113 protein-coding genes and 2 pseudogenes (1 of these 115 only partly in view) are annotated in these 112,430 nt (G+C 66.4%); 55 read left to right on the top strand and 60 right to left on the bottom strand.

Annotated features, from left to right (window positions below; translation table 11 throughout):
- Nucleotides 1-493 carry the 3' portion of a phosphodiesterase gene (locus AC0LPE_RS23145; RefSeq protein ID WP_490605323.1) on the top strand. 191 nt of this gene lie to the left of the window's left edge, so 493 of the gene's 684 nt are visible here — the last part of the coding sequence; the start codon falls outside the window, past its left edge; it ends in the stop codon at nt 491-493.
- Here AC0LPE_RS23145 and AC0LPE_RS23150 read toward each other — a convergent pair.
- Together AC0LPE_RS23150 and AC0LPE_RS23155 are read right to left on the bottom strand one after the other, a co-directional pair.
- Nucleotides 486-980: a hemerythrin domain-containing protein gene (locus AC0LPE_RS23150; protein ID WP_088899641.1), complete on the bottom strand. Its 495-nt coding sequence runs from the start codon at nt 978-980 to the stop codon at nt 486-488. The two genes, AC0LPE_RS23145 and AC0LPE_RS23150, sit on opposite strands and share 8 nt — an antisense overlap.
- A 70-nt stretch (nt 981-1,050) precedes the next feature.
- Nucleotides 1,051-1,908: a LysR family transcriptional regulator gene (locus tag AC0LPE_RS23155; protein ID WP_088899640.1), complete on the bottom strand. Its 858-nt coding sequence runs from the start codon at nt 1,906-1,908 to the stop codon at nt 1,051-1,053.
- An 84-nt stretch (nt 1,909-1,992) separates the two neighbouring features.
- Here AC0LPE_RS23155 and AC0LPE_RS23160 point away from each other — a divergent pair, with 84 nt between their 5' ends.
- A complete protein-coding gene (locus AC0LPE_RS23160) occupies nt 1,993-2,982 on the top strand; it encodes a bile acid:sodium symporter family protein (RefSeq protein WP_423661174.1) in 990 nt (329 codons plus the stop codon).
- An 81-nt stretch (nt 2,983-3,063) separates the two neighbouring features.
- On the opposite strand, the gene AC0LPE_RS23165 is transcribed toward AC0LPE_RS23160, so the two are convergent.
- Together AC0LPE_RS23165 and AC0LPE_RS23170 are read right to left on the bottom strand one after the other, a co-directional pair.
- Nucleotides 3,064-4,443, bottom strand: a complete 1,380-nt coding sequence (locus AC0LPE_RS23165) for an NAD-dependent succinate-semialdehyde dehydrogenase (protein WP_430717204.1) — start codon at nt 4,441-4,443, stop codon at nt 3,064-3,066.
- 98 nt (nt 4,444-4,541) lie between these two features.
- A complete protein-coding gene (locus AC0LPE_RS23170) occupies nt 4,542-5,282 on the bottom strand; it encodes an alpha/beta hydrolase fold domain-containing protein (protein ID WP_490605324.1) in 741 nt (246 codons plus the stop codon).
- A gap of 76 nt (nt 5,283-5,358) precedes the next feature.
- Here AC0LPE_RS23170 and AC0LPE_RS23175 point away from each other — a divergent pair, with 76 nt between their 5' ends.
- Both AC0LPE_RS23175 and AC0LPE_RS23180 read left to right on the top strand, forming a co-directional pair.
- A complete protein-coding gene (locus tag AC0LPE_RS23175; protein WP_490605325.1) occupies nt 5,359-5,487 on the top strand; it encodes a hypothetical protein in 129 nt (42 codons plus the stop codon).
- A gap of 26 nt (nt 5,488-5,513) precedes the next feature.
- A complete protein-coding gene (locus AC0LPE_RS23180) occupies nt 5,514-6,533 on the top strand; it encodes an IS3 family transposase (RefSeq protein WP_490605326.1) in 1,020 nt (339 codons plus the stop codon).
- A 42-nt stretch (nt 6,534-6,575) separates the two neighbouring features.
- Here the strand turns inward: AC0LPE_RS23180 and AC0LPE_RS23185 are convergent, their stop codons facing one another.
- From AC0LPE_RS23185 to AC0LPE_RS23215, 7 genes are all read right to left on the bottom strand, one after another.
- A complete protein-coding gene (locus AC0LPE_RS23185) occupies nt 6,576-7,736 on the bottom strand; it encodes a hypothetical protein (protein ID WP_490605327.1) in 1,161 nt (386 codons plus the stop codon).
- A gap of 331 nt (nt 7,737-8,067) precedes the next feature.
- A complete protein-coding gene (locus tag AC0LPE_RS23190) occupies nt 8,068-8,760 on the bottom strand; it encodes a BtpA/SgcQ family protein (RefSeq protein ID WP_088899767.1) in 693 nt (230 codons plus the stop codon).
- 32 nt (nt 8,761-8,792) lie between these two features.
- A complete protein-coding gene (locus AC0LPE_RS23195) occupies nt 8,793-9,404 on the bottom strand; it encodes a flavin reductase family protein (protein ID WP_490605328.1) in 612 nt (203 codons plus the stop codon).
- A 17-nt stretch (nt 9,405-9,421) separates the two neighbouring features.
- Nucleotides 9,422-10,120, bottom strand: a complete 699-nt coding sequence (locus AC0LPE_RS23200; RefSeq protein WP_033098386.1) for a GntR family transcriptional regulator — start codon at nt 10,118-10,120, stop codon at nt 9,422-9,424.
- A gap of 1 nt (nt 10,121) precedes the next feature.
- Nucleotides 10,122-10,889, bottom strand: coding sequence for a maleate cis-trans isomerase family protein (locus tag AC0LPE_RS23205; protein WP_033098387.1), 768 nt, complete (start codon nt 10,887-10,889; stop codon nt 10,122-10,124).
- Nucleotides 10,890-10,891: 2 nt separating this feature from the next.
- Complete coding sequence (locus AC0LPE_RS23210; RefSeq protein ID WP_033098388.1) at nt 10,892-11,794, bottom strand: fumarylacetoacetate hydrolase family protein; 903 nt, start codon at nt 11,792-11,794, stop codon at nt 10,892-10,894.
- A 36-nt stretch (nt 11,795-11,830) separates the two neighbouring features.
- Nucleotides 11,831-12,853, bottom strand: a complete 1,023-nt coding sequence (locus AC0LPE_RS23215; RefSeq protein WP_088899769.1) for a carbon-nitrogen hydrolase family protein — start codon at nt 12,851-12,853, stop codon at nt 11,831-11,833.
- Nucleotides 12,854-13,125: 272 nt separating this feature from the next.
- Here AC0LPE_RS23215 and AC0LPE_RS23220 point away from each other — a divergent pair, with 272 nt between their 5' ends.
- The 6 genes from AC0LPE_RS23220 (at nt 13,126) to AC0LPE_RS23245 (ending at nt 20,542) form a co-directional block, all read left to right on the top strand.
- Nucleotides 13,126-14,223 (top strand): cupin domain-containing protein, encoded by a 1,098-nt coding sequence (locus tag AC0LPE_RS23220; RefSeq protein WP_490605329.1) that lies wholly within the window; start codon nt 13,126-13,128, stop codon nt 14,221-14,223.
- Between the two features lie 142 nt (nt 14,224-14,365).
- On the top strand, nt 14,366-15,736 hold the full coding sequence (locus AC0LPE_RS23225) for an MFS transporter (RefSeq protein WP_088899778.1): 1,371 nt from the start codon (nt 14,366-14,368) through the stop codon (nt 15,734-15,736).
- Nucleotides 15,733-16,878: a thiolase family protein gene (locus tag AC0LPE_RS23230; protein WP_088899777.1), complete on the top strand. Its 1,146-nt coding sequence runs from the start codon at nt 15,733-15,735 to the stop codon at nt 16,876-16,878. The genes AC0LPE_RS23225 and AC0LPE_RS23230 overlap by 4 nt, the downstream gene beginning before the upstream one ends.
- A gap of 14 nt (nt 16,879-16,892) precedes the next feature.
- Nucleotides 16,893-17,201: a Zn-ribbon domain-containing OB-fold protein gene (locus tag AC0LPE_RS23235; protein WP_247610358.1), complete on the top strand. Its 309-nt coding sequence runs from the start codon at nt 16,893-16,895 to the stop codon at nt 17,199-17,201.
- Nucleotides 17,198-18,808, top strand: a complete 1,611-nt coding sequence (locus AC0LPE_RS23240; RefSeq protein ID WP_088899775.1) for an ATP-dependent acyl-CoA ligase — start codon at nt 17,198-17,200, stop codon at nt 18,806-18,808. The genes AC0LPE_RS23235 and AC0LPE_RS23240 overlap by 4 nt, the downstream gene beginning before the upstream one ends.
- Nucleotides 18,809-18,916: 108 nt before the next feature.
- Complete coding sequence (locus AC0LPE_RS23245; RefSeq protein WP_067882324.1) at nt 18,917-20,542, top strand: AMP-binding protein; 1,626 nt, start codon at nt 18,917-18,919, stop codon at nt 20,540-20,542.
- 265 nt (nt 20,543-20,807) lie between these two features.
- Here the strand turns inward: AC0LPE_RS23245 and istB are convergent, their stop codons facing one another.
- Nucleotides 20,808-21,632 (bottom strand): IS21-like element helper ATPase IstB, encoded by an 825-nt coding sequence (istB, locus tag AC0LPE_RS23250; RefSeq protein ID WP_016695443.1) that lies wholly within the window; start codon nt 21,630-21,632, stop codon nt 20,808-20,810.
- Nucleotides 21,629-22,234: pseudogene (locus AC0LPE_RS23255) on the bottom strand (Mu transposase domain-containing protein); the annotation flags it as partial. The pseudogene AC0LPE_RS23255 and the gene istB, both read right to left, overlap by 4 nt.
- Nucleotides 22,235-22,305: 71 nt before the next feature.
- Here AC0LPE_RS23255 and AC0LPE_RS23260 point away from each other — a divergent pair.
- The 3 genes from AC0LPE_RS23260 (at nt 22,306) to AC0LPE_RS23270 (ending at nt 24,586) form a co-directional block, all read left to right on the top strand.
- A protein-coding gene (locus tag AC0LPE_RS23260) for an IS3 family transposase (protein ID WP_490605330.1) occupies nt 22,306-23,525 on the top strand; the annotation gives its coding sequence in 2 pieces (ribosomal slippage) (nt 22,306-22,615 and nt 22,615-23,525; 1,221 coding nt in all).
- A gap of 41 nt (nt 23,526-23,566) precedes the next feature.
- Entirely contained in the window at nt 23,567-24,118 is a 552-nt protein-coding gene (locus AC0LPE_RS23265; RefSeq protein ID WP_059384589.1) for a helix-turn-helix domain-containing protein, read from the top strand.
- Between the two features lie 249 nt (nt 24,119-24,367).
- Nucleotides 24,368-24,586, top strand: a complete 219-nt coding sequence (locus AC0LPE_RS23270) for a hypothetical protein (protein ID WP_155418975.1) — start codon at nt 24,368-24,370, stop codon at nt 24,584-24,586.
- A gap of 350 nt (nt 24,587-24,936) precedes the next feature.
- On the opposite strand, the gene AC0LPE_RS23275 is transcribed toward AC0LPE_RS23270, so the two are convergent.
- Genes AC0LPE_RS23275 through AC0LPE_RS23285 form a run of 3 tightly spaced genes read right to left on the bottom strand, consistent with a single transcriptional unit; the run spans nt 24,937 to nt 27,999 of the window.
- Nucleotides 24,937-25,581: a hypothetical protein gene (locus tag AC0LPE_RS23275; RefSeq protein ID WP_490605331.1), complete on the bottom strand. Its 645-nt coding sequence runs from the start codon at nt 25,579-25,581 to the stop codon at nt 24,937-24,939.
- On the bottom strand, nt 25,568-27,115 hold the full coding sequence (locus AC0LPE_RS23280) for a hypothetical protein (protein WP_490605332.1): 1,548 nt from the start codon (nt 27,113-27,115) through the stop codon (nt 25,568-25,570). Before AC0LPE_RS23280 ends, AC0LPE_RS23275 begins: the two co-directional genes overlap by 14 nt.
- Complete coding sequence (locus AC0LPE_RS23285; RefSeq protein WP_490605333.1) at nt 27,112-27,999, bottom strand: ABC transporter ATP-binding protein; 888 nt, start codon at nt 27,997-27,999, stop codon at nt 27,112-27,114. Before AC0LPE_RS23285 ends, AC0LPE_RS23280 begins: the two co-directional genes overlap by 4 nt.
- Before the next feature lie 134 nt (nt 28,000-28,133).
- Here AC0LPE_RS23285 and AC0LPE_RS23290 point away from each other — a divergent pair, with 134 nt between their 5' ends.
- Nucleotides 28,134-29,468, top strand: coding sequence for a sensor histidine kinase (locus AC0LPE_RS23290; RefSeq protein WP_471903985.1), 1,335 nt, complete (start codon nt 28,134-28,136; stop codon nt 29,466-29,468).
- Entirely contained in the window at nt 29,453-30,124 is a 672-nt protein-coding gene (locus AC0LPE_RS23295; RefSeq protein ID WP_471903984.1) for a response regulator transcription factor, read from the top strand. The genes AC0LPE_RS23290 and AC0LPE_RS23295 overlap by 16 nt, the downstream gene beginning before the upstream one ends.
- Before the next feature lie 407 nt (nt 30,125-30,531).
- Here the strand turns inward: AC0LPE_RS23295 and AC0LPE_RS23300 are convergent, their stop codons facing one another.
- The 4 genes from AC0LPE_RS23300 to AC0LPE_RS23315 form a co-directional block, all read right to left on the bottom strand.
- Nucleotides 30,532-31,779 carry an IS256 family transposase gene (locus tag AC0LPE_RS23300; protein ID WP_490605014.1) on the bottom strand — a complete coding sequence of 416 codons (1,248 nt, stop codon included), beginning with the start codon at nt 31,777-31,779 and terminating at the stop codon, nt 30,532-30,534.
- Nucleotides 31,780-32,121: 342 nt separating this feature from the next.
- Nucleotides 32,122-32,880, bottom strand: coding sequence for an SDR family NAD(P)-dependent oxidoreductase (locus AC0LPE_RS23305; RefSeq protein WP_157741807.1), 759 nt, complete (start codon nt 32,878-32,880; stop codon nt 32,122-32,124).
- On the bottom strand, nt 32,877-34,115 hold the full coding sequence (locus AC0LPE_RS23310) for a dienelactone hydrolase family protein (protein WP_088896968.1): 1,239 nt from the start codon (nt 34,113-34,115) through the stop codon (nt 32,877-32,879). Before AC0LPE_RS23310 ends, AC0LPE_RS23305 begins: the two co-directional genes overlap by 4 nt.
- Before the next feature lie 72 nt (nt 34,116-34,187).
- On the bottom strand, nt 34,188-35,321 hold the full coding sequence (locus AC0LPE_RS23315) for a cupin domain-containing protein (RefSeq protein ID WP_490605334.1): 1,134 nt from the start codon (nt 35,319-35,321) through the stop codon (nt 34,188-34,190).
- Between the two features lie 731 nt (nt 35,322-36,052).
- On the opposite strand from AC0LPE_RS23315, the gene AC0LPE_RS23320 reads away from it, so the two are divergent.
- Nucleotides 36,053-37,306 carry an IS256 family transposase gene (locus AC0LPE_RS23320; protein WP_430715646.1) on the top strand — a complete coding sequence of 418 codons (1,254 nt, stop codon included), beginning with the start codon at nt 36,053-36,055 and terminating at the stop codon, nt 37,304-37,306.
- Between the two features lie 86 nt (nt 37,307-37,392).
- Here AC0LPE_RS23320 and AC0LPE_RS23325 read toward each other — a convergent pair whose 3' ends face one another.
- Complete coding sequence (locus AC0LPE_RS23325; protein WP_423659775.1) at nt 37,393-38,034, bottom strand: type IV toxin-antitoxin system AbiEi family antitoxin domain-containing protein; 642 nt, start codon at nt 38,032-38,034, stop codon at nt 37,393-37,395.
- A gap of 62 nt (nt 38,035-38,096) precedes the next feature.
- On the opposite strand from AC0LPE_RS23325, the gene AC0LPE_RS23330 reads away from it, so the two are divergent.
- Both AC0LPE_RS23330 and AC0LPE_RS23335 read left to right on the top strand, forming a co-directional pair.
- Nucleotides 38,097-38,315, top strand: a complete 219-nt coding sequence (locus tag AC0LPE_RS23330) for a type 2 periplasmic-binding domain-containing protein (protein ID WP_216359287.1) — start codon at nt 38,097-38,099, stop codon at nt 38,313-38,315.
- Nucleotides 38,316-38,397: 82 nt separating this feature from the next.
- The gene (locus AC0LPE_RS23335; protein WP_490605335.1) at nt 38,398-39,615 is read left to right on the top strand and encodes an alpha/beta hydrolase; all 1,218 of its coding nucleotides are present in this window, start codon (nt 38,398-38,400) and stop codon (nt 39,613-39,615) included.
- A gap of 3 nt (nt 39,616-39,618) precedes the next feature.
- Here AC0LPE_RS23335 and AC0LPE_RS23340 read toward each other — a convergent pair whose 3' ends face one another.
- Nucleotides 39,619-40,815 carry a 4-hydroxybenzoate 3-monooxygenase gene (locus AC0LPE_RS23340; RefSeq protein WP_490605336.1) on the bottom strand — a complete coding sequence of 399 codons (1,197 nt, stop codon included), beginning with the start codon at nt 40,813-40,815 and terminating at the stop codon, nt 39,619-39,621.
- Between the two features lie 103 nt (nt 40,816-40,918).
- A complete protein-coding gene (locus AC0LPE_RS23345; protein WP_088896985.1) occupies nt 40,919-41,677 on the bottom strand; it encodes an IclR family transcriptional regulator in 759 nt (252 codons plus the stop codon).
- An 82-nt stretch (nt 41,678-41,759) separates the two neighbouring features.
- Between AC0LPE_RS23345 and AC0LPE_RS23350 the strand changes: the two genes are divergently transcribed.
- The 3 genes from AC0LPE_RS23350 (at nt 41,760) to AC0LPE_RS23360 (ending at nt 44,428) form a co-directional block, all read left to right on the top strand.
- On the top strand, nt 41,760-42,119 hold the full coding sequence (locus tag AC0LPE_RS23350) for an ArsR/SmtB family transcription factor (RefSeq protein ID WP_490605337.1): 360 nt from the start codon (nt 41,760-41,762) through the stop codon (nt 42,117-42,119).
- Entirely contained in the window at nt 42,116-43,195 is a 1,080-nt protein-coding gene (arsB, locus tag AC0LPE_RS23355; protein ID WP_490605338.1) for an ACR3 family arsenite efflux transporter, read from the top strand. Before AC0LPE_RS23350 ends, arsB begins: the two co-directional genes overlap by 4 nt.
- Before the next feature lie 282 nt (nt 43,196-43,477).
- Complete coding sequence (locus AC0LPE_RS23360; RefSeq protein ID WP_490606394.1) at nt 43,478-44,428, top strand: DUF808 domain-containing protein; 951 nt, start codon at nt 43,478-43,480, stop codon at nt 44,426-44,428.
- Nucleotides 44,429-44,477: 49 nt separating this feature from the next.
- Here AC0LPE_RS23360 and AC0LPE_RS23365 read toward each other — a convergent pair whose 3' ends face one another.
- The gene (locus AC0LPE_RS23365; protein WP_088896959.1) at nt 44,478-45,083 is read right to left on the bottom strand and encodes a phosphoribosylanthranilate isomerase; all 606 of its coding nucleotides are present in this window, start codon (nt 45,081-45,083) and stop codon (nt 44,478-44,480) included.
- Nucleotides 45,084-45,131: 48 nt separating this feature from the next.
- Nucleotides 45,132-45,491 (bottom strand): Rv2640c family ArsR-like transcriptional regulator, encoded by a 360-nt coding sequence (locus AC0LPE_RS23370; RefSeq protein ID WP_490605339.1) that lies wholly within the window; start codon nt 45,489-45,491, stop codon nt 45,132-45,134.
- Between the two features lie 93 nt (nt 45,492-45,584).
- Here AC0LPE_RS23370 and AC0LPE_RS23375 point away from each other — a divergent pair, with 93 nt between their 5' ends.
- Nucleotides 45,585-46,073, top strand: coding sequence for an ArsI/CadI family heavy metal resistance metalloenzyme (locus AC0LPE_RS23375; protein ID WP_490605340.1), 489 nt, complete (start codon nt 45,585-45,587; stop codon nt 46,071-46,073).
- 75 nt (nt 46,074-46,148) lie between these two features.
- Here AC0LPE_RS23375 and dnaB read toward each other — a convergent pair whose 3' ends face one another.
- From dnaB to rpsF, 5 genes are all read right to left on the bottom strand, one after another.
- Nucleotides 46,149-48,350, bottom strand: coding sequence for a replicative DNA helicase (gene dnaB, locus AC0LPE_RS23380; RefSeq protein ID WP_088896957.1), 2,202 nt, complete (start codon nt 48,348-48,350; stop codon nt 46,149-46,151).
- Nucleotides 48,351-48,840: 490 nt separating this feature from the next.
- Complete coding sequence (rplI, locus tag AC0LPE_RS23385; RefSeq protein ID WP_088896956.1) at nt 48,841-49,296, bottom strand: 50S ribosomal protein L9; 456 nt, start codon at nt 49,294-49,296, stop codon at nt 48,841-48,843.
- A 17-nt stretch (nt 49,297-49,313) separates the two neighbouring features.
- Complete coding sequence (gene rpsR, locus AC0LPE_RS23390) at nt 49,314-49,556, bottom strand: 30S ribosomal protein S18 (protein WP_006550800.1); 243 nt, start codon at nt 49,554-49,556, stop codon at nt 49,314-49,316.
- 41 nt (nt 49,557-49,597) lie between these two features.
- Nucleotides 49,598-50,116 carry a single-stranded DNA-binding protein gene (locus tag AC0LPE_RS23395; protein ID WP_006550801.1) on the bottom strand — a complete coding sequence of 173 codons (519 nt, stop codon included), beginning with the start codon at nt 50,114-50,116 and terminating at the stop codon, nt 49,598-49,600.
- 64 nt (nt 50,117-50,180) lie between these two features.
- On the bottom strand, nt 50,181-50,468 hold the full coding sequence (rpsF, locus tag AC0LPE_RS23400; RefSeq protein ID WP_006550802.1) for a 30S ribosomal protein S6: 288 nt from the start codon (nt 50,466-50,468) through the stop codon (nt 50,181-50,183).
- Between the two features lie 154 nt (nt 50,469-50,622).
- Between rpsF and AC0LPE_RS23405 the strand changes: the two genes are divergently transcribed.
- Genes AC0LPE_RS23405 through AC0LPE_RS23415 form a run of 3 tightly spaced genes read left to right on the top strand, consistent with a single transcriptional unit; the run spans nt 50,623 to nt 52,957 of the window.
- The gene (locus tag AC0LPE_RS23405; RefSeq protein ID WP_490605341.1) at nt 50,623-51,966 is read left to right on the top strand and encodes a glycosyltransferase 87 family protein; all 1,344 of its coding nucleotides are present in this window, start codon (nt 50,623-50,625) and stop codon (nt 51,964-51,966) included.
- A complete protein-coding gene (locus AC0LPE_RS23410) occupies nt 51,963-52,550 on the top strand; it encodes a GNAT family N-acetyltransferase (RefSeq protein ID WP_423659747.1) in 588 nt (195 codons plus the stop codon). The genes AC0LPE_RS23405 and AC0LPE_RS23410 overlap by 4 nt, the downstream gene beginning before the upstream one ends.
- A 26-nt stretch (nt 52,551-52,576) precedes the next feature.
- A complete protein-coding gene (locus AC0LPE_RS23415; RefSeq protein ID WP_016692176.1) occupies nt 52,577-52,957 on the top strand; it encodes a DUF2752 domain-containing protein in 381 nt (126 codons plus the stop codon).
- 3 nt (nt 52,958-52,960) lie between these two features.
- Here AC0LPE_RS23415 and AC0LPE_RS23420 read toward each other — a convergent pair whose 3' ends face one another.
- From AC0LPE_RS23420 to AC0LPE_RS23435, 4 genes and pseudogenes are all read right to left on the bottom strand, one after another.
- Nucleotides 52,961-53,518: a hypothetical protein gene (locus AC0LPE_RS23420; RefSeq protein ID WP_145690423.1), complete on the bottom strand. Its 558-nt coding sequence runs from the start codon at nt 53,516-53,518 to the stop codon at nt 52,961-52,963.
- 121 nt (nt 53,519-53,639) lie between these two features.
- Nucleotides 53,640-53,777 carry a hypothetical protein gene (locus AC0LPE_RS23425; protein WP_490605342.1) on the bottom strand — a complete coding sequence of 46 codons (138 nt, stop codon included), beginning with the start codon at nt 53,775-53,777 and terminating at the stop codon, nt 53,640-53,642.
- 69 nt (nt 53,778-53,846) lie between these two features.
- The gene (locus AC0LPE_RS23430; RefSeq protein ID WP_490605343.1) at nt 53,847-56,081 is read right to left on the bottom strand and encodes a WD40 repeat domain-containing protein; all 2,235 of its coding nucleotides are present in this window, start codon (nt 56,079-56,081) and stop codon (nt 53,847-53,849) included.
- A gap of 88 nt (nt 56,082-56,169) precedes the next feature.
- A pseudogene (locus AC0LPE_RS23435) lies at nt 56,170-57,027 on the bottom strand (nSTAND1 domain-containing NTPase); the annotation flags it as partial.
- Nucleotides 57,028-57,200: 173 nt separating this feature from the next.
- Here AC0LPE_RS23435 and AC0LPE_RS23440 point away from each other — a divergent pair.
- Nucleotides 57,201-57,482, top strand: a complete 282-nt coding sequence (locus tag AC0LPE_RS23440; RefSeq protein ID WP_016692179.1) for a response regulator transcription factor — start codon at nt 57,201-57,203, stop codon at nt 57,480-57,482.
- Nucleotides 57,483-57,699: 217 nt separating this feature from the next.
- Here AC0LPE_RS23440 and AC0LPE_RS23445 read toward each other — a convergent pair whose 3' ends face one another.
- From AC0LPE_RS23445 to AC0LPE_RS23460, 4 genes are all read right to left on the bottom strand, one after another.
- Nucleotides 57,700-58,182: an RNA polymerase subunit sigma-24 gene (locus AC0LPE_RS23445; protein ID WP_160877323.1), complete on the bottom strand. Its 483-nt coding sequence runs from the start codon at nt 58,180-58,182 to the stop codon at nt 57,700-57,702.
- A 27-nt stretch (nt 58,183-58,209) separates the two neighbouring features.
- The gene (locus tag AC0LPE_RS23450; protein WP_088896948.1) at nt 58,210-59,802 is read right to left on the bottom strand and encodes a glycosyltransferase family 87 protein; all 1,593 of its coding nucleotides are present in this window, start codon (nt 59,800-59,802) and stop codon (nt 58,210-58,212) included.
- 9 nt (nt 59,803-59,811) lie between these two features.
- A complete protein-coding gene (locus tag AC0LPE_RS23455; protein WP_490606395.1) occupies nt 59,812-62,406 on the bottom strand; it encodes a transglycosylase domain-containing protein in 2,595 nt (864 codons plus the stop codon).
- A gap of 737 nt (nt 62,407-63,143) precedes the next feature.
- Nucleotides 63,144-63,566, bottom strand: a complete 423-nt coding sequence (locus AC0LPE_RS23460) for a DUF5318 domain-containing protein (protein ID WP_172414849.1) — start codon at nt 63,564-63,566, stop codon at nt 63,144-63,146.
- Nucleotides 63,567-63,798: 232 nt separating this feature from the next.
- Here AC0LPE_RS23460 and AC0LPE_RS23465 point away from each other — a divergent pair, with 232 nt between their 5' ends.
- Together AC0LPE_RS23465 and AC0LPE_RS23470 are read left to right on the top strand one after the other, a co-directional pair.
- Nucleotides 63,799-64,356, top strand: coding sequence for a PadR family transcriptional regulator (locus AC0LPE_RS23465; RefSeq protein WP_016932952.1), 558 nt, complete (start codon nt 63,799-63,801; stop codon nt 64,354-64,356).
- Nucleotides 64,349-65,449 carry an inositol-3-phosphate synthase gene (locus AC0LPE_RS23470; RefSeq protein ID WP_145690416.1) on the top strand — a complete coding sequence of 367 codons (1,101 nt, stop codon included), beginning with the start codon at nt 64,349-64,351 and terminating at the stop codon, nt 65,447-65,449. The genes AC0LPE_RS23465 and AC0LPE_RS23470 overlap by 8 nt, the downstream gene beginning before the upstream one ends.
- A gap of 89 nt (nt 65,450-65,538) precedes the next feature.
- On the opposite strand, the gene AC0LPE_RS23475 is transcribed toward AC0LPE_RS23470, so the two are convergent.
- From AC0LPE_RS23475 to AC0LPE_RS23485, 3 genes are read right to left on the bottom strand one after another with little or no spacing between them, the layout of a single operon-like run.
- Complete coding sequence (locus tag AC0LPE_RS23475; RefSeq protein WP_016694959.1) at nt 65,539-66,297, bottom strand: SDR family oxidoreductase; 759 nt, start codon at nt 66,295-66,297, stop codon at nt 65,539-65,541.
- Nucleotides 66,294-67,367 carry a phosphotransferase family protein gene (locus tag AC0LPE_RS23480; protein ID WP_145690414.1) on the bottom strand — a complete coding sequence of 358 codons (1,074 nt, stop codon included), beginning with the start codon at nt 67,365-67,367 and terminating at the stop codon, nt 66,294-66,296. Before AC0LPE_RS23480 ends, AC0LPE_RS23475 begins: the two co-directional genes overlap by 4 nt.
- Nucleotides 67,368-67,383: 16 nt before the next feature.
- Nucleotides 67,384-68,616, bottom strand: a complete 1,233-nt coding sequence (locus AC0LPE_RS23485) for an acyl-CoA dehydrogenase family protein (protein ID WP_088896944.1) — start codon at nt 68,614-68,616, stop codon at nt 67,384-67,386.
- Nucleotides 68,617-68,697: 81 nt separating this feature from the next.
- Between AC0LPE_RS23485 and AC0LPE_RS23490 the strand changes: the two genes are divergently transcribed.
- On the top strand, nt 68,698-69,285 hold the full coding sequence (locus AC0LPE_RS23490) for a TetR family transcriptional regulator (RefSeq protein WP_160877327.1): 588 nt from the start codon (nt 68,698-68,700) through the stop codon (nt 69,283-69,285).
- Between the two features lie 96 nt (nt 69,286-69,381).
- On the opposite strand, the gene AC0LPE_RS23495 is transcribed toward AC0LPE_RS23490, so the two are convergent.
- The 7 genes from AC0LPE_RS23495 to AC0LPE_RS23525 all read right to left on the bottom strand — a co-directional run bounded on the left by AC0LPE_RS23495 (nt 69,382) and on the right by AC0LPE_RS23525 (nt 77,867).
- The gene (locus AC0LPE_RS23495) at nt 69,382-71,511 is read right to left on the bottom strand and encodes a transglycosylase domain-containing protein (RefSeq protein ID WP_490605344.1); all 2,130 of its coding nucleotides are present in this window, start codon (nt 71,509-71,511) and stop codon (nt 69,382-69,384) included.
- 154 nt (nt 71,512-71,665) lie between these two features.
- Nucleotides 71,666-71,857: a hypothetical protein gene (locus AC0LPE_RS23500; RefSeq protein ID WP_059381889.1), complete on the bottom strand. Its 192-nt coding sequence runs from the start codon at nt 71,855-71,857 to the stop codon at nt 71,666-71,668.
- The gene (locus tag AC0LPE_RS23505) at nt 71,854-72,675 is read right to left on the bottom strand and encodes a carbohydrate ABC transporter permease (protein ID WP_059381978.1); all 822 of its coding nucleotides are present in this window, start codon (nt 72,673-72,675) and stop codon (nt 71,854-71,856) included. The genes AC0LPE_RS23500 and AC0LPE_RS23505 overlap by 4 nt, the downstream gene beginning before the upstream one ends.
- 83 nt (nt 72,676-72,758) lie before the next feature.
- A complete protein-coding gene (locus AC0LPE_RS23510) occupies nt 72,759-73,832 on the bottom strand; it encodes a carbohydrate ABC transporter permease (protein WP_145690411.1) in 1,074 nt (357 codons plus the stop codon).
- Between the two features lie 17 nt (nt 73,833-73,849).
- On the bottom strand, nt 73,850-75,133 hold the full coding sequence (locus tag AC0LPE_RS23515) for an ABC transporter substrate-binding protein (RefSeq protein WP_059381891.1): 1,284 nt from the start codon (nt 75,131-75,133) through the stop codon (nt 73,850-73,852).
- Between the two features lie 157 nt (nt 75,134-75,290).
- Nucleotides 75,291-76,364, bottom strand: a complete 1,074-nt coding sequence (locus AC0LPE_RS23520) for an ABC transporter ATP-binding protein (RefSeq protein WP_490605345.1) — start codon at nt 76,362-76,364, stop codon at nt 75,291-75,293.
- A 48-nt stretch (nt 76,365-76,412) separates the two neighbouring features.
- Entirely contained in the window at nt 76,413-77,867 is a 1,455-nt protein-coding gene (locus AC0LPE_RS23525; protein WP_490605346.1) for an alanine/glycine:cation symporter family protein, read from the bottom strand.
- Between the two features lie 97 nt (nt 77,868-77,964).
- On the opposite strand from AC0LPE_RS23525, the gene AC0LPE_RS23530 reads away from it, so the two are divergent.
- The 12 genes from AC0LPE_RS23530 (at nt 77,965) to AC0LPE_RS23585 (ending at nt 84,981) form a co-directional block, all read left to right on the top strand.
- Nucleotides 77,965-78,774 carry a DUF2786 domain-containing protein gene (locus AC0LPE_RS23530; RefSeq protein ID WP_490605347.1) on the top strand — a complete coding sequence of 270 codons (810 nt, stop codon included), beginning with the start codon at nt 77,965-77,967 and terminating at the stop codon, nt 78,772-78,774.
- The gene (locus AC0LPE_RS23535; protein ID WP_490605348.1) at nt 78,771-79,295 is read left to right on the top strand and encodes a TIGR04338 family metallohydrolase; all 525 of its coding nucleotides are present in this window, start codon (nt 78,771-78,773) and stop codon (nt 79,293-79,295) included. Before AC0LPE_RS23530 ends, AC0LPE_RS23535 begins: the two co-directional genes overlap by 4 nt.
- A 294-nt stretch (nt 79,296-79,589) precedes the next feature.
- Entirely contained in the window at nt 79,590-80,276 is a 687-nt protein-coding gene (locus AC0LPE_RS23540; RefSeq protein WP_088896939.1) for a hypothetical protein, read from the top strand.
- Nucleotides 80,277-80,281: 5 nt separating this feature from the next.
- On the top strand, nt 80,282-81,514 hold the full coding sequence (locus AC0LPE_RS23545) for an SRPBCC family protein (RefSeq protein ID WP_490605349.1): 1,233 nt from the start codon (nt 80,282-80,284) through the stop codon (nt 81,512-81,514).
- Nucleotides 81,511-81,921: a gas vesicle protein GvpJ gene (gene gvpJ / locus AC0LPE_RS23550; RefSeq protein ID WP_490605350.1), complete on the top strand. Its 411-nt coding sequence runs from the start codon at nt 81,511-81,513 to the stop codon at nt 81,919-81,921. Before AC0LPE_RS23545 ends, gvpJ (AC0LPE_RS23550) begins: the two co-directional genes overlap by 4 nt.
- Nucleotides 81,921-82,733, top strand: coding sequence for a GvpL/GvpF family gas vesicle protein (locus AC0LPE_RS23555; RefSeq protein WP_490605351.1), 813 nt, complete (start codon nt 81,921-81,923; stop codon nt 82,731-82,733). The genes gvpJ (AC0LPE_RS23550) and AC0LPE_RS23555 overlap by 1 nt, the downstream gene beginning before the upstream one ends.
- 2 nt (nt 82,734-82,735) lie before the next feature.
- Nucleotides 82,736-82,990 (top strand): gas vesicle protein GvpG, encoded by a 255-nt coding sequence (locus AC0LPE_RS23560; protein WP_088896936.1) that lies wholly within the window; start codon nt 82,736-82,738, stop codon nt 82,988-82,990.
- A gap of 4 nt (nt 82,991-82,994) precedes the next feature.
- Entirely contained in the window at nt 82,995-83,291 is a 297-nt protein-coding gene (gene gvpO / locus AC0LPE_RS23565) for a gas vesicle protein GvpO (protein ID WP_088896935.1), read from the top strand.
- Nucleotides 83,288-83,686, top strand: a complete 399-nt coding sequence (gene gvpJ / locus AC0LPE_RS23570; RefSeq protein ID WP_088896934.1) for a gas vesicle protein GvpJ — start codon at nt 83,288-83,290, stop codon at nt 83,684-83,686. The genes gvpO and gvpJ (AC0LPE_RS23570) overlap by 4 nt, the downstream gene beginning before the upstream one ends.
- Nucleotides 83,679-84,467 carry a GvpL/GvpF family gas vesicle protein gene (locus tag AC0LPE_RS23575; protein ID WP_088896933.1) on the top strand — a complete coding sequence of 263 codons (789 nt, stop codon included), beginning with the start codon at nt 83,679-83,681 and terminating at the stop codon, nt 84,465-84,467. The genes gvpJ (AC0LPE_RS23570) and AC0LPE_RS23575 overlap by 8 nt, the downstream gene beginning before the upstream one ends.
- The gene (locus AC0LPE_RS23580; protein WP_060652494.1) at nt 84,464-84,691 is read left to right on the top strand and encodes a gas vesicle protein; all 228 of its coding nucleotides are present in this window, start codon (nt 84,464-84,466) and stop codon (nt 84,689-84,691) included. Before AC0LPE_RS23575 ends, AC0LPE_RS23580 begins: the two co-directional genes overlap by 4 nt.
- Nucleotides 84,688-84,981, top strand: a complete 294-nt coding sequence (locus AC0LPE_RS23585) for a gas vesicle protein K (RefSeq protein ID WP_016693994.1) — start codon at nt 84,688-84,690, stop codon at nt 84,979-84,981. Before AC0LPE_RS23580 ends, AC0LPE_RS23585 begins: the two co-directional genes overlap by 4 nt.
- A 10-nt stretch (nt 84,982-84,991) precedes the next feature.
- On the opposite strand, the gene AC0LPE_RS23590 is transcribed toward AC0LPE_RS23585, so the two are convergent.
- On the bottom strand, nt 84,992-86,128 hold the full coding sequence (locus AC0LPE_RS23590) for an acyl-CoA dehydrogenase family protein (protein ID WP_423659726.1): 1,137 nt from the start codon (nt 86,126-86,128) through the stop codon (nt 84,992-84,994).
- A 10-nt stretch (nt 86,129-86,138) separates the two neighbouring features.
- A complete protein-coding gene (locus tag AC0LPE_RS23595; RefSeq protein WP_088896931.1) occupies nt 86,139-87,308 on the bottom strand; it encodes an acyl-CoA dehydrogenase family protein in 1,170 nt (389 codons plus the stop codon).
- Between the two features lie 102 nt (nt 87,309-87,410).
- Here AC0LPE_RS23595 and AC0LPE_RS23600 point away from each other — a divergent pair, with 102 nt between their 5' ends.
- The 4 genes from AC0LPE_RS23600 to AC0LPE_RS23615 all read left to right on the top strand — a co-directional run bounded on the left by AC0LPE_RS23600 (nt 87,411) and on the right by AC0LPE_RS23615 (nt 92,342).
- Nucleotides 87,411-88,037: a TetR/AcrR family transcriptional regulator gene (locus AC0LPE_RS23600; RefSeq protein ID WP_088896930.1), complete on the top strand. Its 627-nt coding sequence runs from the start codon at nt 87,411-87,413 to the stop codon at nt 88,035-88,037.
- Between the two features lie 10 nt (nt 88,038-88,047).
- Nucleotides 88,048-88,842, top strand: a complete 795-nt coding sequence (locus AC0LPE_RS23605; RefSeq protein ID WP_145690400.1) for an LLM class F420-dependent oxidoreductase — start codon at nt 88,048-88,050, stop codon at nt 88,840-88,842.
- A 60-nt stretch (nt 88,843-88,902) separates the two neighbouring features.
- Nucleotides 88,903-90,135 (top strand): alpha/beta fold hydrolase, encoded by a 1,233-nt coding sequence (locus AC0LPE_RS23610; protein WP_423659723.1) that lies wholly within the window; start codon nt 88,903-88,905, stop codon nt 90,133-90,135.
- A gap of 128 nt (nt 90,136-90,263) precedes the next feature.
- Nucleotides 90,264-92,342, top strand: a complete 2,079-nt coding sequence (locus AC0LPE_RS23615) for a PhoX family protein (RefSeq protein ID WP_490605352.1) — start codon at nt 90,264-90,266, stop codon at nt 92,340-92,342.
- 62 nt (nt 92,343-92,404) lie between these two features.
- Here the strand turns inward: AC0LPE_RS23615 and ggh are convergent, their stop codons facing one another.
- Nucleotides 92,405-93,742: a glucosylglycerate hydrolase gene (gene ggh / locus AC0LPE_RS23620; protein WP_160877339.1), complete on the bottom strand. Its 1,338-nt coding sequence runs from the start codon at nt 93,740-93,742 to the stop codon at nt 92,405-92,407.
- Nucleotides 93,743-93,861: 119 nt separating this feature from the next.
- The gene (locus AC0LPE_RS23625; protein WP_145690394.1) at nt 93,862-95,031 is read right to left on the bottom strand and encodes an LLM class flavin-dependent oxidoreductase; all 1,170 of its coding nucleotides are present in this window, start codon (nt 95,029-95,031) and stop codon (nt 93,862-93,864) included.
- 166 nt (nt 95,032-95,197) lie between these two features.
- On the opposite strand from AC0LPE_RS23625, the gene AC0LPE_RS23630 reads away from it, so the two are divergent.
- From AC0LPE_RS23630 to AC0LPE_RS23640, 3 genes are read left to right on the top strand one after another with little or no spacing between them, the layout of a single operon-like run.
- Entirely contained in the window at nt 95,198-96,514 is a 1,317-nt protein-coding gene (locus AC0LPE_RS23630; protein WP_106200943.1) for an MFS transporter, read from the top strand.
- 34 nt (nt 96,515-96,548) lie between these two features.
- Nucleotides 96,549-97,463, top strand: a complete 915-nt coding sequence (locus tag AC0LPE_RS23635; protein ID WP_106200941.1) for a spermidine synthase — start codon at nt 96,549-96,551, stop codon at nt 97,461-97,463.
- Nucleotides 97,460-98,488, top strand: a complete 1,029-nt coding sequence (locus AC0LPE_RS23640) for a pirin family protein (protein ID WP_490605353.1) — start codon at nt 97,460-97,462, stop codon at nt 98,486-98,488. The genes AC0LPE_RS23635 and AC0LPE_RS23640 overlap by 4 nt, the downstream gene beginning before the upstream one ends.
- A gap of 47 nt (nt 98,489-98,535) precedes the next feature.
- Here the strand turns inward: AC0LPE_RS23640 and AC0LPE_RS23645 are convergent, their stop codons facing one another.
- Nucleotides 98,536-98,826, bottom strand: coding sequence for a putative quinol monooxygenase (locus AC0LPE_RS23645; protein WP_016694018.1), 291 nt, complete (start codon nt 98,824-98,826; stop codon nt 98,536-98,538).
- Nucleotides 98,827-98,913: 87 nt separating this feature from the next.
- On the opposite strand from AC0LPE_RS23645, the gene AC0LPE_RS23650 reads away from it, so the two are divergent.
- On the top strand, nt 98,914-99,534 hold the full coding sequence (locus AC0LPE_RS23650) for a class I SAM-dependent methyltransferase (RefSeq protein ID WP_106201630.1): 621 nt from the start codon (nt 98,914-98,916) through the stop codon (nt 99,532-99,534).
- Nucleotides 99,535-99,537: 3 nt separating this feature from the next.
- On the opposite strand, the gene AC0LPE_RS23655 is transcribed toward AC0LPE_RS23650, so the two are convergent.
- A complete protein-coding gene (locus tag AC0LPE_RS23655; protein ID WP_088896923.1) occupies nt 99,538-100,980 on the bottom strand; it encodes a flavin-containing monooxygenase in 1,443 nt (480 codons plus the stop codon).
- A 3-nt stretch (nt 100,981-100,983) separates the two neighbouring features.
- Entirely contained in the window at nt 100,984-101,994 is a 1,011-nt protein-coding gene (locus tag AC0LPE_RS23660) for a PHP domain-containing protein (protein ID WP_160877347.1), read from the bottom strand.
- A gap of 40 nt (nt 101,995-102,034) precedes the next feature.
- On the opposite strand from AC0LPE_RS23660, the gene AC0LPE_RS23665 reads away from it, so the two are divergent.
- Together AC0LPE_RS23665 and AC0LPE_RS23670 are read left to right on the top strand one after the other, a co-directional pair.
- Nucleotides 102,035-102,739 (top strand): SanA/YdcF family protein, encoded by a 705-nt coding sequence (locus AC0LPE_RS23665; RefSeq protein WP_088896921.1) that lies wholly within the window; start codon nt 102,035-102,037, stop codon nt 102,737-102,739.
- A gap of 10 nt (nt 102,740-102,749) precedes the next feature.
- Complete coding sequence (locus AC0LPE_RS23670) at nt 102,750-103,421, top strand: SDR family oxidoreductase (RefSeq protein WP_039584495.1); 672 nt, start codon at nt 102,750-102,752, stop codon at nt 103,419-103,421.
- 55 nt (nt 103,422-103,476) lie between these two features.
- On the opposite strand, the gene AC0LPE_RS23675 is transcribed toward AC0LPE_RS23670, so the two are convergent.
- Genes AC0LPE_RS23675 through AC0LPE_RS23685 form a run of 3 tightly spaced genes read right to left on the bottom strand, consistent with a single transcriptional unit; the run spans nt 103,477 to nt 105,935 of the window.
- On the bottom strand, nt 103,477-104,535 hold the full coding sequence (locus AC0LPE_RS23675; RefSeq protein ID WP_490605354.1) for a DUF6777 domain-containing protein: 1,059 nt from the start codon (nt 104,533-104,535) through the stop codon (nt 103,477-103,479).
- A gap of 9 nt (nt 104,536-104,544) precedes the next feature.
- On the bottom strand, nt 104,545-105,552 hold the full coding sequence (locus tag AC0LPE_RS23680) for an alpha/beta fold hydrolase (protein ID WP_490605355.1): 1,008 nt from the start codon (nt 105,550-105,552) through the stop codon (nt 104,545-104,547).
- Complete coding sequence (locus AC0LPE_RS23685) at nt 105,552-105,935, bottom strand: nuclear transport factor 2 family protein (protein ID WP_016691032.1); 384 nt, start codon at nt 105,933-105,935, stop codon at nt 105,552-105,554. Before AC0LPE_RS23685 ends, AC0LPE_RS23680 begins: the two co-directional genes overlap by 1 nt.
- Before the next feature lie 143 nt (nt 105,936-106,078).
- On the opposite strand from AC0LPE_RS23685, the gene AC0LPE_RS23690 reads away from it, so the two are divergent.
- The 3 genes from AC0LPE_RS23690 (at nt 106,079) to AC0LPE_RS23700 (ending at nt 108,286) form a co-directional block, all read left to right on the top strand.
- A complete protein-coding gene (locus tag AC0LPE_RS23690; RefSeq protein ID WP_160877540.1) occupies nt 106,079-106,906 on the top strand; it encodes an alpha/beta fold hydrolase in 828 nt (275 codons plus the stop codon).
- A 64-nt stretch (nt 106,907-106,970) separates the two neighbouring features.
- Nucleotides 106,971-107,567, top strand: coding sequence for a CsbD family protein (locus tag AC0LPE_RS23695; protein ID WP_490605356.1), 597 nt, complete (start codon nt 106,971-106,973; stop codon nt 107,565-107,567).
- 59 nt (nt 107,568-107,626) lie between these two features.
- Complete coding sequence (locus AC0LPE_RS23700; RefSeq protein WP_490605357.1) at nt 107,627-108,286, top strand: IF2 family translation initiation factor; 660 nt, start codon at nt 107,627-107,629, stop codon at nt 108,284-108,286.
- 95 nt (nt 108,287-108,381) lie between these two features.
- Here the strand turns inward: AC0LPE_RS23700 and leuS are convergent, their stop codons facing one another.
- The gene (leuS, locus tag AC0LPE_RS23705) at nt 108,382-111,249 is read right to left on the bottom strand and encodes a leucine--tRNA ligase (protein WP_490605358.1); all 2,868 of its coding nucleotides are present in this window, start codon (nt 111,247-111,249) and stop codon (nt 108,382-108,384) included.
- Between the two features lie 96 nt (nt 111,250-111,345).
- Between leuS and AC0LPE_RS23710 the strand changes: the two genes are divergently transcribed.
- A complete protein-coding gene (locus AC0LPE_RS23710; protein ID WP_088896917.1) occupies nt 111,346-111,750 on the top strand; it encodes an SdpI family protein in 405 nt (134 codons plus the stop codon).
- Nucleotides 111,751-111,771: 21 nt separating this feature from the next.
- Here AC0LPE_RS23710 and AC0LPE_RS23715 read toward each other — a convergent pair whose 3' ends face one another.
- Complete coding sequence (locus AC0LPE_RS23715) at nt 111,772-112,425, bottom strand: hemerythrin domain-containing protein (protein ID WP_490605359.1); 654 nt, start codon at nt 112,423-112,425, stop codon at nt 111,772-111,774.
- Nucleotides 112,426-112,430: the final 5 nt, after the last annotated feature.

Raw genomic sequence — 112,430 nt, forward strand, 5'->3', positions numbered from 1 at the left:
CGGGATGCCGGACGTTCTCGGTCTCGCGGTGCGCTTCGCCGCGAAGACCGGCCCGTGGGACATCCTCCTCGCGTCGGCCTATCTGCCCGGCCGGGTGGCGCTGCTACCGGCCCGCTCGTGGTCGAGTGCCCGCTACAGCACACTCATGGCCTATCGGACCGACAGCGATCCCACGCCGCGGTGGATCATCGCCGTTCCTCGCGGACGGCATCCGTCCTCGACGACCTCCGTGCAGGCTCTCGAGGTGCCGCTCGAGTTCTCGCTCCTGGTGGGCTCCGCCCGCGGCCCCCTGGAATCGGCGGGACGCCTGACGCTGAGTCGCCGCCTGTCCGAGAAGGATTCGGAGCAGCCGTCCTTCGATCCGACCGTCCACTGCCCCGGATTCGTCGATCCGTGGCCGGGCTGGCTCGTCGAGACTCGGCGCGACGCCTACCGGGCGAGCCGGGCCGGACGAGGCGCCTCCCTCGCCCGGCCGCAGCACACCGTCAGCTGATCACCGCGTCGATCGTCTTCTTCAGCGCGGACGGCTGCGCCGGCGACCGCGGGGCGTCCTCCTTCATCTCGAGCATACGGGCACCTATGTCCTGCAACTGCTTACGTCCGAGTGCCTCGCGCACCTTGGGGAACCACTCGTCCTCCTCCTCGTCGATGTGATGCTCGACGTTCTCGATCAGGACCGTCGTCTTCGCATCGAAACGCTCTGCGTCGGGCTTCATTCCGGCCAGTTCGACGACGAGCACATCGGCGACGTGGTGCTCCTCGTACGATTCGAGGATGTCGTCCTCGAGATCGGGGAGCAGGGAACGTATCTCGGGGTACATGCACTCGTTCTCGAGATAGGTGTGCACGGTGAGGGCTTCGATGATCCTGTCGACGATCTTGCCCTTCTCCTTCTCCCCCTCGGCCTTCCGGAAGTCGCGGAAGAGTTTCTTGATCTCCTTGTGGTCTTCCTTCAGCAACACGATCGCGTCTGTGGACACGGTTCCTCCTGCGGCGTGAGCACTGCCGCCCCCAGCGGGCGTGGCACAGGAATACCCATCCGCGACACCGTCACACGCGCACGCGATCCGCATTCGCGAGGATGGCCGAGCGCAGGGCCGCCTCCGGACCGCTGAGTACGGAACGACGCGCCATGAGCACGAACTCGATCTCACCCGCATCGGGAAGCAGTCGCTGGGGATCGCGCACCGGGACGAGACCGGGCGGAGGGAGCCGTTCGGCGTGCAGCACCACGCCCAGTCCGGCGAGCGCCGCGGCGCGCAGGCCGTTGAGACTGTCGGTCGTGCACGCGACCCGCACACCGCGCCCGCTGCGCTGGAGGACCTCGAGCGCGATGTCGCGGGTCAGGGCCGGCGACGGATAGGACACCAGCGGTGTCGGCTCGTCCGGATCGAGGACGTAATCGGGGGCGGACAGGAAGACGAGGCGCTCGCGGAAGATCATCTCGCCGTGGCGGCTGCCCGGTCGGCGCTTGCCGAAGACCAGATCGAGTTCGTTGTCGTCGAGTCGGCGCTGCAGATCCTCGCTCAGATCCACGGTGAGTTCGAGATCGATTCGGGGATGACTGCGCCGGAACTCGGCGAGGATCGACGGCAGTTCGTAGAGCACGAGGTCCTCGGAGACCCCGAAGCGCAGCCGGCCACTGAGCGACGATTCCGAGAAGTGCCTGCGCGCGGCGTCGTGGCGATCGAGGATCTCGCGGGCGAAGGCGACCATGTCGGCGCCGTCGGCCGTGAGCTCGACGTTGTGCGTGTCGCGGACGAACAACCGGCGCCCGATCTCCTTCTCGAGTCGCGCGACGTGCTGACTGACCGTCGACTGACGCAGGCCGAGCCGCTGGGCGGCGGCGGTGAAGCCGCGCTCACGCTCGACGGCGAGGAAGCTCCGTAGGTGCACCGGATCGAACACGACCCCATTTCATCACGAATCGCGATTACAGAAAACGTGGTGACCGTCTTCTGTAATGACGTCCGGCTGCCGTACCGTCGATTCGTGCTCTCCAAGATCCCCGTGCTCGGACGACTCGACCCGTTCCTGCTCGCCATCCTCGCCACCGTCGCCGTCGCTGCTCTGCTGCCCGCCGACGGGGTCGTACTCGACGGCGTGAACTGGGCCGCCAAGATCGCCATCGGGCTGCTGTTCTTCCTGTACGGCGCGCGCCTGTCCACGCAGGAGGCCATCGAGGGTCTCAAGCACTGGCGTCTGCACCTGACGATCCTCGCCACGACCTTCGTCGTCTTCCCGCTGCTCGGCCTGGCCGCGAAGGTGCTCGTGCCGTCGATCCTGAGCGACCCGCTCTATCTCGGCGTCCTCTACCTGTGCCTGCTGCCGTCCACGGTGCAGTCGGCCATCGCGCTCGTCTCGGTGGCGCGCGGCAACATCCCCGGTTCGATCGTCTCGGCCAGCGCGTCGAGCCTCATCGGCATCTTCGCGACGCCGCTGCTCGTCGCGCTGACCATGTCCACGCAGGGCGTCACCTTCAGCGGGTCGGCCGTGCTCGACATCGTGCTGATGCTGCTCGTGCCGTTCGTCGCCGGCCAGCTCCTGCGGCGCTGGGTCGGCGGCTGGGTGAAGGCCCACGGCAAGCCGCTCAAGCTCGTCGACCGCGGATCGATCATGCTGGTCGTGTACGTGGCGTTCAGCCGCGGCATGAACGAGGGCATCTGGTCGATGATCTCGGTCGGCCGCCTGCTCGCCCTCGTCGGTGTGTGTGCGGTACTGCTCGCGATCGTGCTCGCACTCACCTGGTACTCGTCGCGCGGACTCGGCTTCGACTATCAGGATCGTGTCGCGATCCTCTTCTGCGGTTCCACGAAGTCTCTCGCCACCGGTCTGCCCATGGCGATCGTGCTCTTCCCCGGCCAGCCCATCGGCCTGATCGTGCTGCCGCTCATGCTGTTCCACCAGATGCAGCTCCTGGTGTGCGCGGCCCTCGCCGGCCGGTTGGCGAAGAAGGCACCGGAAGCTCTTGCGACCGTGTGACAGAACGACCGTGTGGCAGCAGCGATGCGGCCGTTCCCGGAAACCCGGGGAACGGCCGCATCGTCGGATCGGGACCGGTCGTCACCGTCCGGCAGGGTTGCGCACCAGTTTCTTGTTGGCGAACTCGGCGAAGCCGAAACGGGCGAGTTCGCGGCCGAAACCGGACCGCTTGACCCCGCCGAAGGGCAGATCCGGCGAGCTCTTGCTGGTGCTGTTGATCCAGACCATGCCGGTTTCGAGTTCGTTCGCCACGCGCTCGGCCACGGCCGGATCGGCGGTGAACACGCTCGACGCCAGACCGAACGGCGAATCGTTCGCGATCTCGACGGCCTCGTCGACGGATCCGACGCGATGGACGACCGCCACGGGACCGAACAACTCCTCGTAGTACGCGCGCATCCCGGGCGTGACGTCGGTCAGGACGGTCGGCGGATACCAGGCACCGTCACCGGTCGGACGCTCACCTCCGGTCAGCACCCGGGCGCCGCGCGACACCGCGTCCTGCACGAGCTCGTCGAGTTCGTCGACAGCCGAACGCGACGACAGCGGACCGAGTTTCGTCCCGGGATCGGTCGGGTCGCCCGGCTGCCAGGCGTCGATCGCCTCGAGGAACTTCTCCACGAACTCGTCGAAGACCGGTTCCTCCACGAGGAAGCGCTTCGACGCCGTGCACGCCTGACCGCCGTTGGCGAACCGGCCGACCGCGGCGGCGGTGGCCGCCGCATCGATGTCGGCGTCGCGCAGCACGATGAACGGATCCGAACCGCCGAGTTCGAGGACGCACTTCTTCAGGTTGCGTCCCGCGACCTCACCGACCGCGGCTCCGGCCTTCTCGGATCCGGTCAGCGACACGCCCTGCACACGCGGATCGGCGATCGCGTCCGCGACCTGCGCCGACGAGACGAAGGCGTTGGCGTAGACGCCTGCGGGCAGGCCCGCGTCCTCGAAGACCTTCTCGATCGCGAGTGCCGCCTGCGGGCAGTTGCGGGCGTGCTTGAGAATGATCGTGTTGCCCAGAGCGAGGTTCGGTGCCGCGAACCGGGCCACCTGGTAGTAGGGATAGTTCCACGGCATGACGCCGACCAGCGGACCGATCGGTTCCGTGCGGACGACCGCGGTACCCGGGCCCGAGATGTCGAGCGGTTCGTCCGCCATGAACTCCTCGGCGTGGTCGGCGTAGTACCGGTAGATCGACGCGACGAGGGCGACCTCGCCCTCGGCCTGGGCGATGGGCTTGCCCATCTCGAGCGTGAGGATGCGTGCCAGCTCGCCGGCACGCTCCCGGTGGATCTCGGCGACACGTTCCAGGATCGCGCGACGCTTCTCGAGCGGCGTCGCCCGCCACTCGCGGTAGGCCTCGGCGCTGCGCGCGACGAGAGCCTTCAGTTCGTCGTCGGAGATCTCCGGGAACTGCGCGACCTGTTCGCCGGTCGCGGGGTCGATGCTGGTGTACACACCCATGATGTTCTCCCGATGTACGGACGGGGCCGGACGCGACGAACTCGTTGCGCCCGGCCCCGTCCTCGATGAAAGTTTCGGTGTCCGCAGGAGACGGACTCCTACTTGCGGTACCAGTCGGCGATCCGCGCGAGTTCGTCGGCGACGAGAGCGGAACGTCCTGCCAGGAACGGGAAGACGTGTTGCTGGCCTTCGCCGATCGAGAGGGTGACGTCCACACCGGCGGCCTCGGCGCGCTCCTTCAACCGCGTGGCGTTGTCGAGGAGCGACTCGACGCTGCCGGCGTTGATGTAGAGGCGGGGGAAGCCCGCGAAATCGGCGTAGAGAGGGTTCGCCAGCGGGGTCGTCGGATCGATCGTGTCGCCGAGGACCCCGGCGATCATGCCCTGGAGCAGTTCCGGCGTGATCAGCGCATCGGTATCGTTGTTGGTGACGAGGGTTTCGCCCTTGTTCTCCATGTCGAGCCACGGCGAGAAGGCGATGACCGCGCCGGGGCCCTGCTTCCCCTGCTGCAGCAGGGCGAGTGCGATGGCGACGGCGAGGTTGCCGCCGGCCGAGTCACCGATCGTGGTGATGTCCTGCGGCGCGATACCGTCGGCGACCAGCGCGTCGAAGACCGCGACACCGTCCTCGATCTGCGCGGGGCGCTGGAACTCGGGGGCGCGGCGGTAGTCGAGGACGAAGGCCACGACACCGAGGGCCTTGGCCGCGTGCGCTGCGATCTTGCGGTGGCTGGCCGCGGAACCGACCGCGAAGCCGCCGCCGTGCGTGTAGAGCAGCACCTCGGAGGTCTTCGCACCCTGCGGCAGGCACCAGATACCGGGAACGCCGCCGACTGGCATGTCCCCTGTGAGTAGGTCCGGGTTGTTCTAGAGTCCTGATTGCCCTGGTGAGGGCGAAGAAGGGACGATAGGGATCATGGCGGGACGCAAACGTCACTCGGCGGAGGACATCGTGCGCAAGCTGCGCCGAGCCGACGAGTTGGCCGCGGAAGGCAAGAACGGTGAAGAAATCGCCGCAGCGCTCGAGGTTCGGACGGGCCAGTGACGGGCCGGGCGGGGCGGCAGGCTCCTATGAGGTCACGGACATCGCGTGCTCCACTGTCGGGTGTGGTGGCCCGCTGGCGGTCGGGTCGACGGGTCCTGCGAAAGGCACTTCGGTGGCCAGGAAAATTCCGGGTCAGGCCGTCCCACCAGCGGGTTGTTCTCATTATCCACTGGAAGATTCTGAGCCCGACCGCCAAACGCGCCGCGATCACCATGCTCACCGGCACTATGCAGATGTCGGAGCGGTTCGCGTGCAAGGTCGTTGGGCTCTCCCGATCGGTTTACCGGCGGTTGCCGTTGGCGCAGACACCGGACGATCCGGATGCCGATCTGCGCGCAAAGCTGCGCAGATATGCCCGCAAGCATCCGCGGCACGGCTTCCGGCGAGCATGGGCGTGGCTGCGCTACGACCAGGGCATCGAGGTGAACAAGAAGAAGATCCACCGCCTGTGGAAGGAAGAAGGGCTGCAGGTCCGGCGTGCTCCACGCCGCAAACGTGCCGGCCTGTCCTCGGTTCCGATCGTCGACGCGGATGCTCCGAATGTGGTGTGGGCATTGGACTTCCAGTTCGACTCGACCGTCGACGGCAAGACGGTGAAGATCGCGTCGATGGTCGACGAACATACCCGGATGTCGTTGTTGAACATCGTGGACCGCTCGATCACCGCCGACCGGTTGATTGAGGGCTTGGAGAAGGCGTTCGCGATGTGGGGTGGGCCGCCGCTGGTGCTGCGGATGGACAATGGGCCGGAGTTCATCTCGGAAGCGCTGCGGGACTTCTGTGCTGGGTCGGTGGGGATGTCCTACATTCCGCCGGGCACGCCGTGGAACAACGGGTTCATCGAGTCGTTCAACAACCGGTTGCGCGATGAGTGTCTCAACCGAAACTACTGGCCCACTCTGCTCGAGGCCCGGGTGGTGATCGAGGACTTCAAGGACGACCACAATCACCGGCACCGTCATTCGGCGCTGGGGTACCGAACTCCTGCCGAGTACGCTGCCGGATGCACTCACCGGCACCAGCCGGTGGCGTGTGAGATCGACTGATCGACTGCAAGTAGGAATCGGCTCTAGAACCGACCGGACCGACTATCGGGGACCTGCCACACACGCGAGTACACCCGTGTTCTTCCATTCGAGCGGCCGGTCGATGTCGAGGCCCTCGCGAGCAAGCCACACCCCGCAGCGTTCGTGCAGCGCGACCTCGCTGACCCAATATTCTGGGTGGACCGGGGTAGAAGGCGGAGCCGAGATGTGGATGGTGTCGCCGTCGCGGCGTCGGGTACCGCGCACCAGCAGACCTGTACACAGTTCCTCTTGCCATCCTGAGATCATGGTGCCGGCGACGGCGGCGGGGGTGTGCCAGGGCGGACCGGCAAGCTCGTCGCCTGTCTGGGGTGGATGCATGGTCACAGCGAAGGTGTTCGGATTGCGGGCCCACTTGAAGTACACCACCACGTGGTCGAGTTCGACGTGTAGTCGGACCGGGCGGAACTGCGTGGCGATCCTGCCGCGGACCCGGATACCGTTGCGCAGTGCGCGCACCGTCTCGGCCGCGGTGTCGGTGAGCCGGTCGAGGGGCACACCGGTGACCTCCAGGCGCCAGCCGCCGTCGGGTTCGGTGTCGGGATGGCGGATTCCTGCGGTCGGGGCGTACGGGCCGACCCGGACGATGTGTTCTTGCAGTGCCCTCGATTCGGGATCCGGATCGAGTTTGCGGGCGTCGATGACTTTGAGCCACAACCGGTTCCAGGCGGTGTTGTCCGGGGCCAGCACCGGTGTGCCGTCCGAGGCGACGAACACCACGAACAGTGGCTGGGTGTAGATCAGGTTGGTGCGCATGCGCCGGTCCACATCGGTCCGGCGGATCATTTGGTACGCATAATCCGACCACTGTCGGCCGAGCACCGCACGCGCCCACGCTTCCGGTTCGACGGCCGGGTACTCGTGGACCAGATCGGAGCCCGCTGCCCGACGGTCGGGATACTTATCGGGATAGCCCTGCACATGGATCCGCACACACACCGGCCTCATCTCCGCAGGGAATGATCCCAGCTCGTCGGCGTCCTGATAGCTGTAGCTCACCTGGATCCGCAGGTGTGGCGTCGTCAACGACGGCCCCTCGACAGGATGAGTATCGAGCAGCACCGACTGGTGATATGGGGGCTCTCCGGTGGCGGCGAGGCCGCGGAGCAGATCACGGTAGACCGCGATGGGTTCTGCGAACCGCGTGGTGAGCAGTTCGGTCATGGCGGCGCGGTCAAGGGCGCCACCGGACTCAGCAGGCGGAGTCATTCTTTCGACGAAGTGTCAGCATGGCGCCAACGATATCCCATCGTGCGACACACCCCTGGACTCGAACGAGTGGATGTGTCCGTGCTCGGGACACGAGGGGCTTCTCCATCTCTTCCCTAGAGGACATCCCCTGCGATTTTGTTCGTCGACACGAATCAAGCGTAGAGACGAATCTCTTCTGTGCTGCTCAACCATCGTCGAACAGCACACACCGTCAACCTCTCCGTTTTCAGCGGAACGCGGGAACGCTCGGTGCTTCACCGTCTACGCGGGGACGGAATTAGGATTAATTTCTTTGCTCGACAGTGCAACGTTCGAGGAGGGTCGCCAACTTTCCGGAGTCGATGCGGTCGTTGTCGTCGGCGATTCCTGTGGAAACGAGGATATGGTCGACAAGGCCTATGAATGACTCGACGTTGTCCGGCGTGACCCCGCTGGCCAAGGCGAGCGGATGGTCGTGGAGTCCCTCGCGAAGGGCCTCGAGTTTGTGAGTGTCGGCGGCTAGTCCTGTGCCGGGTCCGGAGGTGGTGGGGATATCGACGTGGCGGCGTGCGAGTTCGCCCAGGCGGGGAAGATCGGATTCTGAGACGGGAGTTTGGTATTTGAAGGCGATGCCGCCGAAGTGCAGTCCGGTCCATCCGGTTCGTTCTCGTGCTGAGTGGAGTGAACGGAACTCGTGGTCGTCGCCGTCGAGGGAGACGCCGGCGTTGTCGGTCCAGATGGCGTCGAGAGGAATACCGCCAGGAAAGTGCGGTGCGAGGATGTTCAGTGCCTCAGTTGCGCTGCGGCGAATGACGTTTGCGCCCAGGAAGATGTCGGGGTGCTTCAGGCGGACGTGATCGATGCATCGGGCCAGGCGGATGTCATCTGCGTCGTGGTCGATGAGGAAGACTCCGGAAATGGGATGTCGACGAGCGACCTCGACTTGTTCGGACACCTGGTCGAGATCGTGGACGTGGATCACGGGATATATGCGCATCGCGATGCTCCTGCTGGTTTGCGTTGGAGGTGTCAGGGTCGTACGCGTGTCACCGTGGATGGGGCAAGGCCCCACTCGGAACGTCCGAGTCGGCTCGGCGGTGCGACCTTGGAAAAGTCGGGAAGTCCGTCCTTGGCCAGTACGGCGCTAGCGACAACGACGTTGACGACGCGTCCGAAGATCAATGAGCAGTTTCCCATCTCCACGATCGTGTGCTTGACGCATTCGAACGCGATCGGCGCTTCGGCAACTCGAGGGACAGCCAGGACATCGCTGTCGTGGGGGTTCATTCCCGCCTGGGTGAACTCATCGATCTCGTATGGAAAGGATTCGGAGGTGGCATTGATGGGGTCGATGAGTGTTTCGGTCCCGATGTTCACAACGAATTCACCGGTTTCGGTGATGTTGCGCCAGCTGTCCTTGTGACCGACCGAGTTGAACTGCACGATCGGAGGCTTGGTGGAGGCAACGGTGAAGAAGCTGTACGGAGCGAGATTCAAGATCCCGGCGCTCGAGCGCGTCGACACCCAGGCGATGGGGCGCGGCACCACCGAGGCAGCCAGGACGTGATAGAAGTCCGCAGCACGCATCACGGCCGGATCGAAGCGAGTATATGAGTCGGCGGTCGGGTCGATCGAGTACATGGTAGAGCGGCCTTGGGTCAACAGCACGCCCCGGCCGTAAGGATGTCCAGGCGTTTGGCCAAGTTCTTGTCCAGATGGGCAACGGTGCTGATCAGGTGGGTTCGCAAGGCTTGGCGGGCCTGCTCGGGCCGGTGAGCAACGCACGCTGCGAGCATGCGTTCGTGTTCTTCGCGGCGGAGGGTGAGTTGGTCACCATCCTGTTCGCTGGTGACACGGTAGCGTTCGCTGTTGAGCCAGGTCGGGTCGATGGAGCGGAGCATCCATACCGAGCCGGCAGCGCGGTAGATGGCGTAGTGAAAGTCCTTGTGTGCAATGCGAGCCTCGATGATGTCGCCGTCTTCGAGTGCGATGCGCTGCCGTTCCAATGCCTCGCGGGCCGCCGCTTCGTCGTCGGCGTCGAAATTTTCGGCGGCGCGGCTGCAGAGGATGCCTTCGAGCGTGATGCGGGTCCGGTAGGTGTCGATGAGGTCGTCCGTCGATATTTCTCGGACCCGCGCCCCCTTGTGGGGGGTCATCTCGATCACGCCGATGGCCTCGAGCTGGCGGAGTGCCTCGCGGATGGGCATCATGCTCATCCCGAAGGTGGTCGACAGCTCTTGCAGCCGGAGTGGAGCGCCCGGCGGGATATCACCGTTGCAGATGGACTCGAGAATGGCGTTGTACGCCTGTTCGAGTGTTGTCGAACGCTTGGGTTTCTTCACTCCGGCTGCGGTCATATCAGTAGCTCCCGTTCAACAGTTCGCCTGCACGGGGAACGTACCGCTTCAGGCCGAGTTCTTTCAGCAGCTGGTAGGTGGTGGCGACGGCTGCAGACAGCACAGGCTTGCCGATTCGGTCCTGAACGACCTGGACGGCAGCCAACGACGGCATCTGCACGCACGCAGACAGCACGACTACATCGGCCTGACTGTGGTCGAGCCGTTCGACGATGTCCACCAGCGCCATCGGGTCCCGGGAACCGACCTCGAGGTTGTCGGGAATTTCGAGGGCGATGAAGTCGGTGACCTCGAAGCCCTCACCGGAAATATAGTCGACGACCTGCTCGGTCAAGGGGCGCATATACGGGGCGATGAGGGCGACCTTACGGGCACCGAGCACCTTCAGCCCGTCAACCAGGGCGCCGGCGCTGGTGACCACCGGCGCTTCGGCGTCGTTGTCGACGGTCACCTGGTGCAGGCGCTTCTCCGAGGTGCAGTGGTACCCGGCGCCGCGGGTCATGATCGCTACCAGACAGGCGTAGCCGAGGACATCGACGTGGGCGTCGGACAGTTCCAGGGCGCAGCGATCGGACTCGTCGTCCATCGCTTCGAGCTGAGCCTTGGTCACTTCTTTCATCCGCATACGCGAGGAGTGGAAAGTGAAGCGCTCGGGTTCGACCTCTTCGCGGGCGCGCAGCATCGCGGGGATCTCGGTTTCCATCGTGATGTTGGAACTCGGGACGATCTGGCCGATGCGGTAGGCGCGGGGGGAAGCCGGTGTGGTCATGATCAGACCGCCTTGACGGGGTTGGCCAGGGTGCCGATCTTTTCGATGGTTGCGGCCACGACATCACCCGGGGTCAGGTACGTCGGCGGGGTCATCGCCGCACCTACGCCCTGAGGGGAGCCGGTGGCGATGATATCGCCGGGTTCGAGAGTGACTCCGGAGGTGATATCGGCAATGAGCTGGGGAATCTTGAACAACATGTGCCGAGAATTTCCGTTTTGGCGCTGCTCACCGTTGACGGTCAGCGACAACTGCAGGGTGTGCGGGTCACCGAGTTCGTCCGCGGTGACGACCATGGGACCGAAGGGCTTGTAGCTGTCCTGTCCCTTGGAGAAGAACCACTGCCCGGAGCGGCGCTGGTCGCGGGCGCTGATGTCGTTGACGATGCTGTAGCCGAAGACGTGGTTCATCGCGTCGTCTTCGGTCACCGACTTGGCGATATCGCCGATGATCACGGCGAGTTCGCATTCCCAGTCCAGCTGTTCGGTCAGCTCGCTGTTGTGCAGGATCGGCTCGTCGGGGCCGATCACCGCGGTGCCCGGTGTGCTGAACAGCACCGGCCGCGTCGGCAGATTTTCGTCGGTGTCGAGGGATCGGCTCGATTCTTCGACGTGCTCGACGTAGTTCAGTCCGACACCGATGAGCTTGCCGGGACGGAATGGGGCGTGCAGCACCACTTCGTCCAGTGAACGGGTGGCTTCTGCGGGCCAGGACTGGGTGGTGGCGATGGTCTGGGCGACCCGGCGGTGCAGGTCCGGGCCAGCGGCGATGTAGTCGCGTAGATCGTTGGGAACATCGATCACCGACTGCAGGGCGGGGACAAGATCGAGGACGAGAGCATCGTCGAGGACGACTCCGAGATGACGTTCCCCGTCGGTGCCGAAGCTGAAGTTGACAAAGCGCACGAAATTCTCCTTGTTCGATGAATGTACGGAAATCCCTTAGGCCGTTTCGGTCTCGCCAGGAACTTCCGTGAAGTGGGGAGGTGGGAAGGTAGGTGCCTGGTGACTGTTGAGGACGACGCTGGACTGCGGTTGCTGGTTGACGCTGAGTTGGAAGATGTCGAACCGGTTGTAGTGGCCGATGATGTCGTGCATCTGTTTGGGTTGGATCGATGCATTGATGTCGATGTCGGCGTACACGATTCCCTCCTCGTCGATGAGGGGCGTGGTCATCAGCCGCCCGTCCGGACCGAAGATGCCACTGAAGGCACTGTGCGGACGCTCGAGTAGCGCGCGGGCGGCCTCGTTGTGTGCCACGGTATCGACGATCTGATCTGTAATCGCGGCACAGGCGACGATGGTGAAAACCTTACCTTCGAAGCTGTGTGCAGCAGCGCGGGTCTTGATGGCTTCGACCATGTCGTACTCGGCCGGTGCAACGGGAAGGGCGATGTAGTTGGCGATGTGGACCTGCTCTCCTTGTGCCAGAAGACTGAACCGGGCCAAGGTATTGGTGTTCTCCCCGCAGGCCAGTCCACCGAGTCGCCCGATTCCGGTGTCGTAGACGCGCAGTGAGCTGCCGTCTCCGCCGGCCCAGGTCAGCTTCTCGGCCCAGGTCGGCACCAGCTTGCGGTGGACGCCCAGTAGTTCACCGGTATTGCTGATGAACAGGACCGAGTTGTACAGCGTGCCCAAGGAGTACGGATCTCGTTCGTTTACTCCGATGACGACGTGGGCATCGGCTGCGCGAGCAGCGGCGCACAAGGCCGCCACTTCGGGCCCGGGGATGTCGATGGCTGCGTGAAATAGCTTTTCGAACCAGGGGCCCCCTTCAACGGGCGTCATGGTCCAGTTCCAGTAGGGGTACGCCGAGACGAACACCTCGGGAAAAGCGATCAGCTCAGCACCGTGTGCGCTCGCCTCTGCGATCAGACGGCATGCCTTGTCCACCGTGGCGGATGTGTCGAGGAACTCCGGAGCCGCCTGCACTGCGGCGGCTCGAAACTTCGGGTATGCGGTCATCTCCGGTGTCCTTCGTTGCTGAACGTGTAGACCATCATGCCTAGGATTTGATCAAATTATACGTCTACTCGCAAGAGGTGCCTCGATCGAGAGTTGGGCGTTCAGAGGCTTGAGCAGTTAATTCACCACCTATTCGAAGAGCGCCTCTTGCCTAGTCATGTTTCCGTCATGAAAAATTTCGTTGTCAGGTCTCGCATTTGATCAAATTACGGTCTACCGTTCCCTCACAACGCGTTTGTTCCGCCGCAGTGATGTAGGAAGGAGTTGCTGATATGAGGGAAGACATCCTCGGCCGGTCCCGCGTGGAGGACACCGACGAGCTGGTGCAGTTCTACCGCCGGCTCGAGACGATGGGCGCCGGAGCGTTGTGGACGGTGGCCAACGACATCGAGCCGTGGTATCCACAACCGAAATCGGTGCCGATGCTGTGGCGTTATCAGCAGCTGCGACCGTCGGTGCTCGAATCCGCCTCGTTGGTCTCCGGTGACGATGCCGGCCGACGGGTGGTGATGCTGGTCAACGACGGCCGCAAGGACCTCAGTGCGGCCGTGGGTCTGCTCTACACCGGACTGCAGATCATGAACCCGGGCGAGTCGATGACCGCACACCGACACGCAGCCTCTGCCCTGCGGTTCGTCATCGAAGGTGAAGGAGCGTGGACGATCGTCGACGGCGACCGGCTCGAGGCCGGAGCGCGGGATTTCCTGATCACCCCGAGTGGCACCTGGCACGAACACGGCAACGATTCGGCCAGCTCCCCGGTGATCTGGCAGGACGGACTCGACATCCCCCTGGTCAACACACTCGACGCAAACTTCTACGCCGTGCATCCGGAGCTGCATCAACAACCCGGAAAAGTCGTCAACACCTCGCTGCACGAGTACGGGTCCGGGATCCTCACCCCCGCCGACCGCGGATGGAGCAAGCGTTACTCCCCGCTGCTGGCCTACCCGTGGGAACGCACCTACGAGGCGTTGCTCGCCCGCGCGGAGGTCTCCGACGGATCACCGTACGACGGCATCATCATGGAGTACGTCAACCCGCTCACCGGCGGTTCGGTCATGCCGACGATGGGCGCGCACATGCAGCTGCTGCGTCCCGGTCAGGCCACGCTCGCGCATCGGCACACCGGGTCGGTGATCTATCACGTGGCCAAAGGCCGCGGTCATTCCATCATCGGCGGACAGCGGTTCGACTGGCAGGAAAACGACATCTTCTGCGTGCCCTCGTGGGCCTGGCACGAACACGCCAACGACGACGACCGCAACGATGCGTGCCTGTTCTCGTTCAACGACTTCCCCGTCATGCACGCACTCGACCTCTACCAAGAAGCCGCCTACACCGACAACCACGGACACCAGAACCCGTGACCGCCATCTCGGTCACCTCGAGGAGCTCCAACCGCGAAGGTGATCGCACCATCGAGCCCCACCCCACAAGCCCCCTTTCACCTCCCCTCCAATTCCCGAACATATTCCGCACGGGACGTGAGACGTTCGAAGGACCTGATCGATGACAACTGACACCGGCAATACCGGATCCAACCCCTCACCACCGGCGACTCCGATCAAACGGGTCGCAACGGCCAGCTTGATCGGTAGTGCCCTCGAGTGGTACGACTTCTTCTTGTACGGCACCGCCGCCGCACTGGTTTTCGGCCCGTTGTTCTTCACCGGCGATGATTCGTTGACCGGTACGCTGGCGGCTTTCGGCACCTTCGCCATCGGTTTCGTCGCCCGCCCCATCGGTGGTGTTGTCTTCGGTCACTTCGGTGACCGACTCGGCCGGAAGTCGATGCTGGTGATCACCTTGATGATGATGGGCGTATGTACCGCACTGATCGGTCTGCTTCCCACCTATCAGCAAATCGGCTTCTGGGCCCCGGTCCTGCTGGTTGTGCTTCGCATCATCCAGGGCATCGCAGTCGGCGGTGAATGGGGCGGTGCTGTGCTGCTGATCAGTGAGAATGCTCAACCCCATCGCCGAGGCTTCTTCTCCGCCTTCAGCCAGGTCGGCGTCACCATCGGTTTCATCTTGTCATCGTCGGTCTTCGCCCTGGTCACTCTCCTTCCGGACGACCAGTTTCTGACATGGGGTTGGCGCATCCCCTTCCTGCTGGGCCTGGTTCTCATGCTCGCCGGTTTGATCATCCGCATGAAGATCACCGAAACCCCTGTCTTCCAAGAGCTGCAGACCGAAGGCAAGGTCGAGCGTTACCCCGCACTCGAGGCGATTCGCACGCAACGGCGCTCCATCCTGCTCACGGTCGGTGCGCGGATGGCGGAGAACGGCGGCTCCTACATCTTTCTGGTCTTCTCCCTGGCGTACGGCAGTCATCTGGGTATCAGCAGTGATGTCATCCTGCCGGCCATCATTGCTGCCAACGTCGTGCAGACCTTCACCATGGTCGGCTTCGGCAGACTGTCCGACCGTGTGGGTCGCCGACCGGTCTATCTCTTCGGTGCTATCGGCGTCGTCGTGTGGGCAGTGCCGTTCTTCCTGCTGATGAACACGGGAACACCGGCAATGATCTGGATCGCCATCATCGTCGCCGTGGGTCTGTGCCACAGCGCCATGATCGGCACCCAACCGAGTTTCTTCAGCGAGTTGTTCACCGGCAAGGTCCGCTACAGCGGTCTATCGATCGGCCATGAAGTCGCGGCGATCTTCGCCGGCGGCATTGCCCCACTCATCGCTACGGCCCTGCTCGCCTGGGCCGGGCACTTCTGGCCGATCGCCATCTACCTGGCGATTCTCGGTCTGATCAGCACCATCGCGGTCTACTGCGCTCCCGAGACCGCAAGCCGGTTCAAGACCTCGACGCCGAGCTCGGGTCTCGATCACAACTCAGCGAACACAGGACGCATCGGAGAGTCGGTATGAGCGCCGCCAACACTGCTGTCCTCATCGGCGCTGCAGAAGAGCCCTACACTCGGCATCCCGCCGGCGCTACGACTACACAATCGATGCTTGCTGCCGCCATCCGCAGTGCCGTCGCCGACGCGGGTTTGACGATTGCGGATATCGATGGCCTGGCGGTATCGAGCTTCACCCTCAAACCCGACCATACTGTCGATCTGGCCATGAAGTGCGGTTTGAGCCTGCGCTGGATCATGGAAGACACCAACGGCGGCGCCAGCGGGATCAACATGCTCCAACACGCGGTACGCGCAGTCGAAGCCGGCGACGCCAACACAATTGTCATCGCCGCTGGTGACCGTATGACTCATGACGACTTCCGGACCCTGGTCTCCGAATACAACGGCATTACTCGAGACCACGTCACACCTGCCGGTATGTCGGGTCCCAACGCAATGTTCGCTCTGCTGACCCAGCGCCACATGAAAAAGTACGAACTGGCGGAAACCGACTACGGCGCCATCGCTGTGGCCCAGCGGCAATGGGCATCGCTGAATCCCCGTGCGGTCTACCGCACGCCCATGACACTCGACGATTACCTTGCCGCCCCGATGGTGGCCGCACCGCTGCGGCGTTTCGACTGCGTTCCCCCCGTCAGCGGTGCTGATGCTGTCGTCGTCACCCGAGCGGACCTGGCTGCCGACCGACATACTGTCCGAGTTCGCGCCATCGGCGGGAGTATCAACTGGGACAACCACACCGGTGACGGATTACAGACAGGATTGACAGATATCGCACCCGGTCTGTGGGAGCGCAGCGGCGTGGACCCGACCGATATCGACCTCGTCAACGTCTACGACGACTACCCCGTGATGGTGCTCATCCAACTCGCCGACCTCGGGCTCGTGCCTGATGACGACTTCGGCAAAGCGGTGCATCGCATGCTCCACCACCGATGGCCCGTCAACACCTCGGGCGGGCAATTGTCAGCAGGCCAGGCAGGGTCGGCAGGGGGACTGCACGGGCTCGTTGAAGCGACTACGCAGTTGCTCGGGCACGCCGGGAAGCGACAAGTCGAAGCACGCCTGGCGGCAGTGACCGGATACGGCATGGTCACCTACCGCTATGGCGCGTGCGCCAACATGACGATTCTGGAGGCGATGTGACTACCGGAATCCAGATGCAGCGCTGCACCCGATGCGCCACCGTCGCCTTTCCGTTCCGGCTCCTGTGCCCTCACTGCCATGGTCACGAATTCGAGAACGTCATGGCACGTCAGGGCACCGTCGAAGAATGGACCGCCCAACACACCGAACCACCTACTCGCTTCGCCTCCGTCCGCTGCGACCTCGGCCCCATCGTCGTCGCGGCCGTCCACGGTCCGCCCATCACACCGGGAACGACGATCGAGCTGACCTCGATACCTCCGACAGCGCCGGACAACCCGATCGGATACGTACCGACACCCCACGCCCAGGAGAAACGATGACAGTGGAACTAGCTGCACGCGAACGTGCGTCCGCGCCCTTGCGTGGACTGCCCATCACCGAATGCACGTTGCCGGCGTTGTTGAACCGACAGGCCGACGCCTTCGGGAGCAAGACATTGCTCGAGATCGACGGCTCGTCCTACACCTACATCCAGGTTCGTGATCGCGCTGCCATGACGGCCGCGGTGTTCGAACAGGCTGGAATCCGGTCCGGAGACCGAGTCGCGACACTGACGGGCAATCGACTCGAACTGCTGGAAACCATCCTGGGAGCTACCTGGATGGGGGCGGTGGCGGTGCCCTTGAACGCAGAACTGCGAGGAGAGCAACTTCTCCATGCGCTGGCCAACTCCGGCGCCCGCATTCTGGTCATCGAACCCGCTCTGCTCAAACGGCTCCAGGAGATCACCCTCCCCTCCACATTGGAGCGGGTGTGGTCCTTGGGCAGCCCTTCCGCCGAGCCGGTTTCTGCGCTACGTGTCGAGCGATTCCCCGCACTCTCGGGTGCGAGACCGGCCGCGCCTGTTGCTCCGGGAGACACCGCAGCACTGCTCTATACCTCGGGCACCACCGGTGTGTCCAAGGGAGTGTGTTGCCCTCATGCCCAGTTCTACTGGTGGGGCGTCAATGTCAGTGAGCAGCTCGGTATCACCGAGAAGGATGTCCTTTACACCTGTCTGCCGTTGTTCCACACCAATGCCCTCAATACGTTCGTCCAGGCTCTGGTCTCGGGTGCCACTTTCGTTGTCGGCAGGAGATTTTCCGCCAGTCGATTCTGGCAAGAGGTCACCGAATCGGGTGCTACGGTCACCTATCTGCTCGGTGCGATGATCAACATCTTGTGGTCCCGTGAGCCAGGTCCCTTCGACCGTGCCCACCGGGTGCGTATCGCGTTGTCACCGGCCACACCGGCCACCTTGTTCGAACCTTTCCGGCAGCGTTTCGGGTTCGATCTCAGCGACGGGTTCGGATCCACGGAAACGAACGCGGCGATCAACTCGGCGCCAGAAGCGCCTCGGGCCGGTTATCTGGGGCGCGTGCAACCCGACTTCGACGCGATTGTCGTCGACGAATACGACGTGGAAGTTCCGGACGGTACTCCGGGCGAACTGCTGTTGCGATCCCGTGTGCCGTTCGGCTTCGCCACCGGCTACTTCACCATGCCGGACAAGACCGTCGAAGCCTGGCAGAACTTGTGGTTCCATACCGGTGATCGGGTGGTCCGGGAGCCGGACGGATGGTTCAGATTCGTCGATCGTCTCAAGGACGTGATCCGGCGTCGCGGCGAGAACATCTCCTCGTTCGAGGTCGAGCAGGTTCTTTGTCTGCATCCCGGCGTGAAAACCGCCGCGGCGTTTCCGGTGGCATCGGACATGGCCGAGGACGAGGTCATGGTCTCAGTCGTGCCCAAGGATGGCTACGAACTGCACCCAGCAGACATCGTGGCCCATTGCAGCGACAGGCTGGCCAAGTTCGCTGTGCCCCGCTTCGTCGACATCGTTGCCGAACTGCCCAGGACCGCCAACGGCAAGATACGCAAAGCGGAACTCCGCGAGCGCGGCAGGACCGACACCACATGGGATCGCGAACACATTCACGATCGGTAACACCACTTTCCGTGACGGCAGGGCTGCCGGAGTCTTCGGCTGCCCTGCCGATATTGCGGCCTATCTACGTGGCCACCGATCCGGTGGTGACAGAAAAGACAGTGCACAATGAAGACCCCAGCATCGATCGGGGCGCATCCGTGGCGTCAGTGGCCTCATCGACGTCGTACGCTCCAAGAAATCATTTGTCACGCTGCTGAACACCAGGCGGATGAACCGGTACTGACCGTCGCCGATCGCTCCTATACCGGACGTGACCTCGCCGATGTCGCTGCCCGCTGTGCGCAGTTCTTGCAGCGTCACGGTGTCACACCCGGGGACCGGGTGGTCGTTGCCACCGCCAATCGCCGAGAAATGATCGAACTGTTCCTCGGGTGTGCGTGGAGTGCAGCAGTATTCACTCCTCTCAACCCTGCACTGCGGGGGGAGATGCTGCGCCACCAACTCCGCGCAGCACGCCCTACTGTGGTGGTGTTCGATCGTGTCACCGAGACCAATCTCGCCGAGGCGAGCGATGTATTCGATCACCCGGATCCGGTGTTGGTCCGGATCTCGACAGAGCCGCTGGACGGATATGCCGACGATGAAGTGGATCGACACCACGCTTCGGTAGCGAATGCAGTCGAGTTCCAGCTCGGGGAGACCGGCGCCGAAGCAGTTACGGTAGTGCCGGAGACGACGGCGGCCATCTTGTTCACCTCGGGTACCACGGGACCATCAAAGGGTGTCATCATGCCCCATGGGCAGTTCTTTTGGTGGTCGGTGATCTGCACCGAGCAATTGCAGTTGACGTCGGCCGACACCTTGTACACCTGCTTGCCGCTATTTCACACCAATGCGTTGACCACGCTGTTGCAGGCGCTGGGCGCCCAGGCACGCGCGGTCATCGGTCCGAAGTTCTCGGTGTCGGCGTTCTGGGACCGCCTGCGTCAGTCCGAGGCCACGGTCACTTTCCTTCTCGGGGCGATGAGCAGCATGCTGTGGAACCGCAAACCCGAGGTGTTCGACAAGGAGAACTCCGCACTGCGTGTGATCCTCGGACCGGGCATCGAACCTGCCATCAAACGCGACTTCGAAGACCACTTCGGAGTCGAAGTGGCCGAGGGCTTCGGCATGACCGAAATCGGAGTGGCGTTCTATACCCCGTTGGGCCAGCACACCGAAGGGTTGCTGGGATTTCCCCATCCGGACTACGAGGTCGCTGTCGTCGATGCCGCGGATTGCCCGCTGCCGGACGGGCACGTCGGTGAGCTCGTCATTCGCCCCCGGCAACCTGCTCTGATCTCGGCGGGGTATTTCAACGCCCCCGAGGCCACGACTTCCTCACGTCGCAATCTGTGGTTTCACACCGGTGATCTGGTGAGGAAACAGTCGGATGGTATGTACCGATACGTCGACCGGCTGAAAGACTCGATACGTCGCCGCGGCGAGAACATCTCCAGCTACGAAGTCGAAGCTGCCTTCCTCGAGCATCCGGAGGTGGCTGCAGCAGCAGCGATCGCAGTACCGAGTGATCTCGGTGAGGACGAAGTGATGGTCTGCTTGCAGATGACCGACGGTAGTACCACCGAGATCGAAAAATTGATGGCATTCGCGGAACCTCATCTGCCGGCCTTTGCGCTGCCCCGCTATGTGCGTATAGTCGCCGCCTTACCGCTGACTGCCAACGGCAAGGTGTCCAAGGCAGTTCTTCGGAACGAGGGTGTCACCGACGACACGTGGGAAAAGCTGTAGCCGTACCACGGGTTCAGCTCCGAGACGAGTGATAGTGCCCCGTGGAGTGGTGGACTTCGGATCGGCTCTGCAGTAGACGTAGTGATCAACGAGTCGTGCTGGATACTATGCTGTTTCGCTCGAGCCGGTCAACGACAACGCCGGTTCGGTAGCGTGCTGTTTGGCGGCGATCACCGCCCGGAGCTCGTCCATGCTCACATCCGATGATGCGGCTCAGCGAAGGTGCTCGCTTGTGCTCAACGAAAGTGCCCACTCGTGGGCGTGTTCACTGTAGCGGTTGCCGGGTCCCGGTGGTGGCCTGACGGAGCTTTTCCGCCCGGGCATGGTGATCACGTAGACGGTAGGAATCCCCGTCGAGATTGAGTACCACCGAACGATGCAGGAGCCGGTCGAGCATCGCCGCCGCGACGGTCGTGTCACCGAGCACCTCACCCCACTCACCGACACCCCGGTTCGTGGTGATCACGATCGACGTCTTCAGATACCGTTGCGCGACAACCTGAAACAACGCAGATGCGGCCTCACCCGGCAACGGGAGATAGCCGAGCTCGTCGATCACCAACAGCGTCGGACCGGCATAGAACCGCATCGTCGTCGCCCACCTCCCCTCGATCGCCGCCCGGTGACAGCGGGCCGCCAGATCCGCGGCGGTGGTGAAATAGGTGCGGTAACCGGCATGCGCCGCAGCCCGCGCCAAACCCACCGACAGATGGGTCTTTCCGACCCCTGGCGGCCCGATCAGCAGCACGTTCGTCGCGGTTTCCAGGAACCGGCAGGAGCCCAGCTCGGCGATCAACGCCCGATCCAGACCGGGCGCGGCGTCGAAATCGAAATCGTCGAGTGAGGCCGGGGTCGGCAGGCACGCGAACCGCAACCGCCCCGCCAGCCGGCGGGCTTCGGTGGCATCGACCTCGATCGAGAGCAATTGTTCGAGGGTCGCGGTCATCGACAGGCCCTGTTTCTGCGCCCGGTCGAGCACCGAGGGCAACGCTTCGGCGGCGTCGTGCAGCTTCAGCGTCGCCAGGTGACCCCGCAGCCGCTGATAGACACTCGCTGCCGCGACGGTGGTGGTGTCGGGGTTGGGGGTCATGACAGGGTGTTCCTTCCGCGGGCGGCACGCTCGTAGGCGGCCAGATCGATGACCGGCGAGGCCGGAGAGGTCGACGGTGAATGAGACTCAGTAGTGTTGGTGCGCAATGCTTCTGCCGCAGCACGAGCGTCCGCGCCGGGTGGGATGCGTTCCTTGCGGCGGTGCGGCCGGCCTCCGGCCGCGGCACCGGCCAGTGCGGCCTGTTCGAGGGCGTGGACGTGTCCGTGATCGCGCACGATGACCCCGGCCCCGTCCGGAGCCAGCCGGTGGCGGGCGACGGTGATCTGCGAGGCGGTGACGATGTCGATCACCTCGTCACCGAGCCTGCGGGTGACGTGCACCTGCGCTGCCGCCAGTTCCGGGGGCACCGAGTAGCGGCTGCCGCGGTAGGCCACCAACGCTTGCCGGGAGACGGTCCGCGGTTCGCTGATGACCACCGGATACGGGCTGCTCGGCATCGGCGCCAGGGGTTCGCGGGCGGCGACGGTCAGCACCGAGGCTTTACCGTCGGCGGTGGCGCGCATCCGGGCATCGGCGCGCAGGGTGCAGAACTTGTCCACGCTCGCCTGCGCCTGCTCGACCGTCAACTCGTCAGCCACGGACGGGGGTTCCCCCTGAAGTGAGGACATCATGAACACTGGATCGTGAGGATCCAGAGGAAGAGATGTCACTGATGGCGATGAAGGCATACTCGGCAGAGTTCAAGGCCGATGCCGTCGCGCTGTACCTGTCCGACCCGAACCACACCTACGAGGGCATCGGCAAGGACCTGGGGATCAGCCGAGAAACCCTGCGTAACTGGGTACGCGCCGAACGTAAACGAACCGGTACATCCGAGGCCACACGTGCGCCCCGGACGTTGAGGTCGGAGCGCGAGGTATCGTCCGAGTCCGTGTTGGAAGAAGAGAACAAGCAGCTCAGAGCCCAGATCCGCAAGCTCGAGACCGAACGGGAGATCCTGCGCAGGGCCGCGAAATATTTCGCGGGCGAGACGAACTGGTGAGCCGCTTCCAATTCGTCGACGACCACCGCAACACCTTCCCGGTGAAGTGGCTGTGCCAGATCCTCGAGGTGTCCCGCTCCGGGTTCTACCGGTGGCGGGCCGCAGCGTCGGCCCGGGCCGAACGCGCCCGCGCCGATCAGGAGTTGGCCGAGCAGATTCGCGTTATCCACGCCGACTCCGACAGCACCTACGGGTCCCCACGGGTGACCGCCGAGCTGCGCGATGCCGGGCTCGAAGTCAATCGCAAGCGGGTCGAGCGGGTGATGCGCGAGCACGGGATCGTTGGGGTCCACCTGCGCAAACCGGTGCGCACCACTGTGCCCGACCCGGACGCGGCTGCGGTCCCGGATTTGATTCAGCGGGACCTCACCGCGAGCACACCGAACACCCGCTACGTCGGGGACATTACGTACCTCCCGGTAGGTGACGGCAAATTCCTTTATCTGGCAACGGTATTGGATCTACACTCCAAGCGTTTGGCGGGGTGGTCGATCGCCGATCATATGCGCACCGAGCTGGTCACCGATGCGCTGCGGGCGGCCGCGTCGGTGCGCGGTGCCGGTGGGTTGGACGGCGCAATTTTTCACAGCGACAACGGGAGCCAATACGCCTCGACCGACTTCGCCGACGTGTGTCGTGAATTGGGGGTGACCCGCTCGCGAGGTGCGGTCGGAACGTCGGCGGACAATGCCGCGGCGGAGTCGTTCAACGCGACGTTGAAACGGGAGACGCTGCAGGGTCGGAAGCGTTGGAACAGTGCAGGTGAAGCGCGTGTCGACGTGTTCCGCCGGGTCACGCGCTACAACACGAGAAGAAGACATTCCGCTCTCGGTCAGAGCTGTCCGATCGAAGTCGAGAAGCGATCGGCTACGCTGGCCGCTGCCGCATAGGAACTGGTGTCCATATCTCCGGGGGAACGCCCAAGGTCGCGATGGCGAGCAAATCGACAATTGCCGACGTCGTACTGCATCCGGTTCGGTTGCGGATTGTGCAGCAGCTCGGAGGTCGCCAGCTGACGACCGGCGAACTCCGGGCGGCACTGCCGAGCGTCACCCAGGCCACGCTCTACCGGCACGTGGCGGCACTGATCGACGCGGAGATCGTCACCGTCGTCGACGAGCGCCGCGTGCGCGGGACCATTGAACGAACACTCGCGCTCGGGGAACGCATGGCACACGTCGGGCACGACGATCTCAATGCGATGAGCGACGCAGAACTCCGAAACGCCTTCCTGACCTTCCTGAGCGCACTCGGCGAGAGTTTCGACACGTTCATCGAGAACGAGGATCGAAACCTGCGGAATTACTTGGGTTTCGGCACCACACCGCTCTACGTCACCACCGACGACCTCGCGCAGATCCAGACACGGCTCGCCGAGCTACTCGCGCCGTACCAAACCGACTCCGGCGGGGACCGCACTCGCATCGCCTTGACCACCGCGGTAATTCCCAGTCCCCCAACGATCACCGTCGAGGACGATTGAATCTGCCCGCAACGGTTCGTCAGGGTGCGTCCGGATACTCATCAGGTGTTTCATCTTGTTTTGCAGGTCGTTTCGATATTCTGGTGCTGGTCGGTGTGCCCATTGGCTGTGTGCGCCTCCTATCGCAGATTCCCACGACATCTGTACGGGGACAGGTGAGATGTCCGCTTCGTCACCAACGCCGACAGCGTGTTCCGATCACGAAGCGGTATGTCGAGATGCTCTCCGAGCTGCAGCAGCATCGCCCGTGTGGGCACCGAGCTCGCCCGTCTCCGCAAGCAGATGTTCGAGCAGGACAACGACATCGCGTTCTTGAAAGAGCGCCTCGGCATACTTGGACGCCAATCAACAGAAAGCAGAGCGGGCGCGAGTGACGTGCCACCCGATGCGATCGCTGAGGCAGCAGGTGTGGGCCGTCTCGCGGCACCGTCGCCGGCCGCGCCGAACTCGTGCGCCGGACCCGGGTGAAAATCGCGATCGCGCGGGCTGCCTGAAGAGCGACGAATCTGGCGCAATGCAGAGGCACACCGATGATGTTCTGGTACGCCAACAGCATGAACGGGTGGGGCTACGCGCTCATGGTCTTCGCGATGATCGCGTTCTGGGTGTTAATCGTCCTGGCGGTGATTGCCGTCATCGACTACTCGCCCGGACACCACAGCCACCCCGTCCTCACGCCGATACTCCTGAGCAGCTCCTCCCACAGTGGTTGGCCCGCGGCGAGATCGACGACGACGAATAACACACACCTCGAGTGGCTGCCTGGTAGTAACCGTCCCTGCGAGGTGTGCATTCACTCTGGGTACTTCGCTCTCGTCTCAGCGAGGGTCCGTCATTGCGGAGACGGCGCCATCTCCGGACCGTAGGCGCACCGGGATCCCGGCGGGATCCTGCGGCACCTCGATGGTGCTTGTGCCCGTCGCCGAGACGGCGTCCACCGCGTAACCGCCCGGGCCCGTGACCAGCGTGACGTCACCGTAGCGGGAGTTCAGATCGACGGCGGCACGGGTGTCGGTCACCGTCAGATCGCCGAACTTCGAATTCCCTTGGACAACAGTACCGTACGGGACGGCGATCTCGTATCGGGCGACGCAGGTGGGGCTGCCGACGGCAAATCTATCGGGGCAACTCGCGCTGATAATCAGACCGGACCCGTCGGTGTCGATGCGTTCATCGGGCTTGTCGCCGTCGGTGAACTCGAAGGAACGTCGGATCTCGATGTCGTCACGGTCGGAGCCGATCACCTGTGCACTCAGCGACGCGGTGGTGACACCGAGTTGTTTCGCACCCGCATCATCGAGATCGAGCGTGACGGAGGTGATCGCGCCGCTGTAATTGTCGGTCCACTGTTCCTGACTCGTCGAACCGGCGGTGCATCCGGTGAGTGCAACAGTCGAGAGTGTCAGTGCTGCAATCCCGGCAGACAGGAGGGACTTCCGGACCAGGTTTTCAACGACGGGCATGACGAACCTCCAGAACGAGTAAGGAAGCGGCGACCAACATTGCGCTGATGCCGAGTGAGAACAGTGGAGACGGGCCACTGAGCGACCCGTCGGTGCGGAGCACACCCATGACGTCGACGGCGGCGACTCCGTTGAGCACGGCGTACCAGATCACCAGGTAGACCGCTTGGAATAGGCGTGCACTGCGTCCGATCGACCCGATCAGCAGTGCAAGAGCGGGGATCAACGTGGCGCCCGCAACCCATGCGGCTACGCCGGTCAAGTCCAGCGTAAGGAGCATCTTGACCAAGGGGCCCACACCGGCGACGGCGGCAATGAGCACACCTGCACTCCACTCGGCGATGAGGCGGATGCGCGGCGAGACACCGCACTCCACAAGGGGGTCGACGCCCTGTTCGTAGGTGAGTGTGCCGAGACGCGACCACAGCAGCACCGGCAGCAACCACGCGAAGAGCAGCGCGGTGCCGACGCGATCAGCGGGAACCGCGAGGGCCGCGACCGTCACGATCGCGAGCGTGAGCCACCACCACCGCGACACACTTCCGAGATGGATACGGACCTCGCCGATCAACAGCCCCAGGAACGCGTGTCCACGCTCGGCCGGGGACAGCCCTCGTACGGTCTGTGAGAACGCGGGTGTCGCCGACGGTCCCGGTGTTGCGGAGGACGGCTGGGTGGAAGTCCTCGATAGGGAAGTCTGCAGCCGTGACGGATCGAACCGAGTGAACCAGAACGACGGCATGACGGCGACGAGCGTCGATGCCGCGATCAATCCCACACTCGCTGCGACGAGGGTCGGGTCGACGTCCATTCCGGACCACGTGAACTGCCCGAGCGCTCCGGGTTCCGCGGTGAGCCCGATCGAGATCTCGTCGTCCATGCCGGGGTGCTGCGCGGCCAGGTCGGTCTGGAACCCCGCAGTGATCGTGCCGTAGATCAGCGGAATCCCAGCGAGGAACATCGACGGATAGACGAAGAACCACAGGATGTTTCCCGCACCACCGCGCAAGAGCGGGATCGTCTCGAACACAACGGCGGCTGCTGCGGCCACCGTCAGGACCGGAAGACAGAACAACACGATCGGAAGCCAGAGCGCAGTCAAGTCGAGGCCCGTGGATTCCCCGCGGAGGAACTGCATCACGGGTGCGATGAAGGCGAGTGCGGCAGCCATCGCTGCCAGCACCATCAGGTTGCTGAGGTACTTTCCCAGCAGATACATCGGAGTACGCAGCGGGGATGCGGCAAGCGTTTCTCCTACGCCGGTGGCGATGTCGCGCGCGATGCTGCTGCGGACGACGTAGAACCCGAACAGTGGCAGCCACAGGCTTCCGATCATCGCGAGCATCATGCCGATGTACGCGCTGTCGTACACTCCCCGGAACGATCCGACCTTGACCATCGCGTACGTGGCGGAGGCGGGCGGGATGGCAACATACCCGAGCGCGACGGCGCCGAGCACGGTCACCAGGAACGCGGGACGCCGAGAACGATCCCGGAAATCTGCCATCGAGACGGCAGTAACCGCGCTGGTCATCGGGTCACCCCGGCAGGTGCGATCGGGGTATTGACCGCACTGACGTACGCGTCTTCGAGGTCGGGCTCGACAGGACGCGCACCCGGGACCGGAGGCGTGTGCGCGACTGCACGAACACGCACGCCCTGTGATGTTCGGACGGTGCGGGTGATCGTCGCTCGCTGCCGGATGTCGGCCACGGCATCGATGGGGACGATCGATTCCCACACCTGACCGTCTGCGGAACGGAGGAGTTCCTCGGGGGTGCCGCGCCTACGTAGTTCGCCGGCGGTGAGGATCGCGATGTCGTCGGCGATGGCTTCGATGTCCGACACGATGTGGGTGGACAGGATGACGATCCGGTCGGATGCCAGATCTCCCAGGAGGTTGCGGAACCGCATGCGTTCCTCAGGGTCCAGCCCGACCGTCGGTTCGTCGACGACGAGAAGTTCGGGGTCGCTCAGAAGCGCCTGCGCGATCCCGACACGCTGGCGCATGCCGCCGGAGAACTTGCCCACCGGACGCGATCCGGTGTCAGTCAGGTTGACGAGTTCGAGCAGCTCGTCGACCCGCTCCTTGGCAGACCGCGTGCTCAGTCCCTTGACTGCGGCGAGATACCGGAGAAACTCCCGGGCACTGAGATTCGGATAGACACCGAAATCCTGTGGGAGGTAGCCGAGGACACGTCGGAGCGGCTCCGGCCGAGCGACGATGTCGGTACCGTTCCACGTGACCGTGCCGGAAGTCGGCCGGGTGATCGTGGAGAGAATCCGCATCAGCGACGACTTGCCGGCTCCGTTGGGTCCGAGGAGTCCGAGAACTCCGGGCCCGATCCGCATGCTGACGTCGGTGACGGCCTGTTTACCTCGATAGGTCTTGGTGACCTTGTTCAGCTCCAGTTGCATGACTACAGCCGACCATTCCGCCGGTGGTGTGGTCACTGGGTCCACGCGGCGGATCGGAGGTGGTGCCAGCACCACCTTTTCGACTGCACCTCACCTCCTCCCGAAACAGCGGCCGCGTCGATAGGCTCACTCGAGTGTCCTCTGCTGAACCGACCTCGGTGCTCGCCGCGATCACACGACGACGCTTCCTGCTGACGGGGTGGCTGTGGCGCTCGCTCGGCTATCTGCTGACCACTGTCCCGGTGGTGTGCGCGGTGGCGCTGCCGTTCGCTGCGTTCTGTGTCCCGTGGTTGGTCCTGATCGTGTGGGCGGGCGACGGCATGTATCCGCAACCGCTCGGCAGGGTGTTGTTCCTCGGTGTTCTCGGCGTGGTGCTGGTGTTCGGGCTCGGCCCGCTGGTGGCGATACCGCTGGCGACTCTGGAACGTATGCGGCTGCGTCTGGTGAGCAGCGATCGGGCGCTCTCGGCGCACCGCGCGCCTCCCGCCGCGGGTCTGTGGCCGTGGGTGCGCACCCGCTACACCGAGGCCGCGACATGGAGGGAGCTCGGATACGCAGTCCTGCTGCTCACCTTGGTTCCCGCGTTGTTGCTCCTGGCCGCGGTGATCGTCGGCCTCATCGTCGTGATGGTGGTAAGCCCCCTGGTGGTGGGTGACGGTAACGAGGCGGTGGCGCTCGGCTTCAGCCAGATCACGTCGGTCGATCAGGCCGTCCCCTACGCGATCGCAGGTCTGCTTCTGCTGCCGACAGTCCCGTACGTGATTGCTCTGATCGCGGGACTGCACGGCGCGCTCGCTCGGTCGTTGCTGTGCGGCGACGATCCGGACGCGCTTCGCGCTCGGCTTGTCGAGGTGTCGCGGTCCCGTGCCCGACTGGTCGATGCCTTCGAGGCAGAACGTCGCAGGATCGAGCGGGACCTGCATGACGGCGCGCAGTCGTTGCTCGTCAACCTCACTCTGCAGTTGGGTATGGCCAAACTCGACCTCCCACCGGATTCCGCCGCCGCGAAAAGTGTGTCGCAGGCGCATGACCAGGCCAAGGATCTGATGGCGGAACTGCGGCAACTCATTCGGGGAATCCACCCCAGGGTGCTCACCGACCGCGGCCTACCCGACGCCCTACGTGAGCTGACCGAGGACTTCGCCGTCCCGGTCGCCGTCACCGCGGAGATCTCGCCACGCCCGGCGCCGGACGTCGAGGTCGCAGCCTATTTCGTGGTGGTCGAAGCGCTCAACAACATCGCCAAACATGCGGATGCGACGGCCGTCGACGTGACGGCCCGGCGCGCCGGGGATCTGCTCGTCGTTGAGATCGTGGACGACGGCTGCGGCGGTGCGGATCCGGAACGAGGGAGCGGTCTGACGGGCCTGGCCGACCGGGTCGCTGCGGTCGACGGCAGAATGCTGCTGTCCAGCCCGCCTGGCGGGCCCACCGTCGTCCGAGTGGAGTTGCCGTGGATCGAGAACTGACTGCCGTGCGAGTGGTCCTCGCCGAGGATGGTGCACTGCTGCGCGAAAGCCTCGCCGCGATGCTCGAACGATTCGGGTTCGAGGTCGTGGCTGCGGTCCCCGATGCCGTGAACTTGGAATCGGCTGTCGCCGAGCACCGTCCGGACCTCGTCGTGACCGATGTGCGGATGCCGCCGGGTTTCACCGACGAGGGGTTGCGCGCAGCAGTGGCACTGCGACGAACCTACCCGGAGCTTGCCGTGGTGGCGTTGAGCCAGTATGTCGAATTGAGTTACGCCGACGAACTCATGGGTGCGGAAGGTGGGCGGGTCGGCTATCTGCTGAAGGATCGCATCGTCGATGTCGAGGAGTTCGTCTCCACTCTGCGTCAAGTGGTTGCCGGTGGCACTGTGATCGATCCGATGGTCATACAGCAGTTGTTCCGTCGCCGGCGGGATCCGTTGGCGCAGTTGTCGCCGCGCGAACGCGAGGTGCTCGCCTCGATCGCAGAGGGACATTCGAATGCGGCGATCGCCGCACAATTGTTCATCACCGAATCGGCGGTCGGCAAGCATGTCGGCAACATCTTTAACAAACTGGTGCTGCCGCCGACCGACGACACGAATCGTCGGGTGCTGGCCGTCCTCGCGTATCTACGCCGGCACGAGCTCGGCTGAGACACATCCGACGCCCGAATCATCCGATGTGTTGATGCCCGGTCCACCGTCCGGGGCTCGCCTGCGTATGCGCAGACGAGCCGGCGATGACATCTGATGCCTGCAGCCAAGGGGCGCCGCTTGCGGCACAGATCCCCGTAGCACGCTTCGAGACCATCCCTGACGCGGGCTACCTCGTCCCGGACGACACACCCACAGAGCTGACGGCGTCCATCATGCGATGTCCAGCGACGTTGTCTGGTGACTAGTGCCTCGTCAAGCAACCTTGGCCGTGTAATGCGGGTACTCGGTCCACGATCGGATCGGTGAGTCCGGGGCGAACCGGGTCTTCGGATAGTGCCCCGTGGAGTGGTGGACTTCGGATCGGCTCTGCAGTAGACGTAGTGATCAACGAGTCGTGCTGGATACTATGCTGTTTCGCTCGAGCCGGTCAACGACAACGCCGGTTCGGTAGCGTGCTGTTTGGCGGCGATCACCGCCCGGAGCTCGTCCATGCTCACATCCGAGACATACCGGCGGGTGACCTGCCACTCGTCGTGCTGCTCGATGACCACCGCGGTCGCCAACCGGAGGAATGCCGCCGGGTTCGGAAAAATCTCCACGACGTCGGCTCGACGCTTGATTTCCTTGTTCAACCGCTCAATGGGATTGTTGGACCACACCTTTTGCCAATGAGCCTTGGGGAACGCGGTGAACGCCAGCACATCGTGTTTGGCGGCTTCCATCAACGCCGCGACCTTCGGAAACGACCCGGAGAAGGTGTCGGTGACCTGATCCCACTGCTCCGCGACGGCGTCCGGGTCGGTGTGCGCGAAGATCGTCTTGACCGCCGCCATCACCGGCGGCACATGCTTGGCCGCCACCGCCGCCCGAATGTTGCGCATGAAATGCACCCGGCACCGCTGCCACGAAGAACCCGCGAACTGCTGCATCACAGCAGCTTTGAGGCCACTGTGTGCATCGGAGATCACCAGATGCACCCCCGACAGACCACGGGCCTTGAGGCTGGTGAGGAACTCGCGCCAGAACTCGTAGGATTCGCTGTCCCCGACGGCGGTTCCGAGTACCTCGCGGGTGCCGTCGATCGAGACTCCGGTGGCCACCACCAACGCCTGGGACACCACGTGCGCACCGACCCGGACCTTGCAGAAGGTGGCGTCGAGAAACACGTACGGAAAGCTCGTGTGCGTCAGCGTGCGCTCGCGGAACCGGGCGATCTCGGTGTCCAGACCAGCGCAGATCCGCGACACCTCCGACTTCGAGATCCCGGATCCGACACCCAACGCGCCGACCAGGTCGTCGACGCTGCGGGTCGACACGCCGTGCACGTAGGCTTCCATGACCACTGCGTACAGGGCCTTGTCGATGCGGCGGCGTCGCTCCAGCAAGGAGGGGAAGAACGATCCTGACCGCAGTTCGGGGATCTTGACCTCGACATCGCCGCTGGTGGTGGCCACGGTCTTCGTTCGATGTCCGTTGCGGTGCGTTATCCGGGTGTCGGTGCGTTCGTAGCGGCCGGCGCCGAGCTTGTCGGTGGCCTCGGCTTCGATCAGAGCCTGCAGGCCGGTACGGATCAGTTCGGCGAACACGCTGGCGCTGTCGGCGCCCTCGAGCGCGTGGAGCTGGGTGAGCAGTGCAGAATGATCGTGGGTCATCGCGTAGCTGCTTTCTGTGAGTCACTGTGAGAGGTAACTCGTTGATCACTACGCGATGGCCCACCCTCGGCGAGGGAGCGACACGCCGCGGACCTGGCCGGATGCGCTCAGCCGATTCCCACCACTCCCCGGGACTTACCCAGACGAGTTGCGTTCAGTCACTCTGAAGCAGGCGAGGTTCTCGTCCTGGACAGATGCAGTGCCCCGCCAAGGATGAGCTTGGCGGGGCACTGCATCTGCCTAGGGTCCGGTGTCGTTGTCCTCGTCTATCGGCCGGAGTGTGCGGCGCACGGGTTCCGTTACGTCCTTTGCTGCTCGACGGAAGCGAAGGAACGAAGAGATTCAGTGCCCGCCGCTGACCGTCAGGACATGTCCTGTGATCGCGCCTGCATTCTCGGACGCGAGGAACGCCACCGCCGCGGCGACCTCGGCCGCTGTCACCAACCGGCGAAGCGGAGTGTGTTCGACGAGCTCGGCGACGACATGCGGGGCAATCGTGGCGCCTTTCTCGGCGGTCAGGCCGGGAGCTACGAGATTGACCGTGACTCCTGCCGGCCCCAGCTCCCACGCCAGCGCGCGTGAGGCCGCAGTCATCCCGCCCTTGGCGGCGATGTACGAGACATCGGACTGCATCGAACCGTCGACCAGATCGGTGGAGACGGTGATTATTCGTCCCCAGTGGTGGTGGGCCATTGCCTGTGCGCAATGCCGAGTGATCGCTAAGGTGCCCTCGAGATTCGTGCGCACAAGCGACGCCCAGTCCATTGTGGTCTGGTAGAAAGGCTCCGCCTGCTCGACATTGTCTGGCCAGGCCACCGCATTGTTCACCAGCACACCCAGAGGGCCGAGTTGGGCGTGCATCCTTGCGATCGTCGGAATCACCGAGTCCGGATCGTCCAGCACCGCTGGGACGGCCCTTGCGGCTCCGCCCTCGGTGTTGATCTCATCTACGACTTCCTGTGCCCGTGTGCTGTCACCTCGATAGCCGACTCCGACGGCGAACCCGGATCGGGCCAGAGCAAGGCAGATATGTCGTCCGATGGCGCCGGCGCCGCCGGTGACCAAAGCGCTACGGTGTTGTTCCGGTGCGGAGGCCGTCACGAAATCGGCTTCCCCTCGCTGGTGGACCATTTCGCCATCAACTCGTTCGACGGCAAAGTCTTGTCGACCAGCTTGCGTGCTTGTTCGATTCCTGCCACAGGAAGTCCGGTCGGTTCCAGCAAGCCGATCTGCACCAACACACCGGCCTGATCCCAGTAGATATGTTCGTTGCAAAGCTTGTCGCCTTCGATGGTGACGATGGCCACGAGGGGGATCTCCACATACTTGCCGGTGGGCGGGATACCGGGAAGAAGCCAATCCATCTCTCGATCATGTGTGAAGCACAGCAGCTGTTCTTCGACAATCCGGTTGGCACCGACGGTACGAGACAGGGTGATGGACTTCAGGTCGGAGGGATTGGTAGGGACGAAGTGGTAGGCATAGAACCGGGACAGATCCTTCTGTCCCACTCCGCCAGTAAGTGTCGGGATGTGGTTGACGTACGGTTCATCGATCATCGTCGCCATGGTCGCGGGCACATCGCGGGTGACGAATTCGTGGTAGACGTGATTGTCCCAGATCGCGTTGAGATCGTATCGGGGGCCGATCGTGTTGCGTAGCACTGCCAGTGTTCGAGCGTAAGCGAGGTCGGCTGCAACCGGATCGAATACGTCTCGTCCGGTCGTGCCGAACGCGTGGTCTACACCGTCGTAGTCGTAGATCTGCACAAGATCGTTGTCGGTAAACGCTGCACGGATAGCGGTTCGCGCCGGCTCGGGGCAGAATGCGTCCAGCTCGGCCAGGTGGAATGCGGTCGGCACCTGCAGGTTCTTTGCCTCGTCGAGGTGCTCATGTACGCCGACACCGTAATAACTTACCGCGCAGTCGATGTCGAGACGTACCGCCGATAGATAGGACAGTAACCCGCCCATGCAGTATCCAACGATGCCAACCCCCCCGGCCTGATTGTCGAACGCACGCAGGGTGCGAATGGTATCGGCGATGTCGTCGATCGCGGTGTCATTGTCGAGCGCATCTCGAAGTTGCAGTCCGCGGGCAACGCCGTTGTCGTCGTAACCCAGTTCCACGCGCGGTTCGGATCGCCAGAACAGGTCCGGCACGAGCACAACGTAGCCTTCTCGGGCGTACAGCTCGGCGGTTTCGCGCATGTAGTCGTTGACGCCGAAGATCTCCTGTAACAAGACCAGGCCGGGTCCGGATCCCTGCTCAGGTTCGGCGAGGTAGGCGGCGAATGTTTCGCCAGAGGCCTTAACGATATCGATGTACTTACCCATGGAAGTTCCAGATCCTTCTTCGAGGCCGTTGTCTGCGGTGCTCGGGGCACTGCATCCACGGTGGTGATGTACTTACTGCTGCACCGTCGTCGCCGGTTCGAGGGTGTCTTCTACGGTTTGGTGTCCGTGGTTGTCGGTGTAGGCGGCTTCTTGGTAGAGGTCGAGTGCGTGCATGACGGGGAAGTCGTTGAACGAGAACAGGCACGCATCGTTGCGCTCGTCGTCGTTGGCGTGTTCGTGCCAGGCCCACGAGGGCACGCAGAAGATGTCGTTTTCCTGCCAGTCGAACCGCTGCCCGCCGATGATGGAATGACCGCGGCCTTTGGCCACGTGATAGATCACCGACCCGGTGTGCCGATGCGCGAGCGTGGCCTGACCGGGACGCAGCAGCTGCATGTGCGCGCCCATCGTCGGCATGACCGAACCGCCGGTGAGCGGGTTGACGTACTCCATGATGATGCCGTCGTACGGTGATCCGTCGGAGACCTCCGCGCGGGCGAGCAACGCCTCGTAGGTGCGTTCCCACGGGTAGGCCAGCAGCGGGGAGTAACGCTTGCTCCATCCGCGGTCGGCGGGGGTGAGGATCCCGGACCCGTACTCGTGCAGCGAGGTGTTGACGACTTTTCCGGGTTGTTGATGCAGCTCCGGATGCACGGCGTAGAAGTTTGCGTCGAGTGTGTTGACCAGGGGGATGTCGAGTCCGTCCTGCCAGATCACCGGGGAGCTGGCCGAATCGTTGCCGTGTTCGTGCCAGGTGCCACTCGGGGTGATCAGGAAATCCCGCGCTCCGGCCTCGAGCCGGTCGCCGTCGACGATCGTCCACGCTCCTTCACCTTCGATGACGAACCGCAGGGCAGAGGCTGCGTGTCGGTGTGCGGTCATCGACTCGCCCGGGTTCATGATCTGCAGTCCGGTGTAGAGCAGACCCACGGCCGCACTGAGGTCCTTGCGGCCGTCGTTGACCAGCATCACCACCCGTCGGCCGGCATCGTCACCGGAGACCAACGAGGCGGATTCGAGCACCGACGGTCGCAGCTGCTGATAACGCCACAGCATCGGCACCGATTTCGGTTGTGGATACCACGGCTCGATGTCGTTGGCCACCGTCCACAACGCTCCGGCGCCCATCGTCTCGAGCCGGCGGTAGAACTGCACCAGCTCGTCGGTGTCCTCCACGCGGGACCGGCCGAGGATGTCTTCCCTCATATCAGCAACTCCTTCCACAACGAGAGTTCAGCTCGATGATGACAGCGAGGATGTGCCGAGACTACCAACATTTGATCAAATTTCTACCCCCCTGCGACGGGATGGCGGGGTTCATCTCTTCCTGTAATGAATCATTTCTGAAAACTGACACTTCAGCTGCCAGGATCGCGGAATGAGACCCGGGCGAGAACCCGCTACCGACACTATTTGATCAAATCCTTGCTTCTCGATTGATCTGGCGAACAACCAGTTGGGCCTTCCGAACTTGCACGAACAACCGAGTTGAAGGCCACAGCCGATCCCCAGAAACACTCCTGGACGGGAGAGTCGACGATGGAGGTTCGCGCTGAAGTCGTCAGTAGTGCAAGTGCAGCTCTGGACCTGCGCGGTTCCAAGCTCATGCCAGGAAGGGATGCTTGCGAGCTTGTCGAAGTCCACAGACATTCCGCCCCCATCTCACTGCGCCTCTACCTCTGAACTGGGGAAACGCCGAGATGAGAAGGTTCACCGACACGAATACGGAAACCGATACTGGCTCGTAGAACCTACACCTGCTGTAGAGATGCAGCGAAGACTGGCCGGACACGCCGCTGCACAAGTAGTGCCCCATAGAGTGGTGTAACCCGGTGACCAGCAACACAACCGGCAGCGTGTCGCTGCTGGACGTGAAACGGTCACCGCGTGATCCTTCGAGTCAACCTTCCACAGAATCCTCGAACGGAGTCATCACGATGACCGCACCCCACATTGTCGACCCTGCAGGCGTATTGCACCAAGCCCTGACCGACGCGTCGCCCGATCTGATGCGCGAACTGCTGCAAACCATGATCAACGCCCTGCTGTCCGCCGAGGCCGACGCGGTCTGCGGCGCCGAATGGGGCCGACAGTCCACCGAACGAGTCAATCAGCGCAACGGATACCGGCACCGTCCCCTCGACACCCGCGTCGGCACCATCGACGTCGCGGTCCCCAAACTCCGATCCGGAACGTATTTCCCCGAATGGCTCCTCGAACGCCGTAAACGCGCCGAGGCGGCATTGATCACCGTGGTCGCCGACTGCTACCTGGCCGGGGTCTCCACCCGCCGGATGGACAAGCTGGTCAAAACCCTCGGCATCAACGCACTGTCGAAATCCCAGGTCTCACGCATGGCCGAGGACCTCGACGAGCAGGTCGCCGCGTTCCGGCAACGCCGCCTCGATCACGCGGGCCCGTTCACGTTCGTCGCCGCCGACGCATTGACGATGAAAGTCCGCGAGAACAAGCAGGTCGTGAACGCAGTCGCGATGGTCGCCACCGGAGTCAACGCCGATGGGCACCGCGAAGTGCTGGGCTTGCATGTGGCCACCAGCGAGACCGGGCCTGCATGGAACACCTTCTTCGCTGACCTGGTCGCTCGAGGTCTGAGCGGGGTCCGGTTGGTCACCTCCGATGCGCACCGTGGTCTGGTCGATGCGATCGCGGCGAACCTGCCCGGTGCTGCGTGGCAGCGGTGCCGGACCCACTACGCGGCGAACCTGATGAGTGCGTGTCCGAAGAGCATGTGGCCGGCGGTCAAGGCGATGTTGCATTCGGTCTACGACCAGCCGACGGCCGATGCGGTCGATGCTCAGTTCGATCGTCTCGTCGAGTACACCGAGGACCGGCTCCCGGCGGTGGCTGAGCACCTGGGTAATGCTCGCCCGGATCTGTTGTCGTTCAGTGCTTTTCCGAAGGATGTGTGGACTCAGGTGTGGTCGAACAATCCGGCCGAGCGGCTCAATCGAGAAATCCGGCGTCGGACCGATGCGGTGGGGATCTTCCCGAACCGCGACGCGGTCGTCAGGCTGGTCGGTGCTGTTCTGGCTGAGCAGACCGATGAATGGGCGGAGGGTCGGCGGTATCTCGGGCTCGAGGTGCTGGCTCGTTGTCGTGCCGTTGGTGCGGAGCCGGAGTCCTGCGGGGAGGTGGTTACAGAGCCTGCCGCCGCGATTCCTGCTGCATAGTCAGGACAGGAGAAAGGATCACCGTCCTACACCACCTATCGGGGCTTGACCGAACCGGGCGGCAACAGCGTCACGTTCGTCGAAGTTCACGGGTGCACTCCCGCCCATATCTCGGCGCGCCGCAATGCGGCGACGAGACGCTGAGGTCTGGCCAGCTGTTCGAGTCGTTCAGGGTCGCTGCGACGGTACAGGTTTGCGACCGCAGCCGGGATCTCGTTCTCTGCGTTACCGAGAAGTGGCCGGCGGGCGAGGTCGAGCAGTGTCTGTTCAGGACTTGTGACGAGTGCAGCTCCGAGCGATGTCTCCACCCGCTCTACATCGAGCACGCTGGTGTCACGCTGCACAAACCGCACCGTGGCGTCGCGATCGCTCAGCTCGATGGGTCTGTGAGCACGAGGAACCGTGAGGACCGCGGTGGCCAGTGCACGTGGAATCGCCCCTAGCAATCGGGCTGCGCTGACACCCATCAGTGCAATGTGGTCGGCGCCGTAGATTGCCGAGGCGATCCCTGCTGCTGCAGCTTCGAGGCCGGGAACCCAGTGACGTCCCACCTGATCTTGCGGGACGACGATGTAGTAGCCGGGGGCGACTCTGTGAAGAAGGCCTTTATCGGTGAGGCGTGCCAGTTCCGGTCGGGGATGCGCGTATACGTGCGCTACGTCCTGGGGCCGGAAGGTTCGCATCGCGGATCGCGCCAGCTCCGCCGGCAGCGGTGTTCCCCGTGTCATGCTCACAGTCCGTACAACTTTCCAATGTGCATTTCGTAGGCCACGAACCTACGAAATGCACATTGAATACGCAAACGGTTATCCCTCTGCGACTGCAGAGCCACCTCACGTTGGCGTCCGTCGCCGCGAACGTCGACGACCCGCACGTCGCCTTCGTCCCGGTCGACGAGCCGACACCCGACGTCGATCTGCGCGCCGCATGGCGGCGGAACGATCCCAATCCGGCCGTGCACACGGTGCTCGGACTCCTGTTCGACGAAATCGAGGGTGAAATCCGCTGATTCGGGTATCGGTGACGTCGTCGTGCCGTCACCGTGCAAAGAGAATCCCGATCCGCGAACCTCGGCTCGAAGGAGCACCGGCATGGGTCTGCTGTTCCACGATCATCTGCACGACGAGTTCGGAACCTGGCCGCTGGCCTACATCCCCTACGGCGGTGCCGACTTCGGCGAGATCGCCGCAGTGGCCCGGCAGGTGGGGGACGGGGACGACGGGGACTTCTACCGGGCGTGGGTCGAGAGCGGGGACCGTCTCGTCGCCGAAGCGGAGTCCTGCGCGACCGCCGGGCACGACGACTCGGCACGCGAGTTGTTCCTGCGGGCGAGCGCCTACTACGCGACCGCCTACCACCCGCTGTACGGATCTCCCGTCGACCCACGTCTGATCGCCGCCTTCGACAAGCAGGTCGCGGCCTTCGATGCCGGGCTGGCGATCGGGGACACACCCGTCGAGGCTGCCAGGATTCCGTTCGAGGACACCACGTTGCCGGGCTACCTGATCCCCGCACCCGGCCACGAGAACAGCGTGCGGCCGCTCATCGTCTTCACCAACGGATACGACGCCACGATCACCGACATGTACTTCGCGTCGGCGGTTGCAGCACTGCGACGCGGCTACCACTGTCTCCTGTTCGACGGACCGGGCCAGGGCGAGATGCTCTACAAGCAGAACATGCCGATGCGTCCGGACTGGGAAGTGGTCGTGCGCACGGTGATCGACCATGCGATCACCTCACCGATCGTCGACCCCGAGCGCATCGTCCTGAGCGGCTGGAGTCTCGGTGGGTATCTCGCGCCGCGCGCAGCATCCGGTGAGCATCGCCTGGCCGCGGTGGTCGCCGATCCCGGTCAGTGGAGCGTCGCGGCCGGCACCCGGGCCCTCGGGGCAGCATTCGGCCTCTCCCCCGAGGTCCTCGACGATCCTCTCTCGATGAGCGCGCAGGACGCCGACGCGATCATGTCTGCGGTGCAGTCGGATCCGTCGCTGCGCTGGAAGATCGTCGCCCGTGGATTCTGGGTCAACGGGGTCTCGGACATCCGGGAACTGTTCGCGGAGATGAACGCGTACACGCTCGACGAGGTCGGGGAGCGTATCTCGTGCCCGGTCGTGGTGACTGCCGCCGAGAGCGATGCCCTTGCACGCGGTGCAGGAACATTCGGAGATCGATTGGGCGACAAGGTGTCCCTCATCCCGTTCACCGACGCCGAGGGTGCGGGCGGGCATTGCGAGATGGGCAACCGCACTCTCCTCAACAGAAGAGTTCTCGATCGACTCGACGAGCTCCTGTCGCGCGTGCCGTGACGCTCAGCGGTCGGGCCAGCCCGTGTACGCCTCCGCGAGGTACTGCTGCCCGTACCGGGAGCCGACGACCGCGGCGAGTTCGCCCAGCGCCCGCTTGTTCTCGAACGACGTTGCGTCCTCACGGGTGTGGAGCATCGAGGTCATCCAGTACGAGAAGTTCTGCGCCTTCCACACACGCTGCAGCGCCGTGTCGCTGTAGGCGTCGAGCAGGTCGGACGAGCCGGTGGAGAAGAACGAGTCGAGCGCGCGGAAGAGCACCCGGACGTCGGCCAGGGCGAGGTTGAGTCCCTTGGCACCGGTCGGCGGAACGGTATGGCCGGCATCGCCTGCCAGGAAGAGGTTTCCGTGCCGCATCGGTTCGCACACGTACGAGCGGAAGGGCAGGACCATCTGCTCGAAGATCCGGCCGCGCTTCAGTTCGAAACCGTCGGGGCCGTCGACGCGCCGCTGCAGCTCGTCCCAGATCCGGTCCTCGCTCCACGCCGACGCGTCCTCGGACGGGTCGCACTGGAAGTACATCCGCTGCACCGACTCGTTGCGCTGGCTGATGAGTGCGAATCCGTGATCCGAACGCGCATAGATCAATTCGGGCGCACTCGGCGGGGCCTCGGTGAGGATCCCGAACCATGCGAAGGGGTACTCGATGAAGTGGTCGGTGCGGACGTGATCCGGAATCGCCTTGCGGCAGATGCTCTGCGATCCGTCGGCTCCGACGAGGACGCGGCACCGGATCTCGACCGGCGTGCCGTCGGATTCGGTGAAACGGATCTTCGGTGTGTCGGTGGTGATGTCGAGAACCTCTGTGTCGCAGATGCTGTAGCGCACATCGCCACCGTCGCGTCGCCGCGACGCGGCCAGGTCGACGAAGACCTCGTTCTGCGGATACAACCACACCGACTCACCGACGAGGTCCCGGAAGTCGATGCGGTGGCTCTCACCGCCGAATCGCAGATCGATGCCGTCGTGACGGTGCCCTTCGTCCAGGACACGGGTGTCGACTCCGCTCTCGGTGAGCAGCGACACCGAACCGTGCTCGAGGATGCCCGCACGGTGGGTGGTCCGGATGGTCTCGTGATCACGCTTCTCGACGACGATGTTGTCGATCCCCGCTTTCGCGAGGAGGTGGGAGAGCATGAGACCTGCCGGGCCGCCGCCGACGATGCCGACCTCGGTCGTGACGACCGTGCGGGTTGCGTTCATGTTTTCGTCCTCCGCTGCGCGTATCCGATTCGCGTCCCGTCGAGTGTCGTGCGCCTCTCCCACCGCACACGTCGTCTTCTCGTTCAATGAGAAAACGGTCGGGTCAGTCCGGCGGTCGCTCACCCACTCCGCGCGCGATACCGCGGGCCGCGGCCATGAGGACGGGCACGACGGCCTGCTGCCGGGACGCGCCGGTGGGGACCACCACGCCGAGCGCCGCCAGGGCATGACCCGACCGCGTGAGGACGGGGACCGCGATGCCCGTGGTGCCCTCGTCGAGCACACCGTCGAAGCGCGCATAGCCCCGTCGGCGGACCTCCGCGAGCGCGCGACGGAAATCTCTCGTCGTCGCAGCGAACCGCCTCTCCACTTCGGGATGTCGTCGCCGATAGGACTCCTGCACCTCCGCAGGCGAGAACGCGAGCATCGACATGCCCAGCGACGTGTCGTGGACGGGGAGCCGGCGCGCGACCGACGCCTGGTTGACCACCGAATCGGACGCCGACAGCCGTTCGAGGACGAGGACCTCGTCGTCCTGCAGGACCGCGAGCTGGGTGTGTTGGTGCACCACCGACTGCACGTCCTGCAGGAAGGGGAGCGCCGCCTCCCGCAGATCGCGCGCGGGTGCACTGCGCGCGACGAGTTCCCACAGGCGCAGACCGAGCCGCACCCGCCCGTCGTCGTCCCGGGTGAGCAGCCCGTGCTGCACCAGCTCGCCGACGAGCCGGTAGGCCGTGGCCTGCGGGATGCCGGACCTGCGGGCGAGACTCCCGACGGTCAGGCGGGGTTGGGTGTCGTCGAACGACTCGAGGATGCGGACGACGCGGTCGAGCATCGAATCACCGGACGGCGAGTTGGCCATGCCGCCCATTGTTCCGTGTCCGATCCGGACGGCTTCACCATCCGGATCCGGTTGCGGATTCGACATCTGTCAATATAGACACGTGTCGAATCAAGATCCCGCGGGTGACGACGTCTGCTGTTCTCCGCTCGTGCGCGAACCCCTGACGGGCGATCGCGCCGTCGACCTCGCCCGGATGTTCAAGGCCCTCGGCGATCCGGTGCGCCTGCGGTTACTGTCCCTCGTCGCGAGCCACGCCGGCGGTGAGGCGTGCGTGTGCGACATCTCGGGATCGTTCGATCTGTCCCAACCGACGATCTCGCACCACCTCAGAGTTCTGCGCGAGGCAGGCCTGCTCGAGTGCGAGCGTCGCGGCACCTGGGTCTACTACTGGGTGGTTCCGGCCGCACTACGGCAACTCTCCGAGGTGCTCGGTATCGAAGCGGCCGAGGCACCCGCATGAGCGAGCGCACCGCGGTGGACAGTCCCGTGATGAGCAGGATGTCGACACTCGATCGCTTCCTTCCCGCGTGGATCGGCGCCGCCATCGTCGTCGGCCTGCTGCTCGGTCGCATGATTCCCGGACTCGGAGAAACCCTGGGTTTCATCGAGATCGACGGAATCTCGCTGCCGATCGCCCTCGGCCTGTTGATCATGATGTACCCGGTGCTGGCGAAGGTGCGCTACGACCGTCTCGACACGGTCACCGGTGATCGCACCCTGTTGATCTCGTCGCTGATCCTCAACTGGATCGTCGGTCCTGCACTGATGTTCGCGCTCGCGTGGCTGATGCTTCCGGATCTACCCGAATACCGCACCGGTCTGATCATCGTCGGCCTCGCGCGTTGCATCGCGATGGTGATCATCTGGAACGACCTGGCGTGCGGCGACCGGGAAGCCGCTGCCGTGCTGGTCGCGATCAACTCGGTCTTCCAGGTGATCATGTTCGCCGCGCTCGGCTGGTTCTACCTGTCGGTGCTGCCCGGATGGCTCGGTCTCGAACAGACCGGGCTCGACGTCTCCCCGTGGGAGATCGCGAAATCCGTGCTGATCTTCCTCGGGATCCCACTCGTGGCCGGTTTCCTCACTCGTCGATTCGGCGAGAAGGCGAAGGGCCGCAACTGGTACGAGCAGACCTTCCTGCCGCGCATCGGACCGTGGGCGCTGTACGGACTGCTGTTCACCATCGTGGTCCTGTTCGCCTTGCAGGGCGACCAGATCACCTCGCGACCACTCGACGTCGTACGCATCGCCCTGCCCCTGCTGGCGTACTTCGCGATCATGTGGGGGAGCGGGTATCTGTTCGGCGCTGCAGTAGGACTCGGCTACGAACGCACCACCACACTCGCCTTCACCGCCGCGGGCAACAACTTCGAACTCGCCATCGCCGTCGCGATCGGCACGTTCGGGGTCGCGTCCGGGCAGGCACTGGCGGGAGTCGTCGGCCCCCTCATCGAAGTGCCCGTCCTCGTCGCACTCGTGTACGTCGCCCTGGCTCTGCGCACACGCTTCGCCGCACGCGCGGGAGGTGCGTCGTGACCGCCGTCCGTCCGATCCGTGACGAGATCCGGACGAAGGTCGAGGCACTGATCGCCGAACCGACGTCACCGGCATGATCGAGTTCGGCAACCACATCCATCGGGTACCCACAGATCTGTCATGCCGGGCACCCGCACAGGTCGCTCGGTGTGGAGGCAGGTCGTCGCCGACATGCTCCGGACATCGCGTTACACGTCGTCGCAGGTCCGGTAGCGTTCCGAGACGACTCGCAATCGCGTGTCGGTCGATCGGCTCGGTGCAGCCGAACTGTGGGAGGTTCCCGTGGCTGGTGGTCTCGTCGCCCTTCTGGACGACGTCGCGGTGCTTGCGAAGGCAGCCGCGGCATCCATAGACGACATCGGCGCCGCAGCCGGCAGGGCGAGCGTCAAGGCAGCGGGCGTGGTCGTCGACGACACGGCCGTCACCCCTCGCTACGTGCACGGGTTCACCCCCGATCGCGAGCTGCCGATCATCCGCATGATCGCGCTCGGCTCGATCCGCAACAAGCTCCTGATCATCCTGCCGGTCGCGATGATCCTGAGTCAGTTCCTCCCGCAGGCCCTGCCCTATCTGCTCATCGCAGGTGGTCTGTTCCTCTGCTACGAGGGCGCCGAGAAGGTCTACGAGGCGCTCACCGGCGGTCACCACGAAGAAGAGACCACCGCGGCGGAGAAGGGTCCCGAGTTCGAGAAGTCCATGGTCAGCGGCGCGATCCGCACCGACCTGATCCTGTCCGCAGAGATCATGGTGATCTCGCTGGCCTCGGTCGAGGACGAACCCTTCCTCACCCGCCTGCTCGTCCTCATCGTCGTAGCCGTTCTCATCACGATCCTGGTGTACGGCGTGGTCGCGCTGATCGTGAAGATGGACGACGTCGGCCTTGCGCTCGCGAAACGGAAATCCACTTTCGCTCAGCGCATCGGTCGCGGTCTGGTGACGGCGATGCCGAAGCTGATGACCGTTCTCACCGTGGTCGGGATCGCCGCCATGCTGTGGGTCGGCGGACACATCCTGCTCGTCAACGTCGGTGAGGCCGGATTCCATTGGCCTGCCGATCGTCTGCACGATCTCGAGCACTGGTTCGGCGAGCTCGTGCACGGTGGATTCGGCGGCGTGCTGTCGTGGACCGCTGGGACAGTGGCGTCCGCTCTGGTGGGCCTGGTCGTGGGCGCACTCGTCGTGCTGATCATGCACCTGATCCCGCGGCGGAAGAAGGCCGACGCCGCGCACTGACGCCGGATCACCCGGGCAGGGGCACTCCGGGGCTCGGCCCCGGACCGGGTCACTCCGGGGCGCTTCTCCGGACCGCCTGGGCGAACGCCCGCATGAGACCGGGATCCTTGACGCCGCGTTCGGCCTCGATGCCACTGGAGACGTCGACACCCCACGCTCCGGACGTGGAAAGTGCCCTCTCGACATTGTCGGGGTTCAGCCCACCCGCGAGGACCCACCGGCCGGACGGCAGGGCACTGCGGTCCTGCCAGTCCCACGTCTTCCCGGCACCGGCAACCGCACCGTCGACGAGCAGCAGGTCGGCGCCGAAATCCTCCGACAGCGCTTCGGCTCCTCCGGTGTTGATCGCACGGATCACCGTGAATCCCGCGTCGTGCAGCACGCGCACGTCGTCGGCCGACCGCAGGTCGTGCACCTGGACGTGATCGAGATTCGCGGCCCGGGCCGTCGCGATGATCTCGTCGAGGGACGCATTCACATAGACACCGACGGCGAGTGTTCCCGCCGGCACGCGAGTGCGGAGCGTCGCGGCCCGCTCGGGGGAGATGCGACGAGGGCTCTTCACGAGGACGAAACCGACCGCGTCGACGTCCAGTTCGATGGCGAGATCGACCGTCGCCTCGTCCTGCAGTCCGCACATCTTGATGAACGTCATCACTACCTTCCTGGGCGCTTCTCCACCTCGAGGATATGTCTGCGACCGTCAGCGGCAGCAGTTCGGATCCAGGACGGCCCTGAGCGCGTCGAGGGACTCGGAACGGGCACGGTGATAGACGTTCATCCCACGCCGCTCGGATTCGACCATCCCCGCCTTGCGCAGTTGTCCGAGGTGATGGCTCACCGTGGATTCCGCCAGATCCACACCGGCGGCGAGATCGCACGTGCACACCGCACCTTCGTCGGCGGTGAGCAGGATCGACACGAGTTTGATGCGCACCGGGTCGGCCAGGGCCTTCAACCGCAACGCGACCTCGAGGGCGGCGTCGTCGCTCATCGGCGCGGCCGATACCGGTTCGCAGCAGATCGGGGCGCGGACATCGATCACGGGTAGAGCTTTCGGCATGATTCGAGCCTAGCCACCTTCTTGACATATGTCGAAATAGGGGAGCATCCTGTGAGCGGTAATTCGATATATGCCACACAGGTGGAGGCAGTCATGTCACGCATCCAGTTCGCCCTCAACGTCGACGACCTGCCCGAAGCGGTCGCCTTCTACTCGACACTGTTCGGCACCGAACCGGCCAAGCTCGAACCGGGCTACGCCAACTTCGCGATCGCCGATCCACCGTTGAAGCTGGTGCTGTTCGAGAACCCGCGCAAGGGCGACACGATCAACCATCTCGGGGTCGAGGTCGACTCGTCCGAGAAGGTGCACTCGGAAATCGCCCGCTTGACCGAGGCGGGCCTGTTCGCCGACGAGGAGATCGGCACGACCTGTTGCTACGCCACTCAGGACAAGGCGTGGGTCACCGGGCCCGCGGGGGAGAAGTGGGAGGTGTACACCGTCCTGGCGGATTCGGCCACCTTCGGCTCGAGTCCGCACCATCTCGAGGGTCCGCAGGAAGCCGGCGGCGGGACATGCTGCACGACCGGCGCCCCGGACGACACCTCCACGCCGGAGACCGGCGTAACCTCCTGCTGCTGAACACCTTTCGCTACGAATATCACCGAGCCGGAACGAGATCTGCCACCTCGCCGCCGGGCGGGGCGACGACTCGAATCAGCCGCGCGCCATGTCCACGAACCGCGACAGGTGCAACTGGTGGGCGACGGTGATCGTCGCGGTCGGGCCGTTACGGTGCTTGCCGACGATGAGGTCGGCCTCGCCGCCACGCGGGTCGTCGCGCTCGAAGGCGTCGGGGCGGTGCAGCAGGATGACCATGTCGGCGTCCTGCTCGAGCGATCCCGACTCACGGAGGTCGGAGACCTGCGGCCGCTTGTCGGTGCGCTGCTCGGGACCACGGTTGAGCTGACACACCGCGACGACCGGAACCTCGAGTTCCTTCGCGAGAAGCTTGAGGCTACGCGAGAATTCGGAGACCTCCTGCTGACGCGACTCGACCTTCTTGCCGGACGACATGAGCTGCAGGTAGTCGATGACGATGAGACGGATGTCGTGTTTCTGCTTGAGCCGCCGCGCTTTTGCGCGGATCTCCATCATCGTGAGGTTCGGCGAGTCGTCGATGAACAGCGGCGCCTCGCTGATCTCGCTCATGCGACGGGCGAGACGCGTCCAGTCGTCGTCGGTCATGCGTCCGGATCGCATGTCGCCGAGCTTGATCTTCGCCTCTGCGGACAGCAGACGCATGACGATCTCGGTCTTGCCCATCTCGAGCGAGAAGATGACCGACGCCATGCCGTGCTTGATGGAGCACGACCGCATGAAGTCCATGCTCAGCGTGGAGTTGTGCGTGGGCACCATCGCGCGACCCGCGAGGTACATGTGGTCGCCGTCGACCTCGACGCACCGCACGGGGACCGACGGGACCGGGCGGACGGCGACGATGCGGCGTTCGCGCGGCGCGGAGGCACGGCATTCCTTGTGTCGCACGGCCTTGCTGGGCAGGACGAAGACGTCGTCGTCGGTGGTGAAGGAGATCTCGGTGCCGTCGAGCACGGGCGCGTGACCGAGGCCCGACAGGAGTTCGGCCACGCCCTGCGTCAGTCGCTCGGACGAGCCGACGAACCGGATGGTGCCGTCGTCGTCGATCTCTCCGCCGGCGTCGAGCAGACCCGCGAGGAGTTCGCGACGCTGCGGTTCGGATGCCCGCTGGTATTCGGCGGGGATGTGGGCGCCGAGCGCGACGAGGGCGCTCGTGAAGCCGCCTTCGCCCTCGATACGCATGTGCAGTTCGGGATCGGACGACGGGCCGCCGAGCCACGCACCGAGCGTGAAGGGGGAGACGGGCAGCTCTGTTGCCGGGAACGACAGTGCCCGGGTGTTCGCGACGGTGTGCCCCGCCTCGGCGGTGGCGGCGAGTTCGCCCGTGGTGCGGATCGCGCCGTCGCCGGTGCGCCACTGGTGCTGCTCGTCGGCGACGATCACGGTGCCGTCGGAGAACACCACGTCGAAGCACGGACGGCCGTGCATGACCTCGGTGGCGGCGAGGACGCGGGTGGGGCGGCCGTCGGCGCCGAGGAGTTCGTCGCCCACACCGACCTCGCCCATCGTGGTCCAGCCTGTGGGGGTGGGCAGGGGAGTGTCGAGGGCGAGCGCCTTACCCACACCGGGACGCGCGGCGACGATGATCATCTGGCCGGCGTGCAGGCCGTTGGTGAGTTCGTCGAGTTCGGCGAAGCCGGTGGGCACGCCGAGGGAGATACCGCCGCGGCTGGCGATGGAGTCGATCTCGTCCATCGTGGGCTGCAGGAGTTCTTCGAGCGGCACGAAGTCTTCGGTGGTGCGTCGTTCGGCGACCTCGAAGACCTCGGCCTGCGCGCGGTCGACGATCTCGGCGACGTCCTGGCCGTCGGCGCCGGCGTAGCCGTACTGGACGATGCGGGTGCCCGCCTCGACGAGACGACGCAGGACGGCCTTCTCGGCGACGATCTCGGCGTAGTAACCGGCGTTGGCCGCGGTGGGGACGGTCTGGGTGAGCGTCACAAGATAGGCAGCTCCGCCGAGACGCTTGAGTTCGCCGCGCCGGTCGAGTTCGGCCGACACGGTGACCGGGTCGGCGGGTTCGCCGCGGCTGTAGAGATCGAGGATCGCGTCGTACACGGCCTGATGGGCCGGACGGTAGAAGTCGCCGGGCCTCAGCACTTCGAGGACGTCGGCGATGGCGTCCTTGCTCAGCAGCATGCCGCCGAGCACGGACTGCTCGGCCACGAGATCCTGAGGGGGCTGTCGACCGAAGTCTCCACTCGGTTCCTCGGGAGGTCCCGAATATTCGGGATTTCCACGATCGTCAACGACGGCCACTGCAGTGCCTGCCTTCCTCCACATGTCCCCGTCCGGCGCGCTGTGCTCCGGCGGATACCTGCACGCACTCCCGGTGTCGGTACCCGGGGTTTCGTGTCCGGTTCTACTCGCCCCTACCGACATCCTGTGTGTGGAGTCGTGCGCCCGACGTTAGGGATCCGGATGGCCCGCCACAACTCGGGTTGTGCACACAGTTGGGGATGAATTGTGGAAAGAGGAGGACAGCCTTGTGCACCGGATGTGCACAACCTGGGGACAACACATCTCACATCTCCCGTAACTGCAGGTAGGAGCGGAAAAATGCCTGTTCACACCTGTGGAGAAAAAGAATCTCGGCGTGTCGGAGGGCCGGGCGTGTTCACCCATTCGTTCCCCGAACGACATTCCGAGGAGTCACAACGGTGTGGTTTACCCCCTGTTTATCCACAGGCTGTGCACAGACGACGAGGAGCCCCACGCCGACCAGGCGCGGGGCTCCTCGGGGCCGGAATCAGGCAGCCACGACGTTCAGCGTGAACTTCGCGGTGACGTCCGGGTGCAGCTTCACGACGATCTGGTGCTTGCCGGTCGCCTTGATGTGAGCCTTGGGCAGCTCGACGATGCGCTTGTCGACAACCGGGCCACCGGCAGCCTTGAGAGCACCGGCGACATCGGCAGCGGTGACCGAGCCGAACAGCTTGCCCGAGTCGCTCGAGGTCTTGACGCTCAGCGAGACGTCCTCGAGGCTTTCGATGGCGGCCTTGAGCTCCTGGGCGTGCTCGAGGCCACGCACGGCGCGAGCCTCCTGAGCACGGCGGATGCCCTCGACCTGCTTCTGGGCACCGCGGGTGGCGACGATCGCCAGGCCGCGGGGCAGCAGGTAGTTGCGGCCGTAGCCGTCCTTGACCTCAACGGTGTCGCCAGGCGCACCGAGGTTGTCCACGTCAGCAGTAAGGATGAGCTTCATCGTGTCCCTCCCTTTCCTCAGCGAGTCGTCGAGACGTAAGGGAGCAGAGCCACCTCACGAGAGTTCTTGACAGCAACAGCGACGTCGCGCTGGTGCTGCACGCAGTTGCCGGTGACGCGGCGAGCGCGGATCTTGCCGCGATCGCTGACGTACTTGCGCAGCAGCGTCGTGTCCTTGTAATCGATCTGCACGTTCTTTTCCTTGCAGAAGGTGCAGACCTTCTTCTTCAAAACCTTCTCGCGCGCGGGCGACTTAGGCATGGTCGTTCTCCGTAATTTTGGATGTTCCGATCGAGGTCGGATCAGAACGGAGGCTCGTCGTCCCCGGAACCGCCGAAGGAGCCCGACTGCGGGGCGTCGCCCCACGGGTCGTCTCCGCCGACGTTCGTGTTCTGAGCGGGACGGCCACCGCCCGATCCACCGGAGGAACCACCGAAGCCTCCGCCACCGCCACCGCGACCGGCCTTGGTGACCTTGGCCGTGGCGTAACGGAGCGAGGGGCCGATCTCGTCGACCTCGAGCTCCACGACAGTGCGCTTCTCGCCTTCACGCGTCTCGTAGCTGCGCTGCTTGAGCCGGCCCTGCACGATCACACGCGAGCCGCGAGTCAAGCTCTCGGCCACGTTCTCCGCTGCCTCACGCCAGATGTTGCAGCGCAGGAACAGAGCCTCGCCGTCCTTCCATTCGTTGGACTGACGGTCGAACACGCGGGGCGTGGATGCGACGGTGAAGTTCGCAACCGCAGCACCCGCGGGGGTGAAACGCAGTTCGGGGTCGGCGGTCAGATTGCCGACCACGGTGATGACGGTGTCGCCTGCCATGTGGTTCCTCCTGCAGTGTGGGGAGTCCTGATGCGCCAGAGCCTACGGCCCGGCGCCGACAGGCTCACTTGCCGTGGCGCAGAACCTTGGTGCGGAGCACCGACTCGTTCAGGCCGAGCTGGCGATCCAGCTCTGCAACGGCAGCAGGCGTCGCGCTGATGTCGATCACCGCGTAGATGCCTTCGCTGTTCTTGGCGATCTCGTAGGCGAGACGGCGCTTACCCCACACGTCGACCTTGTCGACCTTGCCGCCTTCCTGGCGAATGACGTTGAGGAACGTCTCCAGCGAGGGAGCGACGGTGCGCTCGTCCAGGCTGGGGTCCAGGATGATCATCAATTCGTAATGACGCATAAGACCTCATCACCTCCTATGGACTGTGAACGGTCACGGACGTTCCGTGACAGGAGGGTCGTTGCGTCAGCAACCCATGAAGGGTACACGACGGCCCGGCGACCAGCGAAATCGCCGACCGTCGCGGGCAGGGGATTTGTCCTAGGGTGAGGGCATGCGCACGAGCTCCGGGACCGTCTCGCTCGTCGCCGTCCTGACGTGCGCGGTGATGATGTGCTTCGGCTACCTGAACAAGGCCCGGTGCGCCGGCCCCACCTTCGACGCCGAGGGCCGCACGCTGCGGTTCGAGGACATCAAGGACGCCGACGTCTGCTATTCCGACATCCAGCAGCTGTGGATCGGCCGCGGCATCAACCTCCACGTCTTCCCCTTCGTCGACGGGGGCATCACCTCGTCGGGGGCACTGACCGGAGGCACCGTCGAATATCCCGTGCTCAGCGGGGTGCTCATGTGGATCGGAGCGATCGGTGCCCACACCGACGCGGAGTTCCTCCTGCAGTCGGCGCTGTTACTCGCCCCCTTCGGGCTGATCACCGCGTGGTTGCTCGCCCGGATGGCGGGATGGGCGGCGCTGTTGTGGTCGCTCACTCCGCCGATCGTGCTCTACGCCTTCCTCAACTGGGACCTGCCGGTCGTGGCGGTCACCGTCGCCGCCGTCGCGGTGCTGACGATCGAACGCTGGTCGCTGCGGACCCGCGGAGTGGTCGCCGCGCTACTGCTGGGCGTGGGCTTCTGTCTCAAGCTCTATCCGGGCATCTTCGTGCTGCCGCTCATCGCCTACGTCCTCACCGGCGGGAGCTCACCCGACCGGAAGCGGGACGTCCCCGGCGCCCTCGCCGTCGCGGGCACGGCGGCGGCGACGGTCGCCGCGATCAACCTGCCCTTCGCGATCCTCGGCTACGAGGGCTGGCGGGCGTCGTTCGCCTTCCAGCAGAACCGGGAAGCGGACGGGACCAGCAATTCGATCTGGTACTGGGGTCTGCGGCCGTTGATGGGCGGCTACCAGGAATACGAGAACACCCCCCAGTACAACGACCTCGTCGCCCAGCTGTCGCCGACGCTGATCGCGCTGTCGTTCGCGCTCGCACTGTGGCTCGGATGGCGCCGATACCTCCGCGACGGCATCTATCCGTGGCTCGGTACCGGTGCCGCGATGCTGTGCGGGTTCATACTCTTCCACAAGGTGCACTCACCGCAGTACACGCTGTGGCTGCTGCCGCTGCTGATCCTGCTGCGCGTGCCGTGGGGGCTCGTCGCCGCCTATCTCCTCGCCGATCTCGCCATCGGCATCGGCATCTTCCGGTGGTTCGCCGCGACCGCCGGCGAAGCGGACATGGCCGTGCCGCTCACCCTCGTCCACATCGGGGTGTGGGGACGCGCGGTCCTGCTGGTCGTGCTGTTCTTCGTCTTCCTGCGCGTCCCACCCAGAACTCCGTGGCAGAAGACGGAACGGACGGACTACGCTCGCCGTCCGACGACGACCGGGAGAACGCGATGAACGACAACTGGACGGAACATCCCCTCCTCGAGGGTCCCCGGATCCGACTCGAGCCCCTCGACGACGCGCACGCCGAAGGACTGCTGAAGGCCGCCGACGATCCCGACACGATCTTCGCCTGGACGCACCTCGTGATCCGCGACCTCGACGACGCGCGCACGTTCGTGCGCCAGGCCGTGGCCGATCCGTCCCGGCTGCCCTACGCGATCGTCGACAAGGCGACCGGTGAGGTGCTGGGGTCGACGTCCTACTACCTCCTCGAACCGGCCCACCGCACACTGGTGATCGGCTACACCTGGCTGTCGACCCGAGTGCAGCGGACCCACGTGAACAGCGAGTCGAAACTGCTTCTGCTGCAGCGCGCCTTCGACGACCTCGGGGCCGTACGCGTGACCTGGCACGCCGACGAACGCAACACCCGTTCACGCGACGCCCTGCGCCGGCTCGGCGCCACCGAGGAGGGTCTGCTCCGCAAGCACCGCAGGCGCCGTGACGGCAGCTGGCGGACCACCGCCCTGTTCTCCCTCACGGACGACGAATGGCCCGGGGTGCGCGCCCGGCTCGAGGAGCGCCCGGTGCGATGAGGACAAGGCGCGCGCTCGCAGCCCCCATGGCGATCGCCGTGGGCGCGGTCGCGGTGTGCGCCGCGGTGGCGTGGGCCGACCCGACCACGCCGGGCGGGATCATTCCGCCGTGCCCCACCTACTCGCTGTTCGGAATCCTCTGTCCCGGTTGCGGTTCGTCACGGATGCTGTACTCGCTCGTCCATCTCGACGTACCGGCAGCGTTGCACTACAACGCCCTCGGTCTCGTCGCGCTGGGCGTGCTGACCGTGGTCTTCGGTCTGTGGACGTGGAGCAGGGTGCGGGGCACACCGATGCCGCGGTGGACACGATACCGGTGGGCCCCGCACCTCGTGCTGGTCCTGACGGCGGTGTGGTTCGTCGTGCGCAACATCCCGGTCGCGCCGTTCACCGCCCTACGGATCTGACCGTCAGAGGATCGGGCAGTTGACCGTGTACTCCCACGCCGTCCCGGGCTCACCGGTCACTCGGACGAGAACCGAGGACGCACTCCCGGCCGGCACGTTCACCACAGCCGATCCGGTGCCTTCGTTGATGCTGTCACCGATACGACCGGTGTCGTGGATCTGGGAACCACCGTAGAACACCTGGATTCGGTCGGGAACGTCGAAGGTCTCCCAGTCCAGCAGGAACGACGTGGGACCACTGCGACCCAGCTCGTGGTAGGTGCTGGTGACACCTTCCCCTCCGGACTGCCGCGACTGGTCGCACTTCTGCGTCGTCGGCAGCGACGACCCGTTGCCCAGGATCGCACTGCCGAGATCGATCGCGCGCCCGCCCAGATCCACCACGCTGCCGGGCAGTTCGGACACGCTGCCGGGCAGATCGGCGACACTGCCCGGCAGATCGTTGCTGCCGGCGCTGCCGGTGGGAGCGGCCGAAGCGGCAACGGGCGCACCGAATGCGACCGCCGCCACCGTGGCGGCCGTCAGAACCACGCGCAGACCCGACCTGCGAATACGAGACATGCTTCCTCCGATGATCGATGCGTTGAATCCCCCACCTGGACATTCCCACACCGCGCGGCGCGTGCGTATCCTGCAATCGGATGAATCCGGCTCGGTCGGAACATCTTCCGATCCTCCCGATTCATGCCGTGTCGCCGCACGGCGGCCGGAAGGGCACGCCCGGCAGGTGCCGTTCCCATTCGTCCTCGGTCACCGGAGTCCCGACCGTGGAACACAGTGTCGCCGCGACGGTCTCGGGATCGAGTTGCCACAGCCGCACGGAAAGGTCCGGACCGCCTCCGACGAGCACCGCTCCGTCGTGCGCGAAGGTGGCGTCGTAGACACGGCTTCAGTAAGCGGTGAGCACCGCGTGGGTGATGGGGGAGTCCGGTCGGGTGACGTCCCAGATCCACGCCGACCCGTCGCCGACGCCCGCCGCGAGACGATCCCCGTCGGGGGAGAAGTGCAGCGAGTACACCGCATCCGCCGGCCCGGTGATCCGTGCCAGTTCGCGTGGGGCGGCAGGCTCCGCGACATCCCACAGGCGCACACTGCGGTCGGCGCTCGCCGCGGCGAGGATCGTTCCGTCGCCGCCGAACGCAACCGTCTGCGCCTGACTCTCGAATCCGGACAGCTCGGAGATCCGCGCCGGCTCGGCGGGATCCGAGAGATCCCACAGTTCGACGAGGCCACCGGCGCTCGCCACGGCCACGATGTCGGCAGTGGGATGCCACGACAGCATGTACGGATAGTCGTCCGCCTCGAAGGTGCCGACGACGCGCGGAGCAGCCGGATCGGAGGCGTCGACGATCGCAACCTTCTCGTCCTCCGTCGCCGCCACCGCCACGACGGGTCGGCCGGGGGCGAACTCGACCACTCCGACGACGCCCGTGACGACACCTTCGGCGGTCCCGGTGAACTGTGGCGTCGCGGGGTCCGTCAGATCCCACAGGTGCACGGAGCCGCCGGATGTTCCTGCAGCAGCGAGTGATCCGGTCTTCGACAGTGCTGCGGCACCGTTGAACCGGTCCTCGACGGGAGGATTCAGGGACGGCAGTTGCACCACCGCACCGGGATCGGTGATGTCCCACAGCGGCAGGGCGTTCGTCCTTCCCTGGCCGAAGAGGACGAGAGCGCCGTCCGCATCGACGGGAGTGACGTAGACGGCCTCGTCCGCGGGTAGGACCGGGCCGGGCACCGGCCACCATCCCACCGAGCCGTCCAGTGCCGCGGTGAGCACTGCGCGACCCTCGTCGGCGAAGACGACCGAGGTCACGGGATTGGAACCGGGCAGTGTCGTGATCGATTCGGCGGCGTCGGGAGTCGTTCCGTCCGCCCAGATGCGGACGGTATTGTCGGAGCTGCCCGCGACCAGGCGACGACCGTCCGGAGCGAACGCGACGGTGTTGACATAACTGGTGAATCCCTCGAGGGCGACCAGGGGCACCGGCGTCGCGGGATCGACCATGTCCCAACGCAATACGTGACGTCCGGTGGTACCGGCCGCGACCGTGCGTCCGTCGGCCGAGAAGGCCACCGACAGAAGATGTTCGGTGCCGCCGTCCGGTAACGTCTCGAACACCGGTCGCGTGCCGGAATCCTGCGTCCGTGCGTCCCACACCCGCAGCGACATCTGTCTGCCGGCCACGACGAGCCACCGGTTGTCGGGCGAGAACGCCGGGTTCACAGCACCTTCGACCGGATGATCGAGTGGGGGCAGTTCTCTCACCCCGCCGGCATCCGTGTTCCATCGCAGCACCGTGCCGGATCCCGTTCCCGCCACGAGTTGCCGTCCGTCCGGAGAGAATTCGAGAGAATACGCCGTGTGGTCGGAGTCGGCGAGCACCGCCTGCTGCTGCGGTGAGGTGCGATCACGGATGTCCCAGAGCCAGATCCCGCCCTGACCACCCACCGCGACGGAATCGCCGTCCGGTGACACGGCGAGCGCATAGAGTTCGGCGGCGCCGTCTCCCGCACCGAATTCCGCGGTCGGGGTGATCGACGGTCCGGTCTCGCCCACCGCCCACAACCGCACCGTGCCGTCGGCTGCGGCACTGATCACAGTGCCCCCGTCGGGTGTGCTGCGGGCCTGGAGGGGACCGGCCGGCCCCGTCAGACGTACGGGGGTGCGCACACCGGTGGTGTCCAGCAGCGCCGAGCGCGCCTCCACGGTGTCGGCGACACGGTAGCCGGCCAGCGCGAACTGGGCGGCGACGGCGGGTTCGGTGGCCGACAACTGCGACGAGACGGTCGCGATCTGGCGCGACATCGCGTCGTCGCGTGCGCGCTGGGCCTCGGCGCGTTCGGTACGCGCGCTGATTCCGGCGGCGGTGGCGACGACGACGAGCACGAGGGCGATCACCGCCGTCGCGGTGAGGGCGCCCACGAGCCGCCGGAGCACCCTGGTCCGGCGACGCTCCGCTTCGACCTCGGCGTCCCGGTGCGCGACGCTCCGGGCGAGGAACGCCCGTTCGGTGTCGTTGAGCGCGTCGGCGTTGTCGTCGACGCGACTCCAGTCGTCGTGGAGGACGAGCCGGCCACCGCCGAGCAGCGTGGTGTCGTCGCGGTCGCTGTCCTCCCACACCTGCGCGGCACGGGTGAGTTCGCGACGCGCGGGGAGCGAGGTCGGTCAGCAGCACCTTCACCAGTTCCGGCGGGACGGTCACCCCCGCCTTGGCCGCCGGTTGCACGATGACGGATTCGAGTTCGGCTGCCGACATGGGGCCGACGACGACGGGCCCGGACTCGAGGATCGGCACGAGGTGCGGTTCCCGTGCGGCGAGTCCGTAGAAGTCGGCCCGGAGCCCGAGGACGACGACGATGTCGTCGGACGGCTGCGCGAGGTGTGCGAGTAAGGCGTGGCGGTCCTCTTCCTCGCCGGCGGTCCACAATTCCTCGAACTGGTCGACGACGAGAACGGTCGGGTGCTCGACGTCGAGGGCGCCGGCGAGCTTGTCCGGACCTGCCGACGCGGGGGTCAGGACGACGGGCTTCCAGTCGCGGAGATCGGTCTCGTCGGAACCGACGGCGGCAGCGACACCGGCCCGCAGCAGAGACGACTTGCCCGCGCCGGAAGGACCGACGACGAGGATCACCCTCGGCCCCTGTCCGGCGACCGCGGCGCGGATCCGGCGGAGAACGTCCTCGGTGATGTCGTCGCGGCCGAAGAACCATTCGGTGTCCTCCGCCTCGAAGGAGGACAGACCGCGATAGGGGATCGGGCCGGTGTCCCGGCGCTTGGTCCGTGCCTGCCGGGCGCGACGCGCAGCCGCGATCCAGGTGTCCGCCTCGGTCTCGTCGGCGACCCCGCACGCCGCGAGCACGGCGCGGAAGGCCGGCTCGCTGGCGCGGGTCGGCAGGTGCTGTCCGGAGAACCATCCGGCGACCGTGCCGTGCAGTGCCCCGGACGCGTCGACGACGTCACGGATGGACAGTCCCGCTCGGGTTCGCAGGGCGGTCAGGGCCCGGCCGAACTCGGCCCGGGAGGTGATGGAGGTCGGGTCGGCCGCCTCCACGGTTGTTTCCGTCATCTACGGTTCCCTCGGGAAGGATCTGCGTTTCCGCAGGTCAGCAATGTATGGCTGTACGGATTTCGTACGGGATCGCGCGCGGGCGTAGGTCTTCGCACCGACGGCGACGAGGATTCGGGGTGGCGCATTCGCGCCGGCTCCCAGACTCTTCGTCAGCCGAGAGGCGGTTCGCCGTGAACGCTCAGCACCGTTCGTCCTCGTTCCACGACATGCGTGTCGGCGGCCTCGTGCGGCCTCTGCTCAGCGCCCGTGAGAGGGAAGTTCTGCTCACCTGGCTGGCAGCGGATTCGAAGACCGAAGCGGCGAGGCGGCTGTTCATCTCGGTGGGCACGTTGAACACGCACCTGCAGCGGATCCGCCTCAAGTACGCGGCAGCCGGGCGGGATGCCTCGACGAAGGCGAGTCTGCTGGCACGCGCGCTCCAGGACGGCCTGACGACGCTGGAGGAGTGGTGACACCGCACGGATGTGACGTCGCACGAGCGGTGACGCGCCGGCGCGCGTGAGGTCAGGGATCGTCGGAAGTGCAGGGCACGGCGAACCTCCAAGGCGCGGTCGACAGGTCCCCGACAGTCCCGTAGCCAGAAGTGACGAATCGGATATTAACGACAAATCGTCCTGAGAGGTGTGGTTCGTCCACTCGTTTGTGGGCGTGGACTCCGCCGGCCCTGTTTCAGGCTGCGCGCAGGGAACTCAGCGCGGCGTGCTGCTCGACACCGACCCGCCCCGGCGCCACGGCGAGAGCCACCGCGGTCTGCCGCGAGTCGAGGCCCACGATGGTGCGCAGGATGAGGATCTCCTGCTGGAGCCGGGTCAGAGGGAAGGCCCGCGGGTTCACGAACTCCGCATCGGCCGCGTCGACGACCACCGTGTAGGCCAACCGCAGGAAGGGCCGGTCGGCCCCGGACGGGGCGGTGAGTTCGGCGAGGATCGCCCGGCAGGCGGCCAGGGCGAGACGATCGGCGTCGGCGAAAGTACCTCCGGCGGCTTTCGCGCGGGCCCGGAAGTAGGCGATCACGAGCGGATGCAGGTCGTGCAGGAGTCGTGGGATCGCGGTGGCGTCGCCGGCCGCGACCGTCCACGCCAGCTCACACGTCGTGAACTGTGATGCGGTGACATCCGTCCCCGCTCCGAATCTCCGTCCGCCGCTCGCCATTCTCCCCCCTCGTGCTCGTTCCCGAGCCTAGGGCGCCGGCGAAGCCTCCGATATACATCGTTCGGATGATTCTTCTCTCGTGACCCGATGGTGAGCAGGCCGCAACCTGGCGGGCAACCACCGCGGCGGACGGTCGGGAGCCTGGTCGAGCACGCCACCGACCGGATCGTCGACGAAGCCGTATCGCACGGGATCCCGTACCGGACGCCGGATCTGCCACAGCACGACCGCGCACAGTGCCACGACGGCGACGTCGCGCAGGAAGACGGTGGCGGTGAACCACTGCTCCGGCAGCCCCTTCCGATCGGGACCGAGGTAGTAGTACATGCGCGGAACCCACACCAGCGCATCGATCGTCATCCAGGCGACCAGTGCGCGCCGGTGGGGTACGGCCAGCACGGCGAGCGGCACGAGCCACAGCGAATACTGCGGACTCCACACCTTGTTCGTGAGCAGGAAGGCCGCGACGAGGAGGAAACACAGTTGCGCGAGGCGGGGGCGGCGCGGCGCGGTGAGCCCGATCCACCCGATCGCGGCGCAGGCCGCGGCGAACAACACGAGCGAGACCCCGTTGAAGGTCGAGGCCGACCAGGCCGGCCAACCCACGAACGAGTGCAGCACGTTGTAGATCGAATCCGGGTCCGCTCCGCGATCGGAGTTGAGCCGGAAGAACTCCGCCCATCCGCGCGGGTACAGCACCATGATCGGCAGGTTCACCACCAGCCACGCCGCCGCGGCCGCTCCCGCGGTGCGGGCGAACGACCGCAGGTGGCCGGTCCGCAGGCACAGCACCAGCAGCGGACCGAGCAACAGCAAGGGATACAACTTCGTCGCCGCACCGAGGCCGAGCAGCACGCCGGCGAGAACCGGTCGACGGCGGGCCCACGCCAGCAGGCCACCGGCGGCGAAGGCCGTGGCCAGGGCGTCGAAGTTGGTGAAGGCGTGCACCACGACCAGCGGTGACGCGGCGACGAGTGCGGCGTCCCAGATCCTGCGGCCCGCCGACATCGCGGTGGCCCACACCGTGACGAGCCAGGCGAGCGCGAGACCGACTGCGACGACGGCGAAGTAGATCGCGACCTGCAATGCGTCGGGCAACCACGGCGTGGCGTCCCACGCCTTCGCGATGCGCATCGAGCCGTACTGGTAGAGACCCGCGAGCACCGGATACTCCATGTACCGGGTCTGCATCTGCCCGTCGGGGCCGGGTTCCTCCCACGACGTCCGGTACGGGAAGGCGCCCTCGGCGAGCCGTTCGGCGCCGTAGAGCGGAACGATGTCGGAATAACACATCGCCACGTACTGCCGGTTGCCGCTCCAGTCCAGGCCGAGCGCACCGTCGGGACCGACGGGTCCCTGCTGGACGCAGGCCGCCTTCGTGAACCAGCCGAAGGCGAGGAAGACGACCGCGAGCAGCAACATCGCCCGCAGGGGAGTGAAGAAGCGGGTGCGCCCGAGCACGGCGTGCCGGCCCACCGGACCGCCGATGACGGCGGTCAGGCGCGACACCGTCGGGTCGGTACGCCCGGGGGTGTCACGCCAGTCCAGGGAACGACGATCCTCGGCCGGTGGTGCAGCGGACACCACCGGCCGGGCGTCGGATCCCCGGTCGTCGCTCACGCGGCGAGGCTACCCGGCCGGAGCGTATTCGAACGCGCCCTGGGGGCTACCGCCCTGCGCGCCCTGGAATCCGCCTCCCTGCGCGCCCGGGATCGCGGGGCTCTCGAGTCCCGGGATGCGGTTCTGCGGAGGCGATCCACCCTCGTCGGAGTCGTCGCCGGTACCACCGCCGCCGGTTCCGCCGCCGGTGTCCTCGCTCTCCTCCTGCTGACCGCCGGTGCCGGGACGGGAGGGCGCGTTCTGGGTGGTCGTCTGCGGGGCGACACCCGGAACAGGAATCGTGACGCCGGGGAAGATCTCCACGTTCTGCGTGGTGATCTCTGGAACCTCGGGAAGGCTCGGCACGACACGCGAGGTGGTGGTCTCCTCACGGGTGGCCGGCGCCGTCGTCGACGCGGTCCACGCCGGCACGCCGGAGACACCGGCGATCGGTTCCGGCTTCGGGAACGACTCGACGTCGGTGCCCTCGAGAGCGCCGTCCATCGTGTCCTTCCAGATGTCCGACGGGATGCCCGAGCCGTAGATCATGCCGCCCCAGCTGTTCTCGAGGGGCAGGCCCTCCTCGGTGCCGACCCACACCGCAGTCGACAGCGACGGCGTGTAGCCGACCATCCACGCGTCCTTGTTGGAGCCGGTGTCGCCGAGCTGGGCGGTACCGGTCTTCGCTGCGGACGGGCGGCCGCCGGCGAGGGCGTGCCCGTTCGAGTACGCGGCGATCGGGGTCATCGCGGAGGTGGTGTTGTCGGCCACCGCCGCGTCCACGACCTGCTCACCGGCGGGGGTACCGCGATCGAGGAGCACCTCACCGTCGGACGTCACGACCTTCTGCACGAAGTACGGCTCGTGATGACGACCGGACGCCGCGAGCGTGGCGTACGCCGAGGCCATGTCGAGCACGCGCGACTGGTACTGGCCCAGCACGATGCCGTAGTTGGGGCCGATGCCACCCGGCTCGGTGAGCGTCTCACCGATGCCCGGCAGTTCCTTCGCGATGCCCAGCTTGTGCGCCATGTCGGCGATGGCCTGCGGGCCGTTGTCCATCTCGAGCATCATCCGGTAGAAGCTCGTGTTCAGCGACCGCTTGAGCGCTTCGGCGATGGTGCACTGCCCGCACGACTCGCCCTCGACGTTGCCGATCTTGATGCCGTTGACCGTCAGCGGACCGCTGTCGTAGGTCTGCGACAACGGCACGCCCTGGTCGAGATTGGCGGCCAGGCCGAACACCTTGAACGACGAACCCGTCTGCAGACCGGACTGGGCGAAGTCGTAACCGACACCGCTCTCACCGCCGTAGTAGGCGCGGATCGCCCCCGACCGGGGATCGACCGACACCACCGCGGTACGCAACTCCTCGGGTTCACCCTCGAGATTGCTCTGCGCCGCCTCGACCGCCGACTGCTGGGCCTGCGGGTCGATCGTCGTGGTGATCTGGAGACCGGCCGTGTTGAGGAGATTCTCGTCGATGCCCTCGCGGGACAGCTCTGCGAGCACCTGGTTCTTGATCAGGCCTTCGGGACCGGACGACTGGTCGCCGTTGTCGAGCTCCGCGACGGGCACGTAGGCCGGGTACTTCATACCCGTCCGCTCGGCCGCATCGAGCGTGCCGGCGGCGACCATGCCGTCGAGCACGTAGTTCCAGCGCGCCTCCGCACCCTCGGGGTTCTGCTCGGGATCGAGCAGCGACGGCAGCTGGATCGACGACGCGAGAACGGCGCCCTCCTCGACGGTGAGCTCACCGACGGGCTTGCCGAAGTACGCGTTCGACGCCGCGGCGATGCCGTAGGCACCACGGCCGAAGTAGATGGTGTTGAGATAGGCCGCGAGGATGTCGTCCTTCGCCCACTGGTTCGCCATCTTCGTCGACAGCACCAGCTCCTTGAGCTTTCGCGTCAACGTCCGCTCGGAACCGACGACGGCGACCTTCACGTACTGCTGGGTGATGGTCGAACCACCACCGGCGCTGTCGCGGCCGAGCACGTTGTCGCGGGCGGCACGCGCGAAGCCGGTGACCGAGAAGCCGGGATTGCTGTAGAAATCGCGGTCCTCGGCAGCGAGCACGGCGTTGCGGACGTGCACGGGAATCGCGTCGAGTTCGACCTCGGTGCGGTTGCCCTCCGGCGGGATCACCTTCGTGATGACGCCCTCGCCGTCGGAGTTGTAGATGGTCGCAGCCTGGTTCGTCTGCAGCTCACCGGGGCGCGGCACGTCCTGGACGACGTACGCCAACATGAACATGAGGATCGGGACGAGGATGCCGGCGGCGACCACGACGTACCCGATCCGGCGGATCGTGCGCCAGCGGTTGCTCTTGCCGCCGCCCTTTCCACCGCCGGCGCCGCCACCCGAACCGCCCCCGGGCGGAACGGTGGGAGGTCCGCCTGCGGGCGGGCCGCCGGCGACGCGCGTCGTGGGTGCATCGTTCGCAGCGCTCGCAGTCCCTGCAGCACCCGCTGCAGCGCTCGCACCCATCGCAGCGGAGACCCGCTGCGTCGGGGCATCCGCTCCGGGACGCTGCGCACCTGGTGCGTCCGCTCCGGGACGCATGGCGACGGTCGGATCGGCCTGCGGCGTGCGCTGGACGGGAGGCACCGCGCCGGGCGGCAACGACTGGTTCGGGTTGCGCGGCTGGTTGGCGCCCGGAGCGGGTACCGGTCCGCGCGGCGGGTACGGCTGTCCCGACCGGCCCTGCTGGGGGCCCGGACCCTGCGGTCCCTGCCCCTGACCGGGAGCCGGAGGACGCTGTCCCTGGACGGGACCCTGAGGGCGCGGTCCCTGACCGGGAGCCTGAGGACGCTGCCCCTGACCGGGGACTTGAGGACGCTGCCCCTGACCGGGGCCCTGGGGCGGGTACGGCGGCCGGCCGCCGGGGCGCGGCGGCTGCTGACCTGCGGGGCCGGGCTGTCCGCCCGGTCGACCCGGCTGTCCCTGCACACCCGGCTGACCCTGCGCTCCCGGCTGACCCTGCGGTCGCGGTTGCGGCGGCAACGGACGACCCTGCACCGGTCCCTGGGCAGGGCGCTGCTGTCCCGGACCGGCACCGGCAGGAGGACCGGGACGTTGCTGCCCGGGCTGCGGCCCGGCGGGACCGCCGCGCTGGGGCGGAACGGCCTTGTTGTCCTCGGGTTCGTTGTCGGGGGAACTCACGTACTCATCTCCAACTGTTCTCGCGACGCATCACGCCGCGGCCTCGACACTGCTCCACGAACGGCCGATCGGCGATGCCGGCGGACGGCAGCCGATCCACGATTGTGCGCAGCGGACGACGCGACGATCAGGTCGTGCGGGTCGGACCCAGGAGCGAACTCCACGAGAAAGCGTACGGGCACGTTGCCGGTACCCCTTCACTCGCTGGCGGTACGACGGCTCGATCCCGTCGACCGGCGACGCGGGCTCTTGGGGGCGGGTTGCGATCCCAGGACGTACGACTGCACCAGGTGATTCCAGCTGCAGGTACGGCACACCTCGACCACGTGAACCGAGAATTCTTCCTGGCTGGCGGCCAGACGCACCAACTCTTCGGGAGTGCGCGCCGACCCGGACACCGGACCGAGTTTGTCGCCGAAGACCCACGAGACGAGGGTCAACTGCTCCTTACGGCAGATGGGGCACATCACATCGCTGCCCCGTCCGTGAAATTTCGCCGCCCGCAGCAGATAGGGGCTCGCGTCGCAGACCTCGCTGACTCCGCGCCGCCCCGAGTAGACCTCGGCGAGCAGCGAGCGTCGCTGCAACGCGTAGTCCACCACCTGCCGCTGAATTCGCACGGCTTCCAGAGTACGTGCGGGCGATGCGGCGATGGGCGCGGAGTGGCCCACCGGACATCGAAGTCGGGTGGTCGAGGCGGTACCGATGCATTTCCGATCGGGCCTCGAGGAGGGCGGTCGTCCGCAACCGGACGTGACACGAACCGTGTGGGGCGTATCGTCGTATATATCGGCGCGATATAGTTCTGCGTCGTATCAATCGGTTGGTTCGAACGGAAACAGGAGGTGACCCGTGCTGGAACTGGCGATACTCGGGCTCCTCCTCGAATCGCCCATGCACGGCTACGAGCTGCGCAAGCGTCTGACCGGGCTTCTCGGGGCCTTCCGCGCCTTCTCGTACGGGTCGCTCTATCCGACTCTGCGGAGAATGCAGGCGGATGGCCTCATCGAAGAGGATTCGGGGACTCCCGGTCCCGTGAAGCGACGTGCCCGCCGCGTCTACCAGCTCACCCCGAAGGGTCGAGAACGCTTCACCGAGCTGGTCGCCGACACGGGACCGCAGAACTACACCGATGACGGATTCGGCGTGCACCTCGCCTTCTTCGGTCGCACTCCCGCCGAAGCGCGGATGCGAATTCTCGAAGGCAGGCGCCGCCAGGTCGAGGAGCGCAGAGAAGCGCTCCGCGATGCGATCGGACGGGCCAGCGGCACACTCGATCGTTACACCCGTCAGCTCCATCAGCTCGGCCTCGAGTCCAGCGAGCGCGAAGTCCGCTGGCTCAACGAACTCATTGCCGCCGAGCAGTCGTCAGCAGCACGCAACAAAGAAGGAGAACCCGACCATGGGTGAGAACAGCACCGCGGTGCGCGTGGCCATTGTGGGCGTGGGGAACTGTGCCTCTTCCCTGGTCCAGGGCGTCGAGTACTACAAGGATGCGGACGCCGAGACCACCGTCCCCGGCCTGATGCACGTCGAATTCGGTTCCTACCACGTGCGCGACGTCCAGTTCGTCGCTGCGTTCGACGTGGATGCCAAGAAGGTCGGCTTCGACCTGTCCGAGGCGATCCTCGCGAGCGAGAACAACACCATCAAGATCGCCGACGTGCCGCCGCTCGGTGTGCCCGTCCAGCGCGGCCACACGCTCGACGGCATCGGCAAGTACTACTCCGAGACCATCGAGCTGTCCGACGCCGAGCCCGTCGACGTGGTTCAGGCGCTCAAGGACGCCCGGGTCGACGTTCTCGTCTCCTACCTCCCCGTGGGTTCCGAGGAGGCCGACAAGTTCTACGCGCAGTGCGCCATCGACGCGGGCGTCGCCTTCGTCAACGCTCTCCCCGTGTTCATCGCCTCCGACCCCGAGTGGGCGCAGAAGTTCGCCGACGCCGGTGTCCCGATCGTCGGCGACGACATCAAGTCGCAGGTCGGCGCCACCATCACCCACCGCGTGATGGCGAAGCTGTTCGAGGACCGCGGTGTCGTGCTCGACCGCACGTACCAGCTCAACGTCGGCGGCAACATGGACTTCAAGAACATGCTCGAGCGCGAGCGTCTGGAGTCGAAGAAGGTCTCCAAGACCCAGGCCGTCACGTCGAACCTCAACGGCCCCCTCGCCGGCAAGGTCCACGACCGCGACGTGCACATCGGCCCCTCCGACTACGTGCAGTGGCTCGACGACCGCAAGTGGGCGTACGTCCGCCTCGAGGGTCGCGCCTTCGGTGACGCCCCGCTGAACCTCGAGTACAAGCTCGAGGTCTGGGACTCCCCGAACTCGGCCGGCATCATCATCGACGCCATCCGCGCGGCGAAGATCGCCAAGGACCGCGGCATCGGCGGCCCGATCCTCCCGGCCTCGGCATATCTGATGAAGTCCCCGCCGGTCCAGATGGCCGACGACAAGGCTCGTGCCGAGCTCGAGGCGTTCATCATCGGAGCCGACGCGTAAGTCGTTCTCCGGCAGTATTTCCGACGAAGGCCGCATCCCTCACCGGGGTGCGGCCTTCGTCGTTCCCACTGTGCGGGTTCCGGACCCGCCTACGCCATCTTCCGGATCACCGACAGCGGCAGCACCTTCATCGCGTAGCCGAGCGGAATCCACGGCCAGCCCGGCACGTACGCCTTGGCCGGTTCCTTCTCGATCGCAGCCGCCAGTGCGCGACACCCTGTTTCGGTGTCGACGATGAACGGGACCTTCTTCACCTTCTCGTTGATCTCCGACCGGATGTAGCCCGGGAAGATCGTGCTCACCGAAATGTCGGTGTCCGCCAGGTCGGCCCGCATCCCTTCACCGAGCGAGGCGACGGCGGCCTTCGACGCGGCGTAGGTCGTCAGGTTGCGTGGCATGCCCCGCACCGCGCTCATGGACGAGATGAGGACGACGTGCCCGCGCCCACGGGGCCGCATGAGTTCGAGGGCCGCTTCGCTCTGCGCCAGTGCACCGAGGAAGTTGGTGTTCGCCGTCTGGGCGTTCGCGCGGAAGTAGCCGGTACCGAGCGGTTGTCCCTTGCCGAGGCCGGCGTTCACGATCACCCGGTCGAGACCACCGAGCTCCTCGTCGAACTCGCGGAAGACGGTGAACACGTCGTCGTGCTTGTTCACATCGAGGGCGCGCACGCTCACCGTGATACCCGGGTGCGCGGCGAGCAATTCGTCCCGCAGCTCCTCGAGCCGTTCGACGCGCCGGGCGGCGAGTGCGAGATTCCTTCCTCGAGCGGCGAATTCACGCGCCATTCCGGCACCGAGGCCGGAACTCGCACCGGTGATGAGGATGTTCCGTCGCTGCGGGCGGCTCATCGGCTCTCCTTCTCGTATCGATCGATCAATGCACTGCAACGGGATTCGAGGTAGCCGACCACGATCCAGAAGTCCTTGAAGGCCGGATTGGTGGTGTGGCCGTGGTGGTAGCGGTAGTAGATCTGCTGGGCGATCACGGCGAGGCGGAACAGTCCGAACACCTCGTAGAATCCCCAGCCGTCCACCGGCAGTCCGGTTCGCTCGGAATAGTATTCGACGATCTCCTGCCGGGTGAGCATGCCGGGCAGATCGGACGGCTGACGCTTCGTCAGCAGCAGCATGTCGTCGTCGTCCGCCTGGACCCAGTAGGCGAGCGACGAGCCGAGGTCCATCAGGGGGTCGCCGATGGTGGCAAGCTCCCAGTCCAGCACCGCGAGCGGCTTCAACGGATCGTTCTCGTCGAGCACGATGTTGTCGAGCCGGAAGTCACCGTGGATGACGGTCTGCGCGACGTCCTGCGGCTGCCGCGCCGCCAGCCACTCGGTGACGCGGGCGAAGTCGGGGACGTTGTCGGTGCGGGCCTTGGCGTAGCGCGACGTCCACCCCGCGACCTGCCGTGCGACGTAGCCGGATCCGCGACCCAGACCGGACAGTCCTGCGGACTCCGGATCGATGCCGTGCAGTTCGACGAGCAGGTCGACGATGCGTAGGCACAGGGTGCGGGTGTCCGCTTCGGAGAGGTCGAGCTGCGTGGGCGGATTCGTACGCAGGATGGTGCCGGGAACCCGGTCCATGACGTAGAAGTCGCTGCCGAGCACGCTGTGATCGGTGCACAGGCCGACCATGGTGGGAACGTAGGGGTAGACCGGCGCGAGCATCGACTGGATGCGGTACTCGCGTGCCATGTCGTGACCCGACGACGGCTTCGCCCCGGCGGGCGGGCGACGCAGCACGAGATCGCGATCCGGATAGCGCAGCAGGTAGGTGAGATTGGATGCGCCGCCGGAGAACTGGCGGACCTCCGGCACCCCTGCGATGCCCGCGTTCTCGGCGAGCCAGGCTGCGACCGCGTCGACGTCGAAGGCGTCCTCGTCGCGAACGGTACGGGCGTTCTCGGGAAGGGTGGTCATCGTCGGAAATTCCCTCTCACGCGTACTTGCCGAGTTCGAACCGGGCGACGAGCCCCTGGTGCACCTCGTCGGGGCCGTCGGCGAGACGCAGGGCTCGCGCCGCCGTCCACGCACCGGCGAGGGGGAAGTCGTCGGAAAGTCCTCCGCCGCCGTGGATCTGGATGGCGAAGTCGACGATCTGCTGGGTGACGCGCGGTGCGACGACCTTGATCTCCGAGACCGCCGAGCGCGCCCCGGCGAGGCCCTGCGTGTCGAGCAGCCAGGCCGCGTGCAGGACGAGCAATCGCAGTTGGTTGATCGCGATGCGGGCGTCGGCGATGCGTTCGCGGTTGCCACCGAGGTTGATGATCGGCTTACCGAAGGCGGTGCGCTCGAGACCTCGGCGGCACGCGAGTTCGAGGGTGTGCTCGGCCAGCCCGACGAGGCGCATGCAGTGATGGATGCGACCGGGACCGAGGCGGCCCTGGGCGATCTCGAATCCCCGTCCGGGACCGGCGATGACGGCATCGAGCGGCAGTCGCACGTCGGTGAAGGACACCTCACCGTGGCCGCTGGGCTCGTCGAAGAAGCCCATGGTCGGGAGCATGCGCTCGACCTTCACACCCGGGGTGTCGAAGGGCACGAGGACCATCGAATGTCGCTGGTACTTGTGGGCTTCCGGATCGGTCAGGCCCATGAAGATGAGCACCTTGCAGTCGGGGTGGCCGACGCCGGTGCTCCACCACTTGCGGCCGTTGAGCACGATCTCGTCGCCCTCGACCACGGCGGTCGCGGCCATGTTCGTCGCGTCCGACGACGCAACCTCGGGTTCGGTCATGCAGAAGGCCGAACGGATTTCACCGTCGAGCAGGGGGCGCAGCCACTGTTCCTTCTGCGCCTCGCTGCCGTAGTGGTAGAGGACCTCCATGTTACCGGTGTCGGGGGCGTCGCAGTTGAACACCGCGGAGGCGAACTGCGAGCGACCCATCTCCTCGGCGAGCGGGGCGTAGTCGACGTTCGACAGTCCGGCGCCGAGTTCGGCGTCGGGCAGGAAGAGGTTCCACAGGCCCTCGGCGCGGGCCTTGCGCTGCAGCTCGCGAAACTCGGGGGAGACGGCCCACCTCTCGGCGGCATCGATGTCGCGTCGTCCCTCGCCCGCGGTGCGCCGCTCGGCCCGCAGTCGCTGTTCGACGGGCGTGACCTCGGCGGCGATGAACGCTCGGAGGCGTTCGAGATAGTCGCGACTGCGCTCGGACTGTGCGAAATCCATCGGGTGCCTTCCGTCGAGTTCGACCGGGAATCTGCCCGGTCGGGCGGTCGTAACTGAGCGATGCTCAGTTAGGCTATCGGTGTGAGCACCCCACGACAAGAGGCGTCCAAGGGACGGCGTCGTCTGCCGCCCGAGGAACGTCGACGACAACTCGTGGCGATCGGGCTGCAGGAGCTGTCGACGCGCCCGATCCACGCCCTGTCGATCGATCGCGTCGCCGAGATCGCCGGCATCTCCCGTGGTCTGCTGTTCCGCTACTTCCCCACGAAGCAGGACTTCTACGTCGCCGTCGTCGGCGCCGCGTCACGCCGGTTGCTCCGCGCGGCGGACCCCGATCCGGACGAGCAGGATCCGCTCCGGGCGGTGCTGCACCCATTCGTGTCGTTCATCGACCGCCACGGCGACAACTACCAGGCGTTCTTCCACAGCGGCGTCGGCTCCGACCCCCAGATCCGCGACATCCACGACTCGATGCGCGACACCATGGTCGAGCGGGTTGTCACGGCGCTGGGCTGCGACGACACCCCCGTCACCCGCATGCGGCTGCGGGCGTGGTGGGCATTCGTGGAGTCGCTGGCGATCGACCGGTTCCGCGAAGGCTCGCCGAGCGTCGACGAGGTCGTCGACTGTTCGGCCGCGCTGCTGCCGACGGTACTGAACGGGCCGTAGACGCGGACCGCCTCGACAACGAGGGGGAGGTTGTGTGCGTCCCCGGTCGGGAGAACGCACACTACCTCCCCCTCGACGAACGAGTGGACTCCCCCTCTACAAGCCGGGGATCTGGATCGTCACGCCGGGGAACACCTCGATCTGCGAGGGCACCTGGACCGGCAGGTCGACCGGCGGCGCCGGAATCGTGATCGGCGGCAGGTTCGACAGGTCGGGCAGCTGGAAGGTCGGCGGCGGGGCAGTGGTGGTGGTCTCGATACCGGCGTCCTTCGGGACACCCGCCTGACCACCGATCGGTGCCGGCCACGGGAAGCTTTCGACGGGTGTGCCCTCGAGCGCGCCGTCCATCGTTCCCTTCCAGGTGTCCGACGGCAGTCCGGAACCGTAGATCGACCCACCCCAGCTGTTGGTGATCGGCCCGGCGTCGGGGGTGCCCATCCACACGGCCGTCGACAGCGACGGCGTGTACCCGACCATCCAGGCGTCCTTGTTCAGCCCGGTGTCACCGAGCTGCGTGGTACCGGTCTTCGACGCCGACGGCCGGCCACCGGCGAGCGCATGCCCGCGCGAGTAGGCGGCGATCGGCATCATGGCCTGGGTCGCGTTGTCGGCGACCGCGGCATCGAAGCGCTGCTCGCCGGGGGACGCCGGTCGATCGAGGAGCACGACACCGTCGGCCGTGACGACCTTCTGCACGAAGTACGGCTCGTGGAAGACACCGGACGCGGCGATCGTCGCGTAGGCGGAGGCCATGTCGATGACACGTGCCTGGTACTGGCCGAGGACGATGCCGCCCTCCGGAGGACCGCCGTTCTCGCTCAGCGTCTGCCCCTCGACGCCGGGGATCGTCAGCGGGATTCCTGCTGCGTGCGCGGCGTCGGCGATCTTCTGCGGGCCGTTCGACATGGACATCATGAGCCGATAGAAGCTCGTGTTCAGCGACCGCTTGAGTGCCTCGGCGATCGTGCAGCGTCCACACGACTCGCCCTCGACGTTGCCGATGCGGATGTTGCCCACCGTGAGCGGGGAGCTGTCGAAGCGCGCGTTGAGGCCGATCCCGTCGTCGAGTGCGGCGAGCAGGCCGAACACCTTGAACGCCGACCCGGTCTGGACGGGTGCCTGCGCGAAGTCGAAGCCGGCGCCGTCCTCACCGCCGTAATAGGCGCGCACGGCACCGGAGCGGGGATCGACCGAGACCACCGCGGTGCGCAGCTCCCCGGGCTCGCCGGACAGCGTGGACCGGGCGGCGTCGATCGCCGCCTGCTGGGCCTTCAGATCGATGGTGGTGGTGATGCGCAGGCCCTCGGTGTTGAGGTCCTGTTCGCTGATCCCCGCCGCGGACAGCTCGCGCAGCACTTGCGTACGGATGTGTCCTTCCGGACCCGTCGCCTCGGTGGCCAATACAAGGGTGTCCGACGGCACCGTCGGGGGGAACACCTGCTCCGACCGCTCGGAGGGGTCGAGGACGTCCATCTCGACCATGCCGTCGAGCACGTAGTTCCAGCGCTCCTCGATGGCCGGCAGGTTGTACTCGGGGTCGAGCGACGACGGCGTCTGGATCACCCCGGCCAGGACAGCGCCCTCGGAGACCGACAGTTCCTCGACGGGCTTGCCGAAGTACGCCTGCGACGCCGCGCCGATGCCGTAGGCGCCGCGACCGAAGTAGATGGTGTTGAGATACGCCTCGAGGATCTCGTCCTTCGACCACTGTCGCGCCATCTTGGTGGAGATGACGAGCTCGCGCATCTTGCGTTCGAGCGTGCGATCGGCGCCGACGAGCACGTTCTTGACGTACTGCTGGGTGATCGTGGACCCACCGCCGGCGGTGTCCTTGCCCATGACGTTGTCGCGGGCCGCGCGCGCGAAACCGGTGATCGAGAAACCGGGATTGCTGTAGAAGTTGCGGTCCTCCGCCGACAGCACGGCGTTGCGGACGTGCTCGGGGATCTGCGCGATACCGACCTCGAGACGGTTGCCCTCCGGCGGGACGACCCGCGTGATCTCGGTGGCGTCGTCGGACGCGTAGATCCGCGCGAGCTGGTTCGTCTTCATGTCCGCCGGGGTCGGCACCTTCGCCGAGTAGTAGGCGGAGGCGAAGATTCCGAGCGGTACGAGCACGGCGAGAACGAACGCGACGAGTACGGCGTAGCGAACGATGCGTCCCCTTCGCTTCTTCGCTGCGGCCGCGGCGGCGCGCGAGGATGTCGACCTTTTGGGGCTCGTCACTCGTTCCACTTTCTCGGTACCGGTAATCCGGACGGGAGGGTCTCCCGCCCACCGTATGGTACGGAAACGACCGCAGGACGCCTCCGGAACACCGCTTCGGTGCTCCTTCTCACGTCACGACAGAGTCGATCCGATCGGCGTCATTCCGATCGCGTCATTCCGATCGGCGCCACGCGCGGAACGCGAACCCCCACATCACGACGAATGCGAGCAGCACGAGGGACGGCACGATGCCGGGTTGCGGCGACGTCAGCTCGGCGACGGCGGAGATCACGGCCATCACCGTGAACACCGTGAGCAGGCCGAGCAGCATCTCGAGTCGGTTCCGGCGCGGAACCTTCCTCACGACTTGACGCCACCCGCGGTCAGACCCGAGATGATGCGTCGCTGGAAGATCAGCACCATCACCACGAGCGGCACCATGACGAGCGTGCCGCCGGCCATGATCGACGCGTACGGGGTGACGTACGGGTCGGTACCGGTGAACCGTGCCATCGCGACCGTCACCGGGGCCGTGCTCTCGCTCGACAGCTGCGACATCAGCAGGTACTCGTTGACGGTCGCGATGAAGGCGAGGATCGCCGTGGTGAACAACGCGGGTGCCGCGAGCGGCAGCATGACCAGGCGGAACGCCTGCCCGCGCGTCGCACCGTCCATCCGGGCGGCCTCCTCGAGTTCCCACGGCAGCTCGGAGAAGAACGAGGTGAGCGTGTAGACGGTCAGCGGCAGCACGAACGAGATGTTCGGGATGATCAGCGCCTGGTACTTGCCGATCCAGCCGATGTCGGTGAACAACTGGAACAGCGGCGTCACGAGCGCGACGACCGGGAACATCGACGCGCCGAGGATGAGGCCGGTGACGAAGTACTTGCCGCGGAACTCGAACCGCGACAGCGCGTAGGCGGTGAACACGCCGAGCAGCAGCGCGACCGCCGTGGTGGCACCGGCGATGATGACGCTGTTGAGCAGCGCCCGCGAGAAGTTGACCTTGGCGTCGGGGTCGAGCGCGTCGGCGAAGTTCTGCAGCGTCGGGTTCGACGGCCACAGGGTCGTGCTGAACGTCTCCGACGGGTCGCGCAGGGCGGTGACGATCATCCAGTAACAGGGAGCCAGGCCCCACACGACGATCAGCGCGACACCCACGTAGGTGCCGACCGTGCTCATCCTGCGCTTGAACGGCACCTTGCGGGACTGCACCGGCGTGGGCTCGGGCTCCGGCTGGATCCGGGGAATCTCGGTGGTGACGGTCATACGACCTCCCCCTTACGCTGCTTCTCCTGCGTACTCACCGCGTTGGCGCCGAGGAACCGCACCAGCACGAAGGCGACGGCGAAGATGAGCAGGAAGGTGATCGTCGACAGGGCCGACGCGGAGTTCGAGCCCTGACGCATCTGGTCGACGACGAGCACCGAGATCGTGGACGTCGCGGGATTCGACCCCATCATGATCGCGGGCAGGTCGTACATGCGCAGCGCGTCCATGGTGCGGAACAGGATCGCCACCATGAGGGCGGGCTTCACCAGCGGCAGCGTGATCATCTTGAATCGCTGCCAGGCGTTCGCGCCGTCGACCTTCGCGGCCTCGTAGACGTCCTGCGGGATCATCTGCAGGCCGGCGAGGATGAGCAGCGCCATGAACGGCGCCGTCTTCCACACGTCGGCGACGATGATCGCGAAGCGCGCCGGCCACGGATCGGCGGTCCACAGGTAGTCGGTGCCGAGCAGTTTGTTGGCGGCACCGTCGTTGGCGAAGATGAAGAACCACAGCTTGGCGGTGACGGCGGTGGGGATCGCCCACGGCACGAGCACCGAGGCGCGCAGCAGGCCGCGACCCCGGAACGACTTGGCCATCACGATCGCCATCGCGAAACCGATCACCGTCTCGAGCGAGACCGTGACGACGGTGAAGAAGAAGGTGTTGAAGATCGACTGCCAGAACTGGGAGCCGAGGGTGCCCGGAGGGCACGGGATCGAACCGGTGGCGGTATTGCAGGTCTGGGTGATCCAGCGCGTGTAGTTCTCGATCCCCACGAAACCGCCGGTGACGAACCGGCCCGTCTCGGGATCGAGTCGCTTCGAGTCACCGTGCAGCGACATCCACACCGCTCGCCCGAGCGGGTACAGGATGATCACGGCCAGGACGAGCATCGACGGGGCGACGAACATCCATACCGGAACCTTGCGCCGCGTCTTCACCGCCGTGGCGGGAGGTGCGGGCACGCGGTGACGTCCGCCGACACGTCCGCGGTCGGGACCGGGGACGGTCCCGACCGCGGGGGCGTGTGGCGGATCCGCGGGATTGTCGACCTGCGGGTCAGCCATGTACTGCTCCTAGAGCATCAGTTGCCGGCGGTCTCGATGCCGGCCTTGGTGTCGTCCAGCGCCTGCTGGACGGTCTTCTCGCCACGGATCGCAGCGTAGGCGTTGTCGGAGATCGCCTTCGACACGGCCGAGTAGTACGGCGACGCCGGACGCGGCTTGGCGGCCTCGAGGACCTCCTTCAGCGTCGAGAAGTAGGGGTACTGCTCGAGGATGGAGGCGTCGTCGTAGACCTCGGCGAGAACCGGGGCGCCGCCCGCTTCCGCGTAGTACATCTGCGACTGGCGGGTCTGCATGAACTCGAGGAAGTCACGCGCGGTGGCGGGAGCATCCGAGAACGCGCTGATGCCGACGTTGTAGCCGCCGAGCGTCGAGACGCCGGGGCCGTCGATGCCGGGCAGGACGGCGATGCCGTAGTTGCCGGCGACCGACGAGGTCTCACCGTCGGTGTAGAAGCCGGGCCACGTGCGCAGGAACAGTGCCTCGCCGTTGCCGAAGGCGGTCTGCGACTCGCCCTCGGTGTAGGTCTGCGCGGCGGCCGGGATGATGCCGTCCTCGAAGTTGTCGACGATGAACTGCAGGCCCTCGGCCGTCTTGTCGTCGATGGCCGGGGTCAGGCCGTCCTCGGCGACGAAGGAGCCACCGAAGGCGTTGACGATCTCGGTGACGTTGACCGTCAGGCCTTCGTAGTTCTTGAACTGACCGATGTAGCAGGCGATACCCGCCTCCTCGGCCTTCGGGCACTCGGCCTTCAGGTCGTCCCAGGTCGCGGGCGCCTCGTCGACGAGGTCGGTGCGGTAGTAGAGGAACGCGCCGTTCGTGTTCTTCGGGGCGGCGTACAGGGTGCCGTTGTAGGTGCCCGACTCGACGGTCGCGGGCAGCACGCCCTCGGTGTCGATCTCCAGGTCGCCCTCGAGGGGGAGCAGCCAGCCGTTCGCGGCGAACTCCGCGGTGTTGGTGACGTCGACGGCGATGAGGTCGTACTCGTCGCTCTTGGCCTGCATGCGCTGAGCGATGTCGTCGTACTGGTCGTTGGCCTCCTTGGCCAGCGGCTTGAACGTCACCTGCTCGTCGGGATGCTCGGCGTTCCAGTCGGCGATGATGCTCTCGAGTGCCGTGTTCAGGGGATCCTGCCCCTCGACGATCGTGATCGGGCCGCGGCCCTCGGCGGACGCAGCGGTACCCTCACTGCCGCTCGAGGTGTCGTCGCCACCGTCGTCCGACGAGCAGCCGGCGAGAACGAGCGCGGTCGCGGCCGTAGCGGCGATCGCAGCCCTCCGCATCGCCTTCGTATTCAGAACCATCAACAACTCCCCATTCGAGGTCGAAAAACACACGTCGGTGACCCTGGTGCACCGACACCGGCCACTACTGTGGCACGCAGCACCGGTAAAAGTCGGCATTCCGCCCATCCTGAATCGGTCGAGTGTCGAGTGCACCGACCGATCACGGGAACGATCGTCAGCCGATCCGCTTCCCGTCGGACGTCCCGAAGACGTGCACGTGCTCGGGGTCGAAGCGCAGGTACAGCCGGTCGCCCTTCTGCGGAGGATTGCGCCAGTCGCTGCGCGCGACGATCTGCTGCACGATCCCGCCGACATCGGCCCGGCCGTAGACGTAGGCCTCCGAGCCGAGCTCCTCGACCACGTCGACGTCCATGGCCAGACCCTCGTTCGAGATCTCGAGGTGTTCGGGCCTGATCCCGAGCACGACCTCTTTCTCGGTGACCTGGCCGACCACGTCGCGCGGCACCGGTACGTGGATGTCGCCGATCATCGCGCCGCGGTCGAAGACCGGGAGTCGGAAGAGGTTCATCGCGGGCGAGCCCATGAAGCCGGCGACGAAGACGTTCGCGGGCTTGTTGTAGAGCACGCGCGGCGACGCGCACTGCTGCAGGATGCCCTTCTCGAGCACGGCGACGCGGTCGCCCATCGTCATCGCCTCGACCTGGTCGTGGGTGACGTAGACGGTGGTGGTGCCGAGGCGGCGCTGCAGCTGCGCGATCTGCGTGCGGGTCTGCACGCGGAGCTTGGCGTCGAGGTTCGACAGCGGCTCGTCCATGAGGAAGACCTGCGGCTGGCGGACGATGGCGCGGCCCATCGCGACGCGCTGACGCTGACCGCCGGACAGCGCCTTGGGCTTGCGGTCGAGGAACTGCTCGAGGTCGAGCATCTTCGCGACCTCGACGACCCGTTCGCGGATCTCGTTCTTGGGTGTCTTGGCCAGCTTCAGCGCGAAGCCCATGTTCTCCGCGACCGACATGTGCGGGTAGAGGGCGTAGTTCTGGAACACCATCGCGATGTCGCGTTCCTTCGGATCCTGCCCGGTGACGTCCTGGTCGCCGATGAGGATGCGCCCGCTGTGCACCTCCTCGAGGCCGGCGAGCATGCGCAACGAGGTCGACTTGCCGCAACCCGACGGCCCGACCAGGACGAGGAACTCGCCGTCCTCGATCTCGAGGTCGAGCGCGTCGACCGCGGGCGTACTCGAGCCGGGGAACAGGCACGTGGCCTTGTCGAAGGTCACCGACGCCATCTCGAAAGATCCTTTCCGAAGCGGTACACGCTCGTGCGGTAGGGGAATCTACCGTGCGTCGCTCGATCGGCTCTCGACCGGCGTGATGTCGTCGTCGTTCCAGACCTGGATCCCACGGATGCCCGGGACGTCACCGGCGCGGAAGACCGCGTCGCGGCCCTGCTTGCGCTGCGCGCTGTAGTGGTGGAACAGGGCGTAGGCGATACCCGACAGCGGGATCAGGGCGATGAGGTTGACGGTGGCCATGATCCCCATGGCGAGGTCGGCCAGGGCCCACACCAGCGGCAGCGAACCGATCGCCCCGAGGAAGACGCACAGCACGACCGCCGAGCGCAGGTAGGGCAGGATGCGGCGCGATCCGGTGAGGAACTCCATGTTGGATTCGCTGTAGTAGTAGTTGCCGATCACCGAGGTGAACGCGAGGAAGAAGATCAGCACGGCGAGGAAGTGCACCGTCCAGTCGCCGAGCTGCAGCGCGAGCGCGTTCTGCGTCAGAGCGGCACCCTCCAGGCCGCTGCCGAATTCGGGCTCGGACAGCAGGATGATGAAGGCCGTGATCGAGCAGACCAGCAGGGTGTCGAAATAGACGCCGAGGCTCTGGACCAGACCCTGCTTGACCGGGTGGGAGACCGCGGCGGCGGCACCGGCGTTGGGCGCCGAGCCCATGCCGGCCTCGTTCGAGAAGAGACCTCGGCGGATGCCGTTCATGAAGGCTGCACCGAAACCACCACCGACGATCTCCTCGAGACCGAAGGCGTTCTCGACGATGAGGCGGAACATGGTCGGAACCTCGCCGATGTTGAGGACCACGACGATGATGCCGATGACCAGGTAGACGAACGCCAGGACCGGCACGACGATCTGGGACACGCCGGAGATGCGGCGGATACCGCCGAAGATCACCACGCCGACGATGAGGGCGACGACCAGGCCCACGATCACCTGGAGTGTCATGGTCTTCTCCCCGACCGAACCCGCGACGGCGTCGACGATCGAGTTGGTCTGCACCGCGTTGAACACGAAGCCGTAGGTGATCGTGATGATGACCGCGAAGATCATGCCCATCCAGCGCTTCCGCAGCCCGTACTGCATGTAGTAGGCGGGGCCGCCGCGGAAGGTGCCGTCCTCGTCGCGCACCTTGTACAGCTGGGCGAGGGTGGACTCGAGGAAGGCGGTCGCCGCACCGACCAGAGCCATCGCCCACATCCAGAACACCGCGCCGGGACCACCGAGGCTGATCGCGATCGCGACACCGGCGACATTGCCCGTTCCCACTCGGGAGGCGGCCGAGACGGAGAAGGCCCGGAAGGCGGACAGGCCCGGTTCGCCGTCGGGTTGTCTCTCGGGTTTCTCCACGATGGAACGCAGCATGTCTGGCAGGAGCCGGATCTGGATGAACCGGGACCGGATCGTGTAGTACAGGCCCGAACCGATGAGCAGTGCGATCACCGCATACCAGAACGTGTCGTTGATATCGGTGACGAAATCGACCGCAGTGTCCATCTGCACGATCTTGGTGGGTCGCGGGCGGTTTCGCAGGAATTTCGTGCGTGTTCCCGGTCTCGTGGGCGGAGTCGGTGCCACGCTCTACGCTCGCTGGGTGAGTTCGGACAAGATGTTGAGCCGTATCGGCGGGTTGCTCCGCCAGGCGGAGTCCACCGACAACCCTCACGAGGCCGACGCCTTCCTCGCCGCGGCGCAGCGGCTCGCGACGTCCTCCTCGATCGATCTGGCGGTCGCGCGCAGTCACACGGCGGCGAAGGAACGCCGCGCGACTCCCGTGCAGCGGCTGATCACCATCGGCGAGACGGGGAAGAAGGGACTGCGCACCTACGCCCAGTTGTTCATCGCGATCGCGGCGGCCAACGACGTGCAGTGCGACATCACCGCGAACTCCACCGTCATCTACGCCTACGGCTTCGCCGACGACATCGACGTGTGCGAGGCGCTGTACTCGTCCCTGCTCGTGCAGATGGTGCGCGCGTCCGACGCATATCTGCGCGAGGGCACCTACCGGAACGAGACCACGGTGCGCACCGTCGTCGAGGAACGCGGCGGTCGCCGTGTGCGCACACGCGTGCGCAAGCCCGTTGCCGCGGTGACGGCGCGGTTGAACTTCCAGTCGGCGTTCGCCGCCCGGATCGGTGCCCGACTGACCGAGGCGAAGCAGGAGATGGAACGCGAGGTGGAAACATCCGCGCCCGGCACGGCGTTGGTGTTGCGTGGGAAGAGTCTGGAACTCCAGGACTTCTACCGCAGTACGTCGCAGGCACGGGGGGGTTGGCGGGGCAACCGGGCACCGTCGGCGCGCTCGGCCGATGCCCGGCGTGCAGGCGATCGCGCCGGACGCGCGGCCCGACTGGGAACGGCACCCGAACTGCCGTCGGCTCCGAGGAGGCTGGAACGGTGACCAAGGTGCGTGATGCCCGCAGAACCGCTGTGTACGAAGCGGAGTCGATCGTACGGAAGATGCTCGACCGCGCCGACGAGCGCGGGTTGCGGACCGTCGAGGTCGCCGGTTCCCACGTCACGCTCCCGGTCGAGCGACGGTTCGCGTCCATCGCCTCGGTCCAGGACTACATCGACGCCGTGCTCGCCCTCGACTGGGTACGCGCCCGGTGGGAGCGCGCCGCCGTGCCGGTGCGTGTGCGGGCCCGTGCGGGCAACGCGGCCGCACACTACGAACGCGACTGCGCGACGATCGCCCTTCCCGAGCACCGGGCGAACACCGCGTGGGCGTTCCGCGAGATGGTGGTGCTGCACGAGCTCGCGCACCATCTCGATCCGCAGGATCCCGACGACGCCACCGAGGGTGCCCACGGGCCGGCCTTCGTCGACCGCTTCCTCGCCCTCGTCGGCGAAATCATCGGCCCCGAAGCGGCATTCGCGTTGCAGGCGACCGGGATCGCCGCCCCGGCGCATCCGCGGTGATAGCCTCCGGTTTTCGGAACCCTTACCGGCTCGAGAACCTTTCTTTGACATCGCCACGGACGGCCGGACCGGATATGTAGCAATGCTCGTATCCTGCTGCACAACATACTGATTGGTACTTTCCGAGCCCGTCGTCCACTCCGGAATCCGTGTGCCGACGAAGCATGCGAATCAAGGTCTCGAGCGACGTACTGTGGTTTGCATCACACAAAGACGTGCGTCGGCTGCGTACCGAGATCTCCCAGCCCCTTCCGAGCACGCCACACGACGCGCGGCATACGAAGGAGAACGGTGATGAAACCCGGAGCACGAGTCGCCCTCGGTGTGGGCATCGGATATTTCCTCGGCCGTACCAAGAAGATGCGGGTGGCCATGATGCTCGCCGGCGCCGGAATGACCGGCAAACTGCCCAGCAATCCGCAGGAACTCCTGCAGCGCAGCGCCTCGATGCTCGGCTCGTCTCCCGAGATCAACAAGATCACCGAATCCGTTCGCGGAGAACTCATGCATGCGGCTCGTGCCGCTGCTGTGACCGCGGCCAGCAACCGGATCGACGCCCTCAACGAACGTCTGCAGTCCCGCGCGAGCGGTGGCGGCGGACGATCGGAGGAGGAACCCGAGGACGCCGAATACGAGGACGAATACGACGAATCACGCGACGAGGAGGAAGGTCGCGGCGGCAGGCGTCGCGGCAGCCGGAATCGCGACGAGGAGCCGGAGTACGACGAGACGGACGAAGAGGGTTCCGACGAGGAGGATTCGGGCGACGAAGAGGAGCCGGAACCCGAGCGTCCCGCACCGCGGCGCCGTGCAGCCCGCGCCACATCCCGTCCGCGGACTTCCCGCAGCAAGAAGACAGCCGACAACGAGGACTCGGACGACTCGGAGGAGGCACCTCCGAAGCCGCGCAAGCGCGCAGCGCGTAGCACTGCGTCGTCCTCTTCCTCCGGTCGTGCGCCCGTACGTCGAACGAAGCGGTGAGAGCGATGGCCAGATTGAGCGATGTATCGGGCGGAGTCGCCGACGCGGTGGGCAAGGCCGGGAAGACCGCGACCGATACCGCCGGTAAGGCCGGCCGCAGCGCCACGGACACGGCCGGGAAGGCCACGGGCGGACTGACCGGCGGTCTGCAGCAGTCGTTGCAGGGCCTCGCAGGAACCGTCGCGCAGAATGCGCTGTCGAGCCTGTCCGACAGGGTCACCGGTACGGCAGGACGATTACAGGATTACTCCGAGGGCAAGGGCGGCAATCTGGCCAGTGCGCTGACCGGTGTCGACAAGCTCGCTCAGGGCGATTCGCCGTTGAAGGCGGCGGCGAGTTCGGGATTCGAGAACCTGAAGAACACCGCGAAGGACAAGTTCGAGGACGTCAAGGAGTCCGTCACCGGCGGTGGCGGAGGCAAGGGCGGGGGCGGAAAGAAACTCAAGCTCACCAACATCGTCGAGAGCATCGACGTCGGTGTGCCGATCGACCTCGCCTACGACCTGTGGACCCAGTTCGCCGACTGGCCGAAGTTCATGAAGAAGGTCGAACAGGTCGAGCAGGTCCAGGACGAGAAGCTCCACTGGACCGGCAAAGTGTTCTGGTCGCGCCGGAACTGGGAGTCCACGATCCTCGAACAGGTCCCGTTCGAACGGATCGTGTGGCGGTCCAAGGGCGGCAAGGGATACATCGACGGCGCGGTGACCTTCCACGAACTCACACCCGATCTCACCCGGATCCTCATGGTGCTCGAGTACCACCCCCGGGGTCTGTTCGAGCGCACCGCGAATCTGTGGCGGGCGGTCGGCCGCCGATCACGCCTGGAGCTGAAGCACTTCCGGCGCTACGCCATGACCGAGGCAATCCTGCATCCCGACGACATCGTCGGCTGGCACGGCGAGATCCGCGAGAGCGAGGTCGTCAAGGACGACGAGACCGCGCGTCAGGAAGAAGAGGAGCGCGAGCAGGAGGACGCCCGCGAGATCGGCGAGGAGGGGGACGAGGGGGAGACCGACACCTCCGGTGACGAGGACGAGATCCGCGACGAGGACGAGGATCTCGAGGACGAGTATCCCGAAGAGGAGGACGAGACCGAGGAGGACGAGTCCTCCGGCGAAGAACCCGACGACGAAGAGGACGAGCCCGAACCGCCCCGGAAGCGTGCGCCCGCGAAACGGACCCGCGCGACGAAGTCCACCGGTACGCGCTCGGCCCGCTCGAGAGGATCCCGGTCATGACCATCCAACCTGCAGGGGGCGGCGGTGGAGGCGGCGGGGGCGGTATGGCCCGTCCCAATTCGTCCGGCCTCGCCGACGTCATCGACACCATCCTCGACAAGGGTCTCGTCATCGACGCGTTCGTGCGTGCCTCGCTCGTCGGTATCGAACTGCTCACCATCGACGCCCGCGTCGTCGTGGCCAGTGTCGACACCTACCTGCGTTTCGCGGAGGCGGTGAACCGGCTCGAAATCTCCGACAACGAGCCGAAGGGTCTTCCGGATCTCGTCGGCGACATCACTTCCGGCGGTTCCAAGCACAAGACGAAGGGAGCACTCGAGGCTGCGGGGGAGAAGGTCAGCGAGTTCCTCGGCGACGTCCAGGAGCAGCGGGAGCCCGCTCGACGATCACGCAGGGGTGAGGACTGATGTCCACGGAACAGACCGAACGGCCCGAGCAGGGTGACAGCGACGAAACCGCCACGACCACTGCGGTGTACGTCTACAGGATCGTCCCGTCGGATGTGGAGCCGGAGGATCATGCGGAGGGGGTGGGCAATCCGCCGGCCGAGGTATCGGTGGTCAAGTCCGGTCGCATCGCTGCGCTGGTGAGCGAGATCCCGACCGATCGTGCCCTCGGCACACCGGACGATCTCAAGGCCCACGCCGCGTTGCTCGACGGGACCGTGACGGTTGCACCCGTGCTCCCGTTGAGATTCGGCGCGGTCCTCACCGATCGGGATGCGGTGGCCGCGGAGTTGCTCGAGGGGAACGAGGACGAACTCGCCTCGGCCCTCGACCAACTCGACGGGCTCGCCCAGTTCGTCGTGAAGGGACGCTACGTCGAGAGGGCGATCCTGCAGGAGATCCTCGAGGAGAACTCCGAGGCGGCGCAGTTGCGGGAACAGATCCGCGGGCAATCCGAGGACGCGACCCGCGAGGCCCGGATGGCGCTCGGGGAGATCATCAACGCGACGATCGAGGCCAAACGTAACGAGGACACCCGTCACACGGTCGAGGCCCTGTCGTCGCTCGAACCGATGGTCAACGAACGGCAACCCACGCACGAGCAGGATGCCGTGCACATCGCCGTCCTCGTCGAACTGGAACGGCAGGACGAGCTCGAACAGACCCTGCAGGAACTGGGCCGGGAGTGGGAGGGCCGGGTCGAGATCTCGTTGCTCGGTCCGATGGCGGCCTACGACTTCGTGGCGAAATCCGATCCCGGTGAAGGAGGTTGACGATGGGTCTGCTGACCTCCCTGCTCACGTTGCCCCTCGCTCCCGTCAAGGGAGTGATGTGGCTCGGAGAGATCATCCAGGAGCAGGTCGAACAGCAACTGCACGATCCCGCCAACGTGCGGCGCGAACTCGAGGAGATCGAGGAAGCGGCGGAGGCGGGCGAGCTGACGCCCGAGGAGAAGGACGAGGCGCAGCAGGCCGTGCTGAACCGGATGATCTCCCGGGGCGGCTCCGGTTCCGCCGAGGGAAAGGAGTGATGCCGTGGCGCAGGACACCGGCCCGCCCGCGATCTCGGCGGCCGAGGCCGCATCGGCGGCCCTCGCACATCTGAAGGAACTGACCTCGAAGGAGGCTCAGGGGGTGACCTCCGTCGAACCCACCGAGGACGGATGGGTCGTCGAGGTGGAGGTCGTGGAGGACAGGCGGATTCCGTCGTCCGCCGACATGCTCGCGCTCTACGAGGTGGAGATCGACCTCGACGGGAATCTGCTCGCGTACCGGCGGACCCGGCGTTACGGACGCGGTAGCAGCGACATCGGCGCGAGGACCGGGTCATGACGGTGGTCGGTGGGGGAGGCGGCACGTCGTCGCCGCAACCCTACGGGGGCGGAGGCCGGTCGACCAATCTCGGCGACATCCTCGAGCGTGTCCTCGACAAGGGATTGGTCATCGCCGGCGACATCCAGGTGAATCTGCTCGACATCGAACTGCTCACGATCAAGCTCCGTCTCGTCATCGCGTCGCTCGAGACGGCCAAGGCCGTCGGGATCGACTGGTGGGAGAGCGATCCGTGGTTGACGAGCAAGGCCCGTGCACCCGAGGTCGATTCGAGCCGGGCGGAACTCGAGTTGGAGAACCGGCGGTTGCGTGAGCGGTTGGCCGCACTCGAGGCCCGAGCGGAGGAGCTGGAGCCGGAACCGGCGGAGATCGTGGACGAGGAGGACCGTGACTGACACGACCGGGATCTGGATGTACGCGGTGACCGACGGGACGCTCGTCGGCCACGAGACCGAGGGCGCCTCCGGTGTCGCCGGCGAGCAGGTCCGCACGGTGCAGGAAGGTGGGCTGACCGCCGTGGTCGGAACGGTGCCCCTGGACGATTTCGGCGAGGCCGCACTGGCACGCAATCTCGAAGACCTGGACTGGCTGGAAAGAGTGGCCCGCGCCCACGATTCGGTCGTCGCCGGATTGGCACGGCACGTCTCCGTGGTACCGCTGCGACTCGCGACCGTCTGCCTCGACGACGAACGGGTCCGTGCCCTGCTCACCGAGCACCGGGAGCAGTTCTCGTCGGCGCTCGCACTCGTGACGGGTCGTACCGAATGGGGGGTCAAGGCGTTCGCCGACCGCAAGGCGCTGACCGCGGCCGTCGCCGAAGCGCAGGCGGAAGGGGCGGGTTCCGGTGCGGGCACGGCCTATCTGCTGCGTCGTCGCGCGCAACTGGCGGCGCAGGAGAGCGTCGAACGCGACGCGGCCGAACGCGCCTCCGAGATCCACGAGCGACTGCTGCGCGTATCCGCTGCGGGTCGCCGGGGCGCGCCGACCGATCCGGCACTGAGCGGCAGCCACGAGTGGATGCTGCTCAACGGGACATACCTCGTCGACGACGACAGGACGGACGAATTCCGTTCCGAGGTAGAGGAACTCGGGTCGCTGAATCAGGGGATCAGGCTCGAGACGAGCGGTCCGTGGCCGCCCTACTCGTTCGCCGGAGCAGAACGGATCTCGCCGTGAGGTACGCCGACGGATCGGTGGACGAGGAACGGCGGATCGCTCTGATCGACCTGCTGGACCGGGTGCTGTCCGGCGGCGTGGTCATCACCGGCGACATCACGTTGTCGATCGCGGAGATCGATCTGGTGCGGATCTCGTTGCGTGCGTTGATCTCGTCGATCAGCACCCTGTCGCTGCCCGGCGTCGACGTCCCCGTTCCCCGCGGGGCCCGGGAGGGTTCGTGAGCGAGCCGGTGAACTTCCCGTCGCGTATCGACGCCGATCCCGAATCCGTGGAACGGGGCCTTGTGACGCTGGTGCTCACGCTCGTCGAACTGCTCCGGCAGCTGATGGAGCGTCAGGCCCTGCACCGCATGGATGCGGGGGATCTCAGCGACGAGCAGATCGAACGTCTCGGCACGACACTGATGCTGCTCGAACAGCGCATGGGCGAACTGCGCGACCATTTCGGGCTCACCCCCGAGGATCTCAACATCGATCTCGGTCCGCTGGGGACACTGCTGCCCCGGGAGTGAGCCCGATCGGTCACATTCCGGCGATCTCCACGAGCTCGTAGTCCTTCACGCCACCGGCGAGCACCCGCAGGTGATCGTCCATGGTGCCGAGGGTGTGCTCGATCGCGGTCAGGCGGCTCAGGTAGTGGCCGATGGAGTGCTCGGCCGTGACACCGATGCCACCGTGCATCTGCACGGACTCCTGTCCGATCTTCCGTGCGGACCGGCCGACCTGCAGCTTGGCGCGCGACGCGATGGTCGGGTCGACGATGCCGTCGGCGAGGGCCATGGTCGCGTACAGGCTCATGCTCGACGCCAGCTCGTACAGCACGTACATGTCGGCCGCACGGTGGGTGAGCGCCTGGAACATCGACAGCGGCACACCGAACTGCTTGCGCTGCTTGAGGTAGCTCGTCGTCAGCTGAACCGAGGAGTCGAGGGCACCGACCGCCTCGGCGCACAGTGCCGCCTGTGCGTGCACCTGCGCCGCGGTGATGGCTGCGAACGCGTCGGCCGCCTCACCGAGGGGGGTGGCCGCGACGTCGTCGAGCACGAGCTGCGCACCGCGACGCTCGTCGTGGGTGCGGTACGGAGTGCGGACCAGACCGTCGGCCGATGCGTCGACGACGAACAGTCCGACGCCGCCCTCCGGCAGCTTCGCGGAGACGATGAAGGTGTCGGCGCAATCACCGTGCAGCACAGGGTTCTTGCGACCGGAGACGGTCCACGAGTCGCCGTCGCGCGCCGCGGTGGTGGCCACCTCGGTGTGCGGCCAGCGGCTGCCCGGCTCGTCGTGCGCGAACGCGAGGAGCACGGTGCCCTCGGACAGTCGCGGCAGGATGTCGGAGCGCTGCGCGTCGGTGCCGACCTCGGCGACGAGCCGGCCGGGCAGGTAGACGCAGTCGAGCACGGGCTCGGGTGCGAGCGCGCGGCCGATCTCGGTCATGACGGCCATGACCTCCACCGGTCCGGCGCCCATGCCGCCGTGCTCCTCCGCGAAGGGCAGGCCGAGCACGCCGAGTTCGGCGAGCTGCTTCCACACGTCGCGGTTCCAGCCCAGGTCACCTTCGGCCACCCGGTTGCGCGACTCGACGTCGTACGCACCCGAGAGCAGGTCGCGGACGGTCGCGCGGAGCATGTCCTGTTCGGTGTCGAGTTCGAAATTCATGTCCGGGGCCTCACAGTCCGAGAATCGAGGAAGCGATGATCGAACGCTGAACCTCGTTCGACCCGCCGTAGATGGTGACCTTGCGGTTGTTGAGGTAGGTCGGCATCGTCAGCTGCGCCCAGTCGGGTGAGTCGATGTCGGCCTCGCCGGCGGGCAGCGAATCGGGACCGGCGATGTCGACGAGCAGTTCGGTCGCGGCCTGCTGCAGCTCGGAGCCGCGCATCTTGAGCAGCGACGATGCCGGATTGGGCTTGCCGTCGGCCGAACCGGCGACGACGCGCAGCTGGGTGAGCTCGAGAGCGAGCAGCTCGTTCTCGAGTTCGGCCAGGCGTGCCGCGAAGATCGGGTCGTCGAGCAGCGAGCCGCTGCCGTAGCGGGTCTCGGCCGCGAGGGACTTCGCCCGCGCGAGCTTGACCTTGGTGGCGCCGACCCGTGCGATGCCGGTGCGCTCGTTGCCGAGCAGGAACTTCGCCTGCGTCCAGCCGGTGTTCTCCTCGCCGACGAGGTTCTCGGCGGGAACGCGCACGTCCTCGAAGAAGACCTCGTTGACCTCGTAGCCGCCGTCGATCAGCTTGATCGGACGGCGGGTGACGCCCGGGGTGTCCATCGGGAAGAGCAGCATCGAGATGCCGGCCTGCTTCTTCGCGTTCGGATCGGTGCGGACGAGGCAGAAGATCCAGTCGGCGTGCTGCGCGAGCGTCGTCCACGTCTTCTGCCCGTTGACGATGTAGTCGTCACCGTCGCGGACGGCGCGGGTCTTGAGGGACGCGAGGTCGGAGCCGGCCTCGGGCTCGGAGAAGCCCTGGCACCACCAGATGTCGAGGTTGGCGGTGGCGGGGAGGAAGCGTTCCTTCATCTCCTGCGAGCCGAACTGCGCGATGACCGGCCCGATCATGGAGGCGTTGAACGGCAGCGGGTCGGGCACCGACGCGAGCTGCAGCTCGCTGAGCCAGATGTTGCGCTGCATCGGCGTCCAGTCCTGACCGCCCCATTCGACGGGCCAGTTGGGAACGGCGAGGCCGCGCGAATGCAGGATGCGCTGGACGGCGACGTAGTCGTCCTTGCCCAGCGGGGTACCGGAGGCGGTCTTCGCACGCACTTCGGCGGGGATCTCGGTGGTGAAGAAGGTGCGCAGTTCGTCGCGGAACGCACGCTCCTCCTCGGTGAGCTTCAGGTTCATGGAGGGGCCTTCCAGGGATGCCGGCGCCGTAGCGCTTCTCGCGATTCCAAACTAACCTTACATTGTTAGCTCGTCCAGGCCGGGCCGGAAGGAGGACGATGGATGGCGCGCCCGCGCACGCCTCTGCTCAGCCGTGAACTCATCCGCGACGTCACGCTGCGACTCGTCGACGAGCACGGCCTCGACGCCGTCTCGATGCGTCGGATCGCCGCCGAACTGGGTGTTCGCGCACCGTCGCTGTACAGCCACTACGCCACCAAGGAAGAACTGCTCGACGACATCGCCGACGCCATCGGCGAATCGGTCGACGTCAGCGGGTTCGCCGAGGATGACTGGCAGGAAGCGCTCCGACGCTGGGCCCGCACCTACCGGGACGCGCTCGCCGCGCACCCGAACATGGTGCCCTTCCTCGCCTCGAGCCCCGGCACCCGACCCGTCTCCCTCCAGGCGTCCGACGCCATCCACGGCGGCCTCACCCGCGCCGGCTGGCCGCCCCGCTTCGCGACGATGATCGGCGCCTCGATCAAGTACATCGTCATCGGTTCCGCCATCACCTCGTTCGCGGGCGGATTCGACGATCACATCGACACCTACAACGAGCGGTATCCGCATCTGTCGCAGGCGCATCGGCTCCGCGAGTACGCAGCCGAGATCGACGCCGAGAGCTTCGACCTCGTTCTCGAGTCCTTCCTGCGGGAACTCGGGCGACGATACGAGATGTTGCCTTAACGTGGACTCCATGACGCGCCCCATTCGCATCGGACTCCAACTACAGCCCCAGCAGCAACCCGACTACGGCGTCATCCGCGACACCGTGCTCCGCGCCGAGGACGCAGGCGTCGACATCGTGTTCAACTGGGACCATTTCTACCCGCTCTACGGCGACCCCGACGGCGCCCACTTCGAGTGCTGGACGATGCTCGGCGCCTGGGCGGAGCAGACCGAACGCGTGGAGATCGGCGCACTGGTCACCGGTGGCGGCTACCGCAACCCCGACCTGCTCGCCGACATGGCCCGCACCGTCGACCACATCAGCGGCGGCCGTCTCATCCTCGGCATCGGCTCGGGCTGGTTCGAACGGGACTACGCCGAGTACGGCTACGAATTCGGCACCGCGGGCTCCCGCCTCGACCTACTCGCCGAGTACATGCCCCGCATCGTCAACCGACTCGGCAAGCTGAACCCGCAGCCCACCCGGCACATTCCCATCCTCATCGGTGGTAGTGGCCCGAAGAAGACGCTGCCGATGGTCGCGAAGTACGCCGACATCTGGCACAGCTTCGACGAGGTGGAGACCCACGCCGAGAAGTCCGGGATCCTCGCGCAGCGCTGCGCCGAGGCCGGCCGTCGCCCCGAGGACATCGAACGGTCCACCAAGTGGCCCGGTGCCGACGCGGCCCCGTCCTACGTCGAACTGGGGATCACGCAGTTCACGGTGAGTTCCGGCGGTCCCGACTACGACCTCACCGAACTGCGCGAAGCCATCGCGTGGCGCGACGACAACTCCGCACCCCCACTGACGGGCCTGAGCTGATCCCGGCCCGTGCCGACGGGCCCTGAACCGAGCACAGCACGTCGGTAGCATCGGTGGTGCATGTCGAACGCACCATGGCTACCGCCCTGCACCGCCGACGACTGGGACGACGGTCGTCGGTGGCGACGTCTCCGCGATACCCGCACCGGTCATCACTGGGTGCGATTCGGCCGGCTCCGCCGAGCCCTCGCACGCACGGCCGTCGCGGCGCTCCCGCTCGTCGCCCTGTTCACCCAGTACTGGGCATGGGACGTCGCGCCGGTCCGTGAGCGACTCGCTCTCACGCAGCCGCAACTGCATCCGATCCACGACGCGGCGTCGCGGGAGGACCGCGACACGGCGGTCGTCGACCTCGTGGGCCTGGGCAATCTCGACGCGACCGAGACCGCCACGGCACTGCCCGCGCTGAGCGAACTCGGGCAGGTGTGGGCGGTCGAGTACGACAACAGCGGTCTCGACACCGCCGTCGTCAGCCGCCTGATCCACGAGCGTGCGGCGTGGTCGGGGATCGAGAACATCGTGCTCACCGGGCACAGCATGGGCGGCATCATCGCCCTCGAGGTCGCCCAGCACCTGTACCAGGACACCGATCTCGAGGTGACCGGCGTGATCCTCGACTGCACCCCACTCGACCTGCATGCCGTGCGCGCCGACGCGCGCAGTGCCGGTGAGGACCTGTTGCGGTGGATCGGCTGGCTGCCCGGCGCGCGGGAGAGCCGCAGCATGCGCATGCTCGTCGAGGTGGTCGCCCGCATGGACCGTTTCGTACTCCCCTCGGACCGGTGGTACCGACGCATCGACACCGAGGAGTTGCGCGACGTCGCGGTCGAGGTGCTCAACGACAAGATCTTCTCCACCGACGCCGCGAGCAACGGGCTGATCGAATCGCAGTTCCGGGCGATCGTCGCATCCGGTGCGATCGACAACCTGCGGGCACTCGCCGACGAACGCGACGACAAGATCCGTCCCGCTGTGGTGTTCCTCCGGCCTCGGAACGCACTGTCCGACAACGTCGTCGACGTCGAGTACAGCCACCGGATCCTGATCGACCAGTCCGGCGGTGTCGACGGCACGCTGCTGGTGTCGAAACTCGACCGCACCGGCCACGCCAATCCCATCCAGGCTCCCGCCGAATACAACACGGCGATCACCGATCGGGTGGTGCCGTTCGTCGACGGCAGGCCCGGCGAGGTCGAGGACGAGGACGAGCAATCGCAGGACGGGGAGTTCTCCGATGTCGACCGTCCCGGTGTCCGGCCGATCGTGGATCTCGACCGCATCGCCCCGGGTTGACCTCGACCCGTTCTGTGACCGCCGTCTCACGTCCGCAGAATGCTCATCGGGTGTTCACCTTCTCGTTCCGTCCGACTCGCCTGGCGCTCCTACGGTTCCGGCGTCGAACCGATTCCGAGGAGAACGTTGTGGCCCGTAGAGTCCTGCCCTTGTTCGTCACGCACGACGGCATATCATCGCGCTCGAACATCACGTGCAAGTACAAGTGCGGGGATGCCTGTTCGCACGCCGTCCCGAACACCTCCGGCGGTGAATACTTCGGCGACATCGTGCGCGCCGCCGTCTCGCGTCGCGGGGTCCTGCGGGGCGGTGCCATGGCCGTGCTCGCCGTCGGCGCCGGTGGTGTCCTGACGGCCTGTGCGGACGATTCCGCCGCGGCCGCCGGCAGTGACGCCGCGGCGGCCGGCGATCTCGGACCGGCGCCCGACGGCACGAACTTCACGGCGGTCGCACCGAACACCGATGACGCGGTGACGGTTCCGGAAGGATACGAGAACGACGTCGTCATCCGCTGGGGCGATCCGGTGCTGCCCGATGCCCCGGCCTTCGACATCGGCAACCAGACGGCGACCGCGAAGGAGAAGCAGTTCGGGTTCAACAACGACTTCGCCGGCCTGCTCCCGGTGGACGGCCGACCCGACACCTACCTGCTCGTCGTCAATCACGAATACACCACCGAACCGTTCATGTTCGCCGACTACGACCCGGACGACCCCACCGAGGAACAGGTGCGCATCGGCATCGCCGGTCACGGGATGTCGGTCGTCCAGGTGAAGGGCGAACCCGGGACCGGCCGCCTGACACCGCAATTCGGCGAGTACAACCGTCGTATCACCGGAACCACCGAGTTCCTCCTCACCGGACCGGCCGCGGGCAGCGACCTGTTGAAGACCACCGCCGACCCGACGGGCACGCGGGTCGCGGGAACGTTCAACAACTGCGCCGGCGGGCTCACCCCGTGGGGCACCGTGCTGTCGGGCGAGGAGAATTTCGACCAGTACTTCGCCAACGCCGAGAGTGTGACCGACCCGGTCGCCGCCGAACGTCTCACCCGGTACGGACTCGAGGGCGCGGACACCGAACGGAAGTGGGAACGATTCGACCGGCGCTTCGACATCGCCACGGAACCCAACGAGGTCAACCGGTTCGGGTGGATCGTCGAGATCGATCCATGGGATCCGAACTCGGTGCCCGTCAAGCACACCGCTCTGGGACGGTTCAAGCACGAAGCGGCCACCGTCCACATCACCGACGACGGCACCGTCGTGTCGTACAGCGGTGACGACGAACGCTTCGACTACATGTACAAGTTCGTCTCGTCGCGGAAGATGCAGCCCGGTAACTCACGAGCGGCGATGCGGCACAACATGACCCTGCTCGACGCCGGCACGCTGTACGTCGCGAAGCTCAGCGGTGACCATCCGGACGAGATCGACGGATCCGGAACACTTCCCGAGGCCGGCGAGTTCCGCGGCAGCGGCGAGTGGATCCCGCTGCTGCGCGCGAACGAGGACGGCAGCGCCGAGTCGCTGGTCGACGGCATGAACGCCGAGGAGGTCGCGGTGTTCACCCGCCTCGCCGGCGACCGGGTGGGGGCGACGAAGATGGATCGCCCCGAGGACTTCGAACCGAATCCGGTGACCGGCAAGGTCTACGTCGCCCTGACCAACAACACCAAGCGTGGTGTCGACGGCGCCGCCCCGGCCGACGAGGCGAATCCGCGCGAGAACAACAAGAACGGTCAGGTCCTCGAGATCGACGACGACCACGCGGGTACGTCCTTCACGTGGACGCTGCTGCTCGTGTGTGGGGACCCGAACGAGGCCGACACCTACTTCGGCGGCTTCGACAAGTCGCAGGTCAGCCCGATCTCGTGCCCCGACAACCTGGCCTTCGATTCCTACGGCAACCTGTGGATCTCCACCGACGGCAACGCACTCGGCTCCAACGACGGGTTGTTCAGCGTCGTCCTCGACGGACCGCGCCGCGGTGAGACGAAGCAGTTCCTCACCGTGCCGATCGGCGCCGAGACGTGCGGTCCGATCGTGCAGGACGGCCGGGTCGTGGTGTGCGTGCAGCATCCCGGGGAGACGGACGAGGCGTCGTGGGCGTCGCCGGCCTCGCACTGGCCCGACGGAGGCGACTCCCAGCCGCGTCCCGCCGTGGTCGCGGCATGGAAGTCGGACGGCGGACGCATCGGGGTCTGACGTCTTCGTGCGTGGTTCCGGTTGCGCTCACTACTGCGCTCGCTACCGGAACCACGCACGGCTCATCCGAGCCAGTCCAGTACCGCTGCGGCGGTCCACGACTGCTGCATGCTGCCGAGCGGGTCGCCGGTGAACGGCTCGTAGTACTCGGCGAAGGTGCCGTCGCTCGCCTGCCGGAGCCCTTCCGCGCGAAGCACGTTCGCCCGTTCGGCCCAACCGCGACGGGCGAACGCCCATGAGAACAGCCACGTCATCACGGGCCACACCGGCCCGCGCCAGTACTCGCGGGGACGGAAGTCGCCCGAGACGGGGGAGGTCGACGGCGGCACCGCATAGCGGAGATCCGGATGCCCGCAGAACTTCGGCCCTTCGAAGGTGCGCAGCAGCGCCCGCTCGGCCTGCCGGTCGAGACCACCGCACAGCAGCGGGGCGAACATCGCGAGAGTGTCGGTGGCGACCCACTTCCCGCTGCGCAGGTCGAAGTCCTTCGCCGCGCCCGTGCGCGGGTCGGTCGTGGCGATCACACCCTTCCGGAACCGCTCGGACCACGAATACAACTCGCGCACATCGGCATTGGGACGGGAATGTTCCTCACCGATGGTCGCGAGCACCTCGCACGAGAGCGAGAACACCGCGCTGACGAAGACGTCCTCGACCGCGAAGCTCATGGCCTTCGCGAGCACGCCGTCCTCGTAGCGCGCCGTCTTCATCTCCTCGAGCAGCCACAGATAGCGCGCGTACTCACGGTCGGTGGGTCGCTGGGTGGCGTCGGCGACGTGCTCGAGATCCTCACGATGGAAGGGCGGTACCGGACCGGCGACGACATTGGCGTATGCCGTATCCCAGCGCGGGGAGTTGTCCATACCCGACTCCCACCCGTGGTACAGCGCGATGCGGCCGTTGCCGTCGAGATCGCGCGCGTGCGCGAGCCAGCGGTGCCAGCGCACGAGATCCGCCCACCGGCGATCCAGGAACTCCTCGGCGACAGCACGTGTCGAACGACCGTGCCGCCGTGAATGCTCGAGGATGCGCTGCACGGCGATGGCGTGCACGGGAGGCTGTGTGATGCCCGAGGTCTGCACCTGCGCCGGTGCGTGCGCGGCCAGTTCGGACACCGCCCAACGTGCCGGGCCGGGGAAGTAGCCGTCGACACCGTTGGCGAAGACGATGTGCGGGATCATGCCGTTCTTCCACTGCGCCGAGAGCAGGGTGTCGAGTTCGACCACCGCCCGTTCGACACTCAGCGGCGCGAGCCCCACGGCGACGAACGCCGCATCCCAACTCCACATGTGTGGATAAAGCTTGGGAGCGGCACTCGTCATGGTGCCCAGGTCGTTCCCACGCAACAGGTACGCCGCGCGTGCGGCGAGCTGTGTGGGCGTGAATCCTCGGTCCGGCATGGCCCCATTCTCTGTGCTGCGGGCGGATCCGCACGACGAGGGCCGCAGCTGTAACAGCGCCGACACATTTCGTGCCGGCGCTGTGTCGAGCTGTGCTGTATCGAGCTGTCAGATGGTGATCAGTGCGCGGAGGGCAGGAAGGCCGTCGAACCCGACAGGTCGCCCGGGCGGTGGGAGGCCGGGGCGAGCAGGCCGCGACGCTCGAGGATCGGACGCACACCCTCACCGAAGCGGTAGGCCTCCTCGAGATGCGGGTAGCCCGACAGCACGAAGTGGTCGAGTCCGATCTCGGCGTACTCGGCGATGCGGTCGGCGACCTCCTCGTGGGAACCCACGAGCGCGGTGCCCGCGCCACCGCGGACGAGTCCGACGCCTGCCCACAGGTTGGGGGAGACCTCGAGGCTGCGGGCGTCCTTGCTCGCAGCGTAGGCGCTGCCGCCGCCGTGCAGCTCGACCATCCGGCGCTGCCCCTCGGAACCGGAACGGGCCAGGCTCTGCTGAGCCTTCTCGATCGTCGCGGGGTCGAGTGCGGAGAGCAGACGATCGGCCTCGGCCCACGCCTCCTCGGAGGTGTCGCGGCTGATGACGTGCAGGCGGATGCCGTAGTCGAGGGTGCGGCCCTGGATGTCGGCGAGGCCGCGGATCCACGCGATCTTGTCGGCGACGGCGGCCGGCGGTTCACCCCACGTGAGGTAGGTGTCGCAGAACTGCGACGCGACGGTGCCGGCAGCGGGGGAGGATCCGCCGAAGAAGAGCGGCGGCACCGGATCGGGGATGCGCTGGAGCTGGGCGTTCTCGACCTGGATGTACTCGCCCTTGAAGTCGACCGGGCCGTTGCCCGCCCACAGGCGCTTGATCACGTCGAGGTACTCGCCGCAGCGTGCGTAGCGCTGGTTCTTGTCGAGGAAGTCGCCGAAGGTGCGCTGTTCGTGGTCCTCACCGCCGGTGACGACGTTGAGCAGCAGACGTCCCTGCGACTGCCACTGGAAGGTCGCGGCCATCTGCGCGGCCAGCGTGGGGCTGATGAGCCCGGGGCGCAGCGCGACGAGGAACTTGAGGGTCTCGGTGGTGTCGATCAGCATCGCCGTCGTCAGCCACGCGTCCTCACACCACGCGCCGGTGGGGGTGAGGACCGATTCGAATCCGCTCGACTCCGCGGCGGCGGCGATCTGGTTCAGGTAGCGCAGCGTCGCCGGCCGATCGCCCGACATCGAACTGCCGTGGCCCCCTGCCATCAGGTTTCGCGAGTCGCCGTAGGTGGGCAGGAACCAGTGCATATGCAGAGACAAGACGAAGTCCTCGAGTCGACGACAGGCAAGCGTGACATCCAGGAGAACAGCCGCCGAGGGGTCCCGGCAACATTTGCAATCAGCATGATCGGAACCCGTGCGTGAATGCGTCGGGCGTGGTTAGCGTCGCCGGGTTGCACGCTGTCCACCACCGGGAATCGAGTCCATGACCACGCTGTCACAGCCCAGTTCCGCACCCGAGTCCGATCTCGATCGCCGCAGGAGACTACGCACCGTGGTCGCGGCGAGCCTGCTCGGCACCACGGTGGAGTGGTACGACTTCTTCCTCTACGCGACGGCTGCGAGCCTGGTGTTCAACCAGCTGTTCTTCCCGGACCAGAGTTCGTTCGTCGGCACGATGCTGGCCTTCGCGACCTTCGCGGTGGGCTTCGTGGTCCGCCCCATCGGCGGTGTCGTCTTCGGCCACATCGGTGACCGGATCGGACGCAAGAAGACCCTCGCGCTGACGATGTTCATCATGGGCGTCGCCACCGCGCTGATGGGCCTTCTGCCCACCCACGCGCAGGTGGGTGTGGTCGCGCCGATCCTGCTGCTCCTGCTGCGCATTCTGCAGGGCTTCGCCCTCGGTGGCGAATGGGCCGGGGCCGTGCTGCTCGCCGTCGAGCACAGCCCGGAGAAGAAGCGCGGTCTGTTCGGCAGCATCCCGCAGGTCGGCCTCGCGCTCGGTCTCGCGTTGGGCACCGCGGTGTTCGCGGCGCTGCAGGTGATCTTCGACGAGCAGCAGTTCCTGTCGTACGGCTGGCGGATCGCGTTCCTGCTCAGCCTCGTACTCGTCGCCGTCGGTTTCGTCGTGCGCCTGAAGGTCGACGAGACCCCGGCCTTCCGCGAGGTGCAGGAGCTCGCGAAGAAGTCGTCGGCGCCGCTCGTGGACGTCTTCCGGCCCGGCGTGCGTCGCAGCACCGTTCTCGGTCTGCTGTCGCGGTGGGGTGAGGGCGCGGCGTTCAACACGTGGGGCGTCTTCGCCATCACCTACGCTACCAAGGACCTCGACTTCGAGAAGGTGCCGGTGCTCCTCGTCGTCACCCTCGCCGCGCTGGTCATGGCCGTGCTGCTCCCGGTGTCGGGCACCCTGGTCGACCGGTTCGGTGCGAAGCAGGTCTACACCGTCGGCATCGCCGCCTACGGCATCGCGGTGTTCCCGACCTTCGCCCTGTTCGGCACGAACAACCTGTTCTGGTTCGCCGTGGCGATGATCCTCGTGTTCGGCGTCGTCCACGCCCTGTTCTACGGCGCGCAGGGAACGCTGTACGCGAGCCTGTACCCAGCGGAGATCCGCTACACGGGCCTGTCGGTCGTCTACCAGTTCTCCGGCATCTACGCGTCGGGCATCACCCCGATGATCCTCACCGCGCTCATCGCCGTGGCCGGCGGTCCGTGGCTCGCCTGCGGCTATCTCGTCCTCACGTCCGTGATCGGCGTCGTTGCGACCTCGATGATGCGCAGGGAGGACCTCCACCTCTGATCGGAGGTGACGGAGCCGGTACTAGGCTCGTCGTATGAGCAGGCAACGAGGTGGCCGCGCCGCATCGTCGCCGCGCAAGGAGAAGACCGGTACACCGGGCGGCCCGGTCGAGGGGCTCTACGACATCGACACGGGCACGTGCGAGCTCGTCAAGGACCGCTATCTCGCCGACGGATGGGTACTCGAGATCAACGGGGTGCCCAGCTCGCACATCGATCTGAGCGACCCGGCCCTGCTCGAGTTCGAGTACATGCGGTGGATCGCGATGCTCGTCGAGAGCAGGTTCGAACGCGACTCGCGACTGCGCGTGCTGCACCTCGGTGGGGGTGCGTGCACGATGGCACGCTACTTCGCCGCGGTCTACCCCGACGCGCGGCAGGTGGTCGTCGAGATCGACGGTCGCCTCGCCGAACTCGTCCGCCACTGGTTCGACCTGCCCCGCGCCCCGTTGCTGCGCATCCGGGTGGGGGAGGCCCGCCAGGTCCTCACCTCGCTCTCCGATGCGAGCCGCGACGTGATCGTGCGGGATGTCTTCGCCTACAACCGCACTCCCGTCGCACTCACGACCCTCCAGTTCACGCAGCACGCGCGGCGCGTGCTCGCGCCCGGTGGCGTCTACGTCGTCAACTGCGGCGACTTCCGCGACCTGGCCGTCGCGAAACGTGAGGCCGCGACGATCGGTGAGGTCTTCGAGCACACCGTGATCATCGCCGACCCCGCGATGCTCAAGGGTCGTCGCTACGGCAACGTCGTCATCGCCGGCAGCGACCTGCCGCTCGGCGACTCCCCGGCCCTGGCCCGCGACCTGCTCGGCGGGGCCGTCCCCGCACAGATCAAGTTGGGTGACCAGGTGGGGAAGTTCGCCGCCGGGGCGCGGGTCCTGGACGACAGCGAGGCCACTACACCGCCCGGAACAAAGAGCACGGGCACGGAGTTGCACGGGGCATGACGTCAGCAGCCCCTACTCCGGTACTCCAGGTCTTCCGGCTCGGTATGCCCTGGCAGACGATCGATCCGTTCCTGTTCGTCGCGCACCATGTCGACGCGTATCCGGCGGGTAACGACGAGCTCGGACCCGACGCGTCGCTCGACGGCCGCCCGCTCGGCCAGGACTTCGGCAACCCGGCGGGCTGGAGCATGTACCACGGCACCACCGTCCCGGGATTCCCCGGTCATCCGCACCGCGGCTTCGAGACGGTGACCTTCGTGCGCTCGGGTCTCGTCGACCACTCCGATTCGGTGGGTGCGGCGGCGCGTTTCGGTGAGGGTGACACGCAGTGGCTCACCGCCGGCAACGGGGTCGTCCACAGCGAGATGTTCCCTCTGCTGAACAAGGATTCGGACAATCCCCTCGAACTGTTCCAGATCTGGTTGAACCTGCCTGCAGAGTCGAAGACCGTCGACCCGCACTTCTCGATGCTGTGGAACGAGGACACCCCCACCGTGACGGTGACGGACGAGGACGGGCGCACCGTCTCCGTCCGCGTCATCGCCGGTGAACTCGACGGCGCGACTCCGCCGCCGCCCCCGCCGAATTCGTGGGCGTCCCGACCCGGCACCGATGTGGCGATCTGGAACATCGACCTGTCGTCCGGTGCGCGCTGGGAACTGCCGGCCGCGCGCGATGAGCAGACGCAACGGGTCCTGTACGTGTACAACGGTTCCCCCGTGCGGATCGGTGACCGGACGATCGAGTCCGGGCACGGGGTCGTCGTCGACGCGTCGGTGCCGGTGCACCTCACCGGTGGCGACGAGGGCACGCAGATCCTGATGCTGCAGGGTCGCCCGATCGGCGAACCCGTCGTCTCGTACGGCCCGTTCGTGCTCAACGACGAGGCGGGTGTCCGGCAGGCGTTCGAGGATTACCGTCGCACCGGTTTCGGTGGATGGCCGTGGGACAGCGACGGTCCCGTGCACGACCGCGACGCCGGCCGGTTCGCGCGGTATCCCGACGAGCAGCTCGAACAACGCTGACCGCGTGCGCAGATCCTGTCGATCTCCGGCAGGATCTGCGACGAGAACTACTCGTTCGACGGCTGCACGTCCGGGACGAGGTACTCCGAGACCTCCATCGACCGGATCTCCCGGGCCTGATCGTCGTCGGGTCCGCTGCCGCGGAAGTCGTCGAGCTGTGCCCGTGACTCCCACCGTTCGTAGATGCAGACGCGGTCGGGTTCGATCAGGTCCGCGGTGACAGCGAAGTCGAGGCAGCCCGGCGCTCTGCGGGCGGCCTCGACGACGGACCTGCAGGTCGCCAGATAGAACTCACGCCTGTCGGCGTCGACGGTGAGATGTCCTGCGACGATGATCATGAATCCCCTCCCGTGGTCACTGCCTCGTGGTGGGTAGGACCTGCGAACGCGGTCGAACTCATCGCGACACCGTCGTACCATGCCGGAGTGACCCAGCCCGGATACGACGCCCTCGCGGATCTGTACGTCGAGCTGTTCCCCGATCCGTACCTGACGCCCCTCGAACGCCACACCGTCGCCGCCTTCGCCGAAATGGTGCGGCAGAGCCCGGTGCAGGGCGTCGTGCTGGATGTGGGTTGCGGACCCGGATACGTAGCCGCGGACCTCGCCGAACGCGGACTCGACGTGATCGGCCTCGATCCCAGCACCGAGATGCTGCGCATCGCGCGCGGCGCACACTCCGCGCTGCGATTCGTCCGGGACGATGCACGACTCGGGTCCGACGAACTCCGCGAAGTGGTTCCGAGCGCGATCATCGCGCGGTGCAGCCTCATCCATGTTCTGCCGTCCGAGATCCCCGGGATCCTCGACGGGTGGGCGGAGCGGATTCCGTCCGGGGGCGTGGTACTCGTCGCGGGCCAGATTACCGACACCCCCGGCGAAGTGATCGAGTTCGACCACGCGGTGGCGCCGGCGTGGCGGTGGCACCCGGATCGTCTCGCCACGGCGTTGTCCGATGCCGGATTCGACGAGGTGTGGCGGACGGTCAGCCGCCCCGACGCCGACCATCGCTTCCCCGACGTCCATCTGGCGGCGCGCCGGCGCTGACGGTCAGGGTGTGAACTGCATCGATTCGTCGATACGTCCGAGCCGCATGGTGGGCAGGTCGAGGAGATAGTTCTGCCGCATCAGCCACGGGCTGCGCGAACCCTGTTTGGGCAGAGCACCTTCCGCGCGGTGGATGTAACCGGAGTCGAGACCGAGCAGTGGACGGGTGCGGCCGTCGCCCGAATATCGCGGCATCGCCGAGCGGTAACCGTTACGGCGCATGTACCGCAACAACCGGCACACGTAGAGGGACGCGAGATCGGCACGCAGGGTCCACGACGCGTTGGTGTAGCCGAGGCACATCGCAGCATTGGGCAGGCCGTCGAGCATCATGCCGCGGTAGATGAACCGGGTGGACAGGTCGATCTTCTCCCCGTCGACGACGAACTCGATTCCGCCGGCGGGCACCAGTTGCAGACCCGTTGCGGGGATCAGGATCTCGGCCTCGAGCTCGCGACCGGACTCGAGACGGACACTCTTCTCGGTGACGGTGTCGATCCGGTCGGTGACGATCTCGGCCTTCCCTGCGCGCAGGGTGCGGAACAGATCGGAGTCGGGGACCACGCACAGTCGCTGATCCCACGGGTCGTAGCGCGGTGAGAAATGGGGATCGACCGGAACCCTGCCGCGCAGGCGACGTTCGGTGAAGGTGCGCAGCACGCGTTTCGCGGCGGAGGGGAACCGCTGGCAGAACTGGTAGAAGCCGAGATTGACGACGACGTTCTTCGTCCGCACCGCGCGGTGGGCCGGCTTGTCGGGCAACAGGCGTCGTATCCGCGTCGCGATCGGGTCGCGCGCGGGCAGCGACATCACGTAGGTGGGGGAGCGCTGCAGCATCGTCACGTGCTCGGCCTTCTCCGCGAGTGCGGGCACGAGCGTGACGGCCGTGGCGCCACTGCCGATCACCACGATCTTCTTCCCCTCGTAGTCGAGGTCGCCGGGCCAGAACTGCGGATGCACGATCGTGCCCGCGAAGTCCTGCAGGCCCGGGATGTCGGGGAGATAACCGGACTCGTAGCTGTAGTAGCCGCTGCAGAGATAGAGGAAGGAACAGGACATCTCCACCGTGCCCTGCCCCGTCGAGGCACGCACCGTCCACCGGGCGTCCTCCGACGACCACGATGCATCGATCACCTTGTGACCGAACCGGATCCGCCGGTCGATACCGAATTCGGCGGCGGTGTCGCGGATGTACTGCAGGATGTCGGGGCCGTCGGCGATGGACTTCTCACCCCGCCACGGGCGGAACGGGAAGCCGAGCGTGTACATGTCGCTGTCCGACCGGATCCCCGGATAGCGGAACAGATCCCACGTACCACCGATCGCGTCGCGACTCTCGAGGATGGCGTACCCGAGATCCGGGCACTGCGTCTGCAGCCGGTAACCGGCATCGATGCCGGACAGTCCGGCTCCCACGATCAGTACGTCGACGTGTTCCACGCGCATCCCCTACCTGTCGGTCCACGCCAGCAGGTCGTCGACCTCCCAGGTGTTGATCACCTGTTCGGGTTCGACACCCCGCTCGACGGCACGTTCGCAACCGTACCCGAGCCAGTCGAGCTGCCCGGGTGCGTGCGCATCGGTGTCGATGGAGAACAGGCAGCCCGTCTCGAGCGCGAGGTCGATGAGACGCGACGGCGGGTCGCGGCGTTCGGGCCGGCAGTTGATCTCGACGGCGGTGTCGTGGTCGCGACACGCGGCGAAGACCTTCTCGGCGTCGAACTTCGATTCCGGACGACTTCCGCGACCTCCGGCGACGAGACGGCCGGTGCAGTGCCCGAGGACGTCGACGTGGGGATTCGCCGCCGCACGCAGCATGCGTTTCGTCATCGCCGACCGGTCGGCCCGCAGGTTCGAGTGCACGCTCGCGACGACGACGTCGAGTTCGGCGAGCAGTCCTTCGTCCTGGTCGAGTGACCCGTCGTCGAGGATGTCGACCTCGATACCCGTGAGAATCCTTGCACCACTGCTGTTCTCGTTGATGTCCGCGACGATGGCGAGCTGCGAGCGCAACCGTTCCGCGGTGAGGCCGTTCGCGACCTTCAGGCGAGGGGAGTGGTCGGTGAGGGCGAAGTACTCGTGCCCGATCATCGTCGACGCGACGCGGTGCATTTCGTCGATGGGGCTGCCGCCGTCGGACCAGTTCGAGTGGGTGTGCAGGTCGCCGCGCAGGGACTCGAGCAGGTCGCGGCCGCCGCGGCCGATCGGGTCGGCCTCCTCGCGCAACTGCTCGAGATAGGCGGGCACTCCGTCGAACGACTCCCGGACGACGGTCGCGGTCTTCTTCCCGACACCCGGCAGATCGGTCCACGAGTCGGTCTTCCGCAGCACCTCCCGCTTGTGGTCGCTCACCTCGGCGAGCACCTCCGCCGCGCGACGATAGGCCTGCACGCGGTAGGTGTCGGCGTGTTCGCGTTCGAGCCAGAAGGCGACTTCGCGGAGTGCGTCGACGGGGTCCACCCCTCCATTGTGGCCGCCGGGCGTCCGTAATCTGGGACGCATGCTCGAATCCGTCCGGTCGTCGTCCCCCCTCGGTGCGGTCTCCGCACTGGTCGTCGGTGCCGTGTCCGCGCTGACACTCGTCTCCGCCCGTGTGGCGTCGGAGGCGAAGGACCTCATGTACGAGGTGGACGACGCGCCGCCCGCCCCGGTGGTGATCGTGCCGGGCGCGCGGGTGCACGAGGGCCGTCCGATGCGGGTGCTCCGCAGCCGCCTCGACGTCGCGGTCGCGTTGATGGAGCGGGGACGGGTGCAGGCCGTGCTCGTCTCGGGCGACGGGGCCGGAACCTCGGGCGACGAGATCGAGGCGATGATCGCGTATCTCGTCGAGCAGGGCGTGAACCGGGAACGGATCGTCGCCGACCCGTACGGTCTCGACACCTACGACACCGCCCGGCGTGCCGTCGCCACCTACGGCGTGCGGCAGGCACTGATCACGACCCAGGCCTTCCACCTTCCGCGCGCAGTGGCGTTGTGCCGGCGGGCGGGCATCGACATCGCCGGAGTCCGCGCCGCGAACGACGTGCGACTGCGCACGCGGCTGAGGAATCTGGCGCGCGAGTACGTGCTGTCGCGCCCCAAGGCGTTCCTCGAACTCCGGTTCCCGCGCGACCCCGCGGTGGAGACCCCGCCGGACGACCGGCTCGCCGAGATCCTGGCCGGTCTCGAGCACGGTGCGGTGGCCGCCCCACCGTCTGCTTCCTAGGCTCGTGATCATGCGCCCCACAGCTCTCGTCACCGGAGGGGGTCGCGGTCTCGGTGCCGCGATCGCCCACGAACTCGCTCCCACCCACGATCTGCTCCTCGGTGGCCGGCGTCGCGAGTCGCTCGACGCGATCCTCGAGGAACTACCCGACGCCACGCCGTGGCCCGTGGACCTGCTCGACCACGACGCCGTCGCCGCGGCCGCCGCCGACATCGACCGGCTCGACGTCCTCGTCCACAACGCGGGCGTCGCCGAACTGGGCACGATCGCCGACAGCGAGCCCCGGCAGTGGCGCGAGACGTTCGAGGCGAACGTCGTCGCCGTCGTCGCCCTGACGCAGGTGCTACTGCCGGCCCTGCGCGCGGCGAACGGCCACGTGGTGCTCATCAACTCGGGGGCGGGTCTGCGTGCTCGCCCCGGGTGGGGTGCCTATGCCGCGAGCAAGTTCGCCCTGCGGGCGTTCGGCGACGCACTGCGCGAGGAGGAACCCGCGCTGCGGGTCACCTCGATCCACCCGGGCCGGATCGACACCGACATGCAACGCGCGATCGTCGCGTCGGAAGGCCGCGAGTACGACCCGTCGCAGTTCCTCAGCCCCGGCACGGTGGCGCGCGCGGTGCGGCAGGTCGTCGAGGCGCCGGTCGACGCCCACCCCACCGAGGTCGTTCTGCGTCCTCGCTGACGACTCGGAACGGCTGACGACTCGGAACGGCTGACGGCTCGGAACGGCTGACGGCTCAGAACGGCAGCGGAATCACTACCGGGGGAGCGCCTGGGATCTGGATCTGGATCTGCGGAGGCGGAGGCGCGGGAGCCCGCGGCGCCGGCGGGGGTGCCGGTGCCGGTGCCGGCGCAGGAGCGGGTTCCGGAACCGGCGGTGGTGGCGGCGGTTCCGGAGCGGGCGGAGGCGGAGGCGGTGGTGGTTCCGGGGGAGGAGGCGGCGGCGGTGCCGCGGCTTCCGGCACGGGATCGCGCCGCGGCGCGGGAACGGGTACCTGCAGCGCCTCGGTCTCGGGGCGGGACTCCTCCGTGGTCTCCGGTGCGGCCGGAGCCGTGGTCTTCGGCAGGGCCTCACCGACCGGCACGGGGACCATCGCACCGGTCGTGATGTCGACGACCTCCAACTCCCGCACGGCAGTCGCGGCGGGCTGGACGACGAACATCCGCTCGGCGTTCAGTCCGGGCCATTTCGGGCCTTCGAGTTCGTCGTTGCCGGTGAGCACCGGCGCGGACAGCGGATTACCGCGCACGCACCGCACGCGCGGAACACCGAGTTCGTCGACGAGGACGATCGTGCCGCGCTCGAGCAGCGACTGCACGGGCCGCGCGGCACCGTCGCGGTACTCGTGCATGGTCACCCGGGTGTCGGCGCGCAACAGGACCGCCGTGAGGGTGTCGGTGTACCCGCGGATGTCGGGCACGCCGAGGACACCGCGCCACGCCTCGGCCTTGGCCGGGTCCTCCTCCAGATGAAGGATGAGTCCTTCGCGGTCGCACAGGGGCCGGTCGAGACTGCCCCCGTAGAGGGCCGGCCGGTCACCGGGGACGGCCGGGGTCCCGGCGGTCGCGGTGACCGGGTCGCCGCCGTCCTCGACGACTTCGGGAGGTGGGGGCGGCACCGCGACCGGCACCTGCGGCGGCACGAGACGCGGCGTCCACGGGTCGTCCTGGGCGGTGGCGACATGCAGTTGCACGGGCGTCGTCGTCTCGACCGAACCGCCCGACGAGCAGGCACCCGCCACCAGTGCCGTCAGGGCGAGTGCCAGACCGAATCCACGAACCGTGTCGCTGGCCACGCCGTCATGCTAGGTCGATGATCGCCGGTGAAAGTGCTGTTCGGCGGTTCTCGTCGGTATCCGGATCCCGGAGAGGAAACGCAGGAGGAGGTCGTTCACCTCGTCGCGACGTTCCATCTGTACGAAATGCCCCGCGCCCTCGAGCAGGTGGACACCGCGCAGATCGGGGACGAAGGCACGCATCCGTTCGAGCGCCGACGACCCCGACATCGCGACGACAGGATCCCGGTCGCCGGCCACGAACAGCGTCGGTACCTGCACCTTCGCGCCCTCGTAGGGACGCGACGCCTCCCAGTTCGCGTCGTAGGCGCGGTACCAGGACAGACCCCCGCCGAATCCGGTGCGGGCGAACTCGGCCGCGTAGTGCGCGAGTTCGTCGTCGTCGAGCCAGTCCCACGGCAGCTCGGGAGCGGTGGGCAGCACGTCGAGATATCCGCGTCCCTCGGACGGATGCGACCACACGTCGAGATAGCGGTATCCGCCCGACAGCGCGAAGAACAGCCGCTGCAGGAACTCGCGCGGGCGGGGATCGAGTTCCGCCTCCGCGACCCCCGGTTCCTGGAAGTAGTGGAGGTGGAGGAAATGCTTGTCGGCGAGACCGCGGAAGATCTCGCTGGGTCGTGCCGGCATCCGATCGGGCGAGTAGGGCACGGCGAGCAGGACGAGACCGGCGACGCGATCCGGATGTCGCAGCGCCGTCGTCCACGCGACGGGCGCACCGAAGTCGTGACCGACGACGATCGCGCTGTCGATCCCGAGGACGTCGAGCAGCCGGACGAGGCGATCGGCGACCGCGACGTTCGTGTACTCCTCGACCTCCCGGGGCCGGTCGGTGCGGCCGTAACCGGGCATGTCCGGGGCGACGGCACGGTATCCGGCGTCGACGAGCGGCTCGAACTGGTGCCGGTAGCTGTACCCCAGGCCGGGGAATCCGTGGCACATGACGACCGCGGGCCCGTCACCCCGATCGTCGATGTTCCACGTGAAACCATCGACCTCGACGATGCGGCTGCCCATCAGGAAGCGGGGACGGTCTGCATGTCCTCCTGGCTCCAGAACGCCCTCATGCTCGTGATCCTCGCGTCGTCGTCGAAGGTCATCACGTCGACGACCTCCATGACCAGATCCTGCTCACCCAGGTGCGTGACCAGGCGGAACACGAAAGCCGCGTTGTTCTCCGCGATCTTGAGGGTGATCACCTCACCGGTCTGCGCGAGCGGTTCGACCACTCCGTAGAACTCGCGGATCTCGGCCTCGGTGGCGCGGACCGGCGTGCCGACCGGATCCTCGACGGTCGCGCCCGGCGCGTACAGAGCGAGGACGTCGTCGACGGTGCCCGAGGCAACGGACTTCACGTAGTTCTCGACGGTGGCGCGGATCGCGTCCCGACTCGGTGCCATGAGGTCTCCTTCGTTCGAATCTGGAACACGTTTCACTTCGACGGTAGTGGGCCGGATCCGCGGATGCACTCGCGATTCCCACTCGGAAGACCCCGCGTCGGAGGACGATGACATCGCCATCACCCGGAACGATCGGAGACCCGATGATCGACGCTGTCGCCTTCACCCTCGACGGACACGCCGGCGCCCTCGCAGCGCGCACATGGGTCGGCGAGACCCCGCGCTACGTGGCGTTGCTGTGCCACGGCTACGGCGAGCACTGCGGACGCTACGAATACGTGGCCGCGCGCCTCGTCGCCGACGGCGCCGCCGTCTACGCGGTGGACCACATCGGTCACGGCCTCAGCGACGGCGAACGCGTCCTCATCGACGACTTCGAGAAGGTGGTCGACGACTTCCGCCTGCTCGATCTCACGGCGCGACGCGAGCATCCCGACCTGCCGGTCGTGCTCGTCGGACACTCGATGGGCGGCATGATCGCCGCCCGGTACGCGCAGCGATACGGCTCGGAACTGGCCGCGGTCGTCCTGTCCGGCCCGGTCCTCGGCAGATGGGCGGCGGTCGACGCCCTGCTCACGGCCGAGGAGATCCCGGACACCCCCATCGATCCGTCCACCCTCTCCCGTGATCCCGAGGTGGGTCGCGCCTACGTGGCCGACCCGCTCGTCTGGCACGGCCCGTTCAAGCGCACCACCGTGCAGGCGCTGAAGACCTGCATCGACACGATCACCGCCGCCGGTGCCGTCGACGACGTGCCCGTGCTGTGGCTCCACGGTGAGGACGATCGGCTGGTTCCCCTCGACGGCACCGCCACCGGATGGTCGTCGCTGGCAGGTCGCGGGTCGTCGTCGAAGACCTATCCCGAGGCACGGCACGAGATCTTCAACGAGACGAATCGGGACGAGGTCCTGGGCGATGTCGTCGACTTCGTCGGCACCCATATGCGCCCTCTCGAGACTCTCGAGGATTGAAGCCGACCGCGCCTGGCTACCCCAAGCCATGGGGCCGTCCCCTTCGTGTCCCGTACGGAAGGAGATGACCGTGGTCGAAGACAGCCCATCCGACAGGGCTCGCCCTGGCCCGGCCGACAAGGCACGCCTCGGGTTGAAGCAGACGGTGTTCGGCAAGGCAAAGGAGGTCGCCGGCGCTCTGACCGGCAACGATTCCCTCACCGCCGAAGGCCGACTCGAGCAGGAGCAGGCCCGGCAGACCAGGAAGGCCGACACCCTCTCGCACATGGCCGAGGCCGAGAGCGACGAGGCGGTCGAGCAGCTCGACGCCGTCCGCGAGGCCGGACAGCAGGAACGCGAGACCATGCAGCAGCGGACCGACGCCGTCGAGACGCAGGCCGAGCGGGAGGCACGGGTCCGCAAACAGGCCGCCGACCTCGAATGTCAGGAGAACATCGTCCGAGGGCGGTCCGACGCCGTCCGCGATGCCACAGCCGCCGAGCAGCAGGCACGCCGTGAGGAGAACGACCAGGTCACGGATGCCGCGGCAGAGGTCGCGGCCGCCGACGAGGACCACCGACGCGCCTCCCACGACGCCGAACGTGCACGCCTGCAGGCCGAGGAGGAACGCCGCAAGGCCGAAGCCCTCGAACGCACGCTGACCGACGAGCCGGATCGCTGACGAACACCACCGACATTCCCTACCGGAGCTGTACCCCCATCGAAGTTGGAGATGCGCCCATGAACCTCACCACTCTGCCCAAGAGCGTTCTGCGACTGCAGTACAAGATCGCCCGCTTCCCGTTGGGGTTGATCGAGCAGCAGTTGCGGTTCCTGCCCACCGACGCCCCGCCGCGCCTGATGTACGAGCGGGGACTGGGCATGCTGGACGGCATCGTCGGCAGTGTGCTCGACGACCAGGAGATCGCCACGCGCGGGGCACTCGCCACCGAACGTGCCGATGCGGTGAAGCGCGCCGAGAAACTCGACGCCCAGGCCGCGGCCGAGAATCGCGCGGCGGACGCCGAACTCCGCCGGACGCGTGAGCGCGCCGAGGCCGAGCAGAAAGCCGCACGGCGCGACCGTGAGAAGGAGGTCCAGCAGGCCCGCGAGCGTGCGCAGGAACGCGCGAAGCAGGCGGAGAAGGAAGCCGAGCAGAAGAAGGCCGCCGAGACCGCGAAGGCCGATCAGGAGGCCGCCGCGAAGCGCCGTGCCGCCGAGACGGCGAAGAAGAAGGACGAGGAGCGCATCCGCAAGGCCGAGGAGGAGGCCGCCGAGCCCGCCAAGGTCTCCCTCAAGGATGCCGTCGCCAAGCAGCTCGAGGCGAAGGAGGCGGAGGAGCGCGCACACGATGCGGGCGAGGTCGCCGAGTTCGAGAAGATCGAACACAAGAACCCCTGAGCGAGAGTCGCTCTCGGTGAAATCCGAGCGCACAGCACAGACGACGAGACCCCGGTGCACAGGATGCACCGGGGTCTCGCTCGTCGGAAGTGTTGCTACTTCACGACATTGACCATCTTGCCGGGAACCACGATCACCTTGCGCGGTGCGGCACCGCCGAGCAGGTCGGCGATCTTCTCGTCCGCGAGCGCAGCGGCCTCGATCGCGTCGGGTGCGGCGTCGGCCGGGACGGTGATGCGGCTGCGCACCTTGCCGTTGACCTGGATCGGGTACTCGACGCTGTCCTCGACGAGCCACTTCTCGTCGGCGACCGGGAACGGGCCGTGCGCAAGCGATTCGGTGTGTCCGAGACGCGACCACATCTCCTCGGCGAGGTGCGGGGCGACCGGGCCGAGCATGAGCACGAGCGGTTCGACGGCGCTGCGCGGCGCACCCGACGGGTACTGCTTCGTCAGATGGTTCGTGTACTCGATGAGCTTGGCGATCGCCGTGTTGTCGCGCAGGTGGGTGAAGTCGTCGGACACGCCCGCGACCGTCTTGTTGAGCGCCCGCAGCGTGTCGTCACCGGGGGTCTCGTCGGTGACGCGCAGCGCGCCGCTCTCCTCCTCGACCACCAGACGCCACACGCGCTGCAGGAAGCGGTGCGCGCCGACGACGTCCTTGGTCGCCCACGGACGCGACTGATCGAGCGGACCCATCGACATCTCGTAGACGCGCAGGGTGTCGGCGCCGTACTCGTCGAAGATCTGGTCGGGGCTGACGGAGTTCTTGAGCGACTTGCCCATCTTCCCGTACTCGCGAGCGACCTCCTGCTCACCGTCCGGGCCGGTCCAGTAGAACGTGCCGTCGCGCTCGACGACCTCCTCGGCCGGCACGTACACACCGCGCGAGTCGGTGTAGGCGTAGGCCTGGATGTAACCCTGGTTGAACAGGCGACGGTACGGCTCCGAGGAGGTGACGTACCCGAGGTCGAAGAGCACCTTGTGCCAGAACCGGGCGTACAGCAGGTGCAGCACCGCATGCTCGACACCACCGACGTAGAGGTCGACGCCACCCGGATCGTTCGGGCCGTGCAGTTCCGGGCGCGGACCGGTCCAGTACGCCTCGTTCTCCTTGTCGCAGAAGGCTTCCGAGTTGGTGGGGTCGATGTAGCGCAGCTGGTACCAGGAGCTGCCGGCCCACTGCGGCATCACGTTGGTGTCGCGCGTGTAGCGCTTGAGGCCGTCGCCGAGATCGAGCTCGACGTTCATCCAGTCCACCGCCTTCGCGAGCGGCGGGGACGGTTCGGAATCGGCGTCGTCCGGATCGAAGGAGACCGGCGCGTAATCCTCGACCTCCGGAAGTTCCACGGGCAGAGCGGATTCGGGCAGCGCATGGGCGCGTCCCCGCTCGTCGTAGACGATCGGGAAGGGCTCGCCCCAGTACCGCTGCCGCGCGAACAACCAGTCGCGCAGCTTGTACTGGATGGTGCCGCGTCCGGCGCCGTCCTCCTCGAGTTTCGCGACGATCGTCTTCTTCGCCTCGGCGACGTCGAGACCGTCGAGCAGGCCGGAGTTCACCAGCACACCGTCGCCGGTGTACGCCTCGGCGGTGACGTCGCCGCCGGAGATGACTTCGCGGACGGGCAGGCCGAAGGCGGTCGCGAACTCCCAGTCGCGCTGGTCGTGGCCGGGAACGGCCATGATCGCGCCGGTGCCGTAGCCGGTGAGGACGTAGTCGGCGATGAAGATCGGCAGTCGCTCGCCGTTGACCGGGTTCACGGCGTAGGCGCCGAGGAACACACCGGTCTTCTCCTTCGACTCCTGACGCTCGAGATCGGACTTCGCGGCGATCGATGCACGGTAGGCCGCAACCGCGGCAGCCGGATCGGCGGCGCCACCGGTCCAGCGCTCGTCGACACCCTCGGGCCAGGACGCACCGACGATCCGGTCGACGAGTTCGTGCTCGGGAGCGAGGGTCACGTAGCTGGCACCGAACAGGGTGTCGGGCCGGGTCGTGAACACCTCGATCGCCGAATCGTGGTCGGCGACGGCGAACTTCACCTGAGCGCCGTGCGAGCGCCCGATCCAGTTGCGCTGCATGGACTTGACCTTGTCGGTCCAGTCCAGGTGCTCGAGATCGTCGATCAGACGGTCGGAGTAGGCGGTGATCCGCATCATCCACTGACGCAGGTTCTTCCGGAAGACCGGGAAGTTGCCGCGCTCGGAACGGCCGTCGGCCGTGACCTCCTCGTTGGCGAGCACCGTACCCAGGCCCGGGCACCAGTTGACGAGCGAATCCGACCGGTACACCAGACGGTACGAGTCGATGATGTCGGCGCGCTCACCCTCCGACAGCGACGCCCAGTCGCGTCCGTCCTCGAGACGACGCGTGCCGTCGGCGAACTCGGCCTCGAGTTCGGAGATGCGGCGAGCCCGTCCGGCCTCGCGGTCGTACCAGGCGTTGTAGATCGTCAGGAAGATCCACTGCGTCCAGCGGTAGAAGTCGACGTCGGTCGTCGCGACCGAGCGACGCTCGTCGTGCCCGAGACCGAGCCGGGAGAGCTGCCGCTTCATGTTTCCGATGTTGGCCTCGGTGGTCGTGCGCGGGTGCGTGCCCGTCTGCACGGCGTACTGCTCGGCCGGCAGGCCGAAGGCGTCGTAACCGAGGGTGTGCAGCACGTTGCGGCCCTGCATGCGGTTGAAGCGCGCGTACACGTCGGTGGCGATGTACCCGAGCGGGTGCCCTACGTGCAGGCCCGAGCCCGACGGGTACGGGAACATGTCCTGCACGAACAGCTTGTCGGAGGGCACCTCGCCGGCGAGATCGCCCACCGGATTGGGGGCATGGAAGGTGCCGCGCTCGCGCCAGAGCTCCTGCCAGCGCTGCTCGATCCGCCCCGCGAGCTCGGCGGTGTACCGATGCTGCGGAGTGCTGCCGGGTTCGTGCTGGGAGTTCTGTTCGGGACGGGTCACGGTGATCACTATCTACTCGGCCGGGCGTGTGAGTGCTCCCACCAGGGTAGAACGTGCCCGCACCCGCGCAGACCGGTGGCACCACCGGCCGCGTATCCTGGTCGGGTGCTCATCGTCGCTGTCCTGCTCTTCGTGCTCGCTCTCGTCGTCGGCGCGGTGGGTGTCGCGGCACTGACCGGCAAGCTCCCACGCAACCGCTGGGCCGGTGTGCGCACCCCCGACGCGCTGCGTGACGACGACGCGTTCGCACTGGCCAACAAGGTCGCCGCACCCAGCATGCTCGGGTCCGCGGTGCTCCTCGCCCTCGGTGGAGTCGCGTCGCTGACCCTGCCCACCGTCGCCGGGATCATCGCGGTCGTCGTCACGGTGGTGGCCGCCCTGATCACCGCCGGAGCCGGCGGATCCGTCGCAGCGCGCGTCGCTGCGGCGACCAAGCCGGAGGAGACGGCCGGCTGCGGTACCTCGTGCGGCGCGTGCAGCCTGCGCGGGGCGTGCGAGCCGACCGCCTGACGGTCCTCCCACCGGCAGTCCTCACTCCCAGCGGCGCTCCCGTGCGTAGCGCGGCGTCCACCAGAACCGGTTGAGCACCCGCACCGGTACCGGGAGGCTCTTCACCACCGTGGCCACGCGGTCCTTCGGCGCCCCCTCGAAGAGGTAGGGCAGCATCTCGGAGACCTCGCGCTTCTCGAGCTGCGCGAACGCGCGCATCGAGATGTCGTGCCATTCCTCCTTGGTGATCGTCTGCTCGATCAGCGGGAAGGCGTCGCGTTCCTCGTGCGCGAGGTGTGCACCCAGTGACGTGACGAGCCCGTCGAGCAGACCGCCGAGCCGCTCGGTCGCGGTCTCCCGGTCGTCGAGTGCGGTCTCGATCTCGGCCAGGGCCGGGTCGATCACGGCATGTTCGGTCTCCATCGCGTCGAGCACCTCCATCGCCGCCGTGTCGTGGGCGAGCCGAGGCCGCATGAACGGCCAGACGTAGACGTCCTCGATGGAGTGGTGCGTGTGCAGTTCGGTACTGAATCCGTGCCAGCCGAGGAGCAGCGCATCGTGCGTGCCGGGATCGGCGGTCCGCCACCTCTGCGCGAAGTCGGCGAGACGTTCGGTGTCCCGACGCAGGGCGGAGTGGATCAGATGCACGACCTCCAGATCCTCGGCGGACAACGGCGTGGCGTGAGTGGTGGTCATGGCGG

Source organism: Rhodococcus sp. S3 (assembly GCF_058211795.1).

Excerpts from the sequence above, each read along its gene's own strand:
- AC0LPE_RS23285 (WP_490605333.1), bottom strand. The coding sequence starts at position 27,999 with ATGCAACTGGAGCTGAACAAGGTCACCAAGACCTATCGAGGTAAACAG.
- AC0LPE_RS23635 (WP_106200941.1), top strand. The coding sequence starts at position 96,549 with ATGAGCAGGCAACGAGGTGGCCGCGCCGCATCGTCGCCGCGCAAGGAG.
- AC0LPE_RS23405 (WP_490605341.1), top strand. The coding sequence starts at position 50,623 with ATGCGCACGAGCTCCGGGACCGTCTCGCTCGTCGCCGTCCTGACGTGC.
- AC0LPE_RS23170 (WP_490605324.1), bottom strand. The coding sequence starts at position 5,282 with ATGCCAGTCGGCGGCGTTCCCGGTATCTGGTGCCTGCCGCAGGGTGCG.
- AC0LPE_RS23395 (WP_006550801.1), bottom strand. The coding sequence starts at position 50,116 with ATGGCAGGCGACACCGTCATCACCGTGGTCGGCAATCTGACCGCCGAC.
- AC0LPE_RS23180 (WP_490605326.1), top strand. The coding sequence starts at position 5,514 with ATGAGGTCACGGACATCGCGTGCTCCACTGTCGGGTGTGGTGGCCCGC.
- AC0LPE_RS23670 (WP_039584495.1), top strand. The coding sequence starts at position 102,750 with ATGCGCCCCACAGCTCTCGTCACCGGAGGGGGTCGCGGTCTCGGTGCC.
- AC0LPE_RS23545 (WP_490605349.1), top strand. The coding sequence starts at position 80,282 with ATGGCCAGATTGAGCGATGTATCGGGCGGAGTCGCCGACGCGGTGGGC.
- AC0LPE_RS23195 (WP_490605328.1), bottom strand. The coding sequence starts at position 9,404 with ATGTACTCGATCGACCCGACCGCCGACTCATATACTCGCTTCGATCCG.
- AC0LPE_RS23595 (WP_088896931.1), bottom strand. The coding sequence starts at position 87,308 with ATGAACCTGAAGCTCACCGAGGAGGAGCGTGCGTTCCGCGACGAACTG.
- AC0LPE_RS23685 (WP_016691032.1), bottom strand. The coding sequence starts at position 105,935 with ATGGCACCGAGTCGGGACGCGATCCGCGCCACCGTCGAGAACTACGTG.
- AC0LPE_RS23610 (WP_423659723.1), top strand. The coding sequence starts at position 88,903 with ATGTCGAACGCACCATGGCTACCGCCCTGCACCGCCGACGACTGGGAC.
- AC0LPE_RS23240 (WP_088899775.1), top strand. The coding sequence starts at position 17,198 with ATGACAGTGGAACTAGCTGCACGCGAACGTGCGTCCGCGCCCTTGCGT.
- AC0LPE_RS23665 (WP_088896921.1), top strand. The coding sequence starts at position 102,035 with ATGCTCGAATCCGTCCGGTCGTCGTCCCCCCTCGGTGCGGTCTCCGCA.
- AC0LPE_RS23605 (WP_145690400.1), top strand. The coding sequence starts at position 88,048 with ATGACGCGCCCCATTCGCATCGGACTCCAACTACAGCCCCAGCAGCAA.
- AC0LPE_RS23165 (WP_430717204.1), bottom strand. The coding sequence starts at position 4,443 with ATGGGTGTGTACACCAGCATCGACCCCGCGACCGGCGAACAGGTCGCG.
- AC0LPE_RS23485 (WP_088896944.1), bottom strand. The coding sequence starts at position 68,616 with ATGGATTTCGCACAGTCCGAGCGCAGTCGCGACTATCTCGAACGCCTC.
- AC0LPE_RS23700 (WP_490605357.1), top strand. The coding sequence starts at position 107,627 with ATGAACCTCACCACTCTGCCCAAGAGCGTTCTGCGACTGCAGTACAAG.
- AC0LPE_RS23540 (WP_088896939.1), top strand. The coding sequence starts at position 79,590 with ATGAAACCCGGAGCACGAGTCGCCCTCGGTGTGGGCATCGGATATTTC.
- AC0LPE_RS23335 (WP_490605335.1), top strand. The coding sequence starts at position 38,398 with ATGGGTCTGCTGTTCCACGATCATCTGCACGACGAGTTCGGAACCTGG.
- AC0LPE_RS23470 (WP_145690416.1), top strand. The coding sequence starts at position 64,349 with ATGGGTGAGAACAGCACCGCGGTGCGCGTGGCCATTGTGGGCGTGGGG.
- AC0LPE_RS23245 (WP_067882324.1), top strand. The coding sequence starts at position 18,917 with ATGAAGACCCCAGCATCGATCGGGGCGCATCCGTGGCGTCAGTGGCCT.
- AC0LPE_RS23680 (WP_490605355.1), bottom strand. The coding sequence starts at position 105,552 with ATGGGCAGCCGCATCGTCGAGGTCGATGGTTTCACGTGGAACATCGAC.
- AC0LPE_RS23640 (WP_490605353.1), top strand. The coding sequence starts at position 97,460 with ATGACGTCAGCAGCCCCTACTCCGGTACTCCAGGTCTTCCGGCTCGGT.
- AC0LPE_RS23590 (WP_423659726.1), bottom strand. The coding sequence starts at position 86,128 with ATGAATTTCGAACTCGACACCGAACAGGACATGCTCCGCGCGACCGTC.
- AC0LPE_RS23525 (WP_490605346.1), bottom strand. The coding sequence starts at position 77,867 with ATGGACACTGCGGTCGATTTCGTCACCGATATCAACGACACGTTCTGG.
- AC0LPE_RS23695 (WP_490605356.1), top strand. The coding sequence starts at position 106,971 with ATGACCGTGGTCGAAGACAGCCCATCCGACAGGGCTCGCCCTGGCCCG.
- AC0LPE_RS23480 (WP_145690414.1), bottom strand. The coding sequence starts at position 67,367 with ATGACCACCCTTCCCGAGAACGCCCGTACCGTTCGCGACGAGGACGCC.
- AC0LPE_RS23320 (WP_430715646.1), top strand. The coding sequence starts at position 36,053 with ATGACCGCACCCCACATTGTCGACCCTGCAGGCGTATTGCACCAAGCC.
- AC0LPE_RS23375 (WP_490605340.1), top strand. The coding sequence starts at position 45,585 with ATGTCACGCATCCAGTTCGCCCTCAACGTCGACGACCTGCCCGAAGCG.
- AC0LPE_RS23520 (WP_490605345.1), bottom strand. The coding sequence starts at position 76,364 with ATGGCGTCGGTGACCTTCGACAAGGCCACGTGCCTGTTCCCCGGCTCG.
- AC0LPE_RS23475 (WP_016694959.1), bottom strand. The coding sequence starts at position 66,297 with ATGAGCCGCCCGCAGCGACGGAACATCCTCATCACCGGTGCGAGTTCC.
- AC0LPE_RS23555 (WP_490605351.1), top strand. The coding sequence starts at position 81,921 with ATGTCCACGGAACAGACCGAACGGCCCGAGCAGGGTGACAGCGACGAA.
- AC0LPE_RS23205 (WP_033098387.1), bottom strand. The coding sequence starts at position 10,889 with ATGACCACACCGGCTTCCCCCCGCGCCTACCGCATCGGCCAGATCGTC.
- AC0LPE_RS23265 (WP_059384589.1), top strand. The coding sequence starts at position 23,567 with ATGGCGAGCAAATCGACAATTGCCGACGTCGTACTGCATCCGGTTCGG.
- AC0LPE_RS23235 (WP_247610358.1), top strand. The coding sequence starts at position 16,893 with ATGCAGCGCTGCACCCGATGCGCCACCGTCGCCTTTCCGTTCCGGCTC.
- rplI (WP_088896956.1), bottom strand. The coding sequence starts at position 49,296 with ATGAAGCTCATCCTTACTGCTGACGTGGACAACCTCGGTGCGCCTGGC.
- AC0LPE_RS23560 (WP_088896936.1), top strand. The coding sequence starts at position 82,736 with ATGGGTCTGCTGACCTCCCTGCTCACGTTGCCCCTCGCTCCCGTCAAG.
- AC0LPE_RS23715 (WP_490605359.1), bottom strand. The coding sequence starts at position 112,425 with ATGACCACCACTCACGCCACGCCGTTGTCCGCCGAGGATCTGGAGGTC.
- AC0LPE_RS23300 (WP_490605014.1), bottom strand. The coding sequence starts at position 31,779 with ATGACCCACGATCATTCTGCACTGCTCACCCAGCTCCACGCGCTCGAG.
- AC0LPE_RS23225 (WP_088899778.1), top strand. The coding sequence starts at position 14,366 with ATGACAACTGACACCGGCAATACCGGATCCAACCCCTCACCACCGGCG.
- AC0LPE_RS23325 (WP_423659775.1), bottom strand. The coding sequence starts at position 38,034 with ATGACACGGGGAACACCGCTGCCGGCGGAGCTGGCGCGATCCGCGATG.
- AC0LPE_RS23415 (WP_016692176.1), top strand. The coding sequence starts at position 52,577 with ATGGCGATCGCCGTGGGCGCGGTCGCGGTGTGCGCCGCGGTGGCGTGG.
- AC0LPE_RS23190 (WP_088899767.1), bottom strand. The coding sequence starts at position 8,760 with ATGCGCATATATCCCGTGATCCACGTCCACGATCTCGACCAGGTGTCC.
- AC0LPE_RS23690 (WP_160877540.1), top strand. The coding sequence starts at position 106,079 with ATGATCGACGCTGTCGCCTTCACCCTCGACGGACACGCCGGCGCCCTC.
- AC0LPE_RS23315 (WP_490605334.1), bottom strand. The coding sequence starts at position 35,321 with ATGAGGGAAGACATCCTCGGCCGGTCCCGCGTGGAGGACACCGACGAG.
- AC0LPE_RS23175 (WP_490605325.1), top strand. The coding sequence starts at position 5,359 with ATGGCGGGACGCAAACGTCACTCGGCGGAGGACATCGTGCGCAAGCTG.
- AC0LPE_RS23185 (WP_490605327.1), bottom strand. The coding sequence starts at position 7,736 with ATGACCGAACTGCTCACCACGCGGTTCGCAGAACCCATCGCGGTCTAC.
- AC0LPE_RS23600 (WP_088896930.1), top strand. The coding sequence starts at position 87,411 with ATGGCGCGCCCGCGCACGCCTCTGCTCAGCCGTGAACTCATCCGCGAC.
- gvpJ (WP_088896934.1), top strand. The coding sequence starts at position 83,288 with ATGACGGTGGTCGGTGGGGGAGGCGGCACGTCGTCGCCGCAACCCTAC.
- AC0LPE_RS23280 (WP_490605332.1), bottom strand. The coding sequence starts at position 27,115 with ATGACCAGCGCGGTTACTGCCGTCTCGATGGCAGATTTCCGGGATCGT.
- AC0LPE_RS23220 (WP_490605329.1), top strand. The coding sequence starts at position 13,126 with ATGAGGGAAGACATCCTCGGCCGGTCCCGCGTGGAGGACACCGACGAG.
- rpsF (WP_006550802.1), bottom strand. The coding sequence starts at position 50,468 with ATGCGTCATTACGAATTGATGATCATCCTGGACCCCAGCCTGGACGAG.
- istB (WP_016695443.1), bottom strand. The coding sequence starts at position 21,632 with ATGACCCCCAACCCCGACACCACCACCGTCGCGGCAGCGAGTGTCTAT.
- arsB (WP_490605338.1), top strand. The coding sequence starts at position 42,116 with ATGAGCGAGCGCACCGCGGTGGACAGTCCCGTGATGAGCAGGATGTCG.
- gvpJ (WP_490605350.1), top strand. The coding sequence starts at position 81,511 with ATGACCATCCAACCTGCAGGGGGCGGCGGTGGAGGCGGCGGGGGCGGT.
- AC0LPE_RS23365 (WP_088896959.1), bottom strand. The coding sequence starts at position 45,083 with ATGACGTTCATCAAGATGTGCGGACTGCAGGACGAGGCGACGGTCGAT.
- ggh (WP_160877339.1), bottom strand. The coding sequence starts at position 93,742 with ATGCCGGACCGAGGATTCACGCCCACACAGCTCGCCGCACGCGCGGCG.
- AC0LPE_RS23510 (WP_145690411.1), bottom strand. The coding sequence starts at position 73,832 with ATGGCTGACCCGCAGGTCGACAATCCCGCGGATCCGCCACACGCCCCC.
- AC0LPE_RS23630 (WP_106200943.1), top strand. The coding sequence starts at position 95,198 with ATGACCACGCTGTCACAGCCCAGTTCCGCACCCGAGTCCGATCTCGAT.
- AC0LPE_RS23230 (WP_088899777.1), top strand. The coding sequence starts at position 15,733 with ATGAGCGCCGCCAACACTGCTGTCCTCATCGGCGCTGCAGAAGAGCCC.
- AC0LPE_RS23275 (WP_490605331.1), bottom strand. The coding sequence starts at position 25,581 with ATGCCCGTCGTTGAAAACCTGGTCCGGAAGTCCCTCCTGTCTGCCGGG.
- AC0LPE_RS23445 (WP_160877323.1), bottom strand. The coding sequence starts at position 58,182 with ATGGCGAGCGGCGGACGGAGATTCGGAGCGGGGACGGATGTCACCGCA.
- AC0LPE_RS23420 (WP_145690423.1), bottom strand. The coding sequence starts at position 53,518 with ATGTCTCGTATTCGCAGGTCGGGTCTGCGCGTGGTTCTGACGGCCGCC.
- AC0LPE_RS23345 (WP_088896985.1), bottom strand. The coding sequence starts at position 41,677 with ATGGCCAACTCGCCGTCCGGTGATTCGATGCTCGACCGCGTCGTCCGC.
- AC0LPE_RS23200 (WP_033098386.1), bottom strand. The coding sequence starts at position 10,120 with ATGACCGCAGCCGGAGTGAAGAAACCCAAGCGTTCGACAACACTCGAA.
- AC0LPE_RS23310 (WP_088896968.1), bottom strand. The coding sequence starts at position 34,115 with ATGGGTAAGTACATCGATATCGTTAAGGCCTCTGGCGAAACATTCGCC.
- AC0LPE_RS23655 (WP_088896923.1), bottom strand. The coding sequence starts at position 100,980 with ATGCGCGTGGAACACGTCGACGTACTGATCGTGGGAGCCGGACTGTCC.
- AC0LPE_RS23515 (WP_059381891.1), bottom strand. The coding sequence starts at position 75,133 with ATGGTTCTGAATACGAAGGCGATGCGGAGGGCTGCGATCGCCGCTACG.
- AC0LPE_RS23370 (WP_490605339.1), bottom strand. The coding sequence starts at position 45,491 with ATGCCGAAAGCTCTACCCGTGATCGATGTCCGCGCCCCGATCTGCTGC.
- AC0LPE_RS23215 (WP_088899769.1), bottom strand. The coding sequence starts at position 12,853 with ATGACCGCATACCCGAAGTTTCGAGCCGCCGCAGTGCAGGCGGCTCCG.
- rpsR (WP_006550800.1), bottom strand. The coding sequence starts at position 49,556 with ATGCCTAAGTCGCCCGCGCGCGAGAAGGTTTTGAAGAAGAAGGTCTGC.
- AC0LPE_RS23340 (WP_490605336.1), bottom strand. The coding sequence starts at position 40,815 with ATGAACGCAACCCGCACGGTCGTCACGACCGAGGTCGGCATCGTCGGC.
- AC0LPE_RS23410 (WP_423659747.1), top strand. The coding sequence starts at position 51,963 with ATGAACGACAACTGGACGGAACATCCCCTCCTCGAGGGTCCCCGGATC.
- AC0LPE_RS23505 (WP_059381978.1), bottom strand. The coding sequence starts at position 72,675 with ATGAGCACGGTCGGCACCTACGTGGGTGTCGCGCTGATCGTCGTGTGG.
- AC0LPE_RS23645 (WP_016694018.1), bottom strand. The coding sequence starts at position 98,826 with ATGATCATCGTCGCAGGACATCTCACCGTCGACGCCGACAGGCGTGAG.